Origin of the sequence: Pelomonas caseinilytica (assembly GCF_021353235.1) — a bacterium.
Taxonomy (GTDB): domain Bacteria; phylum Pseudomonadota; class Gammaproteobacteria; order Burkholderiales; family Burkholderiaceae_C; genus Pelomonas; species Pelomonas caseinilytica.
In genome coordinates this window covers 279,071-389,865 of sequence record NZ_JAJTWT010000005.1, presented here as the reverse complement: position 1 = coordinate 389,865, position 110,795 = coordinate 279,071, and the positions used below count along the sequence as shown (strand labels likewise).

105 protein-coding genes and 1 tRNA gene (2 of these 106 running past the window's edge) are annotated in these 110,795 nt (G+C 69.0%); 66 read left to right on the top strand and 40 right to left on the bottom strand.

Annotated features, from left to right (window positions below):
• On the top strand, positions 1 to 276 hold the 3' portion of the coding sequence (locus LXT12_RS14630; RefSeq protein ID WP_233392920.1) for a lysophospholipid acyltransferase family protein. Its footprint begins 315 nt before the window's first position; only the last 276 of its 591 coding nucleotides appear in the window; its start codon lies off the left edge, out of view; it ends in the stop codon at positions 274 to 276.
• Positions 277 to 392: 116 nt separating this feature from the next.
• On the opposite strand, the gene minE is transcribed toward LXT12_RS14630, so the two are convergent.
• Genes minE through minC form a run of 3 tightly spaced genes read right to left on the bottom strand, consistent with a single transcriptional unit; the run spans position 393 to position 2,328 of the window.
• Positions 393 to 650 carry a cell division topological specificity factor MinE gene (gene minE / locus LXT12_RS14625; RefSeq protein ID WP_233392919.1) on the bottom strand — a complete coding sequence of 86 codons (258 nt, stop codon included), beginning with the start codon at positions 648 to 650 and terminating at the stop codon, positions 393 to 395.
• Positions 651 to 663: 13 nt separating this feature from the next.
• Positions 664 to 1,479 (bottom strand): septum site-determining protein MinD, encoded by an 816-nt coding sequence (gene minD, locus LXT12_RS14620; protein WP_233392918.1) that lies wholly within the window; start codon positions 1,477 to 1,479, stop codon positions 664 to 666.
• Positions 1,480 to 1,506: 27 nt separating this feature from the next.
• Positions 1,507 to 2,328 carry a septum site-determining protein MinC gene (minC, locus tag LXT12_RS14615; RefSeq protein WP_233392917.1) on the bottom strand — a complete coding sequence of 274 codons (822 nt, stop codon included), beginning with the start codon at positions 2,326 to 2,328 and terminating at the stop codon, positions 1,507 to 1,509.
• 612 nt (positions 2,329 to 2,940) lie between these two features.
• On the opposite strand from minC, the gene LXT12_RS14610 reads away from it, so the two are divergent.
• The 5 genes from LXT12_RS14610 (at position 2,941) to LXT12_RS14590 (ending at position 8,080) form a co-directional block, all read left to right on the top strand.
• Entirely contained in the window at positions 2,941 to 3,120 is a 180-nt protein-coding gene (locus tag LXT12_RS14610) for a hypothetical protein (RefSeq protein WP_233392916.1), read from the top strand.
• A 54-nt stretch (positions 3,121 to 3,174) separates the two neighbouring features.
• Complete coding sequence (metG, locus tag LXT12_RS14605) at positions 3,175 to 5,220, top strand: methionine--tRNA ligase (RefSeq protein WP_233392915.1); 2,046 nt, start codon at positions 3,175 to 3,177, stop codon at positions 5,218 to 5,220.
• 140 nt (positions 5,221 to 5,360) lie between these two features.
• Entirely contained in the window at positions 5,361 to 7,013 is a 1,653-nt protein-coding gene (locus LXT12_RS14600) for a SulP family inorganic anion transporter (protein WP_233392914.1), read from the top strand.
• A gap of 17 nt (positions 7,014 to 7,030) precedes the next feature.
• Positions 7,031 to 7,234 (top strand): DUF3460 family protein, encoded by a 204-nt coding sequence (locus tag LXT12_RS14595; RefSeq protein ID WP_233392913.1) that lies wholly within the window; start codon positions 7,031 to 7,033, stop codon positions 7,232 to 7,234.
• A 6-nt stretch (positions 7,235 to 7,240) separates the two neighbouring features.
• Positions 7,241 to 8,080 (top strand): segregation and condensation protein A, encoded by an 840-nt coding sequence (locus LXT12_RS14590; RefSeq protein ID WP_233392912.1) that lies wholly within the window; start codon positions 7,241 to 7,243, stop codon positions 8,078 to 8,080.
• Positions 8,081 to 8,096: 16 nt separating this feature from the next.
• On the opposite strand, the gene LXT12_RS14585 is transcribed toward LXT12_RS14590, so the two are convergent.
• Together LXT12_RS14585 and LXT12_RS14580 are read right to left on the bottom strand one after the other, a co-directional pair.
• Complete coding sequence (locus LXT12_RS14585; RefSeq protein ID WP_233392911.1) at positions 8,097 to 9,002, bottom strand: DUF808 domain-containing protein; 906 nt, start codon at positions 9,000 to 9,002, stop codon at positions 8,097 to 8,099.
• Between the two features lie 51 nt (positions 9,003 to 9,053).
• Positions 9,054 to 9,509, bottom strand: coding sequence for a MaoC family dehydratase (locus tag LXT12_RS14580; protein WP_233392910.1), 456 nt, complete (start codon positions 9,507 to 9,509; stop codon positions 9,054 to 9,056).
• A gap of 51 nt (positions 9,510 to 9,560) precedes the next feature.
• Here LXT12_RS14580 and kefF point away from each other — a divergent pair, with 51 nt between their 5' ends.
• From kefF to LXT12_RS14555, 5 genes are all read left to right on the top strand, one after another.
• Positions 9,561 to 10,217: a glutathione-regulated potassium-efflux system oxidoreductase KefF gene (gene kefF, locus LXT12_RS14575; RefSeq protein WP_233392909.1), complete on the top strand. Its 657-nt coding sequence runs from the start codon at positions 9,561 to 9,563 to the stop codon at positions 10,215 to 10,217.
• A complete protein-coding gene (kefC, locus tag LXT12_RS14570) occupies positions 10,214 to 12,049 on the top strand; it encodes a glutathione-regulated potassium-efflux system protein KefC (protein ID WP_233392908.1) in 1,836 nt (611 codons plus the stop codon). Before kefF ends, kefC begins: the two co-directional genes overlap by 4 nt.
• 65 nt (positions 12,050 to 12,114) lie before the next feature.
• The gene (locus LXT12_RS14565) at positions 12,115 to 12,393 is read left to right on the top strand and encodes a helix-turn-helix domain-containing protein (RefSeq protein ID WP_233392907.1); all 279 of its coding nucleotides are present in this window, start codon (positions 12,115 to 12,117) and stop codon (positions 12,391 to 12,393) included.
• The gene (locus LXT12_RS14560) at positions 12,377 to 13,597 is read left to right on the top strand and encodes a type II toxin-antitoxin system HipA family toxin (RefSeq protein ID WP_233392906.1); all 1,221 of its coding nucleotides are present in this window, start codon (positions 12,377 to 12,379) and stop codon (positions 13,595 to 13,597) included. Before LXT12_RS14565 ends, LXT12_RS14560 begins: the two co-directional genes overlap by 17 nt.
• Before the next feature lie 12 nt (positions 13,598 to 13,609).
• Entirely contained in the window at positions 13,610 to 14,041 is a 432-nt protein-coding gene (locus LXT12_RS14555; RefSeq protein ID WP_233392905.1) for a DUF1841 family protein, read from the top strand.
• 64 nt (positions 14,042 to 14,105) lie between these two features.
• Here the strand turns inward: LXT12_RS14555 and LXT12_RS14550 are convergent, their stop codons facing one another.
• The 3 genes from LXT12_RS14550 to flgA all read right to left on the bottom strand — a co-directional run bounded on the left by LXT12_RS14550 (position 14,106) and on the right by flgA (position 15,678).
• Positions 14,106 to 14,498 (bottom strand): hypothetical protein, encoded by a 393-nt coding sequence (locus tag LXT12_RS14550; RefSeq protein ID WP_233392904.1) that lies wholly within the window; start codon positions 14,496 to 14,498, stop codon positions 14,106 to 14,108.
• Between the two features lie 10 nt (positions 14,499 to 14,508).
• Entirely contained in the window at positions 14,509 to 14,841 is a 333-nt protein-coding gene (gene flgM / locus LXT12_RS14545) for a flagellar biosynthesis anti-sigma factor FlgM (RefSeq protein WP_233392903.1), read from the bottom strand.
• 138 nt (positions 14,842 to 14,979) lie between these two features.
• Positions 14,980 to 15,678, bottom strand: a complete 699-nt coding sequence (flgA, locus tag LXT12_RS14540; RefSeq protein WP_233392902.1) for a flagellar basal body P-ring formation chaperone FlgA — start codon at positions 15,676 to 15,678, stop codon at positions 14,980 to 14,982.
• A gap of 144 nt (positions 15,679 to 15,822) precedes the next feature.
• Here flgA and flgB point away from each other — a divergent pair, with 144 nt between their 5' ends.
• The 7 genes from flgB to LXT12_RS14505 all read left to right on the top strand — a co-directional run bounded on the left by flgB (position 15,823) and on the right by LXT12_RS14505 (position 21,055).
• Positions 15,823 to 16,236 (top strand): flagellar basal body rod protein FlgB, encoded by a 414-nt coding sequence (gene flgB, locus LXT12_RS14535; RefSeq protein WP_233392901.1) that lies wholly within the window; start codon positions 15,823 to 15,825, stop codon positions 16,234 to 16,236.
• A 22-nt stretch (positions 16,237 to 16,258) separates the two neighbouring features.
• The gene (flgC, locus tag LXT12_RS14530) at positions 16,259 to 16,675 is read left to right on the top strand and encodes a flagellar basal body rod protein FlgC (RefSeq protein ID WP_233392900.1); all 417 of its coding nucleotides are present in this window, start codon (positions 16,259 to 16,261) and stop codon (positions 16,673 to 16,675) included.
• Positions 16,676 to 16,807: 132 nt separating this feature from the next.
• The gene (locus tag LXT12_RS14525) at positions 16,808 to 17,452 is read left to right on the top strand and encodes a flagellar hook assembly protein FlgD (RefSeq protein ID WP_233392899.1); all 645 of its coding nucleotides are present in this window, start codon (positions 16,808 to 16,810) and stop codon (positions 17,450 to 17,452) included.
• A gap of 30 nt (positions 17,453 to 17,482) precedes the next feature.
• Positions 17,483 to 18,799 (top strand): flagellar hook protein FlgE, encoded by a 1,317-nt coding sequence (gene flgE / locus LXT12_RS14520; RefSeq protein WP_233392898.1) that lies wholly within the window; start codon positions 17,483 to 17,485, stop codon positions 18,797 to 18,799.
• A 19-nt stretch (positions 18,800 to 18,818) separates the two neighbouring features.
• Positions 18,819 to 19,544, top strand: coding sequence for a flagellar basal-body rod protein FlgF (gene flgF, locus LXT12_RS14515; RefSeq protein WP_233392897.1), 726 nt, complete (start codon positions 18,819 to 18,821; stop codon positions 19,542 to 19,544).
• Positions 19,545 to 19,556: 12 nt separating this feature from the next.
• A complete protein-coding gene (gene flgG / locus LXT12_RS14510; protein WP_233392896.1) occupies positions 19,557 to 20,339 on the top strand; it encodes a flagellar basal-body rod protein FlgG in 783 nt (260 codons plus the stop codon).
• A 44-nt stretch (positions 20,340 to 20,383) separates the two neighbouring features.
• Positions 20,384 to 21,055 carry a flagellar basal body L-ring protein FlgH gene (locus LXT12_RS14505; protein WP_233392895.1) on the top strand — a complete coding sequence of 224 codons (672 nt, stop codon included), beginning with the start codon at positions 20,384 to 20,386 and terminating at the stop codon, positions 21,053 to 21,055.
• A 142-nt stretch (positions 21,056 to 21,197) separates the two neighbouring features.
• Here the strand turns inward: LXT12_RS14505 and LXT12_RS14500 are convergent, their stop codons facing one another.
• The 4 genes from LXT12_RS14500 to LXT12_RS14485 form a co-directional block, all read right to left on the bottom strand.
• Entirely contained in the window at positions 21,198 to 22,457 is a 1,260-nt protein-coding gene (locus tag LXT12_RS14500; protein WP_233392894.1) for an amidohydrolase, read from the bottom strand.
• A gap of 128 nt (positions 22,458 to 22,585) precedes the next feature.
• Entirely contained in the window at positions 22,586 to 23,518 is a 933-nt protein-coding gene (locus LXT12_RS14495; protein ID WP_233392893.1) for a glucosamine inositolphosphorylceramide transferase family protein, read from the bottom strand.
• Entirely contained in the window at positions 23,518 to 24,609 is a 1,092-nt protein-coding gene (locus LXT12_RS14490; RefSeq protein WP_233392892.1) for a glycosyltransferase, read from the bottom strand. Before LXT12_RS14490 ends, LXT12_RS14495 begins: the two co-directional genes overlap by 1 nt.
• A gap of 364 nt (positions 24,610 to 24,973) precedes the next feature.
• Positions 24,974 to 25,372 (bottom strand): hypothetical protein, encoded by a 399-nt coding sequence (locus tag LXT12_RS14485; protein WP_233392891.1) that lies wholly within the window; start codon positions 25,370 to 25,372, stop codon positions 24,974 to 24,976.
• A gap of 215 nt (positions 25,373 to 25,587) precedes the next feature.
• Here LXT12_RS14485 and LXT12_RS14480 point away from each other — a divergent pair, with 215 nt between their 5' ends.
• The 7 genes from LXT12_RS14480 (at position 25,588) to LXT12_RS14450 (ending at position 35,305) form a co-directional block, all read left to right on the top strand.
• A complete protein-coding gene (locus LXT12_RS14480) occupies positions 25,588 to 26,688 on the top strand; it encodes a flagellar basal body P-ring protein FlgI (RefSeq protein ID WP_233392890.1) in 1,101 nt (366 codons plus the stop codon).
• Positions 26,688 to 27,554: a flagellar assembly peptidoglycan hydrolase FlgJ gene (gene flgJ, locus LXT12_RS14475; protein ID WP_233392889.1), complete on the top strand. Its 867-nt coding sequence runs from the start codon at positions 26,688 to 26,690 to the stop codon at positions 27,552 to 27,554. Before LXT12_RS14480 ends, flgJ begins: the two co-directional genes overlap by 1 nt.
• Before the next feature lie 19 nt (positions 27,555 to 27,573).
• Positions 27,574 to 29,556, top strand: a complete 1,983-nt coding sequence (flgK, locus tag LXT12_RS14470) for a flagellar hook-associated protein FlgK (RefSeq protein WP_233392888.1) — start codon at positions 27,574 to 27,576, stop codon at positions 29,554 to 29,556.
• 142 nt (positions 29,557 to 29,698) lie between these two features.
• The gene (flgL, locus tag LXT12_RS14465) at positions 29,699 to 30,916 is read left to right on the top strand and encodes a flagellar hook-associated protein FlgL (RefSeq protein ID WP_233392887.1); all 1,218 of its coding nucleotides are present in this window, start codon (positions 29,699 to 29,701) and stop codon (positions 30,914 to 30,916) included.
• Positions 30,917 to 31,023: 107 nt separating this feature from the next.
• Positions 31,024 to 32,208 carry an EAL and HDOD domain-containing protein gene (locus LXT12_RS14460; RefSeq protein ID WP_233392886.1) on the top strand — a complete coding sequence of 395 codons (1,185 nt, stop codon included), beginning with the start codon at positions 31,024 to 31,026 and terminating at the stop codon, positions 32,206 to 32,208.
• A 26-nt stretch (positions 32,209 to 32,234) separates the two neighbouring features.
• Positions 32,235 to 34,688 carry a PAS domain-containing sensor histidine kinase gene (locus LXT12_RS14455; protein WP_233392885.1) on the top strand — a complete coding sequence of 818 codons (2,454 nt, stop codon included), beginning with the start codon at positions 32,235 to 32,237 and terminating at the stop codon, positions 34,686 to 34,688.
• 8 nt (positions 34,689 to 34,696) lie between these two features.
• A complete protein-coding gene (locus tag LXT12_RS14450; RefSeq protein WP_233392884.1) occupies positions 34,697 to 35,305 on the top strand; it encodes a response regulator in 609 nt (202 codons plus the stop codon).
• Positions 35,306 to 35,355: 50 nt separating this feature from the next.
• Here LXT12_RS14450 and LXT12_RS14445 read toward each other — a convergent pair whose 3' ends face one another.
• Positions 35,356 to 36,693 (bottom strand): sensor histidine kinase, encoded by a 1,338-nt coding sequence (locus tag LXT12_RS14445; protein WP_233392883.1) that lies wholly within the window; start codon positions 36,691 to 36,693, stop codon positions 35,356 to 35,358.
• A gap of 141 nt (positions 36,694 to 36,834) precedes the next feature.
• Between LXT12_RS14445 and LXT12_RS14440 the strand changes: the two genes are divergently transcribed.
• From LXT12_RS14440 to LXT12_RS14430, 3 genes are read left to right on the top strand one after another with little or no spacing between them, the layout of a single operon-like run.
• The gene (locus LXT12_RS14440; protein ID WP_233392882.1) at positions 36,835 to 37,203 is read left to right on the top strand and encodes an Hpt domain-containing protein; all 369 of its coding nucleotides are present in this window, start codon (positions 36,835 to 36,837) and stop codon (positions 37,201 to 37,203) included.
• An 11-nt stretch (positions 37,204 to 37,214) separates the two neighbouring features.
• Positions 37,215 to 39,434, top strand: coding sequence for a putative bifunctional diguanylate cyclase/phosphodiesterase (locus LXT12_RS14435; protein ID WP_233392881.1), 2,220 nt, complete (start codon positions 37,215 to 37,217; stop codon positions 39,432 to 39,434).
• Positions 39,435 to 39,437: 3 nt separating this feature from the next.
• Positions 39,438 to 41,285 (top strand): GGDEF domain-containing protein, encoded by a 1,848-nt coding sequence (locus LXT12_RS14430; RefSeq protein WP_233392880.1) that lies wholly within the window; start codon positions 39,438 to 39,440, stop codon positions 41,283 to 41,285.
• Between the two features lie 167 nt (positions 41,286 to 41,452).
• Here the strand turns inward: LXT12_RS14430 and LXT12_RS14425 are convergent, their stop codons facing one another.
• From LXT12_RS14425 to LXT12_RS14400, 6 genes are all read right to left on the bottom strand, one after another.
• Complete coding sequence (locus LXT12_RS14425) at positions 41,453 to 42,799, bottom strand: methyl-accepting chemotaxis protein (protein WP_233392879.1); 1,347 nt, start codon at positions 42,797 to 42,799, stop codon at positions 41,453 to 41,455.
• A gap of 64 nt (positions 42,800 to 42,863) precedes the next feature.
• Complete coding sequence (locus LXT12_RS14420; RefSeq protein ID WP_233392878.1) at positions 42,864 to 43,577, bottom strand: RNA polymerase sigma factor FliA; 714 nt, start codon at positions 43,575 to 43,577, stop codon at positions 42,864 to 42,866.
• An 18-nt stretch (positions 43,578 to 43,595) separates the two neighbouring features.
• Entirely contained in the window at positions 43,596 to 44,372 is a 777-nt protein-coding gene (locus LXT12_RS14415) for a MinD/ParA family ATP-binding protein (protein ID WP_233392877.1), read from the bottom strand.
• A 148-nt stretch (positions 44,373 to 44,520) separates the two neighbouring features.
• Positions 44,521 to 46,167, bottom strand: a complete 1,647-nt coding sequence (flhF, locus tag LXT12_RS14410) for a flagellar biosynthesis GTPase FlhF (RefSeq protein WP_233392876.1) — start codon at positions 46,165 to 46,167, stop codon at positions 44,521 to 44,523.
• Positions 46,164 to 48,254, bottom strand: a complete 2,091-nt coding sequence (gene flhA, locus LXT12_RS14405) for a flagellar biosynthesis protein FlhA (protein WP_233392875.1) — start codon at positions 48,252 to 48,254, stop codon at positions 46,164 to 46,166. The genes flhF and flhA overlap by 4 nt, the downstream gene beginning before the upstream one ends.
• Before the next feature lie 106 nt (positions 48,255 to 48,360).
• Positions 48,361 to 49,536: an EscU/YscU/HrcU family type III secretion system export apparatus switch protein gene (locus LXT12_RS14400; RefSeq protein WP_233392874.1), complete on the bottom strand. Its 1,176-nt coding sequence runs from the start codon at positions 49,534 to 49,536 to the stop codon at positions 48,361 to 48,363.
• Between the two features lie 173 nt (positions 49,537 to 49,709).
• On the opposite strand from LXT12_RS14400, the gene LXT12_RS14395 reads away from it, so the two are divergent.
• Positions 49,710 to 50,480 carry a substrate-binding periplasmic protein gene (locus tag LXT12_RS14395; RefSeq protein WP_233392873.1) on the top strand — a complete coding sequence of 257 codons (771 nt, stop codon included), beginning with the start codon at positions 49,710 to 49,712 and terminating at the stop codon, positions 50,478 to 50,480.
• 218 nt (positions 50,481 to 50,698) lie between these two features.
• Here LXT12_RS14395 and LXT12_RS14390 read toward each other — a convergent pair whose 3' ends face one another.
• The 6 genes from LXT12_RS14390 to LXT12_RS14365 form a co-directional block, all read right to left on the bottom strand.
• Complete coding sequence (locus LXT12_RS14390) at positions 50,699 to 51,337, bottom strand: protein phosphatase CheZ (protein WP_233392872.1); 639 nt, start codon at positions 51,335 to 51,337, stop codon at positions 50,699 to 50,701.
• A gap of 13 nt (positions 51,338 to 51,350) precedes the next feature.
• A complete protein-coding gene (cheY, locus tag LXT12_RS14385; RefSeq protein WP_233392871.1) occupies positions 51,351 to 51,743 on the bottom strand; it encodes a chemotaxis response regulator CheY in 393 nt (130 codons plus the stop codon).
• A gap of 54 nt (positions 51,744 to 51,797) precedes the next feature.
• Positions 51,798 to 52,781, bottom strand: coding sequence for a flagellar motor protein MotB (gene motB, locus LXT12_RS14380; RefSeq protein ID WP_233392870.1), 984 nt, complete (start codon positions 52,779 to 52,781; stop codon positions 51,798 to 51,800).
• Between the two features lie 114 nt (positions 52,782 to 52,895).
• Complete coding sequence (gene motA, locus LXT12_RS14375; RefSeq protein ID WP_233392869.1) at positions 52,896 to 53,753, bottom strand: flagellar motor stator protein MotA; 858 nt, start codon at positions 53,751 to 53,753, stop codon at positions 52,896 to 52,898.
• A 91-nt stretch (positions 53,754 to 53,844) separates the two neighbouring features.
• The gene (locus LXT12_RS14370) at positions 53,845 to 54,606 is read right to left on the bottom strand and encodes a class I SAM-dependent methyltransferase (protein WP_233392868.1); all 762 of its coding nucleotides are present in this window, start codon (positions 54,604 to 54,606) and stop codon (positions 53,845 to 53,847) included.
• Entirely contained in the window at positions 54,600 to 55,664 is a 1,065-nt protein-coding gene (locus LXT12_RS14365; RefSeq protein ID WP_233392867.1) for a glycosyltransferase family 2 protein, read from the bottom strand. The genes LXT12_RS14370 and LXT12_RS14365 overlap by 7 nt, the downstream gene beginning before the upstream one ends.
• Before the next feature lie 131 nt (positions 55,665 to 55,795).
• Here LXT12_RS14365 and LXT12_RS14360 point away from each other — a divergent pair, with 131 nt between their 5' ends.
• Genes LXT12_RS14360 through LXT12_RS14350 form a run of 3 tightly spaced genes read left to right on the top strand, consistent with a single transcriptional unit; the run spans position 55,796 to position 58,676 of the window.
• The gene (locus tag LXT12_RS14360; RefSeq protein ID WP_233392866.1) at positions 55,796 to 56,437 is read left to right on the top strand and encodes a glycosyltransferase family 32 protein; all 642 of its coding nucleotides are present in this window, start codon (positions 55,796 to 55,798) and stop codon (positions 56,435 to 56,437) included.
• Positions 56,434 to 57,111 carry a class I SAM-dependent methyltransferase gene (locus LXT12_RS14355; RefSeq protein WP_233392865.1) on the top strand — a complete coding sequence of 226 codons (678 nt, stop codon included), beginning with the start codon at positions 56,434 to 56,436 and terminating at the stop codon, positions 57,109 to 57,111. Before LXT12_RS14360 ends, LXT12_RS14355 begins: the two co-directional genes overlap by 4 nt.
• A complete protein-coding gene (locus LXT12_RS14350) occupies positions 57,108 to 58,676 on the top strand; it encodes an O-linked N-acetylglucosamine transferase, SPINDLY family protein (protein WP_349255028.1) in 1,569 nt (522 codons plus the stop codon). The genes LXT12_RS14355 and LXT12_RS14350 overlap by 4 nt, the downstream gene beginning before the upstream one ends.
• A 31-nt stretch (positions 58,677 to 58,707) precedes the next feature.
• Here the strand turns inward: LXT12_RS14350 and flhC are convergent, their stop codons facing one another.
• From flhC to LXT12_RS14335, 3 genes are all read right to left on the bottom strand, one after another.
• Complete coding sequence (gene flhC, locus LXT12_RS14345) at positions 58,708 to 59,244, bottom strand: flagellar transcriptional regulator FlhC (protein WP_233392864.1); 537 nt, start codon at positions 59,242 to 59,244, stop codon at positions 58,708 to 58,710.
• 49 nt (positions 59,245 to 59,293) lie between these two features.
• Positions 59,294 to 59,614, bottom strand: a complete 321-nt coding sequence (flhD, locus tag LXT12_RS14340) for a flagellar transcriptional regulator FlhD (RefSeq protein WP_233392863.1) — start codon at positions 59,612 to 59,614, stop codon at positions 59,294 to 59,296.
• A gap of 493 nt (positions 59,615 to 60,107) precedes the next feature.
• Complete coding sequence (locus LXT12_RS14335; RefSeq protein ID WP_233392862.1) at positions 60,108 to 60,578, bottom strand: tetratricopeptide repeat protein; 471 nt, start codon at positions 60,576 to 60,578, stop codon at positions 60,108 to 60,110.
• Between the two features lie 442 nt (positions 60,579 to 61,020).
• Between LXT12_RS14335 and LXT12_RS14330 the strand changes: the two genes are divergently transcribed.
• The 8 genes from LXT12_RS14330 (at position 61,021) to LXT12_RS26925 (ending at position 67,823) form a co-directional block, all read left to right on the top strand.
• Positions 61,021 to 61,884, top strand: a complete 864-nt coding sequence (locus LXT12_RS14330; RefSeq protein ID WP_233392861.1) for a flagellin N-terminal helical domain-containing protein — start codon at positions 61,021 to 61,023, stop codon at positions 61,882 to 61,884.
• Positions 61,885 to 62,119: 235 nt separating this feature from the next.
• Positions 62,120 to 62,989, top strand: coding sequence for a flagellin N-terminal helical domain-containing protein (locus tag LXT12_RS14325; protein WP_233392860.1), 870 nt, complete (start codon positions 62,120 to 62,122; stop codon positions 62,987 to 62,989).
• Between the two features lie 171 nt (positions 62,990 to 63,160).
• A complete protein-coding gene (locus LXT12_RS14320; RefSeq protein ID WP_233392859.1) occupies positions 63,161 to 64,036 on the top strand; it encodes a flagellin N-terminal helical domain-containing protein in 876 nt (291 codons plus the stop codon).
• An 87-nt stretch (positions 64,037 to 64,123) separates the two neighbouring features.
• Complete coding sequence (gene fliD / locus LXT12_RS14315; protein ID WP_233392858.1) at positions 64,124 to 65,563, top strand: flagellar filament capping protein FliD; 1,440 nt, start codon at positions 64,124 to 64,126, stop codon at positions 65,561 to 65,563.
• A gap of 178 nt (positions 65,564 to 65,741) precedes the next feature.
• A complete protein-coding gene (gene fliS, locus LXT12_RS14310) occupies positions 65,742 to 66,185 on the top strand; it encodes a flagellar export chaperone FliS (protein ID WP_233392857.1) in 444 nt (147 codons plus the stop codon).
• A 50-nt stretch (positions 66,186 to 66,235) separates the two neighbouring features.
• Entirely contained in the window at positions 66,236 to 66,535 is a 300-nt protein-coding gene (locus tag LXT12_RS14305) for a flagellar protein FliT (RefSeq protein WP_233392856.1), read from the top strand.
• 50 nt (positions 66,536 to 66,585) lie between these two features.
• The gene (locus LXT12_RS14300) at positions 66,586 to 67,335 is read left to right on the top strand and encodes a flagellar brake protein (protein ID WP_233392855.1); all 750 of its coding nucleotides are present in this window, start codon (positions 66,586 to 66,588) and stop codon (positions 67,333 to 67,335) included.
• The gene (locus LXT12_RS26925) at positions 67,332 to 67,823 is read left to right on the top strand and encodes a pilus assembly FimT family protein (RefSeq protein WP_304622766.1); all 492 of its coding nucleotides are present in this window, start codon (positions 67,332 to 67,334) and stop codon (positions 67,821 to 67,823) included. The genes LXT12_RS14300 and LXT12_RS26925 overlap by 4 nt, the downstream gene beginning before the upstream one ends.
• Before the next feature lie 160 nt (positions 67,824 to 67,983).
• On the opposite strand, the gene fliE is transcribed toward LXT12_RS26925, so the two are convergent.
• Entirely contained in the window at positions 67,984 to 68,310 is a 327-nt protein-coding gene (fliE, locus tag LXT12_RS14290) for a flagellar hook-basal body complex protein FliE (RefSeq protein ID WP_233392854.1), read from the bottom strand.
• Between the two features lie 147 nt (positions 68,311 to 68,457).
• Between fliE and fliF the strand changes: the two genes are divergently transcribed.
• The 16 genes from fliF (at position 68,458) to LXT12_RS14210 (ending at position 82,554) form a co-directional block, all read left to right on the top strand.
• On the top strand, positions 68,458 to 70,152 hold the full coding sequence (gene fliF, locus LXT12_RS14285) for a flagellar basal-body MS-ring/collar protein FliF (protein ID WP_233392853.1): 1,695 nt from the start codon (positions 68,458 to 68,460) through the stop codon (positions 70,150 to 70,152).
• A gap of 166 nt (positions 70,153 to 70,318) precedes the next feature.
• Positions 70,319 to 71,314: a flagellar motor switch protein FliG gene (gene fliG / locus LXT12_RS14280; RefSeq protein ID WP_233392852.1), complete on the top strand. Its 996-nt coding sequence runs from the start codon at positions 70,319 to 70,321 to the stop codon at positions 71,312 to 71,314.
• A 115-nt stretch (positions 71,315 to 71,429) separates the two neighbouring features.
• Entirely contained in the window at positions 71,430 to 72,212 is a 783-nt protein-coding gene (locus tag LXT12_RS14275) for a FliH/SctL family protein (RefSeq protein WP_233392851.1), read from the top strand.
• 109 nt (positions 72,213 to 72,321) lie between these two features.
• Complete coding sequence (gene fliI / locus LXT12_RS14270) at positions 72,322 to 73,746, top strand: flagellar protein export ATPase FliI (protein WP_233392850.1); 1,425 nt, start codon at positions 72,322 to 72,324, stop codon at positions 73,744 to 73,746.
• Positions 73,747 to 73,820: 74 nt separating this feature from the next.
• Complete coding sequence (gene fliJ, locus LXT12_RS14265; protein ID WP_233392849.1) at positions 73,821 to 74,276, top strand: flagellar export protein FliJ; 456 nt, start codon at positions 73,821 to 73,823, stop codon at positions 74,274 to 74,276.
• A 3-nt stretch (positions 74,277 to 74,279) separates the two neighbouring features.
• Complete coding sequence (locus tag LXT12_RS14260; RefSeq protein WP_233392848.1) at positions 74,280 to 75,524, top strand: flagellar hook-length control protein FliK; 1,245 nt, start codon at positions 74,280 to 74,282, stop codon at positions 75,522 to 75,524.
• A gap of 121 nt (positions 75,525 to 75,645) precedes the next feature.
• Positions 75,646 to 76,251 (top strand): flagellar basal body-associated FliL family protein, encoded by a 606-nt coding sequence (locus LXT12_RS14255; protein ID WP_233392847.1) that lies wholly within the window; start codon positions 75,646 to 75,648, stop codon positions 76,249 to 76,251.
• A 15-nt stretch (positions 76,252 to 76,266) separates the two neighbouring features.
• Entirely contained in the window at positions 76,267 to 77,271 is a 1,005-nt protein-coding gene (gene fliM, locus LXT12_RS14250) for a flagellar motor switch protein FliM (RefSeq protein WP_233392846.1), read from the top strand.
• Entirely contained in the window at positions 77,261 to 77,710 is a 450-nt protein-coding gene (fliN, locus tag LXT12_RS14245; protein ID WP_233392845.1) for a flagellar motor switch protein FliN, read from the top strand. The genes fliM and fliN overlap by 11 nt, the downstream gene beginning before the upstream one ends.
• Before the next feature lie 164 nt (positions 77,711 to 77,874).
• Positions 77,875 to 78,195, top strand: a complete 321-nt coding sequence (locus tag LXT12_RS14240) for a FliO/MopB family protein (protein WP_233392844.1) — start codon at positions 77,875 to 77,877, stop codon at positions 78,193 to 78,195.
• Between the two features lie 217 nt (positions 78,196 to 78,412).
• Positions 78,413 to 79,156, top strand: coding sequence for a flagellar type III secretion system pore protein FliP (fliP, locus tag LXT12_RS14235; protein WP_419964777.1), 744 nt, complete (start codon positions 78,413 to 78,415; stop codon positions 79,154 to 79,156).
• 14 nt (positions 79,157 to 79,170) lie between these two features.
• Complete coding sequence (fliQ, locus tag LXT12_RS14230; protein WP_233392843.1) at positions 79,171 to 79,440, top strand: flagellar biosynthesis protein FliQ; 270 nt, start codon at positions 79,171 to 79,173, stop codon at positions 79,438 to 79,440.
• Positions 79,441 to 79,579: 139 nt separating this feature from the next.
• Positions 79,580 to 80,344 carry a flagellar biosynthetic protein FliR gene (gene fliR, locus LXT12_RS14225; RefSeq protein ID WP_233392984.1) on the top strand — a complete coding sequence of 255 codons (765 nt, stop codon included), beginning with the start codon at positions 79,580 to 79,582 and terminating at the stop codon, positions 80,342 to 80,344.
• Between the two features lie 391 nt (positions 80,345 to 80,735).
• Positions 80,736 to 81,008 carry a type II toxin-antitoxin system Phd/YefM family antitoxin gene (locus tag LXT12_RS14220; RefSeq protein ID WP_233392842.1) on the top strand — a complete coding sequence of 91 codons (273 nt, stop codon included), beginning with the start codon at positions 80,736 to 80,738 and terminating at the stop codon, positions 81,006 to 81,008.
• A 2-nt stretch (positions 81,009 to 81,010) separates the two neighbouring features.
• Positions 81,011 to 81,421: a type II toxin-antitoxin system VapC family toxin gene (locus tag LXT12_RS14215; protein ID WP_233392841.1), complete on the top strand. Its 411-nt coding sequence runs from the start codon at positions 81,011 to 81,013 to the stop codon at positions 81,419 to 81,421.
• Between the two features lie 266 nt (positions 81,422 to 81,687).
• Complete coding sequence (locus LXT12_RS14210; RefSeq protein ID WP_233392840.1) at positions 81,688 to 82,554, top strand: hypothetical protein; 867 nt, start codon at positions 81,688 to 81,690, stop codon at positions 82,552 to 82,554.
• A 371-nt stretch (positions 82,555 to 82,925) separates the two neighbouring features.
• Here the strand turns inward: LXT12_RS14210 and LXT12_RS14205 are convergent, their stop codons facing one another.
• The 6 genes from LXT12_RS14205 to LXT12_RS14180 all read right to left on the bottom strand — a co-directional run bounded on the left by LXT12_RS14205 (position 82,926) and on the right by LXT12_RS14180 (position 89,403).
• Positions 82,926 to 84,242 carry an ABC transporter permease gene (locus tag LXT12_RS14205; protein WP_233392839.1) on the bottom strand — a complete coding sequence of 439 codons (1,317 nt, stop codon included), beginning with the start codon at positions 84,240 to 84,242 and terminating at the stop codon, positions 82,926 to 82,928.
• Between the two features lie 2 nt (positions 84,243 to 84,244).
• Positions 84,245 to 85,414 (bottom strand): ABC transporter permease, encoded by a 1,170-nt coding sequence (locus LXT12_RS14200; protein WP_233392838.1) that lies wholly within the window; start codon positions 85,412 to 85,414, stop codon positions 84,245 to 84,247.
• A 91-nt stretch (positions 85,415 to 85,505) separates the two neighbouring features.
• Positions 85,506 to 86,201 (bottom strand): ABC transporter ATP-binding protein, encoded by a 696-nt coding sequence (locus LXT12_RS14195; protein WP_233392837.1) that lies wholly within the window; start codon positions 86,199 to 86,201, stop codon positions 85,506 to 85,508.
• 2 nt (positions 86,202 to 86,203) lie between these two features.
• On the bottom strand, positions 86,204 to 87,478 hold the full coding sequence (locus LXT12_RS14190) for an efflux RND transporter periplasmic adaptor subunit (protein WP_233392836.1): 1,275 nt from the start codon (positions 87,476 to 87,478) through the stop codon (positions 86,204 to 86,206).
• Positions 87,479 to 87,598: 120 nt separating this feature from the next.
• Positions 87,599 to 88,246 carry a response regulator gene (locus LXT12_RS14185; RefSeq protein ID WP_233392835.1) on the bottom strand — a complete coding sequence of 216 codons (648 nt, stop codon included), beginning with the start codon at positions 88,244 to 88,246 and terminating at the stop codon, positions 87,599 to 87,601.
• Complete coding sequence (locus LXT12_RS14180; RefSeq protein WP_233392834.1) at positions 88,243 to 89,403, bottom strand: hybrid sensor histidine kinase/response regulator; 1,161 nt, start codon at positions 89,401 to 89,403, stop codon at positions 88,243 to 88,245. The genes LXT12_RS14185 and LXT12_RS14180 overlap by 4 nt, the downstream gene beginning before the upstream one ends.
• A gap of 186 nt (positions 89,404 to 89,589) precedes the next feature.
• On the opposite strand from LXT12_RS14180, the gene LXT12_RS14175 reads away from it, so the two are divergent.
• The 5 genes from LXT12_RS14175 (at position 89,590) to LXT12_RS14155 (ending at position 95,498) form a co-directional block, all read left to right on the top strand.
• A complete protein-coding gene (locus tag LXT12_RS14175; RefSeq protein ID WP_233392833.1) occupies positions 89,590 to 90,057 on the top strand; it encodes a hypothetical protein in 468 nt (155 codons plus the stop codon).
• A gap of 51 nt (positions 90,058 to 90,108) precedes the next feature.
• Positions 90,109 to 90,471 carry a response regulator gene (locus LXT12_RS14170; RefSeq protein WP_056875063.1) on the top strand — a complete coding sequence of 121 codons (363 nt, stop codon included), beginning with the start codon at positions 90,109 to 90,111 and terminating at the stop codon, positions 90,469 to 90,471.
• Between the two features lie 25 nt (positions 90,472 to 90,496).
• On the top strand, positions 90,497 to 92,659 hold the full coding sequence (locus LXT12_RS14165; protein ID WP_233392832.1) for a chemotaxis protein CheA: 2,163 nt from the start codon (positions 90,497 to 90,499) through the stop codon (positions 92,657 to 92,659).
• Between the two features lie 27 nt (positions 92,660 to 92,686).
• Entirely contained in the window at positions 92,687 to 93,214 is a 528-nt protein-coding gene (locus LXT12_RS14160; protein ID WP_233392831.1) for a chemotaxis protein CheW, read from the top strand.
• Between the two features lie 88 nt (positions 93,215 to 93,302).
• On the top strand, positions 93,303 to 95,498 hold the full coding sequence (locus LXT12_RS14155; protein ID WP_233392830.1) for a methyl-accepting chemotaxis protein: 2,196 nt from the start codon (positions 93,303 to 93,305) through the stop codon (positions 95,496 to 95,498).
• A 76-nt stretch (positions 95,499 to 95,574) separates the two neighbouring features.
• On the opposite strand, the gene alaS is transcribed toward LXT12_RS14155, so the two are convergent.
• Entirely contained in the window at positions 95,575 to 98,202 is a 2,628-nt protein-coding gene (gene alaS, locus LXT12_RS14150; protein ID WP_233392829.1) for an alanine--tRNA ligase, read from the bottom strand.
• A gap of 106 nt (positions 98,203 to 98,308) precedes the next feature.
• Here alaS and LXT12_RS14145 point away from each other — a divergent pair, with 106 nt between their 5' ends.
• On the top strand, positions 98,309 to 99,796 hold the full coding sequence (locus LXT12_RS14145; protein WP_233392828.1) for an NAD-dependent succinate-semialdehyde dehydrogenase: 1,488 nt from the start codon (positions 98,309 to 98,311) through the stop codon (positions 99,794 to 99,796).
• A 109-nt stretch (positions 99,797 to 99,905) separates the two neighbouring features.
• On the opposite strand, the gene LXT12_RS14140 is transcribed toward LXT12_RS14145, so the two are convergent.
• The gene (locus LXT12_RS14140) at positions 99,906 to 103,316 is read right to left on the bottom strand and encodes a TonB-dependent receptor (protein WP_233392827.1); all 3,411 of its coding nucleotides are present in this window, start codon (positions 103,314 to 103,316) and stop codon (positions 99,906 to 99,908) included.
• Positions 103,317 to 103,741: 425 nt separating this feature from the next.
• On the opposite strand from LXT12_RS14140, the gene LXT12_RS14135 reads away from it, so the two are divergent.
• Positions 103,742 to 105,433: a bifunctional metallophosphatase/5'-nucleotidase gene (locus tag LXT12_RS14135; protein ID WP_233392826.1), complete on the top strand. Its 1,692-nt coding sequence runs from the start codon at positions 103,742 to 103,744 to the stop codon at positions 105,431 to 105,433.
• Between the two features lie 616 nt (positions 105,434 to 106,049).
• Here the strand turns inward: LXT12_RS14135 and LXT12_RS14130 are convergent.
• The 3 genes from LXT12_RS14130 to LXT12_RS14120 all read right to left on the bottom strand — a co-directional run bounded on the left by LXT12_RS14130 (position 106,050) and on the right by LXT12_RS14120 (position 107,886).
• The gene (locus LXT12_RS14130; RefSeq protein ID WP_233392825.1) at positions 106,050 to 106,760 is read right to left on the bottom strand and encodes an RES family NAD+ phosphorylase; all 711 of its coding nucleotides are present in this window, start codon (positions 106,758 to 106,760) and stop codon (positions 106,050 to 106,052) included.
• Positions 106,753 to 107,427 (bottom strand): hypothetical protein, encoded by a 675-nt coding sequence (locus tag LXT12_RS14125; RefSeq protein ID WP_233392824.1) that lies wholly within the window; start codon positions 107,425 to 107,427, stop codon positions 106,753 to 106,755. Before LXT12_RS14125 ends, LXT12_RS14130 begins: the two co-directional genes overlap by 8 nt.
• A gap of 385 nt (positions 107,428 to 107,812) precedes the next feature.
• Positions 107,813 to 107,886, bottom strand: a tRNA-Gly gene (locus tag LXT12_RS14120).
• A 146-nt stretch (positions 107,887 to 108,032) separates the two neighbouring features.
• Here LXT12_RS14120 and LXT12_RS14115 point away from each other — a divergent pair.
• The 3 genes in view from LXT12_RS14115 to LXT12_RS14105 are tightly spaced (at most 31 nt apart) and all read left to right on the top strand, a layout consistent with a single transcriptional unit that may run on beyond the window.
• The gene (locus tag LXT12_RS14115; protein ID WP_233392823.1) at positions 108,033 to 108,437 is read left to right on the top strand and encodes a PA2779 family protein; all 405 of its coding nucleotides are present in this window, start codon (positions 108,033 to 108,035) and stop codon (positions 108,435 to 108,437) included.
• On the top strand, positions 108,434 to 109,381 hold the full coding sequence (locus tag LXT12_RS14110) for a PA2778 family cysteine peptidase (protein WP_233392822.1): 948 nt from the start codon (positions 108,434 to 108,436) through the stop codon (positions 109,379 to 109,381). The genes LXT12_RS14115 and LXT12_RS14110 overlap by 4 nt, the downstream gene beginning before the upstream one ends.
• A gap of 31 nt (positions 109,382 to 109,412) precedes the next feature.
• Positions 109,413 to 110,795 carry the 5' portion of an ABC transporter permease gene (locus LXT12_RS14105; RefSeq protein WP_233392821.1) on the top strand. Its footprint extends 1,179 nt past the window's final position, so the window shows 1,383 of its 2,562 coding nt (coding positions 1–1,383); the start codon lies at positions 109,413 to 109,415; the stop codon falls past the right edge of the window.

Here is a 110,795-nt window from a genome sequence, read left to right as displayed (position 1 = left end):
GCCGAGGCCCTGCAGGCGGCCGACGGCCCGGTGCAGCTCATCGTGCCGCCCGAGGGCACGCGCAGCAAGACGGTGTACTGGAAGACCGGCTTCTACTGGATCGCCGCGACGGCCAAGCTGCCCATCGTCATGGCCTACATGGACTACCCGCGCAAGCTGGTCGGCCTGGGTCCGCTGTTCACGCCCAGCGGCGACATCGAGGCCGACATGGCGCAGATCAAGCGCTACTACGCGCAGTACAAGGGCAAGAACTCAGACCAGTTCACGCACGAGTGACTTAGCCCCTCGTCCGGTCCTGCCGAGGGGACGGCGATGCTCGCGGCATCCAGCCGCTCGCACATCGCCCACCGGGCCGGCTCGGGGCGGCCCGGCGCTCGGCCCGCGGCCAGGGCTTATTTGGCTTCGGGAAGCTCGATCTTGACTTCGAGGACTTCGAGGTCGCCCTGGCGTTCCATGTGGACCTTGATGTCGTCAGGGTTGATGGACACGTACTTGCTGATGACGGCCACCAGTTCCTTCTGCAGTTGCGGCAGGTAGTCGGGGCTGGCGCTGCGGCCGTTGCGCTCGTGGGCGAGGATGAGCTGCAGCCGCTCCTTGGCGACGCTGGCCGAGCTTTTCTTCTCGCCGAGGAAGAAGTTCAGGAATCCCATTTGCAGGCCTCCCTCACTTGCCGCCGAAGACGCGCTTGAACCAGCTCTGCTTCACGGCTTCGGTGAAGCGCATGGGCTTGTCCTCGCCGAGGAAGCGGGCCACCACGTCCTTGTAGGCCTCGGCCACGTCCGTGCCCTGCAGGTGGATTGCCGGCGTGCCCTGGTTGGAGGCCTGCAGCACGCTCTCGCTCTCGGGGATGACGCCGATCAGCGGCGTGCGCAGGATCTCGTGGATGTCGTCCAGGCTGAGCATCTGGCCGCCTTCCACGCGATTGGGGTTGTAGCGGGTGATGAGCAGGTGCTCCTTCACCGGCTCGCCGCCCTCGATGGCGCGCTTGGTCTTGCTGGAGAGCATGCCGAGGATGCGGTCGCTGTCGCGCACCGAGGAGACCTCGGGGTTGGTGACGACCAGCGCCTCGTCGGCGTAGTGCATGGCCATCAGCGCGCCGGTCTCGATGCCGGCCGGCGAGTCGCAGACGATGTAGTCGAATTCCATCGCCTTGAGTTCGTCGAGCACGCGCTCCACGCCTTCCTGCTTGAGGGCGTCCTTGTCGCGCGTCTGCGAGGCGGCCAGGATGTAGAGCTTGTCGAGCTGCTTGTCCTTGATGAGGGCCTGGGTCAGCTTGATCTCGTCGTTGATGACGTTGATGAGGTCATACACCACGCGGCGTTCGACGCCCATGATGAGGTCGAGGTTGCGCAAGCCGACGTCGAAGTCGATGACGCAGGTCTTGAAGCCCCGCATCGCGAGGCCGGTGGCGAAGCTCGCGCTGGTGGTGGTCTTGCCGACCCCGCCCTTGCCGGAGGTGACGACGACGATCTTGGTCATCTGGGTGTTCCTTGCGTTGTTAGCTTCTTAGGCGGGCAGCGGCTGCAACAGCAGCTTCTCGCCCTGGAGATAGACCTGGGCCGGCTTGCCCGCGACGTCGGCGGGCAGCGGGTTCTCGGCGGTGCGGTAGATGCCGGCGACGGCCAGCAGCTCGGCCTCGAGGCTGCGCGTGTAGATGCGCGCCGAGGTATCGCCGCGGGCGCCGGCGATGGCCTTGCCGCGCAGCGGTGCGTAGATGTGGATGCTGCCGTCGGCGATCACTTCGGCGCCGTGGCTCACCACCGCCAGCACGACCAGGTCGCCGCCCTTGGCATAGACCTGCTGGCCGGAGCGCAGCGGCTTGTCGACGACCAGGGTGGGCGCGGGCGCCGCGGGTTTTTCGATGATCTTCTCGACGGTGATCTCGCGCACCACCTCGGCCGGCGCCGCCTGGACAGGGCGTTCGGCCGCAGGCTCGTCGGCCGCGTCCGCAAGACCGAGCTCCCGCGCCACGGCGAGTTCGTCGGCCGTGGCCCCGGCCACCGCCACCGGCTGCAGCTGGCTGGCGCGCAGCATCTCGACGACGGCGCGCAGGTCCACCGGCGCGGGGCCGTCCAGGGCCAGCGGCGCCTGCCCTTCGGGCGCCTCGGTGGCTGCGGCCAGGGCGCGCGGCACCAGGCTGAGGTCGATGACCACGGGCTCGTGCTCGAAGGCCGGGCCGCCGGAGCCGACGCGCGCCGCCCAGTCGGCCGCGATCTCGGCCATGTCGGCGCTGTGCAGCACCAGGCCCAGCAGGCTGAAGCGGCGCGACTTCAACTCGAACGCGCCGGCGCGCTGGGCGCTCCTGCGACCGCCGCTGTCCCTCGTCATGTCCGCCATCTGCCCCTCATCGCCCGCCAGCGCCTCGTCAAAAGGCCGCGAGTTTATCCGTCGCCGACGGACACCCCGCTCGGGGACTGCCCCCAGGACGACACGGCGGACCGCCTCAAAAACAGGCAGGGCAAACCACAGGATGGCCGATCAAGCACTTAGCGCCGCTGTCGTCAGCCGGCCCACAGACTTGTCCACAGCTGGCGGGGACAAACACCGCCGCGCTGTCCTCCAGACCCGCGACAAGGCTCATGCGCGGCTTGACTTATCCCCACTTCTGGCAGCCGTCAAGTCTTTTGGACCCTGAGTCATCTCATCCGCGCCAACTGCGGCAGCTAGCCGCTAAGTGATTGATTCATATAGCGTCGACATGGCTGCTCAAAAAACGGGCAACCTAAGCGGAGCCGCATCGCACAAGGGTTTGGCGGCGATGCGAGGGGGTTCTCCACAAAGTTTTCCACAGAGTCGGTGGATAGCTCGCGGAACTGTTACGAATCAGTGACTTAAGCGTGATCGTTGATGCGCCGTGGAGGTTTCGGCGCCAACTTGGGAGCGCCCGCGGCCTCGGCGCACGCTACATTGGGCCGGCCGCATCCTCAAAGGAGAGTCCATTTGGCTACCCCGAACTACAGCTACGAAAAGCGCCAGCGCGAATTGGCCAAGAAACGCAAGGCCGAAGAGAAGCGCCAGCGCAAGCTCAACGGCAAGCCTGACGAGGCCGCCGCGCCCGATGAACCGCAGGCCGAAGGCGAGACGACCGCACCGTCCGATCCGGCCAAGCCGCAAACCTAGAATCGGCGGTTTTCCCGCGGCGCATGCGCCGCTGTCACCAAGGCCCCCGCCGTCATGCCCCGCCAGCTTTTCGTCACGACCGCCCTGCCCTATGCCAACGCCGGTTTCCACATCGGCCACATCATGGAGTACACCCAGGCCGACATCTGGGTGCGCTTCCAGCGCATGGCGGGCTCGACGGTGCACTTCGTCTGCGCGGACGACGCCCACGGCGCGCCCATCATGATCGCGGCCGAGAAGGCCGGTAAGACCCCCCAGGAATTCGTCGCCGGCATCGCGGCCGGACGCAAGCAATACCTGGACGGCTTCCACATCAGCTTCGACAACTGGCACTCCACCGACGGGCCGGAGAACCACGAGCTGTCCAAGGCCGTCTACCTGGCGCTGCGCCAGCACGAGCTGATCGAGGTCAAGACCATCGAGCAGTTCTTCGACCCGGCCAAGGCCATGTTCCTGCCGGACCGCTTCATCAAGGGCGAGTGCCCCAAATGCGGCGCGAAGGACCAGTACGGCGACTCCTGCGAGGTCTGCGGCGCGGTCTACGCGCCCACCGAACTGAAGAACCCCTACTCGGTGCTGTCCGGCGCGACGCCGGTGCTCAAGAGCAGCGAGCACTACTTCTTCAAGCTGAGCGATCCGCGCTGCGTCGACTTCCTGACCCAGTGGACCCAGGAGGCCGGCCGGCTGCAGCCCGAGGTGCTGAACAAGATCCGCGAGTGGTTCGCCGCCGACGAGGATGGCGCCAACAAGCTCAGCGACTGGGACATCAGCCGCGACGCGCCTTATTTCGGCATCGAGATCCCCGACGCGCCGGGCAAGTATTTCTACGTCTGGCTGGACGCGCCCATCGGCTACCTGGCCTCGCTGAAGAACTACTTCGGCAAGATTGGCAAGGACTTCGACGCCTTCATGGCCGACCCGTCGGTGGAGCAGATCCATTTCATCGGCAAGGACATCACCTACTTCCACACGCTGTTCTGGCCGGCGATGCTGCACTTCAGCGGACGCAAGACGCCCAACCACGTCTTCGTGCACGGCTTCATGACCGTCAACGGCGGCGAGAAGATGAGCAAGAGCCGCGGCACGGGGCTGGACCCGCTCAAGTACCTGAGCCTGGGCCTGAACGCCGAATGGCTGCGCTACTACATCGCCGCCAAGCTCAACGCCAAGGTTGAGGACATCGACTTCAACCCCGAGGACTTCGCCGCCCGCATCAACAGCGACCTCGTCGGCAAGTACATCAACATCGCCTCGCGCGCGGCCGGCTTCCTGACCAAGCGTTTCGACGGCAGGTTGAGCGGCGACCTCGGCGTCGAAGGCTCGGCCCTGCTCGAGACGCTGCGGGCCCACAGCGCCGCCATCGCCGAGTTGTACGAGGAGCGCGAGTTCGGCAAGGCCCTGCGCGAGATCATGGCCCTGGCCGACAAGGTCAACGAGTTCGTCGACCAGCACAAGCCCTGGGAGCTGGCCAAGCAGCAGGGCATGGATGCCGCCTTGCACGACGTCTGCAGCGTCTGCATCGAGGCCTTCCGGCTGCTGACGATCTACCTCAAGCCCGTGCTGCCGGCCCTGGCGGCCCAGGTCGAGGCCTTCCTCAGGATCGAGCCCCTGCAGTGGGCCGACGCCGGGCGCGCACTCAGCGCCCACGAGATCGGCACCTACCAGCACCTGATGCAGCGCGTGGACCTCGCCAAGGTCGAGGCCCTGTTCGAGGCTCCCGCGCCGGTCCAGGTCAGCCCCGGCGGCGAGGACATCGCCGCGGAGATCAAGATCGACGACTTCGCCAAGGTCGACCTGCGCATCGCCCGCATCGTCAAGGCCGAGCACGTCGAGGGCTCGGACAAGCTGCTGCGCCTGACCCTTGACGCTGGCGAGGGCAGGCTGCGCAACGTCTTCAGCGGCATCAAGAGCGCCTACAAGCCCGAGGACCTCGAAGGCAAGCTGACCGTGCTCGTCGCCAACCTCGCCCCGCGCAAGATGAAGTTCGGCGTCAGCGAGGGCATGGTGCTGGCCGCCAGCCACGCTGACGAGAAGGCCCATCCCGGCATCTTCGTGCTGGAACCCCACACCGGCGCGCAGCCGGGCATGCGGGTACGCTGAGCCCATGAGCCGAGCGACGCCACGAACCCCGCTCGGAACCCTCGGCCTCACCCGGCGCCGGCGCTTCATCGCCGAGCGCCACCACTGCGGACCTCCCGTCACGACGCCCGCCGCGTCGTGTCCCAGCCCCCGGAGGTTCCATGCCCCTTCCCCGCCTGCATCCGTTCCGCCCGCGCAGCCTGGCGCTGCTGTCGGGCTACTCGCGGGAGCGCCTGCTCGCTGACCTCGGCGCCGGCCTGACGGTCGGGATCGTCGCGCTGCCGCTGGCGCTTGCCTTCGCCATCGCCTCCGGCCTGCGCCCCGAGCAGGGCCTGGCCACCGCCGTGGTCGCCGGGTTCCTGATCTCGCTGCTCGGCGGCTCCAGCGTGCAGATCGGCGGGCCGGCCGGCGCCTTCATCGTCGTCGTCTACGGCATCCTGCAACGCCACGGCCTGGCCAACCTGCTCATCGCCACCATGGGGGCCGGCCTGCTACTTCTGTTGATGGGCGCCCTACGCCTTGGCGCGCTGGTGCGCTACATCCCGGTGGCCATCGTCACCGGCTTCACCAACGGCATCGCGGTGCTCATCGCCCTGGCCCAGCTCAAGGACTTCCTCGGCCTGCGCATCGAGAAGATGCCGGCCGATTTCTTCGGCCAGATCGGGGCCCTGCACCAGCACCTCGGCGGCTTCAACCCCGTGGCCCCGGTCATGGCCGCGGCCTGCATGGCCATCGTGCTGCTCTGGCCCAAGAACATCGTGCAGGACAAGCCGCTGAGCGGCGTGCGCCGCTGGATGGCCCTGCTGCCCAGCACCGTCATCGCCCTGGTCGGCGCCACGGCGGCGACGGCCCTGCTGCAGCTGCCGCTCGAAACCATCGGCAGCCGCTTCGGTGGCATCCCGCGGTCCCTGCCGGCGCTGTCCTGGCCGGCCATGAGCTGGGCCGGCATGCAGCAGCTCGTCATCCCGACGCTGACCCTGGCTTTGCTGGGTGCCATCGAGTCGCTGCTGTGCGCCCGGGTGGCCGACAGGCTCACGCCCGAACTGCCTCGCCACGACCCCAACCAGGAGCTGATGGCCCAGGGCATCGCCAACTTCGCCGCCCCCCTCTTCGGCGGCCTGCCGGCCACGGGCACCATCGCCCGCACGGTCACCAACATCCGGGCCGGCGGCACCAGCCCGGTGGCCGGCCTCGTGCATGCCCTCGTCTTGCTGCTCATCCTGCTCGTGGCGGCGCCGCTGGCGGTGCACGTGCCGCTGGCGGCGCTGGCGGGCATCCTGCTCGTCGTGGCCTGGAACATGGGCGAATGGCACGAGTTCGCGCGGCTCAAGCGCTTCAACCTCACCTACCGCACGCTGCTGGTGGGCACCTTCACGCTGACCGTGGTGACTGACCTGACCGTGGCCGTGGAAGTGGGCCTCGTCACGGCCTGCCTCTTCTTCGTCTACCGCATGAGCCAGCTCTTCCAGCTGCGGCCCATGGCGAGCACGGCCGTGCCCGAAGGCTGCGTGGGCTTCGAGCTCTACGGGGCCCTCTTTTTCGGCGCCATCGGCAAGCTCGAGGCCCTGCCCGACCAGCTCCCGCCCGGCACCCGCACCCTCGTGCTGCAGATGCACCAGCTCGTGCAGCTCGACACCTCGGGCATGGAGGCCCTGCGCGACCTGCACCGCACGCTGGCCAAGCGTGGCGCGCGGCTGGTGCTGGCCCAGCTCAACGCCCAGCCGCTGGACCTGCTGCGCCGCGCCGGCTTGGCCGACGAGCTGGGCGCCGGCGGCATCGTCACCTCGCTCGCCGATCTAAAATCACCGGCCTAGCCGAAGAGACCCCCGCCATGCCGCTGTTCTGGAAGCCCTACAAGTCCGAAGTCACCCAATTCATCGAGCAGCTCAAGGCCCAGCGCCCCACCCTGGAAGCCGAGCAGCGTGCCGGCCGTGCCCTGCTCTGGGACAAGCCCCAGGACCGCGCCGCCCAGGCCGACTTCAACGCCGCGCGCGTGGCCCAGAAGCCCTACGTCTACCAGACCGACGCCAAGTAAGCCGCCGTGACCGCCGTGGCCGACGAGCCCAGCCACGTCGAGTCGGGCCTGCCCGAGGCGGTGGACACCGTGGCGGTGGCCCGCCTCTACGGCGAGCCGCTGTTCCAGCTGCCGCTGGACCTCTACATCCCGCCGGACGCGCTGGAGGTCTTCCTGGAGGCCTTCCAGGGGCCGCTGGACCTGCTGCTCTACCTGATCCGCAAGCAGAACTTCAACATCCTCGACATCCCGCTGGCCGACGTGACGCGCCAGTACCTGAGCTACGTCGAGCAGATCCGCCAGCACAACCTGGAGCTGGCCAGCGAATACCTGCTGATGGCGGCCATGCTCATCGAGATCAAGTCGCGCATGCTGCTGCCGCCCAAGAAGACCGAGGACGGCAAGGAGGCCGAGGACCCGCGGGCCGAGCTGGTGCGGCGCCTGCTGGAGTACGAGCAGATGAAGCTCGCCGCCGCTCGGCTGGACCGGCTGCCGCAGCTGGGGCGGGACTTCCTGCGCGCCCAGGTCCACATCGAGCAGTCGCTCTCGCCACGCTTCCCCGACGTCGACACCGCCGACCTGCGCGAGGCCTGGCTCGACATCCTCAAGCGCGCCAAGCTCAACCAGCATCACCGCATCAGTCGCGAGCAGCTGTCGGTGCGCGAGCACATGAGCATCGTGCTGCGCCGGCTGCAGGGCCAGCGCTTCGTCGAGTTCGAGCAGCTCTTCGACGTGACGCGGGGCCAGGCCGTGCTCGTCGTCACTTTCATCGCCATGCTGGAGCTGGCGCGCGAGCACCTGCTCGAGATCACCCAGGCCGAGGCCTTCGCGCCGATCTACGTGCGGCTGGCCTACACGCCGGTCTGAGCGGCGGGCGCCGGCCTCAGCGCCCGCGCAGCCTCTGCACTGCCACCACGCCGGCCAGCACCAGGGCGCCGGCCGCCACGCCGATGAGCGCATTGGCGCCGTTCTCCAGCACCGCCTTCGCCAGCCAAGCCTGGCCCTCGGCCAGCTGCGAGACGGCATGGTGCAACAGCGGGATGCCGTGCGCCAGGATGCCGCCGCCCACCAGGAACATCGCCGCCGTGCCCAGCACCGACAGCAGCTTCATCAGCCGCGGCGCCGCGGCCAGCAGCAAACGGCCCACCGCCTGGGCCAGGCCACCCGCCTTGCGCGACAGCCACAGGCCCACGTCGTCCATCTTCACGATACCGGCCACGAAGCCGTAGACGCCCACCGTCATCGCGACGGACACCGCCACCAGCACGATCAGCTGCTGCTGCAGCGAGGCGCCGGCCACGGTGCCAAGGGCAATGACGATGATCTCGGCGGACAGGATGAAATCGGTGCGGATGGCGCCCTTGACCTTGTCGCGCTCGTAGGCCGCCATATCGACCTTCTCGTCGACGAGCGCCTTGACGTGCTCCTCGTGGTGGGTGCGGTCCTCGTCGGCGCTGTGCAGGAACTTGTGCGCCAGCTTCTCGAAGCCCTCGAAGCACAGATAGGCCCCGCCCAGCATCAGCAGCGGCGTGACCGCCCAGGGCGCGAAGGCCGAGATGGCCAGGGCGCCCGGCACGAGGATGGCCTTGTTCAGCAGCGAGCCGCGGGCCACGGCCCAGACGACGGGCAGCTCGCGGTCGGCGTTGACGCCGGTGACCTGCTGCGCATTGAGGGCCAGGTCGTCGCCGAGCACGCCGGCCGTCTTCTTGGCGGCGACCTTGGTCATGGTGGCCACGTCGTCCAGGACGGTGGCGATGTCGTCGAGCAGGACGAAGAGGCTGGAGGCCATGGAGCAGCGGCGTCGTTGGAAAGGCCGCGATGCTATCCGGCGACGCCGGACTCAGCGGTAGTGCCTGGCCAGGCTCTCGGCCACGCACACCGGCTTGGGCGCGCCCTCGCGCTCGATGGCCACCTCGACGGTGAGCTGCGTGGCGCCGCCGGCCACCTCGTCCAGGGCCAGCAGCCGGAAGGCCGCGCGCAGGCGGCTGCCCACGGGGACCGGCGCCGTGAAGCGCACCTTGTTCAGGCCGTAGTTGACGACCATGCGGGTCTCCCGCACCGAAAAGCCGGTCTCGAAGAAATAGGGGATGAGGGAGAGCGTCAGGAAGCCGTGGACGATGGGCCCGCCGAAGGGCCCGCCGCGGGCGCGCTCGGGGTCGACGTGAATCCATTGCCGGTCCTCTGTCGCCTCGGCGAAGGCGTTGACGCGGGCCTGGTCGACCGTGATCCAGTCGCTGTGGCCCAGGGGCTGGCCCACCAGGGGCTGCAGGTCGGCGAGAGTGTCGAAGATGCGCATTGGGGTGCAAGACGATCGGGCTGTCGTGCGGCCACGGTAACCTAGCCGGCCATGCCTGACAGTTCCGCCCGCGACATCCTCGTCCTCGCCGCCCACCCCGACCTGGGCCGCTCCAACACCACCCGCGCCGTGCTGCAGGCGCTGCGCGCCTCGCCGGCCGCCGGCCGCGTCGAACTGCGCGATCTCTACCGCCTCTACCCGGACTTCCACATCCACGTCGAGGCCGAGCAGCGCGCACTCGAAGCCGCCCGGCTCGTCGTCATGGTGCACCCCATCTACTGGTACAGCATGCCGGCCCTGCAGAAGCTGTGGCTGGACGAGGTGCTGCGCCTGGGCTGGGCCTACGGCCCCGGCGGTACGGCCCTGCACGGCAAGGACTTCTGGCTGGTCGTCTCCACCGGCGGCGGCCCCGAAAGCTACAACCCCACCGGCCACAACCACCACCTCATCGACGAGTTCCTGCTGCCCTACCAGCAGTCGGCCAAGACCTGCGGCATGCACTACCTGCCGCCGCAGATCCTGCACGCCGCCCACCGCGCCAGCGACGCCGACATCGACGCCCATGCCCAGCTCTTCGCGAAGCGGCTGCTGCACTACCCCGACTGGTGCCAGTCCCTCGCCGCCCCCGAGGTGGGCGACGAGGAGGCCGTGGCCCTGGACGAAAGGCCACCGATGTTCTCGCCGCTCGATGCCGGAGACGCCGAATGACCCACGGCAACTGGCTCGTCCTGCCCCTCGTCTTCCTCGCCGCCGCGGTATTCGCCGTGCCCCTGGCGCGCTATCTGCGCCTGGGCTCCATCCTCGGCTACCTCGTCGCCGGCGTGCTCATCGGCCCCGCGGTGCTGGGCCTGGTGCCGGAGAGCAGCGCCATTCCCGAGGTGGCCGAACTCGGCGTCGTGCTGATGCTCTTCCTCGTCGGCCTCGAGCTGGAGCCCAAGCGGCTGTGGGCCATGCGCCGGCCCATCTTCGGCTGGGGCAGCGTGCAGCTGCTGGGCTGCGCGGCGGTGCTCACCGCCGTGGGCATGGCCACGGGCCACCCCTGGCGGCTGTCCCTGGTCGTGAGCCTGGGGCTGGCGATGTCGTCCACCGCCGTGGCCCTGGCCGTGCTGGCCGAGCGCAACCTCGGCCGAACGACCGCCGGGGAAAGCATCCTGTCGGTGGCCCTGCTGCAGGACATCGCCGCCATCCCCGTGCTGGCCCTCGTGCCGGTGCTCGCCCTCAGCGGCGCCCACGACGACGGCGACGGCCGCACCTGGCTCGCGGCGGGCAAGGCGGTGGGCGCCATCGTCACCATCATCTTCGGCGGCCGGCTGCTGCTGCGCCCCGCCCTGCGCTGGATCGCCCACAGCAAGACGCCCGAGATCTTCACCGCGGCGGCCCTGCTGCTGGTCATCGGCACGGCGGCGCTGATGCAGCTCGTGGGGCTGTCGATGGCCCTCGGCGCCTTCCTGGCCGGCGTGCTGCTGGCCGAGAGCGAGTACCGCCGCGAGCTGGAGACCGACCTGGAGCCCTTCAAGGGCCTGCTGCTGGGCCTGTTCTTCATCGCCGTCGGCATGGGGCTGGACCTGCGCGCCGTCGCGGCCCAGCCGGGGCTGGTGGCCGCCGTGCTGGTGGCCTTGCTGGTTTGCAAGACGCTGGTGCTGGCGGCGATGTCCAGGGCCATGAAGGTCCCGCTGGTGGAGCGGCCGGCCTTCGTCATCCTGCTGGCCCAGGGCGGCGAGTTCGGCTTCGTCGTCTTCCAGCTGGCCCAGGGCGAAGGCATGATCGACGCGGCCCAGAACTCGGCCCTGGTCGCCGCGGTGGCGCTGTCGCTGGCGCTCACGCCGCTGCTGCTGGCGGGGGGCGACGGCCTGATGTCCCGCAAGCTCGCGCGCCTGGGCGCCGGCCACCCGCGCGACGACGCCCCGCCGCCGCCCGCACCCATCCTCATCGCCGGCAGCGGGCGCTACGGCCAGGTCGTGGGCCGGCTATTGCGGGCCAACGGCCTGGAGGCCACCGTGCTGGACCACGATGCCGAAGCCATCGAGAGCCTGCGCCGCTTCGGCTGGCAGGTGCACTACGGCGACGCCACCCGGCTGGACCTGCTCAAGAGCGCCGGGGCGGCCACGGCGCGCATCCTCGTCATCGCCATCGACGACATCGCCCAGAGCCTGACCCTCGCCGAGCTGGCGCGCGAGCACTTCCCGGAGCTCGCCGTCGTCGCCCGCGCCCGCAACGTGCAGCACTACTACCGGCTGCGTGAACTCGGCGTCAGCCACGTCGAGCGCGAGACCTTCGATGCCGCGCTGATGAGCGCCCGCAGCGTGCTCGAGCTGACCGGCATGGAGCCACACGCCGCCCGCCGCCAGGCCATGCGCTTTCGGCGCCACAACATCGAACTGCTCGAAAGCATGGTGCCCCTGCAGCGCGACGAGAACGCCCTGATCGCCGCCGCCAAGCTGGGCCGCCAGCAGTTCGACCAGCTCCTTGCCGCCGAGCGCGAGGCGGAGGAGGCGCACAGAAGGGCGCAGCGGGGTGGTTGGGACCGGCAGGACGGCTGAATGGCCGGAGGCGCGTCCTGATTTCTGGACATTTCAAGCCTGTTCCGGCGAAAATGTCCTGAATCATGGACACCATACGCCTGCCGATCGACCTCGGCGCCGCCGTGAAGCGCCATCGCCAGCAACTGGCGCTGACCGCCGTGGAGGTGGCCGCACGCGCCGGCCGCAGCCGCGACATCCTCTATCGCCTCGAACGTGGCGAGGACGTGACGGTCAGCGCCCTGCTGGACATCCTGCGCGCCCTCGGCCTCAGCCTCGCCTTGCAGCCCGCCGGCATGCCGACCCTGGCGGAGATGCAGCGCCGCTTCGGTGCGGAAGCGCTCGACGATGACGACGCTGCCTGAGCGCATCCGCCACCTGCGGGTCGACCTCAACGGCGCCCCCTGCGGCGACCTGCGGCGCGAGTCGCAGCTCGTCTTCAGCTATCGCCGCGATGACGACACCCAGCCCTCGGTCGGCCTGCTGATGCCGCCGCGCCAGCTGCTCTACCGCAGCAGCGCCCTGTTCCCGGTGATGGACCAGAACCTGCCGGAGGGCTATCTCTTCGAGCGGGTGCGGGCCCTGTATCCCAAGCAGCCGCTCACGCCCATGCATCTGCTCGGCCTGATCGGCGAGAACGGCATCGGCCGGCTGGGCTTCCACCTGCCCGAGGCGCCGCCTGCACCCCCGCCGGTGCCGATGTCGCGCGAGCAGCTGCTCCGCCTGCCCTACAGCCAGGCGGTGTTCGACGACCTGGTGGCGGCCTACCTGTCCAGCGGCCTCGGCATCGCGGGGGTGCAGCCCAAGCTCATGCTGCCCGACCGCGCGTCCATCCCGGTGCCCAACCTCATCGTCAAGGCCGGCTCGCAAGCCTATCCAGGGCTCGCGGCCAATGAGTTCCTGTGCCTGCAGGCGGCGTCGCGCGCCGGCATCGCCGTGCCCGGGCATGCCCTGTCGGACGACGGCCAGTTGCTCATCCTCGACCGCTTCGACCTGCAGCCCGATGGCCGCCGCCTGGGCTTCGAGGACGTCGCGGCGCTGATGGGGTTGTCCGTGCGTGACACCCTGTCGGACCGCAAATATCACGGCAGCTACGAGACGGTGTCCCAGGTGCTGAAGGCGCTGGCCCTGCCCGCGGTGGACCTCGCACGCTTCTTCGAGCAGGTGGCCTTCACCATCATGGTCCGCAACGGGGACGGTCACCTGAAGAACTTCGGCGTCGGCTACGACGAGTCCTGGGGTGCGCGCCTGGCGCCGATGTACGACGTCGTCACCACGGCCATCTACCGCTACCAGCGCTGGACCGGCGGCGAGGACGAGGAGGACCGAACCCTGGCCCTGCGCCTGTTCGCCGGCCGTGGCCAGACGCGGGCCTACCCGACCACGGAGGAACTCCTGCGCTTCGGCCGGCAGGCCTGCGGCGTGGCCCAGCCGGCGCCGGTACTGGCCCGCATCGCCGAAGCCTTGCGCGACACGCTCGCCGCAGCCCACCAGGACGAGCGCATCCCGAAAGCCCTGCTGGACGGCATGGCAGGGATGTGGGCTCGGGGCATGGACTACGCCCGCTGAGACAATCCGCCCATGTTCGCCCCCTCCCAGCTCGAAGTCCGGCGCTTCTTCTGCGCCACCTACCGCAAATGGCGTGACGGACTGCCGCTCACGCCCATGGAGGCGCTGGCGGCGGACTGGATCGCCGAGCATCCCGAGTACCACGCCGACCTGGCCGACGAGGCCGGCGCGCTGGAAAAGGTCTACACCGTGGAAGAGGGGCGCACCAACCCCTTTCTGCACCTGTCCATGCACCTGACCATCACGGAGCAGCATGCCATCGACCAGCCCGCAGGCATCCGCCAGGCCGTCGACCTGCTCTCGGCCCGGCGCAATTCGAGGCACGAAGCCCACCACACGGCCATGGAGGCTCTGGGCGAGATGATCTGGGCCTCGCAGCGCAGCGGCCTGCCGCCGGACGGGCACGCCTACCTCGACAAGGTGCGCCAAGCGGCCACGCGCTGAGCCCCCGGCCTCGAAAACGACAACGCCACCCGAGGGTGGCTTTTGATCATGGGGCGCGGACGCCTCAGGCCTGATAGCTGCCGCCGCCGACGGTGCGGCGCTCGGCCTTGCCGCCCGCGCCGTAGAGGCCCGTGGGTTCGCTGGGGATCAGCACGTCCAGAGCGCGGTCCAGCGAGGCATTGCCGCGGGCCAGGGCTTCGCGCTGGGCGGCCAGCAGGCCGCCGGCGCGCACCAGGCGGTTGCGCAGGGCCGCGGGCACGCCGCCGGTGCGGGCGGCGGCGCTGAAGGTCTGCACGGCGCAGGCCAGGTGCTGGTGCAGTTCGGCCGCGTGCTGCTCGATGCCGGCGGCGTCGCGCCGGGCCAGGGCGTCGCCGAGCTGGTTCAGCGCGGCCTCGACGGCCAGCAGCGGAGCTTCGAGCTCGGCGCCGAGCGGGGTGGACGTGGCAGTGGCGGTCATGGAGGGTCGATCAATGCTTGTTGGCACGCGCGTTCAGCAATTCTTGCGCATTCGCGACCAGCTTGTCCGCGATCGCACTGGCGTTGACCGTGAACTTGCCCTCACTGATGGCCTGGGAGATGCGCTGGACCTTGGCTGCGTCGAAGCTGCCGTCGTCGGAACCGGTGCCGGCGGCGGCCAGCTTGGCGGCGCTGGAAATGGCGACCTGGGCACTGGCGGCCGGGGCCGACTTGGCCGGATGCTGGATGTTGCCGGTCGTGGCCGTGGCCTCGGATTTGCGCGAGGTGGCGCGTTCGGCCTTCGGGGGGCTGACGCTGCCGTCGTGGCTGTTACCGATCTTCATGAGCTTCTCCAGGGTGCGGGGCGGGCCCCGCGGCGGGCACTGCAGGGGAGTTTCCTCCTGTATCGGCCGCCAGCCGAGGATCTTGAGCGGGATTTGGGAGGTTTTTCCGGCCAGTTCCGGCGATCCGTGGCAGTTTGCTCACAACAGCAGCTCCACTCGCCGCTCGCCCACGGCCCGGCCGCTGGCCACGCGGCCGCTCTCGAAGCGCACCCTCACGTCCTGGCCTTCCAGGCCCGGCCCGAGGGCCTGGGCCTCGGACGCCACCGAGAAGCCCTCGCCGACGGCGAGGACCTGCACGGTCTCGCCGGCGGCGAACCACTGGCGCGACTTGAGGGCCGGCGCGCGCACGGCATCGCCCGCTGCAAGCGGGCGCGCCAGCACCCGGCCGACCAGCAGGCCGGGCTCGGTGAAGACGGCGCCGGGTTCGGCCGCAATGTCGATATCGGCCATCGCCAGCTGGTCTTGAGACAAATTCACGCCGGCCGGCAGCGGCCCGGTGGCGACGACGGCCTTGCCGAAGACGGCCACGCGCACCGGCAGCGTCACGTTCCAGCGGGTACTGCCCTCGGTGCAGCGCAGCCCGATCCGGGTGCGGCCCCACATGGACATGCCCGGGGGGAGATAGGGCTGGACCTGTGCGCACGGCGCCAGGCGCAGCCGCGCGTCCAGCTGTCCGATCTCCACGGCCACGCGGGCGCTGGCCGGCGCGGCGGCGCGGGCCGCGGTCTCGGCCAGCGCGCGCACCCGCTCCAGCAGCGCCGGGTCGAGGGCGGTCTGCGCCCGCGCCGTGAGCACGGCAGCGCAAAGGCAGACGAAGAGCAGGGTGGCACGCAGCATGGCCGCCACTCTAGAGATGGCGGGAGGCGCGCTGGGTCGGAATTGAGCGGCTTTGGCCCTGCTTATCCCGCTCATGTTTCGGGGCCTGCGGCAGAACAATTTGCGAGAAGGCCCGCCCCGGCCATGCAACGCGAGGGGACCACCATGCTGAACCGACTCACCGACACGCTGAACTTCCAGACCCAGGCCCTGACGCTGCGGGCGGAGCGCCAGCGCCTGCTCGCCAGCAACATCGCCAACGCCGACACGCCGGGCTACCAGGCCCGCGACATCGACTTCGCCCGGGCGCTGCGCGAGGCGACCGGCGAGGTCGGCACGCCCGGCGCCATGGCGACCACCCAGGCCGGGCACATCGCCCCCCTGGCCGGCGCCCGCGGCGAGAGCGGCAAGGTCTATGCGCTGCAGGCCCAGACCAACCTCGACAGCAACGGCGTCGACATGGACCGCGAGCGCGCCAGCTTCGCTGACAACTCCGTCAAGTACGAGGCCACGCTGCGTTTCATCAACGCGTCCGTGCGCACGACGCTGGACTCGATGAAGTCGCCCAACCAGGGCTGACGGCCAAGGAAAGGACTGAGCCATGTCGATGTTCCAGATCTTCAGTGTCAGCGGCAGCGCGGTCAGCGCCCAGAGCCAGCGCCTGAACGTGGTGGCCAGCAACCTGGCCAACGCCGACACCGTGGCCGGCCCCGACGGCCAGGCCTACAAGGCCCGCCAGGTCGTCTTCCAGACCCAGCTGATGGGCGCCGGCAACGACAGCGGCAACGCCGGCGTGCGCGTGAGCACCATCACCGAGGATCAGACCCCCGGCCGCCGCGTGCACGACCCCAAGCATCCGCAGGCCGATGCCGACGGCTACGTGACCTATTCCAACGTCAACCCGGTGGAAGAGATGGTCAACATGATCTCGGCGTCACGGTCCTACCAGAACAACATCGAAGTCATGAGCACGGCAAAGAACCTGCTGCTCAAGACCCTGCAACTCGGCCAGTCATGACCCACCCCCGAAGCGCTTCGCGCCTCCCCCCTCAAGGGGGCGCAACCAGCGGCCCGGCAAAGCCGGTTCCGCGGCTGCTGCTGGATGTCGCGGCGGCCTTCGGCGCCGCGGCTTGAAAACAAGGATTGAGCGATGGACATCACGGCACTCAACGGCAGCAGTTCCGGCACCGGCAGCCCCACCTCGACGAAGAACGCCGCCGAGACCCAGGACCGCTTCCTGAAGCTGCTCGTCGCGCAGATGAACAACCAGGACCCGCTCAACCCCATGGACAACGCCCAGGTGACGAGCCAGATGGCGCAGATCCAGCAGGTCACGAGCCTCTCGACCCTGGACACCAGCATCAAGAGCCTGGGCGGCCAGCTCGGCCAGATGCAGGCGCTGCAGTCCATCTCGCTGGTGGGCCGCGAGGTGGCCGTGCCCAGCGACAAGATCCAGGTCGTGAACGGCGTCGCCGAGGGCAGCTACGAGCTCGACGGCGCGGCCAAGACGGTCAAGCTGGAGATCCTCGGCCCGGCCGGCAACGTCATCGACACCCAGCAGCTGGGTGCCCAGGGCTCGGGCCGCCAGACCTTCACCTGGAAGGCCGGCACGCTGGCCTCCGAGGGCAGTGAGGTCAAGTACCGCATCACCGCAGCCAACGGCACCGCCGCCGTCACGTCGACGACCTACGCCTACGACAAGGTCAACGCCGTCTACAGCGAGAACGGCAGCCTCAAGCTCAACCTCGACCGCCTCGGCCCCGTCGACTACACGGCCGTGTCGGCCGTCAACTGATCACCCCTTCCGCACAGCAAGGACTCCTCCATGAGCTTCCAGCAAGGCCTCTCCGGGCTCAACGCCGCCTCCAAGAACCTCGACGTCATCGGCAACAACATCGCCAACTCGGGCACCTACGGCGCCAAGGGCTCGCGGGCCGAGTTCGCGGACGTCTACGCCGCCGCCCTCAACGGCGCGGGGCAGAACCAGATCGGCATCGGCACCTCGCTGCAGTCGGTGGCCCAGCAGTTCACGCAGGGCAACATCACGACGACCGAGAACCCCATGGACCTCGCCATCAACGGCGGCGGCTTCTTCCAGGTCAGCGACGGCGTCAACCCCACGCGCTACAGCCGCAACGGCCAGTTCAAGGTCAGCAAGGACGGCTTCATCGTCAACAACGACAACCTCAAGCTGATGGGCTACCCGGCCAACGGTGCGGGTGTCATCCAGCCGGGCACCGCCCAGCCCCTGCAGCTGCCCACCGGCGGCATCCCGCCGGCCGTGACCACGACGGTCAAGATGGAGTTCAACCTCGACTCACGCCTGAAGACCACCGCCCCCGGCGGCGGCACCGGCACCGGCATCGACCTCAAGGACAGCACGACCTACAACAACGCCACGTCCATGACCGTCTACGACGCCAAGGGCCAGGACGTGGCGGTGACCTTCTACTTCCAGAAGGCCGCCACGGCCGCCGACGGCAGCGACACCTGGAACGTCTACGCCACCGCCAACGGCACGCCCTTCGACACCGACGCCACCGGGGCCGCCATCGCGATGGACGCCGCCGGCAACCCGACGGCCCCCTTCACCACCATCACCTTCCCGCCCACCGGCGGCTCGCCGACCAGCCCGACCGCCCCCATCGCCATGAACGTGCCGGCCGGCACCAGCACCCGCGGCAACGCGACGCTGGCCATCCCCGGCATCCAGCTCGACATGACGGGCGCCACCGAGAACGGCAGCAGCTTCGCCGTGACCGACCTGACCCAGGACGGCTACGCCCCGGGCCAGCTCACCGGCATCCAGGTCGCCAACAACGGCGTCATCCAGGCGCGCTACTCCAACGGCCAGAGCAAGCCGGCCGGCCAGATCGAGCTGGCCAGCTTCCGCAACCCGCAGGGCCTGCAGACCATGGGCGGCAACGTCTGGATCCGCACCGTGGCCTCGGGCGACGCCGTCGTCGGCGTGCCGGGCGACGGCAACATGGGCGCCCTTCAGTCCGGCGCCCTGGAGGAAAGCAACGTCGACCTGACGGCCGAGCTGGTCAACATGGTGACGGCCCAGCGCGCCTACCAGGCCAATGCGCAGACGATCAAGACGCAGGACCAGGTCCTGCAGACCATCGTCAATCTGCGCTGAACCCACGCGAGGCTGAAGCATGGATCGGATGATTTACCTGTCGATGGCCGGCGCCAAGGCGGCCATGCAGCGGCAGGACGTGCTCTCGCACAACCTCGCCAACGTCACGACCAACGGCTTTCGGGCCGAACTGCAGGCCTTCCGCGCCGTGCCGGTGCGGGGCGACGGCGCCTCCACGCGCGCCTATGCGCTGGAAACGACCATCGGCTACAACGACGCCGCCGGCCCGCTGACGCCCACCGGCCGCAACCTCGACGTCGCCATGCAGGGCAAGGCCTGGCTGGCCGTGCAGGCCAACGACGGCACCGAGGCCTACACCCGGGCCGGTTCGCTGGACGTGAGCGCCGACGGCCTGCTCGTCATGCGCAACGGCATGCCGGTGCTGGGCGACGGCGGCCCGATCAACGTGCCGCCCAACAGCGAGCTCTCCATCGGCAGCGACGGCACCATCAGCGCCAAGGCGCCCAACCAGCGCCCCACCAACATCGGCCGGCTCAAGCTCGTCACGCCCGAGGCGCCGCTGACGCGCAGTGAAGACGGCATGTTCCGCGCCGCCGACGGCGACCTGCCCGCCGACCCGAGTGCCCGGCTGCAGGACGGCGCCCTCGAAGGCTCCAACGTCAGCCCCGTGGAGACCATGGTCGCCATGATCGCCGCGGGCCGCCAGTTCGAGCAGCAGATGAAGCTGCTGCAGATCGCCCAGACCCAGGGCCAGCAATCCGCCAAGTTGCTCGGTTCGACCTAAGGAAACACCGCCATGATGCGCTCGCTCTGGATCGCCAAGACCGGCATGGAAGCCCAGCAGACCCAGCTGGACAACATCTCCCACAACCTCGCCAACGTCGCCACCAACGGCTACAAGCGCTCGCACGCCGTCTTCGAGGACCTGATCTACCAGAACCTGCGCCAGAGCGGCGCCAACAGCACCGAGCAGACCACGCTGCCCACCGGCCTGCAGGTGGGCCTGGGCGTGCGCCCGGTGGCCACCGCGCGCATCTACACGCAGGGCAACCTGCAGCAGACCAGCAACAACCTCGACCTGGCCATCAAGGGCGACGGCTTCTTCCAGGTGCAGATGCCTGACGGCACGACCAACTACACCCGCGACGGCAGCTTCCAGCTCAACGCCAATGGCCAGATGGTGACCAGCAACGGCTACACGGTGCTGCCGGGCATCACCATCCCGCAGAACGCCCAGAGCCTGACCATCGGCGCCGACGGCACCGTCAGCGTCACCCTGCCCGGCCAGGCGACGCCGCAGAGCGTGGGCCAGATCCAGCTCGCCAACTTCGTGAACCCGGCCGGCCTGGACCCCAAGGGCCAGAACCTCTTCGCCGAGACCGCCTCCAGCGGCACGCCCAACACCGGCGCCCCCAACAACAACGGCATGGGCGCCCTGCAGCAGGGCTATGTCGAGACGTCCAACGTCAACGTCGTGGAGGAGCTGGTGCAGATGATCCAGACCCAGCGCGCCTACGAACTCAATTCCAAAGCGGTGCAGACCTCGGACCAAATGCTGCAAAAGCTCGCCCAGATCTAAGTCGCTGAACGCAGCCACAGATGCCAACCTTGCCGGAGCGCCCCATGACGCGCCTGATCGTTCTCCTCGCCACGCCGCTGCTGCTCGCCGGCTGCGCCACGCCCTACCCCGAACCCCAGGTCGAGCTGGCCCACACGCCGGTGGTCAACCTGCCGCCGGTCGAGGCCACGGCGCCCACCAACGGTTCCATCTACCAGGCCGCCAGCTACCGGCCGCTGTTCGAGGACCACCGTGCCCGCCTCGTCGGCGACACGCTCACCATCAACATCACCGAAAAGGTCTCCGCCTCGCAGACCAGCACCAGCGAGCTGAGCAAGAGCGGCAGCCTGTCGGCCGGCATCACCGCCCTGCCCGGCATCGCACCCAACTCCTTCGGCCGCGCCAGCGCCGGCGCCACCTCGGCCAACGACAACAAGGGCAAGGGCAGCAACCAGAACACCAACGAGTTCACCGGCGCCATCACCGCCGTCGTGACGGCCGTGCTGCCCAACGGCCACCTGATGATCAGCGGCGAGAAGCAGATCGGCGTGAACCACAACGTCGACGTGCTGCGCTTCTCCGGCCAGGTCGACCCGCGCATGATCGGCCAGGGCAATGCCGTTCCATCCACCTCGGTCGCCAACGTGCGCATCGAGCAGCGCGGCCGCGGCGCGACCTCCGACGCCCACGCCGTGGGCTGGCTGTCGCGCTTTTTCCTGAACATCGCGCCGAGCTGAGAGCCCACCCCCTACGGCCTGACGGCCGCCCCCTCAAGGGGGCACTGCCAGCGGCCTGGCGAAGCCAGTTCCGCGGCAGTCGCTGGAGGAGCGGCGGGGCTGCGCCCGCCTGTCGAAGCCGGGCACGGTGCCATCCGCGTTCTCAGGCCGCCTTGCTGGCGAGGTAATCAACGGCCAGGTTGGCCAGGGCCCGCACGCCCACTTCCAGGCCGCGCTCGTCGACGACGAAGCGTGGCGAGTGGTTGGAGTAGGCCTGGCTGGGCTCGATGTCCGGCGGTGTCACGCCGACGAAGAAGAAGAGGCCCGGGATGAGGCGCTGGAAGAAGGAGAAGTCCTCGGCGCCGGTCGCCTTGGGCACGACCTCGATGCCCATGGGCCGCGGGCCGGTGCTGGCCACGCGCGTGAGCGTGGGCACCATCTGCTCGGTCAGCACGGGGTCGTTGCGCGTGACCGGGTAGTTCTTGGTGATGCAGACCTTGCAGCTCGCCCGCGAGGCCGCCGAGATGCCTTCGGCCAGCTGCGTGACGCGCTCGTGGATGGCGTCGCGCATGCCCTCGTCGAAGCTGCGGATGGTGCCGCGCATCTCGACCGAGTCCGGGATGATGTTCTCGCGCACCCCGCCCTTGATGGCGCCTATGGTGACGACGGCCGGCTCGCGGTTGAGGTCGAGGGTGCGGCTGACGACGGTCTGCAGGCCCAGCACGATCTGCGCCGAGGTGACGATGGGGTCCACGCCCAGCCAGGGCGCGGCGCCGTGGGTCTGCTTGCCCTGCACGGTGATGCGCAGCTTGTCCGAACTCGCCATCGTCGGCCCCGGCCGGTAGCCGATGACGCCGGCCGACTGGCGGGAGGTGACGTGCAGGCCGAAGATGGCGCTGGGCGTGGGGTTCTCCAGCACGCCTTCCTTGATCATCAGCGCCGCCCCGCCCTCCTCGCCTTCGGGCGGCATCTCCTCCGCCGGCTGGAAGATGAACTTGACGCTGCCGGGGATCTCGGCCCGCAGGCTCGCCAGGATGCTGGCCACGCCCATCAGGATGGCGACGTGGCAGTCGTGGCCGCAGGCATGCATGACGCCCACCTCCTCGCCGTTCCAGACCGCACGCGCCTTGGAGGCGAAGGGCAGCTCCACCTCCTCGGTCACCGGCAGCGCGTCCATGTCGGCCCTCAGGGCCACCACGCCGCCCGGCAACCCACCCCGCAGCAGGCCGACGACGCCGGTGTGGGCGACACCCGTCTTCACCTCGTCAAAGCCCAGGCCGCGCAGATGCTCGGCCACGAGGGAGGCGGTGCGGAACTCGCGGTTGCCCAGCTCCGGGTGCTGGTGCAGGTCGCGCCGCCAGGCGATGACCTGGGACTCCAACGCCGCAGCCAAAGCGGCGATGCGATCGCTCAGGGGAGGCATGGGGCTCATGGCGGATGGGGCGTGCCGGTGTTCCTCACGCAGGATGGTAGGTCTGCCGATGCCGCTGAGTTGTTGCGGCAGCACCACCGCGGCTGTTTCGAGCGTGAGGAGATGAACGCGACGGCCGCTCAGCGGGCGGCCAGGCCACCGATGCGGCGGATGCGCCGCTTGAAGTCCAGCCACTGCTTGCCGCGCGAGCGGTCGATGCGTTTCACGTCGATCAGCGTGAAGCGGCCATCGCAGCCCGACAGCGTATGCAGGCCGGCGGTGTGGGTGTCGCTGGCCAGGTCGCCGGTCAGGCGCTCCGTGCCGGCCTCGATGGCCACGCATTCCGGCGTCAGCTGCGCGAAGCGCAGCAGCCGCGTCGCGCCGCCGTAGCCGGTGGAGCTGTCCTGCACCGGCAGGGTCAGGACGCCCTCGCGGTCCACGAAAGGCCGGCCGGCCGGCCGGGCACCGTCACGGCTCACGCGTACCGGGTTGCCGGCGAGCGGCGTCCACGGGCCTGCCAGCGCCGGGGCGTGGGCCACGTGCAGCTCCCGCTGGTCACGGGCGTTCGGGCCGACCAGGGTGTAGAACATCCACCAGCGCCCGCCGTGCTCGACGAGCGAGGCGTCGGCGCCCGGCAGCCCGGACAGCAGGGCGCACTCGCGCTCCCAGTGGTCCAGGGAGTCGTCGGTCGCCCGGTACAGCGCGACCTCGCCGGCCTGGAAGCTCTCCGGCACCATCCAGGTCTCGCCCTCGTGCTCGAAGACCTGGGGGTAGGAGAGGTGGAAAGGTCGGTCCAGCACCGTCGCCTGGCCGCGCCAGACGAGATCGTGCAGGCCGAACTCGTGGCGCTCGATGCTGGCCCGCTTGACGCGGTAGTCGAAGGCCTCGACGAAGACATGCAGGGCGTCGCCGCGCACCAGGCCGAAGGGGTCGGCCAGGTAGCGCCAGCGCCCCGCCTCCGGCAGCCAGGTGATGCGCTCGCGCACGGCGCTGAGGCGGCCGGCATCGATGTCCTCGACGGGCAGGGGCACGATGCCGACCTGCCAGAAGTCGGTCCGGGGACGCTTCAGCATCAGGCGTTCCAGCCGGCGTAGGCCTCGTCCTCGTCCTCGAAGTGCTCGACCTGGAATGCGCGGTGGCGCATGACGTCACGGTAGAAGGACAATGTCCGCGCCACCGCCTGGCTGCGGTCGTAGGCCGCCGTGGCGTAGCGCACGGCCCGCTCGGCCGGCGCCAGCAGCCGCAGCCGCGCGACCTCCTCGGCCAGGGCCCGACCCAGCGAGTCGGCGTCGCCCACCGGCACCAGCCGGGCCGGCTGGCCGGCCAGCATCTCCACCGGCCCCTGCGTGGCCGTGGACAGCACCGGCCGCCCCGCACGCATGGCTTCGAGGATGGCCAGGGGGAAGGCCTCCTCGCGGGAGGCGGAGACGAAGAGGTCGAGGCTGCGCAACGCCTGGTCGACGTCGCGGCGGAAGCCCAGCAGGCGGATGCGGGCGTCGCCGGCGGCGAGTTCCTCGAGCTGGGCGCGGTCGGGGCCCTCGCCCAGGATGGCCAGCACGGCATCGGCCGGCGCATGCGCCTTGAAGGCCGTGACGAGGAGGTCCATGCCCTTGGCCCGCTGCAGGCGCCCCACGCTGCCGACCAGCAACTGGCCCGGGGCCAGGCCCAGTTCGGTGCGCAGGTCGGTCGCCGGCGAGCCGCTGGCTGGGCGCTCGGGCGCCCAGTTGTAGATGAGGCTGGCCAGGCCGGCGCGCTCGGTGGGCAGGCCGTCGAGCTGAGCGCGGTTGACGCAGACCAGCCCGTCCATGCGGGCATGGTGATGGGCCTTGTAGCCCACGTGCAGCGTGCCGACGCGCGCGGCGCCGCGCGTGCGGGCCACCGCCTTGCAGGCCGGCCCCAGGTGGCCGTGGCAGACGTCGGCCCCCAGGCGCCGAGCAAGAGCGGCCAGGCGCCAGCCCCGCATCAGCGGCAGCTTCAAGCCATGGAAGCGCACCTCGGGCGAGAGCGCGCCTTCGACGGCCGAGCCGGCCATGCCGACGACGTGGACCCGGTGCCCGAGGGCGGCCTGGGCATTGGCGAGGTCAACGCAGTGAAGTTCACCCCCCGCGAGCCGGGACGAGAAGACGACGTGGACCAGGGTCAGCGGCTCGGAAAGCGGAGGCATGGCGGGCGAGTCGGGCGAATGCGACGGAAGTCGGTACGCAAAACTTTACCGATGGACACATTCAGAAACCTTGCGCCCTACCCCCGGGTTTGAACGGTGTCGGGGCCCGGAATCGGCCCCTGGAGCGAGATTGCGGCCCGTTCGGCAAGGGAAAACGCGGAGGATTGCCAGCCTCGCCACCCGGAATCGCAGCCACGGCCGGCGCAGCCCGCCGGCACCTTAGGGATGGACAGGGTCTCACGTCGCCTGCGCGGAAACCTGAGGGCGAGCTTGCGGTCGGGGCTGGCGTTTTCCCGCCCCCGGAAATGGGTGGTGCCCGGCCAGCGGCCGGGCACCACGTCAAGGCTGGCGGCTCGCTTCCTGCTCAGCGGCTGCGGCTGACCCAGTCGCCGCGCGACTCGTCGTAGCGGTACATCATCAGGAAGCGCACCGTCTCCATGTTGACCTGCTCGCGGGTCAGGGTGCTCATGTCGCGCGGCGCCTTCAAGGGCACCCAGGTGCCGACGGTGTCGTCGTACACGTTCATGCGCAGGAACTGGTCGCGCATGGCCAGCACCTCGGCCCGGGAGGTGACGCCTTTGGGCGGCTCCATGCCCGACTTCAGCACCCACATTCCGGTCAGTTCGTCCCAACGCATCAACGCGAGGAAGGCGTCGCGGTCCATCTGGACCTGTTGGCGGGTCAGGGCCTGGGCATGGCCGGGCAGGGAGAAGCCGGCCAGCGTGGCAGCCAGCAGCAAAGGCAGCAGGGAAAGGCGTTTCATTCAAGGTCTCCAGAAGATGAGGGGATGGAAGGTCCCGTGCTGCCTGGGCGCCTCAGTGCCTCACAGGTGCCCAGTGGTCGGCGCCGAGGAGCGTGCCTTACACCGTGAAAAATCCCGCGCCGCCTCGCCGGCTCGGACCCGCGGCTTCGAAATGGACGGTGGACGGCGGCCTTTTCATCGGCTTCGCGGGCTCAAGCATCCGCAGAATCGGCCGAGTGAAGTACCTGCAAGTCCTCCTCCTCAGCCTCGCCATCGTGCTGGCTCCCGTCGCCCAGGCCACGCGCATCAAGGAAGTCGCGGCGGTGGCCGGCGTGCGCTCCAACCCGCTGACGGGCTACGGCCTCGTCGTCGGCCTGGACGGCACGGGCGACCAGACCACCCAGGCGCCGTTCACCGGCCAGAGCCTGACGGCCATGCTGCAGCAGTTCGGCGTGCTGCTGCCGCAGGGCGTGACCATGCAGCCGCGCAACATCGCCGCCGTCATGGTGACGGCCTCGCTGCCGCCCTTCGCCCAGCCCGGCCAGGAGCTGGACATCAACGTCTCCTCCATCGGCAATGCCAAGAGCCTGCGCGGCGGCACGCTGATCGCCACGCCCCTGCGCGGCGCCGACGGCCAGATCTACGCCATCGCCCAGGGCAACCTCGTCGTCGGCGGCGCGGGCGCCTCGGCGGGCGGCTCCAAGGTGCAGATCAACCACCTCAGCGCCGGCCGCATCCCGGCGGGCGCCCTGGTCGAGCGCTCGGTGCCCACGCCCATCGCCCAGGGCGACACCCTGCAGTTCGACCTCAACAGCAGTGACTTCGCCACCGCCCGCGCCGTGGCCCAGGCCATCAACAAGGCCAAGGGCGCCGGCACGGCGCAGGCCCTGGACGGCCGTGTCGTGCGCGTGCGCGCGCCGAGCACGCCCGACGATCGCGTCGCCTTCCTGGCCGACGTGGAGAACCTCAACGTCGACATGGCGACGCCCGCCGCGCGCGTCGTCATCAACGCCCGCACCGGCTCGGTCGTCATGAACCAGGCGGTCACGCTGTCGGCCTGCGCCGTCGCCCACGGCAGCCTGTCGGTGACCATCAGCTCGACGCCCGTCATCAGCCAGCCCAACGCCCTGTCCGGCGGGCAGACCACCGTGGCCGAGAAGGCCGACATCGCCATCCGCCAGGAGCCGGGCAGCCTCATCCAGCTGCCGGCCGGCGCGCGGCTGTCGGACGTCGTCAAGGCGCTGAACTCCCTCGGCGCCACGCCCCAGGACCTGCTCGCCATCCTGCAGGCCATGAAGAGCGCGGGCGCCCTCAACGCCGAGCTCGAGGTGATCTGATGTCCTCGTTCCAGTCCATCTCCGGCCAAAGCCTCGGCAGCCTCGACCAGCTCAAGGCCGCCGCCTCGCGCGACCCCAAGGGCGCCGCGCGCGAGACGGCCAAGCAGTTCGAGGCCCTCTTCATGCAGGAGGTGATGAAGAGCATGCGGGCGTCCACGCTGTCCAGCGGCATGCTGGACAACAACGCGACCCAGCTCGGCACCGAGATGCTGGACACCCAGTTCGCCGGCAAGCTCAGCGGCCTGCCGGGCGGCCTGTCCGACGCCATCACCCGCCAGCTCCAGCGCCAGATGGGCGTGCCGGACCTGTCGCCTGAGAGCGTCCGCAAGGCCAGCCAGACGACGCTGGCCCAGGCCCTGCCCGCCCTGGCCACCAAGGGCATTCCCAACCACGTGCAGAGCTTCATCCAGAAGCACGACGCCGCCGCCCGCGCCGCCTCGGCCGCCTCGGGCATCCCGGCCAGCTTCATGGTGGCACAGGCGGCCCACGAGAGCGGCTGGGGCAAGCGCGAGATCACCGGCACGGATGGCAGCAAGAGCTACAACGTCTTCGGCATCAAGGCCACGCCCGGCTGGACGGGCAAGACCGTCGACGTGCAGACCACCGAGGTCATCAACGGCCAGGCGCACAAAGTGACGGCGCGCTTTCGCGCCTACGGCAGCTACGACGAGGCATTCAAGGACTACGCCCGCATGATCAGCAGCAACGAGCGCTATGCCAAGGTCGTGGCCCATGCCCAGAACGGCAATGCCGCCGGCTTCGCCCGCGGCCTGCAGCAGGCCGGTTATGCCACCGACCCGGCCTATGCCGAGAAGCTGGCCAAGACCATCCAGACCACCCAGCGCGTGCAGAGCACGTTGGCCTGAAGATCGCGAGGACTAGACCATGGCCGGCTTGCTTTCACTCGGCGCCCGCGCAATGTTCGCCAACCAGGCGGCGTTGCAGACCATCGGCCAGAACATCGCCAACGCCAACACGCCGGGCTATTCGCGCCAGTCCGTGGTGCTGACGACGTCGTCCGGCCAATACACCGGCGCCGGCTTCTTCGGCAAGGGCGTGGACGTGCAGACCGTCGTGCGCTCGCACAACGATTTCCTGACCAAGGAAGCCGCCGCGTCCAAGTCCACGGCCATGGCCGATTCGACCCGTGCCGAGCAGCTCTCGCGCATGGAAAAGCTCTTCCCGCCGGGCACCGACGGCCTGGGCTACGCGGCGAGCCAGTTCCTGAATGCCATGGTCGACGTGACCAGCCGCCCGAGCGACCCCTCCGCCCGCCAGGTGGCCCTGGGCCGCGCCAACGAACTGGCCGTGCGCTTCGCCAATGCCGGCCAGCAGGTGACCGACCTCCAGGCCGGCATCGTCAGCGACCTCAAGGCCAACGTCACGGTCGTCAACCAGCTGGCCCAGCAGATCGCCAACATCAACGACCAGATCTCCAAGACGCGCGGCAGCGGCCACACGCCCAACGACCTGCTCGACCAGCGCGAACAGCTGATCTCCCAGCTGGGCGAGCACATCGCCGTCTCGACGCTGCCGGCCGACGACGACACCGTCGGCGTCTTCATCGGCGGCGGCCAGCGCCTCGTGCTCGGCAACCAGGCCTCAACGCTGCAGGTCTCGGCCGACGCCTACGACTCCCAGCGCGCCGTGCTGTCGCTCAACGAAGGTGGCCAGAACCGGCCGCTGGACGAGAGCGTGCTGACCGGCGGCTCCATGACCGCCCTGCTGTCCTTCCAGAACCACGACCTGCAGGACGCCAAGAACATGCTCGGCCAGTTGGCTGCAGCCATCGGCACCCGCGTCAACGGCCAGAACGCCCTGGGCCTGGACCAGTCCAACCCGCCCGGCAGGGGCGCGCCCATCTTCAACGTGGCCCCGCCCCGCGTGCTGCCAGCCGCCACCAACGCCCGCAACCCCGACGGCAGCTTCGCCACCGGCGTGCAGGCCAGCATCGTGGACGCCAGCCAGCTGCAGGCCAGCAGCTACAAGCTGACCTCCAGCGTCGCCGGCAGCTACCAGCTGACCCGCCTGTCCGACGGACTGGTGCGCAACGTCAACGACGGCGACACCGTCGACGGCTTCAAGCTCAGCTTCGCCCCCGCCGCCCCCGGCGCCGGCGAGAGTTTCCTCATCGAGCCGGTCGGCGCCGCCGCCGTCGAGATGCGCCGCGTGCTGGATAACCCCAGCGGCATCGCCGCCGCCTCGCCGCTGACGGCCTCCGCCTCGGTCAACAACACCGGCACCCTGACCGCCGACAGCATCTACGCCGTCAACCAGAACTTCGATGCCACCAAGGCGCCCATGACCGTCGAGTTCGGCGACCCCGACCCGGCCAACCCGGCGAACGTCCAGTACACGCTGACCCTGTCCGACGGCACCGTGCTCAACGGCACCTGGAGCGCCGGCCAGCCCATCGGCAACCAGCCGGCCGCGGGCATCGATCTCGGGTTCGAGCTGCGCACCAACGGCGTGCCGCGCAAGGGCGACAAGGTCTCGCTGGACCGCACCGCCTACACCAGCACCAACAACGGCAACGCCAAGGCCTTCCTCAACATCCAGACCGAAGGCTTCGTCGGCCGCCAGACGCTGCCCGACGGCAGCATCACGCCCGGCTCGACGATCAACGACGCCTACGCCGCCTCGATGAGCGACATCGGCGCCCGCGTGCAGAGCGCCACCTACCTGTCGGGCGTCTCCACCACCGTCGCCAGCGACGCCGAGGCCACGCGCTCCGGCCAGGCCGGCGTCAACCTCGACGAAGAGGCCTCGCGCCTGATGCAGTACCAGCAGGCCTACCAGGCTGCCGCCAAGGTGCTGCAGACGGCGCAGACCCTGTTCAGCGAACTCATGCAGATCGCACAGAGATGACCCACCCCCGTAGCGCTTCGCGCTCCCCCTCAAGGGGGCGCACCCAGTGGCCCAGCAAAGCCGGTTCCACGGGGGCCGCTTGGAAATGCACCACGTTGCCAACGCCGTTCGGCGAATTCGCTGACTCATTCGGGAGACGTCGATGAGACTTTCAACCGCCAACCTCTACGACGCCTCCATCGCCAACCTGCAGCGCCGCCAGCAGGCCCTGCAGAACCAGCAGCAGCAGCTGACCTCGGGCAAGCGCGTGGCCCAGGCCAGCGACGACCCGACCGGCGCCGCCCGCGCCGAGCGGGCGCTGGCCTCCATCGGCCGCGTCGAGGCCAACCAGCGCGCGCTGGAGGCCAGCCGCAACAGCATGACCCTGGCCGAGTCGGCCCTGGGCGACGCCAACGAGCTGCTCCAGCAGGCGCGCGAGACCATGGTGTCCGCCGGCAACGCCAGCTATTCCGATGCCGAGCGCCAGGGCCTGGCCAACAAGCTCCAGGGCCTGCGCGACCAGCTGCTCGCCATCGCCAACCGCCCCGACGGCGCCGGCGGTTACGTCTTCTCTGGCCAGGGCTCGGCCAACCCGCCCTTCCTCGACCAGGCCGGCGGCGTCAGCTACGTCGGCACCCCGGGCACCATCCAGACGGGCAACCTCGACAGCTTCCAGCTCAGCGTCGACGGCCGCGGCGCCTGGGAGCAGGCCCGCAGCGGCAACGGCACCTTCGTGACCGATGCCGGCCCCAACAGCATCGACCCGGCCCAGCCCGCCAAGGGCTGGATCGACTCCGGCCGCGTGACCGACCCCTCGCTGCTGACCGGCCAGAACTACCGCATCGACATCGCCGGCACGGCGCCGGCGCAGACCTACACCGTCACCAACACGGACACCGGTGCCGGCGTGACCAGCGGCAGCTACAAGTCGGGCCAGAACATCCAGTTCGACGGCATCAGCGTGGCCGTCTCCGGCGCCCCGGCCGATGGCGACAACTTCAGCATCGCGCCGGCGACCAACTCGCTCAAGGTCTTCGACGTGCTGGACCGGGCCATCAGCGAGCTCAAGACCCCGCTGCGCAACGCCGCCCAGATCCAGCAGAGCAACACCGGCCGGCTGCGCGACCTGGACGCCGTCATGGGCGGCCTGCAGAACGCGCGCAGCCAGGTCGGCGAGAAGCTCAACAACCTCGACGGCACCGAAACCCGCCTGGCCGCCCTCAAGCAGTACAGCACCGAGGAGAAGAGCGCCGCGGAGGACCTGGACATGGTGCAGGGCATCTCGGACTTCCAGAACCAGCAGACCGGCTACGACACCGCGCTGAAGACTTACGCCCTCGTCCAGCGCATGTCGCTGTTCCAGTACATCTCGGGAGGCTGAGGGGCGGGGCGCTACGTCCGGCGGATGAATTCGTCACGAATCGTCCCCATGGGCCGGCGGCGCCCGTGGCAGACTGCCGCATTCATCGCCTGCACCCGCGACGCGCCATGCCCGACAACAGCCCTGCCGCCCTCGACCACGCCATCCTGCCGGGCGTCGCCCTCGGCTACGCCCCGGTCATCGACCGACAGCGCGCCATCACCGGCACGCGACTGACCCTGGTGCCGCTGCGGGCGGACGCCAAGGTCGACCAGGCCGAACTGCTCGCGGCGCTGGCCGCCGTCTGGCCCCAGGGCGGCGAACTCCTCAATCCGCAGGGCGAGGCCCTGCTGGCCGCCCTGCTCGCCCAGCCCCCGGCCCAGCCGGTGCAGATCGAGATGCCGGCCTTCATCGCCGCCGACCCCGCGCATGCCGCGGCGCTCGCCGCGCTCAAGGCGGGCGGCCACGTCGGCGTGCTCAAGGGTCTGCCGCAGGACGCCCTGCCGGCCGAGGTGGCCGGCGTCTTCAAGCGCGTCGTGCTCGAGCCCGGCCAGTCGGCACCGGCGGGCCTGACCCTGCTGCACGCTGGCGTGCGCGGCGCCGAGGCCATCGACGCCAGCTTCGCCGCGGGCGCCAGCGCCGTCATCGGCTGGCCCATGGACGGGCCCTTCGATGCCGGGGCGGCCGTGGGCAAGACCGAGATCGCCGCCGACCTGCAGGTCATCATGGAGCTGATCTCGCGCGTCGACGAAGGCGAGGACGTGGAGCGCCTGGAGCAGACCCTCAAGCGCGACCCCAGCCTGGCCTTCAAGCTGCTGCGCTACATGAACTCGGCCGCCTTCGGGCTGCCGGTGGAGGTGTCGAGCTTCCGCCACGCCATCATGCTGCTCGGTTATGCCCGGCTCAAGCGCTGGCTGGCCCTGCTGCTGACCACGGCCAGCAAGGACCACAGCATGCGCCCCATCATGTACGCCGCCGTGCGCCGCGGCCTGCTGATGGAAGAGCTCGCCGCCGGCATGCAGGAGCGCGAACTCAAGGACGAGATGTTCATCTGCGGCCTGTTCTCGCTGCTGGACCACATGCTCAAGGCGCCCTTCGAGAAGCTGCTGCAATCCATCCCCGTGCCGGAGCGCGTCCGCCAGGCGCTCGTCGAGGACACCGGCCCCTTCCTGCCCTACCTGGAGCTGGTGAGGGCCATCGAGTCCGAAAGCGTCTTCGACTACCGCGACCGTGCCGAGGCCCTGATGATCGGCGCCGGCGAGATCAACGCCTGCGTGCTGAGGGCCCTGTACAAGGCCGCGCAGCTCGAATGAACGGGGCTGCCCCGAGAGGCTGAACGATGTTCGGCCCGCCTGCCACCGCCACCCTGCTCGACCTCGTCGGCGACCCGGTGCTGACGTTGCGGGGCGACCTGTCCGCGCTGCGGGCCAACCCCGCCGCCCGCGAATGGCTGGGGGCCGATGCCGCCGAAGGCTGGCGGCTGCTGCGCCAGGCCGCCGGCGCCCGGCTGGAGACCTGGCTGCGCGAGGCGACGCTGGCCATCGACACCGGCCGCGCGCCGCCACCCGCGCCCCCGCTCAAGCTGGCCGACGGCCAACGCGCCACGCTGCACCTGCTGCGCGATCGGCCCAACTGGCTGCTGCACGCCCGCCTGAGCGGTGCCGAGGCCGTCGAGCCGCCCATCGTCGAATGGCTGGCCCTGTCGCCGCTGCCGGCCGTGCTGGCGGACGCGGCCGGCGGCGGACTGCTGCGCCGCAACGCCGCCTTCGAGGCCCTGTGCCCCGGCACGCCCCGCCACCTCAACGACCTGCCCGACCTGCTGCAGGCCCTGCTCGGCTGGCACCGCGGCGTGCCCCTGCCGGCCCTGACGGCCCAGCGCGTGCAGGACCCGCCCCTCGTCACCGAAGCCGAGTTCGTCGACCCGCAGGGGCGTCACCGCTGGCTGCAGGCGCGGCTGCGCCTGTGGCGCCTCGGCGGACGGGCCCTGCTGCTGGCCGTGCTGGAAGACCACAGCACCCTGCATGAGCGCGATCTCGCCCACCAGCAGCTCGACGCGCTGATGGACACCGCCGCCGTGGGCCTGGCCACCTTCCAGCCCGAGGCCGGCTGGCTCAAGGCTGACCGCAAGGGCTCGCCGTTCAAGACCGGCGCCCGGCCATCCAACGGCAGCCAGGGCTCGCTGCAAGGCATCAGCCGCGACATCGTCGAGCCGGCCTCGCTGCCGGAGTTCGAGCGCCTGCAGCGGGCGCTGAAGAAGGGCGACGCCGTGGAGGTGCGCTATGCCGTGCGCCACCCGGAGCTGGGCCGGCGCTGGCTGTTGACGCGCGTCGCACCCGGCCTGCTGGCCGGCGGACGCCGCTCCACCTCCGTCGTCACGCTGGACGTGACGGCCCAGGCCCAGGCCGAGAACGCGCTGCTGCTGCGGGCCGAGAGCGAACGGGCGGTACTCGACTCGGTGCTCGTCGGCATCGTCACGGTCGGCCCCGACGGCATCGAATGGATGAACCGCTCGGCCCGCCGCATGTTCGGCTGCGAGCTGGAAGACGTGCAGGGCCAGCCCATGGGCGTGCTCGCCCCCGACGACGAGGACCACCCCTTCCACGCCGAACCCGGCTCCGACATCTTCGAATGCCGGCTGCGGGGCCGCGACGGGCGCGAGTTCTGGGTCATCGGCAACGCCGTGCAGACGCCGCGCGAGGACGGCGCCACGCAGCTGACCTACGCGCTGCTCGACATCGACCGCCGCCGCCAGGCCGAGGCCCAGAGCCGCCAGGCCCAGGCCTCGCTCGCCCGCATCATCGAGGCCGCGCCCCTGGCCATCAGCCTGCACGAGGCCCAGAGCCTGCGCATCGTCAAGCTCAACCAGGCCGCCGCCGCGATGGCCGGCCGCAGCGAAGGCCAGCTGCTCGGCGGCGGCCCCGAAGCGCTGTTCGGCGCCGAGCAGGGCGGGCAGGTCGCCGCGGACATGCGCGAGGCGCTGGAGTCGCTGGCCGTGGTGCAGCGCGAATACCGCGTGCCGGCGGGCATGGCCACACGGGTCTGGGACACCCGTCTGCTGCACCTGGCCGGCGTGGGCGGCGACGATGCTCCCGAGCTGCTGCTGCTCGTCGCCAGCGACGTGACCGAGCAGCGCGCGGCGGAGCAGGCGCGGCTGCAGGCCGCCATCTCGCAGCGCGAACTCCTCGTCCGCGAGGTGCACCACCGCATCAAGAACAACCTGCAGGGCGTCGCCGGGCTGCTGCAGCAGATCGCCGCTCGCCGGCCCGAGGTGGCACCGGTGCTCAAGGAGGCGGTCGGCCAGGTGCAGGCCATCGCCCAGGTCTACGGGCTGCAGGTCGGCGCCTCGGGGCCGCTGCTGCTCAAGCGCGTCTTCGACGCCATCGTCGGCTCGGTGCAGCGCATGCAAGGCCGCGTCATCACCACCGCCGCCGAGGGCGGCGCGCTGATGGACGACTGGTGCCTGCCCGAGGCCGAGGCCATTCCCATCGCCCTCAGCCTGAACGAGCTGCTGGGCAACGCCCTGCGCCACGGCCACGGCGCCCAGGTTCGCTGCCAGCTCATCTGCGACACGGCCGGCGTGACGGTCGAGATCGTCAACCCCGGCCGCCTCCCGGAAGGCTTCGCGCTGCAGAACATCAGGAGCGGCGTGTCCGGCCTGGGCCTGGTGCGGGCGCTGCTGCCGCGGCGCAGCGCCATCCTGAGCCTGGAACAGCAGGACGGCGACGTCGTCTGCCGCCTGGAACTAATTCCACCAAGCGTGGTTCACAATCCCGGCACAAAACCAAGTTCTTGAGGGGCACGGTGAGCAAGGGCAAGATCCTGGTCGTCGACGACGACAGACTGGTGCTGGCGACGCTGAGCTACGGGCTCACGCAGGCCGGCTTCGAGGTGATCGACGCCGACAACGGCGACGATGCCATCCTGCTGGCCCGCGAGCACCGGCCCGAGCTGGCCCTGCTCGACATCCGCATGGAAGGCCTCACCGGCTTCGACGTGGCGGCCTATCTGCGCGAATACCTGCAGACGCCCTTCATGTTCCTGTCCGCCTTCGCCGACGAGGCGACGGTCGCCAAGGTCAAGGAGCTGGGCGCGGTGGCCTACCTGATCAAGCCCCTGGACATCTCCCAGATCGTGCCGGCCGTCGAGGCGGCCTTCGCCCGCACCGGTGCGGCAGCCGCCCCGGCCGCACCGGCTGCCGCGACGGCGGCGCCGCCGCCCTCGGAGCTGCCCTCCACCCTCGACCCGACCGCCCTGGCCGTGGGCGTGCTGATGCACCGTTATTCCCTGCCCCGCGACGAAGCCCTGGCGCGGCTGATGAGCCTGGCCAGCGCCGATGGCCACAGCCTGCCGGAGCAGGCCCGCCGCATCGTCGACGCCGTGGAGCTTCTCGCCCGCCCCGGGCAGAAATAACTCACTCGTCCAAGGCATGCCTTGGTCGCCCGACCCACGGACTCCCGGCTTCAGCCAAGGGTGAAGTAGAAGCGAGAGCCCTCGCCTACCGCCGACTCCGCCCAGACGTCGCCGCCGTGGCGGCGCACGATGCGGCGCACCAGGGCCAGGCCGACGCCCGTGCCCTGAAACTCGCTGGCGCTGTGCAGGCGCTGGAAGACGCCGAACAGCCGCTCGGCGAAGCGCATGTCGAAGCCCGCACCGTTGTCCGACACGACGAAGGCGCGCCGGCCGTTCTGCTCCACGCAGCCGAAGCCGATGCGGGCGCAGTCGGCCTTAGCGCTGTACTTCCAGGCGTTGCCCAGCAGGTTCTCCAGCACCATGCGCAGCAGCGTGGGGTCGCCCTGCACGACGAGGCCCGGCTCGATGTGCAGTTCGACGGAGCGCTGGGGCGCTCCTCGCTGCAGTTCTTCCATCACGTAGCCGGCCAACTGCGACAGGTCCACCGGCTGGCGGGCCAGCGGACGCGTGGACAGCTGGCTGAGCGACAGCAGCGCGTCGATCATGCTGTTCATGCGCGCCGCGGCGCTCATGACACGGTCGAGGTGGTCGTTGCCGACGCGGTCCAGCCGCGCGCCGTAGTCTTCCTTGAGGATGCGCGCGAACCCCTCCACCACGCGCAGGGGGGCGCGCAGGTCGTGCGAGACCGTGTAGCTGAAGGATTCGTGCTCCAGGCCCATGTCGCCCGCGGCCGGCGCAGGCAGCGGCGCGGCTGGTGCCGCTGCCGCCTCTTCGGGCCGGGCCGTCCCGACATAGCCGGCGAAATGGCCCTGGCCGTCGATGCAGGGCAGGCCGCGCAACCGCCAGCGGGCATCGCCGTCGGCCGCCGAGAGCAGCAGCTCGGCGAAGGGCTGGTGGGCATCGAGCCGCTCGCGAAGCTGGGCCGCCGGCTCGGCCGGCTCGAAGCGCTCCCAGAGCAACTGGGTGCCGAAGCCGGCGCCCACCCAGCTCGACGACGGCGCCCCCTGCGGCGCCTGCCAGCGCACCAGGCGATGCTCGGCATCGGTGGCCCATTGCCAGTCGCGCTGCAGTTGGGCCTGCATCAACAGCTGCTGGCGCGCCTCGCGCAACGGCTCGGTCAGGCGCTGGCGGGTCAGGCGCACGCCGGCATGCCAGCCCAGGGCCGCGGCGACCAGCAGCATGAACCCGGTGAAAAATGCAGTTAGCACGAGTGCGGCGTGCACGAGGCCGACCTCGCCGCCCCAGACGCGCATCAGGGCCAGCACGACGAGCGTGCCCAGCAGCAGGAAGAGCAGCGACACGCCCGCCAGACCCAGCGCCAGCAACCGCATCGGCACGCGCCGCTCGGTGCGGCGCGGTAGCACGCTCTCGTCGCTGAGGCTGTTCATGCGCGGCATTGTAGGCAGGGGTTCCCTGGGCGACGTGCATATGCACCACCCCTTGAGGAGGCCCGAATCTGTGCATTTCTTCGCGCCGTCCCCCCTACCCAGCCGAGCTACATTTGCAGGATGCCGCCTGTGTAGCCGCCAATGACAGCCTCACCTCCCGCAGCCCAGCTCGACACCGAGGCGATTCGTCGCCTGCGCGAGCTCGACCCGAGCGGCGGCAACAAGCTGCTGGAGCGCGTGGTGGCCGCCTTTTCCAACTCGCTGGATCGTTTGCTTCCAGACCTCGCCCGCGCCCGCCAGGGCGACAAGCTCGACCTGACCACCATCCGCCACGTGAGCCATACGCTGAAGTCCTCCTCGGCCAGTCTCGGGGCGATGGCCCTATCGTCGCGTTGCGCTGACATCGAAACCATGGCCCGCGACGGCCGCACCGAGGGCCTGGAGGAGCAGTTGGACGCTATGCTCCAAGACATCCAACAAGTACGTGCGGCGCTGGCCGCGCTGCTTTGATGCCCAGCCCCATGCTGCCCACCGGTCAAGCCCTGGACGACCTGCCGCCGCGGCCACGGGTGCTGCTGGTTGACGACGACGAGGTCAACCTGCTGCTGACCGCCGCCGCGTTGCGGGAGCGTGGCTTCGAGGTCACCGAGGCCGCCAGCGGCAGCGAGGCCCTGGCCCAGCTTTCGACGCGCGCCCCCGACGTCGTCGTGCTCGACGCCCTGATGCCCGAACTCGACGGCTTCGAGACCTGCGCCCTGCTGCGCGCCACCCCGGGTTTCGAGTCGCTGCCGGTGCTCATGCTCACCGGTCTGGACGACGAGGCCTCGATCAACCGCGCCTACCAGGCCGGCGCCACGGATTTCTTCGTCAAGTCGCCGCAGTGGAGCCTGTTGGACGGCCGGCTGCGCTACCTGCTGCGCAGCTCCCGCACGCGGCTGGAGCTGGAGCGCAGCAAGGCCAAGCTCGCCCGCGCCCAGGATCTGGCCCGCATGGGCAGCTTCGAGTGGCGGCGCGGCGTGGCGGGCAGCTTCACCATCTCGGCCGAGGGCCTGCGCGTGTTCGGCCGCGGCCCGCAGGACCGGCTCGACTTCGTCGGCGTGCTGCGCATGGTGCCGGCCGACGACCGCCACGTCTTCCTGCGCCTGCTGCGCGACGTCGTCGCCCACACCTCGGTGCTGATCACCGACCTGCCGCTGACGCTGCCGGACGGCCGCCAGCGCGTCGTGCACATCGAGGCCGAGCCCGAGTTCAACGAGCAGGGCGCCGTCAACGGCTACACCGGCATCCTGCAGGACGTGACCGACCGCCGCCAGGCCGAGGACCGCATCCGCCAGCTCGCCCATTTCGACGCCCTCACCGGCCTGCCCAACCGCCGCCAGCTGATCTGGCGCGTGGAGCGGGCCATCGAGAGCGCCCGCCGCGGCGGCCACGAGGTGGGCCTGCTGCTGATCGACCTGGACCGCTTCAAGGTCATCAACGACACCCTCGGCCACGCGGCCGGCGACGAGTTGCTGATCGAAGTCGGCCGCCGGCTGCGCAGCTGCGTCCGCCACTCCGACCAGATCATGGAAGGCGTGCTGGAGGGCCTGGGCAACCGCAGCCATCGCGGCCTGGAGGCCGTCGGCCGGCTGGGCGGTGACGAGTTCGTGGCCCTGCTGCCCGAGGTGGCCGACGAGCGCGACGCCGAGCGCGTCGCCCAGCGTGTGCTGGACGCCCTGCGCGAACCCATCTTCGTCGGCGGCCAGGAGTGCTTCGTCACGGCCAGCGTCGGCATCGCCCTCTACCCGCGCGACGGCCAGACCATGGCCGACCTGCTGCGCAACTCCGACGTGGCCATGTACGCGGTCAAGAGCCAGGGCCGCAACGCCTCTGCCGTCTACTCGCCGCAGCTGGCCGGCCACGGCAAGCAGAAGCTGGAGCTGGAAAGCGCCCTGCACAAGGCGCTGGAACGCAACGAGATCGTGCTGCACTACCAGCCCAAGATCGACGTGCGCGCCGCCCGCATGGTGGGCGCCGAGGCGCTGATGCGCTGGCAGCGCGGCAACGTGCTGGTGCCGCCGGCCGATTTCATCCCCCTGGCCGAGGAAACCGGCCTCATCGTGCCCCTGTCCGAATGGGCGCTGAAGGAGGCGGCCCGCCAGGCCAAGCTGTGGTCGCTGCAGTTCGGCTTCGCCGACTCCATCGCCGTCAACCTGCCAAGCCGCCTGTTCGAGCGGACCGATCTCGTCGAGCACATCCACCAGTGCGTCAGCGCCTACGGCGTGCCGCACCGCTCCATCCAGCTCGAGATCACCGAGAACAACCTGATGAAGGACCTGCAGAACGTCATTCCGTCGCTGCACCGTCTCAACGAAGTCGGCGTGGAAATCTCCATCGACGACTTCGGCACCGGCTACTCCTCCCTCGCCTACCTCACCACCCTGCCCATCTCCGAGGTCAAGGTGGACCGCACCTTCGTGCGCGACCTGGGCATCACGCCCCAGAGCTCGGCCGTGGTCACCGCCATCATCGCGCTGGCGCGGGCCCTGGGCCTGCGCGTCATCGCCGAGGGCGTGGAGACGCTGCGCCAGATGGAAGTGCTGCACCGCCTGGGCTGCTCGCTGATGCAGGGCTTCCTGTTCAGCAAGCCGCTGCCGGCCGACGAGCTGGAGCGCTGGATCGCTCAGACCGTGCTGCCGCGCAAGGCGCCCTGGATCACGCAGGCCGACGGCAGCTCGGACCTGGCTCGCGGGCAGCGCTGAGCCATGCAGGCCCGACTGCCCCCGGCACAGCTGGCCAAGGCCGCATTGCAGCGCCTGGCCCAGGCCCGGCTGGAGCCCACGCCCGAGAACTACGCCCGCGCCTACGCCATCGAGGCGGGCGGCGAGTCGGCGCCCACGGCGAACGGCGCCGTGCCTGAGCGTACCCAGCAGCTCATCTCGCGCCTGATCAGCCTGGCCCTGCCCTCGGGCACCGCGCGCCAGGAACTGCAGGCCGCGCTTCGCGAGCAGCGTTACGAGGAACTGCAGCGTCAGGTCGACAAGCTGCTCGACGTGGCCGGCCCGGCGGCCCAGGCCGAGGCGCTGGCCCAGGCGATCGAGCGGCTGGTGCGTGGCCTGGAGCGCGGCGGCCGGCACTGGACCCTGGCCCGCAAGAAGGACGGCATCGCCCGCGCCCTGGAGCTCTCGCGCACCGACAGCCACAAGCTCGTCAAGCGCCTGGGCCAGCTGGCGGCCAGTTGGGACAAGGACGTCGAGGGCAGCGAGGTCGAGACCGATGCCGACGGCGGCACGCCCAGCCAGCTCTTCGCCGACATCGACTTCCAGGACACGGGCTTCCGCGAGCCCAGCGGTTTCGGCGACCTGGGTGGCGGCGTCACGACCGAGAGCGCGCCGGCAGCCGTCGACACCGGTCCCTGGAAGGACATCAGCGGCGAACTGACGGGCACCGTGCGTCATGCCCTGCGCTCGCCGCAAAACGAAGCCACGCCGGCCGACGCGCTGATGCGCGAGATCGAAGCCGCCCAGGCGGAACTGAAGCAAGGCGGCGCCACGCCGGCGCGGGCCACGCAGATGGCCGCCCTGTGCCAGCGTGCCCGCCATCTGCTGGACCACCGCCGCCACCTCTTCGACGAGCTCGGCGGCCTGTGCCGCGAACTGAGCGCCAGCCTGGTCGACCTCGCCGAGGACGACTCCTGGGCCCGGGGACAGGCCGAGGCCATGAACAACACCCTGGCCCAGGGCCTGTCGGGTCGCGGCGTGCGCACCGTCTCCGAGCTGCTCGCTGGCACGCGCGAGCGCCAGCGCGCCCTGCGCGAGGAACGCTCCAAGGCGCGCGACGCCCTCAAGGGCCTGATCCAGCGCATGCTGGCCGAACTGGGCGAGCTGGGCCAGCACACCGACCGCTTCCAGAGCAGTGTCGGCCGCTATGCCGAGGCCATCGAACAGGCCGACTCGCTGGAGAGCCTGGCAGGCACCGTGCGCGAGATGGTCGAGGAGAGCCGCAGCGTGCAGGGCCTCGTCGCCCAGACCCAGGCCCGCCTGACGCTGGAACATGACCGCGCCGCTGCGCTGACCCAGCGCGTGGACGAGCTGGAGACCGAGCTGCGCCGGCTGTCCAACGAGGTCCACACCGACCAGCTCACCCAGGTGGCCAATCGCCGCGGCCTCATCAACGCCTTCGGTATCGAGCAGTCCCGCGCCGAACGCGAGTCCACGCGCATCGCCCTGGCCCTGCTGGACATCGACAACTTCAAGAAGCTCAACGACAGCCTCGGCCACCACGCCGGCGACATCGCGCTGAAGTCCCTGGCCGAGCGGGCCCAGGCCTCGCTGCGGCCGGGCGACATGGTGGCGCGCTACGGCGGCGAGGAGTTCGTGCTGATGCTGCCCGACACGCCGCTGGACGAAGCCCAGCAGGTGCTCGTGCGCCTGCAGCGCTCGCTGTCGGCCGCCCTCTTCAACCACGAGGGCAAGGACGTGTTCGTCACCTTCTCGGCCGGCGTCACCCTCTACCGGCCCGGCGAGACGCTCGAAGCCGCACTCGACCGCGCCGACGTGGCCCTGTACGAGGCCAAGCACACGGGCAAGAACCGGGCGTGCGTCGCGGAGTGAACACGGCGGTTGCTCAGCGACTGAAGGGCTGACGCGGGCCGAGCGCTGGGCCGCTCCCGAGCCGGCCCGCTTGGCGATGTGCTTGCGGCTCGAGGCCGCAAGCATCGCCGTCCCCTAGGGGGACCGGCCAGCCGCACGGCGTTCAGCGTGTGCGGCTGGACGAGGGGCTAAAAATTGAACGCCATGCGCAGGCCGCCCCAGTGGCGGCCCGCCACCGTGATGGGCGCCGCCACTTCCTTCAGCACGACGAAACGGCCACCGCCCATGTCGCGGCGGTAGGTCTGCAGCAGGAAAGGCCGCGTATTGCGCGCCGAGGCCAGGCCGGTGCGGTCATTGAAGATGCGCCGGTAGCGGCTGTTGGCCGTGTTCCAGACCGTGTCGCCCGGACGCTGGGGCTGGCAGTATTTGCGGTTGTGGGTGGCGATGTAGCCGTTGCGGTCGGCGGCGATGCAGAACACCACCTTGTCGCTGAAGCCCAGCATCTTCTCCTGCACGCTCGGCAGCACGCGGTCGGTCAGCGCACAGAAGCGCGTGGTGTGCTGCTGCGGCGACGTGCCCTCGATGGGCCGGTAGTTCTCGTCGAACAGGTCGGCCTCGCTGATCTGGCCGTCGCGCAGCGCGCCTTCCAGCAGCGCCGCCACTTCACCGGCCGCTTCCTGGGCGGCGCGGATGAAGGCCATGTCGTCGACCTCCACGCCGCTCTCGGCGATCTGCTCGACCAGTTCCTCCGACATGCGCAGGAAACGGTCGCTGCCGTCGAAGGCAACCTTGAGCCCGTGGGTCGCCTGCAGCACCTCGCGCTCCAGTTCATGGGCGCGTTCATTGAGCACGCTCATCTGCTGGCCGCTCTCGGCGGCCGACCTGGAGATGCGCTGGACGTCCTCCTCGACCTCGTGGAAAGCGGCGTGGATCTGGCTCGGCCTGGCGGCGTTCTCGGTCAGCTCGGCGCTGAAGCGGTCGATGCGGTCCTGCAGCGTCGCGATGGCGGTGACGATGGCCTTGGACGAGGCCTCGACCTGGCCGGCCAGGGCCTTGACGGCTTCGGCCACGACGGCAAAGCCGCGGCCGGCGTCGCCGGCATGCTTGGCCTCGACGGCGGCGTTGAAGGCCACGAGGCGGGTCTGCAGCGAGATCTTGGTGATCTCGGCTGCGGCCTCGGAGACCTGGGCCAGGGTCGTCGCCATGCCGGAGACCTCGCTGCCGACGGTGCCGAGGGCGCCGCGGGCGCGCTGGACCGCCGCGGCGCTCTCGGCCGTGGCGGTGGCGATGGCGGCCTGGGCCTGCCCGATGTGGTCGAGCTGCTGGGCCAGCGCCTGCATGGCCTGGCCTTGCGCCTGGACGACGCGCTGGGTGTCTTCCAGGGCCCCGCGCACCTCGGCGGCGTCCTTGCCGACCGTCGAGATCGAGCGCGACAACCGTTTGACGACGTTCAGGGCAGCGCTGTCGTCACGCCGCGAAGGCTCCTCCCGCGCAACGGTGGAAGGCGAGCCTGCAGGCTTGGGCCATCTGAACATGCACTTGTCCCCCTCGTTATGGCCTGGGACCGACCTCTTTTCGCAGGAGATCCGCCCAGCTAATTCACCAGTCGCGCAGCTTAACGCGCAACCTTGCGATGGATTGACTGTGCAATTGGCAGACCCGGGACTCCGTGACCTTGAGCACGGCCGCGATCTCCTTGAGATTCATGTCGTGCTCGTAATACATGCTCATCACGAACTGCTCGCGCTCGGGCAGGTTCTTGATGGCGGCCACCAGCGCCTCGCGCATGCGGTGGTCCTGCAGCCGGGCCATGGGGTTGCTGGCCTCGTCGGCGACGTGGCGGTCGAGGTAGTCGTCGTCGCCGTCGTCGCCCGACATGTCCTCCAGGTACACGAGCTGGGTGCCGCGTACTTTTGACAGCAATTCCTGGTACTCGGCCAGCGGCAGGCCCATCTCGGCGGCGATCTCTGTCTCGGTCGGCGCGCGGCCCAGGCGCTGCTCGACCTTGTGCACCGCCACCTCGATCTCGCGCTGCTGGCGCCGGGTGCCGCGGCTCATCCAGTCGCCGCCGCGCAGCTCGTCGAGCATGGCGCCGCGGATGCGCTGGGTGGCGAAGGTCTCGAACTGCACGCCCTGCTCGGCATCGAAGCGCGACAGCGCGTCGGTCAGGCCGATCAGGCCGACCTGGATGAGGTCGTCCACCTCCACGTTGGCCGGCAGCTTGGCGATCATCTGGTGCGCCAGGCGTCGCACCAGCGGGCTGTATTGCTTGATCAGCGTGCTGTTGTCGAGGCGGCCTTTGGGCGTGTACATCGTGAACTCCCGGCGGGGTCAGTGTGCTGCGAGGAAGGGGGAGGACACCGTGCGCGCCGGGCGCAGCGGGGTCGCGTCGGAGGCGGCTTCGAGGGCCGCTCCGGGGGGCGCGGCGAGCAACAGCTCGCGGGCGAGGTGGCGCAGCTCGGGCGTGAGCGGCGCGTGGTGGGCGGTGCGGGGGTCCAGGCAGGCCCAATCGCGCAGCACCGCGCCGAGGAAGCCGTCGGCGCAGGAGTGCAGCTGTTGCGCGATGCGGGTGGCCACGCGCAACTGAGGGTGGCAGGCCATCAGCAGACTGTAGACCATCAGCCCGGCCCGTTGTGTGAGCCATTTCATGCCGGCGTAGGCTTCGGTGACGCTGGCCGGCTCGGTGTCGGCCAGCAGCAGCGGGCGCACCTCGCGCAGGGCGACGACCCGGGCCAGTTCGGCCGCCGGCGCGTGCAGCAGGATGACGTCGGCCTGGGGCGCGGCGTCGGCGACGGCCTCCAGGAAAGCAGCGGCCGAGCCGTTGGCGTTGATGTAGCGCAGCGGCAGGCCGCGCGCCGCCAGGTAGGACACCCGCGGCGACAGGCGCTCCACGCAGTTGGACAGGTCGACCTGGGCCAGCTCCGAGGGCTGGGGCGAAAGCTCGCCGGCATCCACCACCAGCGTGTGCAGGCCCAGTTCGCCGAAGGCGGCGCACAGGCCCTCGAGCAGCACGCCGGCGCCCATGACGCGCGGATTGCTGACGACCGGCACGAAGCGGGCCTTGGAGGCGGCGAAGAGCCGCCGCAGGCCGTGGGCTTGATCCATCATGTCTGCCCCTCGTCCAAGGAGTACCTTGGCCGGTCCCCCGCGGGGACGGCGATGCTTGCGGCATTGAGCCGCAAGCACATCGCCAAGGCGGGCCGGCATGGGAGCGGCCCGGCGCTCGGCCCGCTCAATACACATGTGGTGTGCGTCATCAGTGGATGGCCCTCGTGCCGTCGCTGAGCGGCGCGCCAGCGAAGATGAGGTTCACGTCGGTGTTGTCCATGCGCCAGGCACCCGAGGCGGCACCCTTGAGCGCCCGCTGCACGAGGGCCGTGCTGGGCAGGCGGTGCCAGTCTTCCGGCACGCGCTGGCCGTTGGCCACGCCCAGCACCTTGAGTTTGTGGCGGATGAGGGTGTCCAGCGCTGGAGCGAGCTTGACGGCTTCGTCGATCTTGCTGAGCACCACGCCCTCGCAGGCCGCGCCCTTCCAGGCCGCCACCACGTCCTCGATGGTCTCGCCCTGCTGGGCGGCATTGATGACGAGCAGCTTCTTGATGCTCGGGTGGGCCAGCATCTCCAGCAGCTCCTGGGTGCGGCTGTCGCGCTGCGCCATGCCAGCGGTGTCGATGAGCACCAGCTTCTTGCTGGACAGCAGGTCGAGCAGGTCGTCGAGCGAGGCGCGGTCGTGCGCGGTGTGCACCGGCACGCCGAGGATGCGGCCGTAGGCGCGCAGCTGTTCGTGGGCGCCGATGCGGTAGGCGTCCAGCGTGATCAGGCCGAGCTGGCCGGCGCCGTACTTGGTGGCGAAGTGGGCGGCCAGCTTGGCGGTGGTCGTGGTCTTGCCGACGCCGGTGGAGCCGATCAGGGCGAACACGCCGCCACGGTCCTCGATGGCCGGGGCGGCCTCGTCGGTCTGCAGGTTGCGGGACAGCACGTGGGCGGCCCAGGCGGTCTCGTCGGCGGGGTCGGTCGGCGAGCCGGCACGGAAGTCCGACGGGCAGCTCTCGGCCAGCTTGCGCACGAGGGCGGGGCTGAAGCCTAGTTCGAGCAGCTTCTGGGTCAGGCGGGCCTGCACGGGCTGGCGCTGCAGCTTCTCCATGAAGGCCAGCGAGGAGAAGCGCTCCTCGATCAGGCCGCGCATCTGGCGCAGTTCGGCCGCCATGTCCATCTGGCTGCGCTGGCTGGCGCTGGGCTGGCCGGGCAGGGGCAGCGGCTCGGGCATGGCGACGTCGCCGAGCTGGGGCACGGCGCGCTGGGCCACGGCGGGCGGGATGCGGATCTCGTCGCGCAGCACCGGCGGCGCGGGGCGGGGCTGGGGCTGGGCCGGCGCGGCGGCACGCTTGGGTGCCAGGGCGGCCATGGCTTCGGCGGCGCGGCGCTCGCGCTGGGCGCGCGCGGCGTCCAGGGCGGCGACCGGCGGCTGCTGCGGGGCCAGCGGCGCGGACGGCGCCGCGGGGGCGGCCAGCAGCGGGTCGGGCTGGCCGTTCATCTCGGCCTGGCGGCGGCGCAGCACGCGCTCGCGAACATAGTCCTGGAAGCTCAGCGTGCTCATGGCCAGTTGCTCCACGTCCTGGCGCACCTCGGGGGCGCCGAAGCTCGGCTCCTGGCGCTGGGCGCGCTCGGCCAGGCTCGCGCGCTGCGGCTGGGCGGCCGGCTGCACGGGCGGGCGGGCCGCCGCGCGCGGCGCGGTGGCGGCCATCTGCTCGATCTGGCCCATGCCTTCGGGAGCCATCGCCAGCACCTCCACGCCTTCCGGCACGGACTTGTTGGACAGCACGACCGCGTCGGGGCCGAAGGCCTGCTTGACGAGGGCGAGGGCCTCGCGGGACGTCCTCGCGGTGAACTTACGGACATTCATGCTGTGCCTCCGATGATGGAGCCGATGCGGATGGTGTGGGTCTCAGGAATCTCGCTGTGGCCGAGCACCTTCAGGCGGGGCGCGGCGCGCTTTAGCAGCCGGGCCATGGGCGCGCGGATCAGGTCGGGCACCAGCAGCGTCGCAGGCACGCCGCGGTCTTCCTGCTTCTGGGCCGTCTCGGCGGCGCTGCGGGCCAGGGTGTCGGCTACGCCCGGGTCCAGGGCCGCGCCGTGCGGCGAGTTGAGCGCCTGGGTGACCAGGCGCTCGAGTTCGGGCTCCAGCGCGATGACGTCCAGCTCCTTGGTGCTGCCGTAGATCTGCTGCACGATGGCCGGCGCGATGTGGGTGCGGATGCGGCGGGCCAGCTCCTGCGGGTCGGTCGCCGTGGGCGCGTTCTCGGCCAGGCATTCGACGATGGAGCGCATGTCGCGCACGTGCACGCCCTCCTCCAGCAGCAGCTGGAGCACGCGTTGCAGGGTGGCGATGCTGACCATCTTGGGAATCACGTCTTCGATCAATTGCGGCGCCTGCTTGGTGAGGTGTTCCACCAGGGCCTGCGTCTCCACGCGGCCCAACAACTTGGCCGCGTGCACTTGCATCAAGTGTGAGAGGTGGGTGGCCACGACGGTCGAGCAATCAACCACCGTAAACCCGCTCATTTGGGCCATCTCCTTGTGGCGCTCGTCGATCCACACCGCCGGCAGGCCGAAGGCGGGGTCGGTCGTCGCCGTGCCGATGAGCTTCTGCGTGGCATGGCCAGGGTTGATGGCCAGCCACATGCCCGGGTAGGCCTCGGCCTCGCCGACGACGGCGCCGCGCAGCGAGATGCGGTACTGGCTCGGGCGCAGCTCGAGGTTGTCGCGGATGTGCACCGGCGGCGGCAGGAAGCCGACCTCCTGGGCGAACTTGCGTCGCACGCCCTTGATGCGCGAGAGCAGGTCGCCCTCCTTGGTCTTGTCCACCAGGGTGATGAGGCGGTAGCCCACCTCCAGGCCCAGGGTGTCGACGGGCACCAGGTCCTCCCAGCTCGCCTCGGCCGAGCCCTCGCTGGGCGGCATGATGGGCTTGACGGCCTTGGCGGCCTCCAGGGCCTGCTCCTTGCTGCGCAGCCACCAGGCCAGATAGCCCATGCCGCTGGCGATGAGCAGGAAGACGATGTGCGGCATGCCCGGGATCAGGCCGAGGGCCCCGATGACGGCGGCCGTGATGGCGATGCTCTTGGCCGAGCCGAAGACCTGCTTGCCGATCTGGCTGCCGATGTCCTTGTCCGTGCCCACGCGCGACACCACCATGGCGGCGGCCACCGAGATCAGCAAGGCCGGCACCTGGGCGACGAGGGCGTCGCCGACGGCCAGCAGGATGTAGCTGTCGGCCGCCTGCCCGGCCGACAGGCCGTGCTGGGCCACGCCGATGACGAAGCCGCCGACGATGTTGATCGCCAGGATGAGCATGCCGGCCACGGCGTCGCCGCGAACGAACTTGCTGGCACCGTCCATGGAGCCGAAGAAGTCCGCTTCGTCGCCCAGTTCGGCGCGGCGGCGCTTGGCCTCGGCCTCGTTGATCAGGCCGGCGTTCAGGTCGGCGTCCACCGCCATCTGCTTGCCGGGCATCGCATCCAGGGTGAAGCGCGCGCCGACCTCGGCGATGCGCTCGGCGCCCTTGGTCACCACGATGAAGTTGATGACGACGAGGATGGCGAAGACGATGAGGCCGACGGCGAAGTTGCCGCCGATCAGGAAGTGGCCGAAGCTCTCAATGACCTTGCCCGCCGCGCCGGTGCCGGTGTGGCCCTGCAGCAGCACGACGCGCGTGGAGGCCACGTTCAGCGACAGCCGCATCAGCGTCGTCAACAGCAGCACCGTCGGGAAGGCCGCGAAGTCCAGCGGCTTGATCATGTGGGCCGCCACCATCATGACCATCACCGCCATGGCGATGTTGAAGGTGAACAGCAGGTCCAGCACGAAGGGCGGCAGCGGCAGCACCATCATCGACAGCACCAGCAGTACCGCGATGGGCGCGCCGAGCGCAGCGATGACGCCGGCACGCGGACCGAGCAGGGCTTGGAGTTTGGCGGTGAGCTGGTTCATGCGGCAGATCGGGTCTCAGCCGCATTCTTCTTGGCGGCTCGCGAGACTTGAGCCGGAGAAAGGGCGTGAAAACCGGGCTGTTCTCGCCCGCCGCCGCCCGTCACGCTCACTCCGTGAAGTCTTCCTCGGGCTCGGGCGCCCAGCCCGGCTTGTTGTGCGGATCGAGCTCCGGCGGCACATGCGGCTTGGGCATGTCGGGGCGCGGCGCATGGCGCGAGGCCAGGGCGGCGCGCAGCTGGTAGACGTAGGCCAGCACCTGCGCCACGGCGCCGAACAGCGCGGCGGGGATCTCGTGGTCGAGCTTGGCGTGGGCATAGAGGGCACGGGCCAGCACCGGCTGCTGCAGCACCGGGACCTTGCTCTCCTTGGCCAGGTCGCGGATCTTCATGGCCAGCAGGTCGGCCCCCTTGGCGACAACCTTGGGCGCGGCCATCTTGCCTTCCTCGTACTTCAGCGCCACGGCATAGTGAGTCGGGTTCATGACGACGAGGTCGGCCTGGGGCACGGCGGCGAGCATGCGGCGCTTGGCCATCTCGCGCATGCGGGCGCGCATTTTGGCCTTGACCTCGAGGTTGCCTTCGACCTCCTTGAGCTCCTGCTTGGCCTCCTCGCGGCTCATGCGCAGCCGGCGCAGCCAGAGCTGGCGCTGCAGCGGCACGTCGATGGCGGCGAAAAACGCCAGCGCCACGGCCAGCAGCCCGAGGCCGCCCATCAGCTGCTGGCCGGCATAGGCCAGGGCCGACGGCAGGGGCACCGACATGATGCCGACGAAGGCCTCCAGGCGGTCCTTGAGCACCAGGGCGCCGACGCTGCCCAGCACCAGGGCCAGCAGTACGGCCTTGAGCGCCGTGCCGAAGCCCTGGCCGGTGAACAGCCGCCCCAGCCCCGCGATCGGGTTCATGTGCGAGAACTTGGGCGCCAGGGGCTTCATCGTCCAGTTCCAGCCCCCGCTGGCCAAGTTGGCCGCGACGCCCACCATCATCAGCAACACGGTGATCGGGCCGGCGACGGCAGCGAAGGCCAGGGTCATCTCGACGAGGCGTTCGGCCATGAAGCCGCTCCTGGCGAGCTGACGGGCATCGAAGTGCAGGCCGGCGACCAGCGTCTGGCGCAGCTTCTCGACGATCTGGGGGCCACCTACGGCCAGCACGGCCCCTCCGGCGACCATCATCGCGAAATGCGGCAGGTCGCGCGAGCGCGGCAACTGGCCCTCGGCCCGCGATCTCTCGATCTTCTTGGGCGAGGCGGGTAAGTTGCGGTCCTGTGCGTCGTGGTCGGCCATGGCGGTGCTGCAGCGCTGGCTCGCATTGTTCGAGGCCGACCGCCGAACTTGAGCGGGAAAAGCGGGTTGCTCGGCGGCCAATTCCGGGCCACGGCGCCGCTCGGCCCGTCCGGCGTGCAGGAATGCCGCCTCCGTGGTGGCAAGCGGCCGCCGTGCGGCGGTAATCTGCATCCATGGCCTTCGCCCCTGCCCGCCTGATCGCGCTGACAGCCGCACTTTGCGCGGCTTGCGGCGTCGGCGGCGTGCGTGCGCAGGCGGGCGCGCCGCTCGCCATCGAGTACCGCGACAAGCCGCCCTACAGCTACACCGAGGCCGGCCGACCCGCTGGCTTCCTGATCGAGCGCACCGTCAAGCTGCTCAAGCGCGCCGGCATCGAGGCGCGCTACGCCGAGGTGCCCATCCGCCGCACGCTGCTGAACCTGCAAGGCAACCAGACGGCGCTGTGCTCGCCGGGCCTGTACAAGATTCCGGAACGGGAGGCCTACGCCCGCTTCTCGCTGCCCATCCACCGCGACCGGCCCCACGTCGTGCTGGCCCACGCGGCCATCGCGCCGGAGATCCGCGCCATGCCGCGGCTGGCCCAGCTGTTCGCCGACCCCAGCCTGCAGCCGGGGCTGCTGGACGGCGTGTCCTACGGCGAGCAGCTCGACCAGGCGCTCTCGGCCACCGCCCGTCCCGCCGTGCGCGCCCAGCTCACGCCGCTGCAACTGGCTCGAATGGTGGCGGCGCGCCGCGTGGACTACATGCTGATCGACGAGGAGGACCTCGCCTGGCTGCGCAAGGACGCGGAGTTCGCACCGCTGCCGCTGGTGCGCATCGAGTTCGCCGACATGCCGCGAGGGCAGCTGCGCTACCTGGCCTGCTCACAGCAGGTCACGCCCCAGGTGATGGACCGCATCAACAAGGCGATCCGGGAGCTGCTGCCCGAGGTGCAGGGCGACTGACGCCGATCTTGCTTCTCGGTTGTCCATGCCGCATTCGCGGCGACTGCGACGCATGAACCGAATGCGCAAACGCAACCACAGAGGCACAGAGCCACAGAGACAAAAGCTCTATGTTTCCTCTGTGCCTCCGCGCCTCTGTGGTTGCCTTTGAGCCGCGAATGCCGATGACGGAATGCAAAGAGCCGGCGCGAGGCCGGCTCTTCAGCACGCGGACGGGTTCAGAAACCCAGGCTGGCCAGCAGGTCGTCCACCTCGCCCTGGTCGGCGACCACGTCGGTGCGGCCTTCCGGGTTCACGACCGGGCCCTGGAGGATGTTGGGGTCGACCTTCTCGCGCTGCTCGGGCGGCACGACCTGCACCAGCAGCTTGACAAGGCTGTCTTCGAGGTCGTTGGCCAGGGTCACGACCTTGGCGACGACCTGGCCGGTCAGGTCGTGGAAGTCCTGGGCCAGCATGATGTCGGTCAGGTGGGCGTCGATGCGCGCGGTGCGGCTCTCGACGTCCTTGACGAAGTTCATGACGGCACCGCTGGCGACGGCGCGCACCGGGTCGGCCACGATGGCCGCGGCCATGTCGCGCGTCGCCTGGCTGATGCCGGCATGCTCGGCCTTGGCCTGGTCGACGGAGTTCAGCACCTTCTCGGCCGCGGCGGCCGTCTTGGTGGCGATGTAGCTCAGGCGGCTGCGGGCGTCGGGCAGGCCGTCGGTCGCCACCTGCAGCTTGGGCATCACGCCGAGCTGCTGCATGGTGTCGTGCAGCACCCGGGTGATGGTGCCCAGTTGCTGGAAGACCTCGGGCGAGACGATCAGCGGGTCGGTGCCGACGGTGCTCAGTTTGGCCAGTTGTTCGATGGACATGGCGCCGCTCCCGTCAGGCCGCAGCGGCCAGCTTCTGCATGATCTTCTGGACCTTTTCTTCCAGCGTGGCCTTGGTGAAGGGCTTGACGATGTAGCCGGCTGCGCCCGACTGGGCGGCCAGCACGATGTCTTCCTTGCGGGCCTCGGCGGTCACCATCAGCACCGGCAGGTGCTTGAGGTTGGCATCCGCCTTGATGGCCTTCAGCAGCTCGAAGCCCGTCATGTTGGGCATGTTGATGTCGCTCACGACGAAGTCGAACTTGGAGCCCTTGAGCATGTTCAGCGCTTCGACGCCGTCTTCGGCTTCTTCGCAGTTGTTGTAGCCGATTTCCTTGAGCAGGCCGCGCACGATGCGGCGCATGGTGGAGAAGTCGTCGACGACCAGGAATTTCATGTCAGCGCTCATGGCGATCCTCTTTCTCGGCGGGCAGGATTCAGGGGTCAGCCCGCAGTCTAGTTTCTAGCGAGCCGGCGCCTGCGACTGAGTTTGCGGCATTTTGCCGCTGGGCGGCACTTGCGTGGCGCTGGCAGCCGCGGGCTGGGCCGGCTCGGCCTCGCCCTCGGGCTCGTCGGGCAGGTTCTTGAGCACGGCGTCCTCGGCATCACGGTTCATCACGATGATGCTGATGCGCCGGTTCAGGGGGCTGTTGGGTTCCTTGGCGTCGAGCAGCTTGCTGGCCGCCAGGCCCTGCACGCGCAGCATGCGGGCCTCGGGCAGGCCGCCGGCCACCAGTTCGCGGCGCGAGGCGTTGGCGCGGTCCGCGGACAGCTCCCAATTGCTGTAGCCCTTGTCGCCCGCGGAGAAGGGCTGCGCGTCGGTATGGCCTTCGATGGTGAGGCGGTTGGGCACCTCGGTCAGCACGTTGCCGAGTTCACGCAGCAGCTCGCGCATATAGGGCTTCACGACCGCGCTGCCGCTGTCGAACATGGGGCGGTTGCCCTCGTCGACGATCTGGATGCGCAGGCCTTCCTTGGTCATGTCCAGGCGGATCTGGCCGCCCAGGGCGGCGAGCTTGGGGTTCTCGGACAGCACTTCCTCGACCTTGGTCTTGAGCTGCTCCAGACGCGATTTCTCGGCGCGCCGCTGCTCTTCCTTCAGCGCCCGCAGCGTGTAGCTGGCGCGCTTGGCGGCGCTGTCGCCTTCCTTGACCTGGCCGGTCTCGCGGGTGAGGTCCTTGCCGCCGCCGCGCACGATGCTGGACGAATCGCCCGAGCCCGAGCCGCCGAGCATGGCGACCTTGAGCGGCGACTGGAAGAACTCGGCGATGCCCTTCTTGTCGCCCTCCGTCGTGGAGCCGAGCAGCCACATCAGCAGGAAGAAGGCCATCATGGCCGTCACGAAGTCGGCATAGGCGATCTTCCACGCGCCGCCATGCGCCGCGTGGCCGCCCTTCTTCACCTTCTTGATGATGATGGGCTGGAGCTTTTTCGCATCACCAGCCATGGCGTTCTCCTATGGCTAAAGAACACAGCCACAGAGGCACAGAGGCACAGAGAAGTCCGGGCCTCTCTGTGCCTCTGTGCCTCTGTGGCCGTATTGCTTGGGCGATGGCGCGCATCACTTCTTCTTCACGTGACTCTCGAGCTCGACGAAGGTCGGCCGGTCGCCCGAGAACAGCACCTTGCGGCCGAACTCGATGGCCACCTGCGGGGCGTAGCCCTGCATGCTGGCCAGCAGCGTGGTCTTGATGCACTGGAATTCCTTGCCGGCGTCCTCGACCTTCTGCTCCAGCAGGCCCGCCAGCGGCTCGGCGAAGCCGTAGGCCAGCAGGATGCCGAGGAAGGTGCCGACGAGGGCCGAGCCGATCATGCCGCCCAGCACGGCCGGCGGCTGGCCAACCGAGCCCATGGTGTTCACCACGCCCAGCACGGCGGCCACGATACCGAAGGCCGGCAGGCCGCCGGCCAGGCGCTGCAGCGCGGCCACGGCGGCGTGCTCTTCCTGGTGGTGGGTCTCGATCTCGCTGTCCATCAGCGACTCGATCTCGTGGGCGTTCAGGTTGCCCGACACCATCATGCGCAGGTAGTCGGTGATGAACTCGGTGACGTGGTGGTCGTTGCCCACCGTCGCGTACTTCTGGAACAGCGGGCTGCTGTGCGGGTCCTCGACGTCCTTCTCGATGGACATCAGGCCTTCCTTGCGGGCCTTCTGCAGGATGTCGTACATCAGCGCCAGCAGCTCCATGTAGCGGGCCTTGCTGTACTTGCTGCCCTTGAAGCACTGACCCAGGCCCGCCGCCGTCGCCTTCACGACCTTCATCTGGTTGTTGGCCAGGAAGGCGCCCAGGGCCGCACCGAAGATGGTGATCATCTCGAAGGGCAAGGCGTGCAGGACGACGCCGATGTTCCCGCCGTGGGCGATGAACACGCCGAAGATGCAGGCCATGGAGACGGCCCAGCCGATGATGACGAACATGAGTGAACGAGTTGAGGGTGTTCAGGCCATATCGGCCCGATGCCGGGGGGGCTTGAGGAAAGTATGCCGTGCAGCCCCCGGGGCGAAGCCTTCAATTGGCGGGATTTGACGCAGCAAACCGCCCAGGGCGGTAAAGCCACACGAACTGGCCGTTGCCCAGGCGCCAGCTGGTCACGGGCTCCACGCCGGGCACGGCGAAATCCAGGCTCACCAGCCAAGCGCCGGCCGTGAACTCCGCACAGGCCTTGGCCCAGACGCGGGGCATGGATTCGGGCCGCTGGAAGACATAGACGAGGGCGAAGCCCCCCCAGTCGTCGGCCCAGAGGTCACCACGGCGGACGCTGGCGCCGCGGGCCCGCCAGCGCGCCAGCAGGGCGAGCGGCCGGCTCCACTCCACGCCCTCCACCCGCGCCTGCGGATAGGCGCGCTGCAGCTCACGCAGGCCGTCGCCCGCGCCGCAGCCGGCATCCAGCACCCGGGCGCCGGGCGGCAGCGGCGCAAGGCTGGAGAGCTGCTCAAGCGCACCGCGCGGTGTCGGAAAGATGGGCGCTTCGCTCCAGCTGCGGCGCGGGTAGAGCCACCAAAGCAAGGCCAGGGGCAGCAGCCACACCACGCCCGGCGCCCCGCCCTGCCCGCCCAGACCGAGGACCAGGGCCGAGACCGGGAAGCCGAGGGCGGCGATCAGGCGGCGCCAGCGCTGCGGATGCAGCAGCGCCAGCCCGGCGCCCACCAGCATGCCGCCGATGAGCGCGGCCTCGCGCCCCCAGCCCAGCAGCGCCGCATGGGCGATCCAGGCGGCCACCCACACCCACAGCGCCGACAGCGGCCAGGCCGTGGCGAGCCGCTTCAACACGGCGCGGGGTGGGCGGCCCGCAGGGCGGCGGCCTCGTCGGGGCGGCCGGTGCCTTCCAGCACCACGGCCAGGTTGTGCGCGGCCAGGAAGCTGCCGCGGCCGGCCACGGCGCCGGGCTGGTCGGGCCGCTCGCCCAGCGCCAGGCAGCGGCGCCAGGCCGCCTCGATCATCGGCAGCAGTTCGCCGGCCTGTGCCGGCTGGCTGGCGGCCAGGTCCAGCAGCAGGTCGCCGAGGGCGAAGAAGAAGTCGGGCGACTCGTCGCCCGCGGCCATCTGCGACTGTGCGAAGTCCATGGCGTCGGCATGCCTGCCCAGGCACTTGAGCGCGAAGAGGCGGCGCGCCACCAGGTCCATCCACCAGGGCGACGCCGCGGCGCCGGGCAGTTCGCAGGCGCGGGCGAAGCCGGCCTCGGCGGCCTCGTGCTCGTCGTAGACGGCGCAGTCCTTGCCGAGCTGGTACCAGAGATAGGCGTCACCGGGCGTCTCGGCCAGGGCGCGCTCCAGCAGGCGGCGGTTGCGGCCCCGCTTGCCGGCCAGCCGCTCGGCCACGTAGCCGTCATGGCCCACCACCAGGGGCAGCCGGCGCACCGGCAGCGCGTGGCGGGGCTGCTCGTGCACGCGGCCGGCGTAGCGCACCGCGCCGGGCAGCACCCGGCTGAGCCAGGCGATGGCTTCGCCGGCCCGGTCCGCGGCGAGGTCAAAGCGGTCGCGCAGCTGCAGGGCCCCGACGAAGCCGGGCGGCGTCCCGCGCAGCGCCCGCAGGGCTTCGCCGCCGGAGATGAGCCACTCGTCGGCGTCCAGCACCAGGTGCCAGTCGGCGCCGGCCAGGTCTAGGGCACGGTTGCGGGCGGCGGCGAAGTCGTCGCACCAGTCGAAGCGCTCGACCCTCGCCCCGTGGGCGGCTGCCACGGCCGTCGTGTCGTCCACCGAACCAGTGTCCAGCACCAGCATCTCGTCGACCCAGGGCCGCACGCTGTCCAGCAGCCGCGCGATGCGGGCCGCCTCGTCGCGCGCGATCACGACGAGGGCCAGGCGGCACGGCGGGGCGGCAGCGTTCATGGCGCGATTGTCCGCATGCCCGCCCGGCCGTGAAGGCAGGTCAGGACCGGTTTTTCCCCGCTTCACGGCGCATCGGAGCCCGCGCGCGAGACCTAGAGTGCCAACCTCCTCCACAGCCCGCGAGGCTCCCCATGATCCCCCGCACACTGCATGTGATCTGGGTCGGCGACGAATCCAAGCGCCCCGACAACTGCATCGACACCTGGCGCCGCCACAACCCGGACTGGACGCTGCGCGTCTGGGGCAATGACGACCTGGCCAACTATGGCTGGATCAATGCGCGCCACATGCGCGAGATGGCCGGGCGCGAGCTCAACGGCGTGGCCGACCTGATGCGCTGGGAGATCCTCTATCACGAGGGCGGCTTCGTGGTCGACGCCGACAGCATCTGCCGGCGCCCGCTGGAGCCCTGGCTCTTCGAGGGCGAGGCCTGCGCCTCGTGGGAGAACGAGCTGGTGCGCCCGGGGCTGATCGCCGCGGGCTATGTCGCCTCCATCCCGGAGAACCCCTTCTTCGGCCAGATGATCCTGGACCTGCAGAAGATGCCCACCGTCGTCGACCGCATGGCCTGGCAGAGCGTGGGCCCGCTGTTCCTGACCGAGGAAGTGCGCCTGCAGCGCTACACGGGCCTGACGATCTGGCCCAGCCACTTCTTCATCCCGCGCCACTTCACCGGCCTGGAATACAGCGGCGGCGGCAGCGTGTTCGCCGGCCAGGAATGGGGCAGCACGCTGGGCAAGTACGACGAACTGCACAAGAGGAAGGTCGCATGAGCACCCAACCCGTACTCGCCGCCGAGCGCAAGGACGCGGCCGACCTGCCGGTCTCGCCGCTGGAATACGCCCACCAGCGCTACTTCGTGCAGAAGGTCAAGGTCGGCGAGGACTTCGTCGGCGTGCCGCGGCTGGACGCTTTCGTGGCCCTGTGCGAGGGCCGGCGCGTGCTGCACGTGGGCTGCGTGGACTGGCCCATCACCGACCTCAAGCGCTCCCTGCACCTGCAGCTGGATGCCCACTGCGAGCTCGACGGCTTCGACATCCATGGCGAAGCCTTCGAACTGATGCGCCCGCACTTGAAAGGCCGGCTCTACAGCGACTGGGCCGACGTGCAGGGCCCCTACGACACCGTGCTGGTGCCGGAGGTGATGGAGCACGTGCCCGACGTGCAGGGCTTCCTGCGCCAGCTCGACGCCCTGGGCGCCTCGCAGTACCTCATCACGGTGCCCGACGCCTACTCGTGCTTCCGCCGCCACTTCGACTACAACAGCGGCGCCCAGACCTTCGTCGAGGTCGTGCACCCCGACCACAACTGCTGGTACACGCCGTTCACGCTCTCCAATGTGATCCGCAAGTACACGCCCTGGCAGATCGACGGCATGTTCTTCTTCAACGGCATCTCGCTGCTGGCCGTGGCCAGCCGGCCCGAGGCCGGAGCGGCCGCCGAGTGACGCCCGCCGCCCTGCGCCGCCAGGCCGAGGCGCTGCGCCATGCCGGCCGCGCCGCCGAGGCGGTGGACCTGCTGCTGCAGGCCCTGGCCCTCGCGCCCACCGAGGTGGACACCTACCTCCAGCTCGGCTTCGCCCTCCAGGCCCTGGGCCTGCACAGCCAGGCGGCCGAGGCTTTCCGCACGCCCGCGCTGCTGGAGCCCGGCAGCGTCATGGCCCAGGGCTACCTCGTCCATGCCACGCAAAAGGCGGCGGACTGGACCCAGCTCGATGCCGACCTCGCCGCCCTGCGCGCCGCCCTCGCTGCCAAGCCGGCGGGCGCCGACGACGAATTCGGCATGCCCTTCGCCCTGGTGGGCCTGCCACACAGCCGCCAGGAACTGAAGCAGGCCGCCGGGCTGGCCAGTCGCCACGTGGCCCGGGGCCTGCGCCCGCTGCCGCCGCGCCGGCCCGAGGCACGCCAGCGCCTGCGCGTCGGCTACCTGTCGGCCGACTTCCACGCCCATGCCACGGCCGCGCTGATGGCGGACCTGCTGGAAAGCCACAACCGCGATCGTTTCGACGTGCGGCTGTACTCCCATGGCCCCGACGACGGCTCGGCTCTGCGGCAGCGCGTGCGCGGGGCGGCCGAGCACTTCGTCGACGTGACGCCGCTCGACCTCGCCGCCACGGCGCAGCGCATCCGTGCGGACGGCATCGACATCCTCGTCGACCTGAAGGGCCACACGGCCGGCAGCCGCCTGGCCGCCCTCGCCTGCCGGCCGGCGCCGGTGCAGGTGAGCTGGCTGGGCTTCCCGGGCACCAGCGGCGCAGGCTATGTGGACTACGTCATCGGCGACCCCGTCGTCACGCCGCTGGGCGACGCCGCCGACTACAGCGAATGCATCGCCCAGCTGCCCCGCTGCTATCAGCCGCAGGACCGCCAACGCCGCCCGGGAGCCGCGCCCTCGCGCGCCCAGCTCGGCCTGCGGGACCACGCCCTGGTGCTGCTGGGCGCCAACGCCGTGTACAAGATCACGCCGCCGCTGTGGGCCGCCTGGATGGAGGTGCTGCGCCGCCTGCCCGAGGCCCAGCTCTGGCAGCTCAGCGGCGGCGACCAGGCCGACGCACGGCTGCGCGACGCCGCGGCCCAGGCCGGCATCGAGCCCGGGCGCCTCGTCTTCATGCCGCCGGTGGGCATGGACGAACACCTCGCGCGCCTGCAACAAGCCGACCTCGCCCTCGACAGCTGGCCCTGCAACGGCCACACCACTACCAGCGACGCGCTGGCGGCCGGCGTGCCGGTCGTGACCCTGAAGACGAACGGCTTCCCCGGCCGGGTGGCGGCCAGCATCCTCGCCGCCGCGGGCCTGCAGAGCTGCGTCACCCTGGATGCCGGGGCCTATGTGGAGCGGGTGTGCGCGCTTGGGCGCGACGGCGCCGAAAGGCGGGCCCTGCACGAGCGCATCGCCTCGCGCCCCGAGGGGCTCTACGACACCCCGCGCTTCGCGCGCGAGCTGGAGGCGCTGTACCAGCGCATGTGGGAGCGGGCCCTCCAGGGCCTGCCGCCGGCCGCCTTGCCGGCCTGATCCAGGGCGGGGCCTGGCCCCGGCCTGCCGATCAATGCATCTGGATGGAGCCCTGGGCGCGGCCCTTGCCGGCGCGAGCGGGCGGGTTGCACAGGCCGCAGACGAAGTGGCGTGCGATCTCGTGCGGGTGGGTGACGAACTGGCCGTTGCACTTGGAGCACTTGGTCAGCGTCAGCATGCCGTTGTCGACGAACTTCACCAGGCGCCAGGCCCGCGTCACCGACAACATCGCCTCCAGGCCCTGGGCCTGGGTCTGCTCCTGGTAGAGCTGGTAGGCCTTGATGACGGTGTCGATCTCGTCCATCTCCGCGGCCTTGTTCAGGTACTCGTGGATGTTCAGGAAGAGGCTGGCGTGGATGTTGGGCTGCCAGGTCATGAACCAGTCCGTCGAGAAGGGCAACTGGCCTTTGGAGGGCGACTTGCCGCTCACCTCCTTGTACAGGCGCAGCAGGCGCTCGTAGGACAGGTCGGTCTCGGACTCCAGCACCTGCAGGCGGGCCCCGAGGTGGATCAGCTGGACGGCACGCTCGATCTGCCTGGCTTCGGTGAGGATGCTCTTGACGCGCATGGCGGGCTCCGGAATCTGTGACTGAATTGGCAGCGAAGGGGGCGGAAGGTCAGGCGTGCTCGTGGCGGCCGGCCATCAGGATGGAAGCGTGCAGGCGGCTGACGCTCTCGTTCGCACCCGGCTTGCTGTGGTTGGTCAGCAGGCCCCACACCAGGTCGTCGCTCATGCGGAAGGCGCACAGCAGCGTGTTGCCGGAAGCGATCTTCATGATCTGTGCCGGGCTCAGCGTGGAGATCAGGGTCGCCGTGTCTTCGCTGATGCCTAGGCGATACAGGGCCTGCTCGCGGTCGGCGCGGATCAGGCTCTGGGCCAGCATCAGGTAGGACAGGTTGGCTTCACGGATCTCGGCGAGCATTTGGTCGGCGTTCATGGCGGGCTTCCGTTTCAGAGGTAGAGGGGCGTTGCGGATCAGTGAAACGGATTGTGTTGACCCCTCTTCTTCTTCGATATCAGGTTCTGTCGGTGCGCGGCGTCCACTTTCGGAGCAGGCCTTGTCAGCGAAATTCCTACACGCGCGTCGGGCAGGCGCCGCTCACTAGTCCACTGCGTCGGGGAAATGACACCCCCGCCGGGGCGTAAAGGCAGGCAGGCAAGGCGCGAGGAGGCCGTGGGTCGGGACCCACAACGACGAGCAACGCTGAATGCCTGCCTTTACGCCCCGGCCCGCAGGGTGAGGTCCCAAGCCGGCCCACTCGGCGTTACTCGGCCTCGCCGGGGCCCGACCCCGGCTGCGCCTCGCGCCTTGATTGGGCCGGCTTGGGACCTCACGGGGGTGCCATTTCCCCGACGCAGTGGACTAGCTAGCACCGGGGCCCCGGCAGCTTGCGCTGGCGGGGCCCCGTGAGGGAGGAGGGCGGGCCGTGTCAGGCGCGGGCGCGCTTGAGCCGCTCGAGCTCGATCATGGCGACGGGCACCAGTTCCGGCGCCTCGGCCTGCAGGCTGTCGCGGCCGGCGCCGCTCTGCAGTTCCGTCAGCACGCCGATGGCGCGGTCCGTCTGGCCCAGCCCCGAAAGGGCGAAGGCCAGGGTGTAGAGGCTGGGGCCGTGCTGGGTGCGCGCCTGCAGCGCACGGTCGGCATAAGCCGCGGCATGCTCCAGCCGGCCGGCGGCCAGCAGCAGGGCCGCCATGTCAGACAGCAGGTCGTGGCTCATGGGCTCGCCCTGCAATGCGTCGTACAGCACGCCCAGGCCGCCGCCGAGGTTGCCCTTGGCGGCTTCCGCGTAGGCGGCGTTGCGGGCGCGGGCCAGCAGCATCGCCGGGTCGTTGGCCGGGACCGCGACGGGACGGTGGCCGTTGCGGGAGGTCGTGCGTTGGGCGGTCGATGAAGCGCGCATGGCGGGGCTTTCGTTCCGGCGCAGGGGTTCGGCCGGGTTGGAGCGCACTTTAGGAAGCACCCCGGCCGGCGATCCCGCGAAAAGCCGGGGCTTTGCGGGCCGCTTTCCCGGCCGGCGGCCGATCCGACGAACAAGCACCTGCATCGCCTTTTATTCAAAAGATCACGGCCTTGACAAATCGGGCTAAAGAAACTTCCCCCGCGCACCGATAGCCAACTCAACGCACTCGCCAAACGGGTTCGTGGTCCGGCTGGAAGGCCGAGGTGGTGTGACGCCGTTCACAGGTGGCGTCACGGGCTTCAACGGTTGACTGGCGTCGGGCGTCGCTCAGGAGGGCGCACCGCAGGGTGCGCTCGATGGAGCAGCACGGGTGCCGCACCCGGGCACTCGGGTCTTCGTCCGGCGCTATTGCCGGGTATCTCAAGCTGAAAGGAAGCGCATCATGGCCTCTGTCATCAACACCAATCTGCTGTCGCTCAATGCGCAGCGCAACACTTCGGCCTCGCAGTCGTCGCTGGCCACCTCGCTGCAGCGCCTGTCCTCGGGTCTGCGCGTCAACTCCGCCAAGGACGACGCCGCCGGCCTGGCCATCTCCGAGCGCCTGAACGCCCAGGTGCGCGGCTCCAACGTCGCCATCCGCAACGCCAACGACGGCATCTCGCTGTCGCAGACGGCTGAAGGCGCGCTGGCCAAGGTGAACGACTCGCTGCAGCGCATGCGCGAGCTGGCCGTCCAGGCCCGCAACGCCACCAACACCAGCGCCGACAAGGACTCGCTGGACAAGGAGTTCGGCGAACTGTCCAAGGAAATCCAGCGCGTGCTGGGCGGCACGACCTTCAACGGCCGCGCCATCCTGTCCACCGACTCGGGCACCCAGACCTTCCAGGTCGGCGCCAACGTGACGAGCAACGACCGCATCGACGTCGCCACCTCGAACATGACGACCGCGACGGAAATCACGACCGTGGCCGGCACCGACAACACCGGTGCAGGCCGTGCCGTGATCGACAACACCGCGACCGGCACGACGATCGACGGCGTCATCTCCAACATCGACACCGCCATCAACAAGGTCAGCTCCGAGCGCGCCACGCTGGGTGCCGCCCAGAACCGCATGGACCAGGTCATCTCCAACCTGCAGATCTCGGTGGAGAACCAGAGCGCCGCCAAGAGCCGCATCACCGACGCCGACTTCGCCCAGGAAACGGCCAACCTCTCCCGAGCCAACATCCTCCAGCAGGCAGGCAACGCGATGATCGCCCAGGCGAATCAGATTCCGTCGCAAGTCCTGTCCTTGCTTCGATGAAGCCGGGCCAGCACCGCTGGCCCTGAGTGAAGCGTCCACTGCGAAGACGGTCACCCTCACGCCACCAGCACAAGCACCTTGAACGCCACCCCGCCAGCGCGGGGGGCGTTTTTTAGGCGCCGTGTGAAAAAAGGATTCAAGTCAATCCATCGTGCCGACGATAAGCATCTCAACGGGTTCGCGATTCACTCGAGGACTACGTACCAGACGCCCTCGTCAACGAAAGGATTGAGTCATGCCCCAAGTCATCAACACCAACCTCGCCTCGCTGAATGCCCAGCGCAACACGGCGATGTCACAGTCGTCCCTGGCCGTGTCCATGCAGCGCCTGTCCTCAGGCCTGCGCGTGAACTCCGCCAAGGACGATGCGGCCGGCCTCGCCATCGCCGAACGCATGAATGCGCAGGTGCGCGGCTCGCAGGTCGCCATCCGCAACTCCAACGACGGCATCTCGCTGGCGCAGACGGCCGAAGGCGCCCTCGCCAAGGTCGGCGACGCCCTGCAGCGCATGCGTGAGCTGGCCGTGCAGTCGCGCAATGCCACCAACACCAGCGCCGACAAGGACTCCCTCGACAAGGAGTTCGGCGAGCTCGCCAAGGAAATCCAGCGCGTGCTGGGCGGCACCACCTTCAACGGCAAGGCCGTGCTGGCCACCGAGTCGGGCACCCAGACCTTCCAGGTCGGCGCCAACACCACCGCCAACGACCGCATCGACATCGTCACGAGCAACATGACGACCGCGACGGAAATCACGACCGTCGCCGGCACGGACAACACCGGCGCCGGCCGGGCTGTCATCGACAACACCGCCACCGGCACGACGATCGACACGGTCATCACCAACATCGACACGGCGCTGGACAAGGTCAACGGCGAACGGGCCACCCTGGGCGCCTCGCAGAACCGCTTCGACGCCGTCATCTCCAACCTGCAGGTAGCCGTCGAGAACCAGAGCGCCTCGCGAAGCCGCATCATGGATGCCGACTTCGCCCAGGAAACGGCCAACCTGAGCCGCGCCCAGATCCTGCAGCAGGCCGGCAACACCATGGTGGCCCAGGCCAACCAGCTGCCCCAGCAAGTGCTGGCCCTGCTGCGCGGCGGCTGAAGCCGCCGGGCAGCCCCCGCGCCGCGCACCGGGAGGTGGCGGCGCGGAGCCTTTGAATAGCCGTGGTTTGGGCCCTTGATCGGGCTTTTGGGACGGCAGCGCATCCGCAGAATTCGGTCCATCGAGTCTGGCATTTAGAGCCGGCTCGGCGACTGACCCCAGGAGTGCGCGATGCCCCAAACCATCAACACCAACATCAACTCGCTGAACGCCCAGCGCAATCTGAACGCCTCGCAGAGTTCGCTCGCGACGTCGATGCAGCGCCTGTCGTCCGGCCTGCGGGTGAATTCCGCCAAGGACGACGCGGCGGGCCTGGCCATCGCCGAGCGGATGAACACCCAGGTTCGCGGCATGAACGTCGCGATCCGCAACGCGAACGACGGCATCTCGCTGGCGCAGACCGCTGAAGGCGCGCTCGGCAAGATCGGCGACAACCTGCAGCGCATGCGTGAGCTGACGGTGCAGGCCCGCAACGCCACCAACAGCAGCTCCGACAAGGACTCGCTGAACAAGGAGTTCGAGCAGCTCGGCTCCGAAATCTGGCGCATCGTCAACGCGACGACCTTCAACAGCAAGCCCATCCTGGCCGACACGGCCGGCGTGGCGGCGGGCACCGGCCAGACCTTCCAGATCGGCGCCAACACCACGGCCAACGACTCCATCACCGTCACGGCCCTGGACCTGACGCAGGACCCGGCCGTCACGGCCCTGCTGGGCACCGGCACGACGCCCTTCCCCGCGCTGATCGACAACACGGCCGACTTCGCCGCCCTGGGCACCGTCATCAACAACATCGACACGGCCCTGGACGCGGTGAACAACACCCGTGCCACCTACGGCGCCATCCAGTCGCGCTTCGATGCCGTGATCTCCAACCTGCAGGTCGCCGTCGAGAACCAGACGGCCGCCCGCAGCCGCATCATGGACGCCGACTTCGCCCAGGAAACCGCCAACATGAGCCGGGCGCAGATCCTGCAGCAGGCCGGCAACGCGATGGTGGCCCAGGCCAACCAGTTGCCCCAGCAGGTGCTGCAGCTGCTCAAGTGATGAGAAATTTGTAACCGGGGCCTCAAGTTCCGGCGCACACTGGCCGATATCGCCTTGGCATATCGGCCTTTTTTGCATTGCTGACCCATGGCCACCATCACATCCCTCGGTATCGGAAGCGGTCTCGACGTCGAATCCATCATCACCAAGTTGATGGCGGTCGAGCAGCAGCCCATCAACAACCTCAACAAGAAGACCGACGGTCTCAAGACCCAGCTGTCGACCTACGGCCAGATCCAGAGCACGCTGTCCACCCTGCGTGACGCGGCGGCCAAGCTGACCAACCCCGACACCTGGGCCGGCACCAAGACGACGTCCAGCGACGCCACGGCCATCACGGCCAGTGCCTCGACGGGCGCGGCCATCGGCAACGTCTCCATCAGCGTCAGCCAGCTCGCCGCGGCCCAGACCCTGGCCTCCTCGACCTTCACGAGCAGCACCGCCACCGTCGGCCAGGGCTCCATGACCATCGAGCTGGGCAGTTGGGCCACCGACACCAATGGCGTCACCAGCTTCACGTCCAAGCCCGACGCCACGCCCGTCACCATCACCATCGGCCCCGGCCAGGACCAGCTCGGCCAGATCCGCGACCAGATCAATGCCTCGGGTGCCGGCGTCACCGCCGCCATCGTCACGGACGCGACCGGCTCGCGGCTGACCCTGACCTCCCGCAACACCGGTGAGACCAATGCCTTCCGCGTGACGGTCAACGATGCCGACGGCAACGGCGGCGACGCGTCCGGGCTGTCCCAGCTCGCCTACGACCCGAGCAACTCGGTCAGCCAGATGTCGCTGAGCCTGCCGGCCGCCAATGCCCGGGCCATCCTCAACGGCCTGCCGATCAGCTCCGAAAGCAATCTGCTGGCTTCCGCCATCGACGGCCTGAACATCACGCTGCTGAGGACGACGCCGCCGGTCAACATCAGCGTCAGCCAGGACGCCGATGCGATCAAGAAGGCGGTCAGCGATTTCACGACCGCCTACAACGCCGTCAACCAGCTGCTGCGCAACCAGACCAAGTACGACGCAGCAAGCAAGACGGCCGCGCCGCTGCAGGGCGACTCCACCGCCGTGGGGCTGAACAACCGCCTGCGCGGCATCGCCGGCGGCAGCACCTCGCTGAGCACCAGCCTGCACCGCCTGGCAGACATCGGCCTGGCGCCCGGCTCCGACGGCAACCTGCCGACGGCCGGCGCCAAGCTCGACAAGGCCATGTCCAACCTGGCCGACCTCAAGCAGTTCTTCATGGCCGTGGACAACACCAACGACGGCAACAGCGGCTTCGCCACGCAGATCCGCAACCTCGTCGACCAGGCCCTGAGCGTGGACGGCAGTGTCTCCAGCCGCCAGAAGGGCATCCAGGGCGAGATCGACAACAACAACAAGCGCGTCGACGACCTGAACCTGCGCGCCTCCTCGACCGAGACCCGGCTGCGCGCCCAGTACTCGGCCCTAGACACCAAGATGAGCCAGTTCAGCAGCCTTTCCAACTACCTCACCCAGCAGCTGGCCTCGCTGAACAAGTGAGCGGCCGGTGGCGGCAGGCAGGCGGGCGACCCCAGGGGTCGCCCTTTTTCTTTGCAGTCGCGACAAATAAGCTCACAGTCCAGCCATCTTCCGGGACCTGACGGCTCAAGTCCGCGAGGCACAGGCCGAAAAACAGTCAACAACGACGACGCCTCAGGCCCCCAACATGTACGGCAACATGTCCTCCCCCTTCGCAGCACGCAACCAACGCGCCAACCTCTACGCCAAGGTCGGCCTCGAGACCGACGTGCAGGCCGCCAGCCCGCACCGCCTCGTGGCCATGCTGTTCGACGGCGTCTTCGATGCGATGAACCAGGCCTGCGTCGCCATCCAGGCGCAGAACGTCGAACTCAAGGGGCGCTCGCTGAGCCGCGCCGTGCGCATCCTCGACGAAGGCCTGCGCGCCGGGCTGGACCTGTCCGCCGGCCAGCTGGCCGCCGACCTGCGCGAGCTCTACGGCTACGTCTGCACGCGCCTGACGCAAGCCAACCTGCACAGCGACCTCGCCGCCGTCGAGGAATGCCAGCGCCTGCTGACCCCCGTGCGCGAGGCCTGGATGGCCATCGCCGGCACGCCCGCCGCCCAGGCGGGCCAGGCCCAGAACGTGCCGCGCGCCGCCTGAACGCCGGCCCAGCGCCGCCCCCATTCCGCAAGATCACCGGTGACCCCGCAATGAACTCCGAACTGCTCAACTACTACGAGGCCATCGAACAGGCCAGCGCCGACATGCTGTCGGCGGCCCGCACGGGCAACTGGGACGAAGTCGTGAAGCTCGAAGGTGCCTGCGTGCTGCTGATCTCGCAGCTCAAGGCCGCCGCCCACCAGCAGCAGCTCGCGCCGAACGAGTCCGCGCTGAAGACGCGCATCATGCAGCGCATCCTCGTCAACGACGCCGAGATCCGCCACCTGGCCGAGCCCTGGCTGGAAGACCTCGACCACGTGTTCAAGGGCAAGAGCCGGATGGTGCACTGACCCTCCCCCGGCTTCGGACCGCCGCTCCTAAGCGGATTACCATGCGGGCCATGTCCGCGACCGAAGCCGCCTCCGAGGAGTTCCGCGTCACCGCTGCCGCCGAAGTGGTGGCCTATCTGCAGCAGTTGCAGCGCGAGAACGCCAACATCCTCCTCAACGGCCCGCCGCGCTGGAGTCTGGCCAGCCGCATCACCACGCTGGACGCCGCGGCCGACGTGCTCGGTCTCGAGGTCGGTGCCGACCCCGAAGGCGCCAGCGAAGCGCTGGTGGCCAGCGGTGAGATCACCGCCGTGGCCTACCTCGGCGCCATCAAGCTGCAATTCGAACTGGACGATGCCGTCCTCGTCAGCGGCGAGCAGGGCACCGTGCTGCGCAGCCGGGTGCCGACCCGGCTCTACCGCTTCCAGCGCCGCCAATCCTTCCGCGTGCAGCCGGCCGGCAGCATCTACCCGCGCGTCGTCCTGCCCGGCGGCAGCGCCCCCGGCCGCGCGCTGCGCGTGCTGGACATCAGCATCGGCGGCCTGGCGCTGGCCCTGCCGGCCGACCCCGCCGCCGAAGCGGCACTGCCGGTCGGGCAGCCGCTGGACGGCCTGGTGCTGGAGCTGGATCGCATCACCGCCCTGCGCATCGCCCTGCTGCCCCACCACGCCAGCCCCATCTCCGGCTCCGCGCCTGAGCCTGGCGGCACGCTGCAGCTCGGCTGCGCCTTCATCGATCTCGACTCCACCGCCACGCGCGCCCTGCAGGTCTATGTGGATCAGACGCAAAAGCGCCGCCGGCTGCTCAAGCTCGACCCATGAAGGCCGCCCGCGCGCGAGGCTTCACCTTGATCGAGGTGGCCGTCACGCTGGCCATCGTCGGCATCATCCTGGCCGTGGCCGTGCCGACCTATGCGAGTTATCTCGCCCGCCAGCGGCTGCGCCACGTCGCCGAACTGCTGGAGCTGGACCTGCGCCGCGCGCGGGAGCTGAGCGTCAACGAAGGTCGCAACGTCCACGTCAGTTTCCACAGCGGCCCGCAGTGGTGCTGGGGCGCCAGCCGCCAGGCGCCCTGCGACTGCGCCACCGCCCAGCCGCGCTGCGAACTCGGCGGCGTCACGTCGCGCGACCACAAGGGCATGCTGCTGCAATCCGGCCAGGGCATCACCTTCGAAGCCGGCCTCGGCCGGGCGCTGGGCTGGTCCCGCATCGGCATCTCCAACGAGCGCAACCAGCAGCTGCACATCGACCTCAACCCCCTCGGCCGGCCCGCCATCTGCGGCACCGACGCGCGCAAGGGAAGTTGTTGACCGGCCCGAAGCCGCCACGGTGTTCGGGCCGAGCGCCGGGCCGCCCCAAGCCGGCCCGCCTGGCGATGTGCGAGCGGCTCGATGCCGCGAGCATCGCCGTCCCCCAGGGGGACCGACCAGACCGGCACGCGTGCAGCGGCCGGGCTGGGCGAGGGGCTCGTCACACTTGCATGTTCATGATTTCGGAGTAGGCCGAGACCAGCCGGTTGCGCACCTGCAGCGTCGCCTGGAAGCCGATCTGGGCCTTCTGCATGGCCACCATGGTCTCCTCGAGGCTGACGGTCGGGTTGTCGAGCTGCACCTCGCGCTGCAGCCTCGCCGCCTCGTTCTGCTGGGCGCTGACGCCCTTGAGCGCCTGGGCCATGGCGTCGCCGAAGCTCGCGCCCGAGGTGGCCGCCGGCTTGGCGGACAAGGGCTGGCCGCTGACGCTCAGCCCCGCGCGGGCGGCGGCCTGGGCGAAATCGAAGGGGCGCAGCTTCATGTCCATGGGTCGGCACTTTGGCAGCAAGTCACGCGCACGAAGCCCGGAGATGGGCGGGCAGCATCGGCCACTTCGGCGCTTTCTTGAGGGTGGCGCCACGAATAATTTGCGCCATCGGTCGATCCCCGACCCTCCGTGCCCCCTGCCTCCCCGATGGACAACGCCCTGAGCGCCCCCGCCGCCACCGCGCCGATGATGGTTTCGCCGGCCGAAGCCGCGCCGAATTTCGTGCAGCGCCTGAACGGCCTGCCGTTGCGCAGCAAGCTGACCATGGGCGCCGGCCTGCTGGCCCTGGCCGGCGCCGTGCTGGCCATCACGCTGTGGTCCAGCCAGGGCGACTACCGCCCGCTGTTCTCGGGCCTGGCCGACAAGGACGGCGGCGCCATCATCGGCCAGCTCTCGGCCATGCAGGTGCCCTACAAGCACGAAGGCGGCGGCACCATCCTCGTGCCGGCCAACCAGGTCTACGAGCTGCGCATGAAGCTCGCGGCCATGGGCCTGCCCAAGGGTGGCAACGGCAATGCCGCCGGCTTCGAGCTGATGGACAAGTCCTCCATCGGCCAGACCCAGTTCGCCGAGCGCTTGAACTTCCAGCGCGCCCTCGAGGGCGAACTGACCCGCACCATCACCGCCATGTCCGACGTGGCCGACGCCCGCGTGCACCTGGCCATCCCGCAGCAGAACGGCTTTTTCCGCGAACAGCAGAAGCCGAGCGCCTCCGTGATGCTGACGCTGCGCGGTGGCCGCACCCTGGACCGCAGCCAGATCGCCGGCATCGTCCACCTGGTCTCCTCCAGCGTGCCGGAACTCTCGCCCAAGGCCGTCAGCGTGCTCGACCAGACCGGCGCCCTGATCTCCCAGGCGCCGTCCGACGGCGCCACCGGGCTGGACGGCCAGCAGCTGCAGTACAAGCAGCAGGTCGAGGCCGGCTACAACAAGCGCATCTTCGAGCTGCTGGAGCCCGTCGTCGGCCGCGACAACCTGCGCTCGACGGTGACGGCAGACGTGGACTTCTCCCAGACCGAGGCGACGGCCGAGGAATACCGCCCCAACCAGGGCCCCAACGCCCAGGCCGCCGTGCGCTCCAGCCAGAGCAACGAGCAGACCAACAGCAACCCCGCCCTGCCCACGGGGGTGCCCGGCGCCGCCAGCAACCAGCCGCCCGTGCCGGCCACGGCGCCGGTCAACGGCGCGAGCGCCCCGCTGCAGCCTGCCCAGGGCGGCGCCGGCAATGCCAGCAGCCGCCGCGAACAGGTCACCAACTACGAGCTGGACAAGACCGTGCGCGTGACCCGCGGCGCGGTCGGCAGCGTCAAGCGGCTGAACGCCGCCGTCGTCGTCAACCAGCGCCAGGTGACCGACGCCAAGGGCAAGACCACCAGCCAGCCGGTGTCGGCGGAGGAGATCACCCGCCTGACCGACCTCGTCAAGGAGGCCCTGGGCTTCAGCGCCGAGCGCGGCGACTCAGTCAAGGTCATCAGCGCCCCCTTCGTCGTCGACAAGAACGAGCCGGCCGACCTGCCGCTGTGGAAGCAGCCCTGGCTCATCGACGTCGCCCGCAGCGCCATCGTGCCGCTGGCCTTCGTGGCCATAGCCCTGATCGCCGTCTTCGGCATGATCCGCCCGGCCATCAAGGCCGCCGCGCCCGCCAAGCCCGAGGAGCCCAAGGAATCGGTGAGCGAGGTCGTGGACGACGCCGAGCTGCTGCCCACCGCCGACGGCATGCCGCGCCTGGAAGCCCCGGTGCACAGCGAGAAATTGGACCGTGCCCGCGCCCTGGCCCGCGACAATCCGGTGGCGGTTGCGAATATCGTGCGCGACTGGATGGCCGGCGAGACGGCCAGCTGAACATGAAGCCCCTCGTCCAAGGAGTACCTTGGCCGGTCCCCCGAGGGGACGGCGATGCTTGCCGGGTTGACCGGCAAGCACATCGCCATGGCGGGCCGGCTTGGGAGCGGCCCGGCGCTCGTCCCGCAAGGCATGGGACTACGCTTCGGGTGTTTGAGGTTTGACCATGGACGACAAAGGCATCGAGAACGCCGCAATCCTGTTGATGTCGCTGGGCGAGGAAGAAGCCAGCGAGGTCTTCAAGCATCTGTCGCCCAAGGAAGTGCAGGCGCTGGGCGAGACCATCGCCAAGCTCAAGGTCATCAAGCGCGCCCAGGTCGAGCAGGTGCTCGACAAGTTCGACAACATCGCCGACACCCACCACACCCTGGTCACCGACACCGACGAGTACGTGCGCGCCGTGCTGCGCAAGGCCCTCGGCGAGGACAAGGCCAACCTGCTGCTCGACCGCATCCTGCAGGGCAGCGACGTCTCGTCCATCGAGAGCCTGAAGTGGATGGACGCCGCCAGCGTGGCCGAGCTGCTGCGCAACGAGCACCCGCAGATCATCGCGGCCATCCTCGCCCACCTCGACTTCGACCAGACCAGCCAGGTGCTCAAGCTCTTCCCCGAGCGCGGGCGCAACGAGGTGCTGATCCGCATCGCCACGCTGGACGGCATCCAGCCCACGGCGCTGAAAGACCTCAACGAGGTCATGAGCCAGATCCTGGCCGGCGGCGAGCGCATGAAGAAGAGCTCGCTGGGCGGCGCCAAGACGGCGGCGGAGATCATCAACATGATGGGCTCCAGCGTCGAGGCCTCGGTGCTGGACTACATCCGCGAGGCCGATGCCGACCTGGCGCAGAAGATCATGGACAACATGTTCACCTTCGACGACGTGAACAAGATCGACGACAAGGGTGTCCAGGCCATGCTCAAGGAAGTGCAGAGCGAAAGCCTCGTGGTGGCCCTCAAGGGCGCCAGCGTCGAACTGCGCGAGAAGATCTTCCGCAACATGTCCACCCGTGCGGCCGAGACCCTGCGCGAGGACCTGGAGTCGCGCGGTCCGGTGCGGCTGTCCGAGGTCGAGGCCGAGCAGAAGGAAATGCTCAAGATCGTGCGACGCCTCGTCGACGAGGGCCAGATCGTCCTGGCCGGCGGCGGCGACGATCAGTTCGTGTAGAACGGCGGTTAAGGAAATGCAACCACAGAGGCACAGAGCCACAGAGAAGCAGCCCAAAGTCATGGTTTTGGATTTCTCCGTGCCTCTGTGTCTCTGTGGTTGCGTTTGAATCGCCATGGCAACCAGACCACCGCCCCGGCAAGTCCCCCCGCCCGAGCGCCGCGAAGGCGAGCGGCGGGGCAGTTATGCCCGCTTCATCCCCGGTGAAGAACTCCAGGGCGCGCGCGCCTGGAACCTCGACAACCTCGGCGGCGCCGCACCCGCCGGCCCTTTCGCGCCCATGCGTCCGGGCGGGCCGCCCGCGCCGCCACCGGCCGCGGCGGCGGCACCGGTGCAGCCGCCCCCTCCGCCGGAGCCCGACCTCCAGGAGCTGCTGCATGCCGCGCGGCAAAGCGGTTACCAGGACGGCTACCGCGACGGCATGGCCGCGCTCGATGCGTTCAAGCACAGCTTTGCCCAGCAGATCAGCGCCCAGGTCGGGCAGCTGGTGAAGAACTTCGATACCGAACTGCAGGCCCTCGAGGGCGAGATGGCCCAGTCCGTCGCCCGCATCGCCGTCGAGTTGGCCCGCCAGGTGGTGCGCAGCGAGCTCGAGCAGCGCCCGGAGCTGGTCGCCCGCGTGGCCCACGATGCCGTCGAGGCCCTGCAGCTGTCGGCCCGCCACGTGCGCGTGCGCGTGCATCCCGACGACTACCCGCTGGTGCAGGAGGGCGCCGGCAGCGAACTCAAGGCCCGCGAGGCCCAGCTCATTCCCGATGCGGAGGTGGCGCGCGGCGGCGTCAAGGTCGATGCCGACATCGCCAGCGTCGATGCGACCATCGCCGCGCGCTGGCAGCAGGCGGTCTCGGCCATCGGCCAGCAGTCGATCTGGGAAGACCGCCGCGAGGTGGACGAGTGAAATCCAAAAACAAGGCCACAGAGGCACGGAGACTCAGAGGCAGCACCATCCGGCTCTCTCTGTGCCTCTGTGCCTCTGTGGCTGTGTCTGAATTCGGCGGAGTGGCGCCGTGACCCAGCGCACCACCCGCTGGCAGCGTTACCTCGCCGACCTGGAAACGCTGGCCAGCAATCCCGCGCCGCTGGAGTCCCAGGGCAAGCTCGTGCGCGTGGCCGGCCTGGTGCTGGAGGCCACCGGCATCAAGGTGCCGCTGGGCTCCGTCTGCCGTATCCAGATGCCGAGCACCGGCAACGCGCCGCGTCGCGGCATGGCGCCTGTCAACGCCGAGGTCGTCGGCTTCTCCGGCGACCGCGCCTACCTCATGCCCACCGACGAGGTGCAAGGACTGTCCAGCGGCGCCACCGTCGTGCCCCGCCACCTGCCACCGCTGGCCCCGCAGCTGGGGGCGCCGCTGCATCCCTGGCGCCGCGGCGAGGACCGCGGCCTGCACCTGCCCATGGGCGACGGGCTGCTCGGCCGCGTCGTCGACCCCCACGGCCACCCCATCGACCGCCGCGGCGAGCTGACCCGCATCCACAACGAGCCCATGGTGCGCCGCCCCATCAACGCGATGGACCGCGACCCCGTGCGCACGCCGCTGGACACCGGCGTTCGGGCCATCAACGCCCTGCTCACCGTCGGGCGCGGCCAGCGCCTGGGGCTGTTCGCCGGCACCGGCGTCGGCAAGTCGGTACTGCTCGGCATGATGGCCCGCTACACCCAGGCCGACGTCATCGTGGTCGGCCTGATCGGCGAGCGCGGCCGCGAGGTCAAGGAGTTCATCGAGGACATCCTCGGCGAGGAGGGCCTGCGTCGCAGCGTCGTCGTCGCCGCGCCGGCCGACGCGCCGCCGCTGATGCGCATGCAGGGCGCGCACTACGCCACCGCCATCGCGGAGTACTTCCGCGACCAGGGCCGCCACGTGCTGCTGCTGATGGACAGCCTCACCCGCTACGCCATGGCCCAGCGCGAGATCGCCCTGGCCATCGGCGAACCGCCGGCCACCAAGGGCTACCCCCCGAGCTGCTTTGCCAAGCTGCCCCAGCTGGTGGAGCGCAGCGGCAACGGACTGCCGGGCGAGGGCTCGATCACGGCCTTCTACACCGTGCTGACCGAGGGGGACGACCCCCAGGACCCCATCGCCGACGCAGCCCGCGGCATCCTGGACGGCCACATCGTGCTCTCGCGCGAGCTGGCCGAGGCCGGCCACTACCCCGCCATCGACATCGAGCGCTCCATCTCACGGGTGATGACCAGTGTTGCACCCCAAAACCAGGTCGATTCCGCGCGTCGCTTCCGCCAGCTTCTGGCGAAATACAACAAGGCCCGCGACCTGATCCAGCTCGGCGCCTATGCCCCGGGCAGCGACCCCGAGCTGGACCTGGCCGTGCGCCTGCATGCCGACATGACGCGGCTGCTGCAGCAGGACATGCACAGCCCGGCACTTCTTCACGCCAGCGTCAGCCAATTGCAGGCCGTGGTCCAGGGCGCCTAAACCCGAGGCCGGCGCCCGCCGATATCGATTGAGCGCGTGGCCGTGGGCCATGTGCCGCGCTGGAGTTTTATTCGATGAGTGCATCCGCCACCGACACCCTGGTCCTGCTGCTCGAGCGGGCCGAGAGCGAACGCGACGCCGCGGCACGCGCCCTGCATGCCGCCAGCGCCCAGGCCGAGGCGGCCCGCAGCCAGCACGGCCAGCTGGCCGGCTACCGGCAGGAATACCAGCAGCGCTGGACGCAGCAGTTCACGCGCGCGGCCACCATGGACATCGTGGCCTGCTACCAGAGCTTCGGCCAGCGGCTGGACCAGGCCGTCGACACCCAGGGCCACGTCGCCAGCCATGCCGACCAGCGCCAGGTGCGCGCCCGCGACGCCCTGCGCCAGGCCGAGCTGCGCGTCGCCGCCCTGCGCCAGCTGATCGCCCGCCGCCAGGCCGAGGCCGCCAAGGTGGCCCAGCGCCGCGAGCAGCGCGCCGCCGACGAATTCGCCGCCCGCGCCCACCTGCGCCGCACCGCCCACGCCTAAGCCATGCTCGCCAGTTCCCAGACCATCGCCCCCAAGCCGGCCGCCCTGCCCCCGGCCGCGCCACCCACGCCGACGGCCAATGCCGCCAACGCCCCCGCCGGACCGAGCTTCGCCCAATTCCTGACCCGCCAGGCCACGCCGGCGCCGGCCGAAGCCGCGCCGCATGACGCGGAGCCGGCCAGCCCCGCCGACACCCAGGCCGCCCGCCGCGCCGCCCCGGCGCCCGCCAAGCCCAACCCGCCGGCCAAGACGCCTGCGCCGCAAGGCCAGGCCAAGCCGGCCGAGGCCAAGGCCGACGCCAGCGACGCGCCTGAGGCCACCGCCACCGCCCGCGCCGATGGCAAGGACGATGGCGAAGACGGGCCCGACACGCCGGAACTCAAGGAATTCACGCAACTGCTGGGCCTGAACCCGCAAGCCGCCCCGACGGCGCCACCCGAGGCGGGCGCCGCGGCCCATGCCGGCCACCGCGCCCATGCCAAGGCGGCCCCCGACGAGGACGAGACGACGGCCCGCGCCGGCGGCCGTGCGAACGCAGCGGTCGCCGGGACGGCGGGCAGCGCAGTCGACGGCCGGGCCGCCGCCGAAGCCGGCGAGGCTCCGCGCGCCAGGACGGCGGAACTGCAGGCCGACAAGGCCAGCGCCCGCGCCGCCACCGAGTCGCTGACCTCGGCCGCGGGCCCGGCTGCCCCGGCCCATGCGGGCGCCGACGCCGCGCCACCCAGCTTTGCCGCCGCGCTGGCCCAGGCCCTGCCGGGGTCGACCGCCACGGCGCCCGGCGCGGCCGACGCTCCGGTTGCCGCCCATGCCCACATCCAGGCCCCCCTGCACGGCAGCACCTTCGCCCCCGAGATCGGCGCCCGTGTCAGCCTGATGGCCGTGGACGGCATCCAGCAGGCCGAACTCCAGCTCAATCCGGCCGACATGGGGCCCGTGGCCGTGCAGATCGTCGTGGACGGCTCGCAGGCCCAGGTGTCCTTCCACGCCGCCCAGGCCGAGACGCGCCAGGCCCTGGAGCAGAGCCTGCCCGACCTGGCCGCCGCCCTGCAGGGCCAGGGACTGACGCTGTCGGGCGGTGGCGTCTTCCAGCAGGCGCCGCGCGACGGCGATGCCCAGGGCGAGGCCCGAGGCGGCGATGAAGCCGCCGGCAGCCGCACGGCGGGCGTCTCGCGCGCCGGCGGCGGCTCTGGCGGCGGCGCCGCGAGCGCCCCGAAGCGCAGCGTCGGCCTTCTCGACACATTTGCCTGAGCCTGAAGCGGAAATAGCCACGCCCGGCCCGACCTAATCAGGACATCCCAGGGAAGACCCGGGTCAATAATCGGAGCGAAAGCCGCCCATGGCCTGGGCGGAGACCGTTCAAGGAGTTTTCATGGCGACTGCGCCGGCTGCCGTTGATGCCGCGCCCAAGGGGGGCGGCAAGAAGAAGCTGATCATCATCCTGGCGGCGGTGCTGCTGCTGGTGCTGGTGGGCGGCGGCGCGGCCGTGATGCTGCTGAAGAAGAAGCCCGTCGACGAAGAGGCCGACGACGGCACAGAAGCCGTCGAGGCGCCGGCCAAGCCCAAGGCCCACGCCAAGAGCGACCATCCGCCCACCTTCGTGCCGCTGGACCCCTTCACCGTCAACCTCGCCGACAAGGACGTGGACCGCTTCGCCCAGGTCGGCGTGACGCTGCAGGTCGAGGACCCCAAGGTGGCCGACCAGATCAAGGCCTACATGCCGGCCATCCGCTCCAACGTGTTGATGGTGCTCTCGCACAAGACGGCGGCGGAGCTGCTCACGCGCGAGGGCAAGGAAAAGCTGGCGCGTGAAATCATGCGCGAGTCGGCGCGGCCCATGGGCATAGAGGTCGACGACGAAGAGGACGAGGCCGCCGCGGCTGCCTCCGACGCACCCAAGAAGAAAAAGAAGAAAAAGAAGGCGGCGGTCGAGAACCCGATCACCCAGGTGCTCTTCTCCAACTTCATCGTCCAGTAAGCCGGATTTGCGGCCATGAACCAGCAGATTCTTTCCCAAGACGAAGTCGATGCACTGCTCCAGGGCATCACCGGCGAGAGCCAGAAGCTCGAGGCCGAGGAGGAGCAGGTCGGCGGCATACGCGAGTACAACCTCGCCAGCCAGGAACGCATCGTCCGTGGGCGCATGCCCACGATGGAGATCATCAACGAGCGGTTCGCGCGCAACATCCGCGTGGGCCTGTTCAACTTCATCCGCAAGAGTCCCGAAGTCGCCATCGGCGGCATCAAGGTGCAGAAGTACAGCGCCTTCCTGCGCGAGATCGTCGTCCCGACCAACTTCAACATCGTCTCGGTCAAGCCGCTGCGCGGCAGCGGCCTCATCGTCTGCGACCCGACCCTGGTGTTCTCGGTCATCGACTCGCTGTTCGGCGGCATCGGCAAGTTCCACGCCCGCATCGAGGGCCGCGACTTCTCGCCCACCGAGCAACGCGTCATCACCCGCATCGTCGAGGTCATCCTCGCCGAGTACCACAAGGCCTGGAAGGGCATCTATCCGCTGGAGCTGGAGTACCAGCGCTCGGAGATGCAGCCCCAGTTCGCCAACATCGCCACGCCCAGCGAGATCGTCGTTTCGACCTCGTTCACGCTGGAGATCGGCGAGACCAGCGGCACCATCTACTTCTGCATTCCCTACTCGACGCTGGAGCCCATCCGCGACGTGCTCTACAGCACGACGCAGGGCGACTCCTCCGAGCCCGACCGCCGCTGGATCAACCTGCTGAAGACGCAGATCCAGGCCGCCGAGGTCGAACTCGTCGCCGAGCTGGGCACCGCACCGGCCACGGTGGAGCAGTTGCTCGCCTTCAAGCCGGGCGACTTCATCGAGCTGGACCTGGAGCCCCTGCTGCAGGCCAAGGTGGACGGCGTGCCCGTCTTCGACTGCCACTACGGCACCTCCAACGGCAAGTACGCCCTCAAGATCGACAAGATGCTGACCGGCTCGCAAGAGAGCTGGCTGGGAGCCCGACATGAGCCCTGATTCCCCGAGCCAAGAAGAACAGGACGCGATGGCGGCCGAATGGGCCGCGGCACTCGCCGAGGCCTCCGCCGCGCCCGCGGCCAGCACCGCCGTGGCCGAGGAGGTGGCGCCCGAGCAGGTGTCCACGCCCAGCTTCGCCAACTTCACGCCCACGACGGCGGGCGGCCCGGCGGGCGACATCAACATGATCCTGGACATCCCCGTCCAGCTGACCGTCGAGCTCGGCCGCACCCGCATCCCGATCAAGAACATCCTGCAGCTGGCGCAAGGCTCCGTCGTCGAGCTGGACGCCCTGGCCGGCGAACCCATGGACGTGCTGGTCAACGGCTACCTCATCGCCCAGGGCGAGGTGGTGGTGGTGAACGACAAGTTCGGCATCCGGCTGACCGACATCGTCACGCCTTCCGAACGCATGCGCCGCTTGTCCAAATCTGCATGACGCCGGAATCAAAGGCAACCCGGAGACACGGAGGAGTTCAGAGGAACTCGTTCTCTGTGCCTCCGTGCCTCTGTGGTTGCATTTCTTGTCGCTCTGAATAGAGGCTGCATTGCCTGCCACTTAGGGGGTTCGGCGGCTCAAGTCCGTCCGCAGAATGCCGAGGCATGAACGCCACCGGCCTGCTTCCGTTTCTCTGGTTCCTCGGCATCGTCGCGCTGATCCCCGTCGCGCTGTGGCTGCTCAAGCGCACGCCCATGGGCGGCGCGGCGGCGGCCGGCGTATTGCGCGTCGTGGCCCAGCTGCCCACGGCCCCCAACCAACGCCTGCTGGTCGTCGAGGTCGGCCAGGGCGACGACCGCCGCTGGCTGGTGCTGGGCGCCACGGCGCAAAACATCAGCACTCTGCACGTCATGCCGCCCCAGGCCGAGCCGGTCGCGCCGGCCAGCTTCTCGAGCTTCCTGAAGAAGGAGCGCCAGGATGTTTGAGCCCCTCGCCCACCCTCGCATAGCTGAACGCGAGCGAGTCCGGTCGGTCTTGCAGACCGCGCAGCCGACAGAGCGGCTGCTCTTCGGCGGGCGCGGCAAGTCCTCAGGACTTGCCGTGTCCGGCCTCAGCCCCCAAGGGGACGGCGATGCTTGCGGCGTCGAGCCGCAAGCACATCGCCCGCGGGCCGGCTTGGGGCGGCCCGGCGCTCGGCCCGCGGTGAAGACCACGGTCACGCTCGCGCTGCTGGCCGCCGCCGGCACCGCCTTCGCACAGCAGGGCCAGACCCCGCCAGCCACACTGCCGCTGCTCGTCGGCCAGGGCGCCGGCGGCAGCTACTCGGTGCCCATCCAGACGCTGCTGTTCTTCACGGCCCTGGGCTTCCTGCCTGCGGTGCTGTTGATGATGACGGCCTTCACGCGCATCGCCATCGTGCTCAGCCTGATGCGCCAGGCCCTGGGCACCCAGGCGGCGCCGCCCAACCAGGTCATCGTCGGCCTGAGCCTGTTCCTGACCTTCTTCGTCATGAGCCCGACGCTGGACAAGGTCTACGCCGAGGCCTGGCAGCCCTACAGCGCCGGGCAGATCCAGTTCGACGAGGCCCTGAAGCGCGCCGAGGTGCCGATGCGGGCCTTCATGCTCAAGCAGACGCGCCAGGCCGACGTGGCCCTCTTCTCGCGCCTGGCCAAGCTCGACCCGAGCGTCAAGGCCGAGGACGTGCCCTTCAAGGTGCTGGTGCCTTCCTTCGTGACCAGCGAGCTGAAAAGCGCCTTCCAGATCGCCTTCCTCATCTTCATCCCCTTCCTGGTCATCGACATGATCGTGGCCAGCGTGCTGATGAGCCTGGGGATGATGATGCTGTCGCCGGTGCTCGTCGCCCTGCCCTTCAAGCTGATGCTGTTCGTGCTGGCAGACGGCTGGAATCTCCTGCTGGGCTCGCTCGCAGCCAGCTTCGTGACCTGAACGACCCGACCGCCATGGACGCCCAACAAGTCTTCACCTTCGGCCAGCAAGGCCTGTACATGCTCATGCTGGTGGCCGCGCCGGTGCTCATCGTCGTGCTGCTCGTCGGCGTGGTGATCAGCGTCATCCAGGCAGCGACGCAGATCAACGAGGCGACGCTGTCCTTCGTGCCCAAGGTCGTTGCGGCCGTGCTGACGCTGGCCGTCGCGGGGCCGTGGATGATGACGACGCTGGTGGAGTACATCCAGCGGACGTTGCAGACGATTCCTTCGGTGGTGGGTTGAGTTTTGCCCGAACTTGCTTGAGGTTGCTCTTGCGAAGAGCCTTTGCGACTCGCTGCACCGCCGCGGGAATCCGCCCCGGCTCGGTGCACCGAGTCACAAAGGCTCCATGCAAAAGCGACCCGTTTGGAGCCTGAACGGGATGTTCACCGTCACCGAACCCCAACTCCTCGCCTGGCTGAACCCACTTCTGTGGCCCTTCATCCGCACGCTGGCCCTCTTCGCCGGCATGCCCACCTTCAGCCAGCGCAACGTGCCGCTGCGCCTGCGCGTCGGCCTGTCGCTCTTCATCGCCGTCGCGGCCCAGCCCTCGCTGCCCGAGATTCCCGCCACGCCGCTGGACTCCTTCCCCGCCCTCACCCTGCTCATCGCCCAGCAGCTGCTGATCGGCCTGGCCATGGGCTTCGCGGTGCGCATCGTGTTCGCGGCCCTCGAGTTCGCCGGCGAACTGATCGGCCTGCAGATGGGCCTGAACTTCGCCGGCTTCTTCGACCCCGGCACCGGCGCCCAGGGCACCGCCAGCGCGCGCTTCTTCGGCAGCATGGTGGCCTTCCTCTTCATCGCCATCAACGGCCACCTGCTGCTCATCAACGCCTTGGTGCAGAGCTTCCACGCCTTCCCGGTGGGCGCCGAGCCCTTCGCCTTCCTGCGCGCGGCCAGGCCGCAGGAATGGGGGGCGGAGATCTTCAGCATCGGGTTGTGGATCGCCCTGCCCCTCATCACCATGCTGATGTTCGTCAACCTGGTGCTCGGCGTGATCTCGCGCGTCGCCCCCCAGATCGGCGTCTTCTCGGTCGGCTTCCCGCTGACCGTCAGCGTCGGCCTGATCGGCATGGTGGCCACGCTGCCGCTGATGCAGACGCCCTTCACCGTGGCGCTGGAGCGGCTGCTGGCGGCGTTCAGCTGATCGAGCGCTTGAGTCTCGGCTAAAGGCGGCTTCACAGCGATCTCGGTGTGTCGGCCACGGCTGCCGGGCTCACGGTGTCGCGCGCATCGCGGTCACTGCCGCGCGATGCCGGTGACAGTGTCAACGACCGGCTTCAGCGGGCAGCCGTCGCTCGCGTCACACATGCCGCCAGGGGCCATGCGAATGGCCGCTGTTCGTCGTCGCGGATCTCCGGGTCCGACCCCATCAGCGACATTCGCCTCACCGGCTGAGCGCCGAGAACCTGACTCTCGCTCTGCACGGCGGGACTGTACGTAAAAGGAGTTCGCTGGGGATGCAGGGCTGTTTGCCTTGACGGGTCAAATGTCATAACATGCTGACATTTGGAAGGCGGCCGCGCAGGAGTCACCCTATGTCCAAGCAGATTACAACCATCCCAGCACGCCAATTCGCCCGTGATCTGGCTGGTGCCAAGCGGGCGGCAGACATGGGCCCGGTACTGATCACCGATCGCGGCCATCCTGCCTACGCGTTGCTGCGCATCGACGACTTCTATGAGCTCGGCGGGAGCCGCCAGCCAAGTCGCAGCCTCCTGGAGCTCATGGATGGACTCCCAGACACGACGGGCATGGACTTCGAACCTCCCCGCCTGATCGACCAGCCGTCGGCAGCCGATCTGGACTGAGCATGTTCTTGCTCGACACCAACGTCGTCTCCGAACTGCGTTCCGGCAAGAAGCAGCCCTCGGCGGCGGTGCGCAGTTGGGCTGCGCGCTTTCCAGCTGAGCAGTTCTATCTGTCGGCAGTCGTACTGCTCGAGTTGTGGCTGGGCTATGAACTCAAGGCTCGCAGCGATGCGCCCCAGGCGGCCAGTCTCAAGATTTGGATCGAAGGGCTCGAGGCCGCGTATGACGGTCGAACACTACCCTTCACGGCGCGCGGGGCCCGACTGTGTGCGCCTCTGCACGTCCCCAATCCGCGCGCTTGGCGCAACTCCGTGATCGCAGCCACTGCACTCGAGCATGGGATGACGCTCGTTACCCGCAACGTGCGCGACTTTGCCGGAACCGGCGTGCGGCTTATCGATCCATTCGTTTAACGCCGTACGCAACGAACATAGGACGTCGACGCCGTAAGACAGCTTACGGCGAGTGCCGCCCCCCTTCGTGCGCAGCATCGCTCCCCCGAACCTGACATCAACGAGCGGTAGGTAGTGGCCGGCAGCGCGAGCTCGGGTGAATATTCACAAGGCAGCCGTTCGGCCAGCACGGTTGCTGCGCCGGGTGTCCGCTGACAGCATAGTCCATGGGCTCACGCTGCCGGCCAGGTGCAGACATTCATATTTGCGATTGGAAAGGGTGATTCATGCGCCTGATTATTCCGTTGCTTGCCACGTGCATGGCTCTATTTCATGTGCATGCGCATGCAGATTGGCGTTCTTTCGTCTGGAAATATGACAGAGTGACTCCCGAGCGCCCGAAGGAGCGCGTTGCACTGGCATTGCCTGCGGAATTTGATGGGCACCCGTGCACTGTGCAATTGGACACTGGCATGAACGGAGAATTTCAATGGCATAGCGATGCGAGTGGAGACTCGACACAGATAAATTTTGAAGTAGCGGGAGTAGTTAAAAAATACGCTGTCGACAAGCGACATCTGGAACAAATCCAAAAAGGCGATTGCGAGACAATCGCCTCGGTAGGTAATGCCTTCTTTGAAAATGGAAGTCTTGTTCTCGATCTGCGCAATTCTCGATACAAATTCGATCGGGGCGCAGTCCTGGCCTCATCGCCAAAGGCTCAGCCGCTTATCTATGCTCAATGGTATGAGGTTGGTGGCCACCTCTTGGTAGAAGTGAGAGTGCCATCGGGGGAAATTAAATACGCAATGCTGGATACGGGAGCAGCAAGCTTCGGATTAAGTCCACTGACAGCGAGCGCGTGGGCAGATCTAGTGGAGCGGCCGCCTGTTGCTGGTCCTGGCATTGTCGAGTACAAAGTCAACAGCTGGGGCAAGCAGGTTAGCTGCTTTGAGACAGATAGGCCTGGCCCCTTGAACATCGGCTTGCAGTATGAAGTGAAGACCTTTCGTGTTTCTTATTGCGAGCACCCCGACTTCAATATCAAGCAAAAAATCGCTGGTTTACTTGGCTTACGCGACTTGATGGGAAGCGTTATAACGCTCGATTATCGATCGAGGCGTTGGGCGGTCGATGATTGGAGTAACAATTGAATGCTCGCCCGCCGAGCCACGACAGTTGAGGGTTGAATCGATTGCTCCGTAAGCGGGTGTTTTGGGCGGCGGCATCCTGGCGTTGAAATCTAAAGCTCGAATGTCGCCTCAGGGTCGGAAGTACCAGTTCACCCGAGCCGCGGCCGGTCATTCGCAGCCCGACGGCCGGCACCGGCCGGCGAGTATCTGGTCTCAAGGCTCAAGCGGTCGCAGCCGGCGGCCTGATTCGAATGACTGGTGACGGCTGCAGCTGACGTTCCGGTGGGCACGGGCAAATGACTCTGACCAGCCTGAAACCGACCTACACCAACCCGAAGCCACCGTTCCCTCAAGCGACGACGGATGGTCGATCGCTCGAAGAGTCAGCCGCCTCAAGCCTCCCGCAGCGCCGTCGTCACTGGCAGCGACGCCGCCCGCACCGCCGGGAACAGTCCGCCGACAAAGCCGATGGCCAGGGCCCACTTGATGCCCTCCCACAGCAGGCCCGGCGACACCGCGAGGTTGAAGCTCAGCTTGCCGACGGAGCCCATGGCCATGGTCGAGGCCTCGAAGCCGTTGAACACCAGCCAGGCAATGGCGCCGCCGATGGCCCCGCCGATCAGGGCCAGCAACATGGTCTCCAGCATCACCGCGACGACGACCGGCAGGCCGCGGAAGCCGATGGCGCGCAGCGTGGCGATCTCGCGGGCCCGCGTCGCCACCGCCGCGAACATCGTGTTCAGTGCACCGAAGACCGCGCCCACGGCCATGATGGCACCCACGGTGATGCCGATGACGCGCAGGATCTTGGTCATCTGCTCGCTCTGCTTGGCGAAGAACTCCAGCGTGGTGCTGGCCTTGACCTTGAGCTGCGGGTTGGCCTCCAGGGCCTCGCTGAAGGCCTTGATGGCGGCGGCGTTCTCCAGCTTCACCGTGGCTGAGTTGCGGCCCGCGCCGCGCCGGTAGGTGTCGTTGACGACATTGGCGTCGGCCCAGAGCTCGGACTCCATCGCGTCGCCCGAGGCGAAGATGCCGACGATGGTCCAGGGCTGGTTGCCGAGTTTGAGCGTGCCGCCCACCTGCAGGCCCGAGAACTGCCGCACCGCGCCCTTGCCGACGACGATCTCGCGCAACCCCGGCTGGAAGGTCCGGCCCTCGATGATCTTGACGTTGGGCCGCACAGTGAAGGCCGCCTCGCTGACGCCGCGCAGCTGCGCGCTGCCCTCGTCGCCGGTGGTGCTGCCGCGCACGGGCAGGTTGGCCGCCACCACGGTCTCCGCCGAGATGATGGGTTCGCCCTTGGCATTGCGGGCCACGCCCGGTGCCTGTTCGATCTGGACCAGGTCCTCGCGGCTGAGCGAGGACGACACCTCGTTGGCCGAGGCGCCGCGCATGACGATGGCGGTGTCGAGGCTGCCGGAGTTGCGCAGGGTCTGGGCATAGCCCTCGGCCATGGCGAGCAGGGCCACGAGCACGCCCACCACACCGGCGATGCCCACGACGATGACCGCGGACGAGCCCAGCCGCTGCGTGAGCGTGCTGATGCCGACCGCGGCGACCGAGCGGGTCTGGGCGCCGCTGCGGAACAGGAACATCCACAGCGCCAGCAGGACCGCCGCGACGAGGGCGCCCTGCCAGGGCAGCATCACCCAGACGGCCAGGGCCAGCAGGGTCAGCAGCACGAGGCCGAAGTTCTTCAGGAATCGCATGGTCAGGCCCTCCCGGCGAGTGCATCGGTGATGTTCACGCGCATGGCGCGCAGCGCCGGGAAGGCGCCCACGGCCAGCCCGAAGAAGAGGGCCAGGCCGACGCCGATCGCCCAGCTGGCCAGGCCCGCGGCCGGCAGGTTCAGCGTGCCGCCGCTGCCCGCGCTGACGGCCGGCCCGATGACGCTGGCCAGCACCAGTCCGATGACGCCGCCGATGAGCAGCAACAGCACCGACTCGGCCAGCACCATGCCGAGGACGCTGCCGCCTGAAAAGCCCAGCGTCTTGAGCACGGCGATCTCGCCGGTGCGCTCGCGCACGGCCTGCATCATGGTGTTGCCGGCCAGCAGCAGCAGCGTAAAGAAGACCGCGCCCATGATGGAGGTGACGATGAGGTTGATGTCGGCCACCTGCTTCATCCAGCTGGACATCGCGGCCTGCTCGGTCATGGTGCGGGTCTCGTGGTCGGAGTTGGCCGAGATGGCATCGATGGCCTTGAGCACGCGGTCGGCCTGGTTGACGTCCTTGACACGCGTCACGTACCAGCCCACCTGGCCCTGGTTCCAGGGGGTGGTGTCGTCGAAGTACTTCCAGTTGAGCAGGAACATCTGGTCGTACCAGGCGCCGGACTTCTTGTCGGCGACGTGGATGACGCCGACGATCTGGAAGGGCCAGTTCTGGCTGCCGTTACGGTCGGGGAAGATGGTGGACTGCATGGGCACCTGGTCCCCGACCTTCCAGCCGAACTTGCGCGCCAGGCCTTCGCCGACGAGCGCGCCGTTCTTGGTCTCGGCAAAGGCCTTGCGGTGCTCGGCCGAGACTTCCATCTCCGGGTAGACGTCGAGGTAGTTGGGCGCCACGGCGAAGCTGAAGACCTGGTTCTCGGGCTTCTGGTAAGCCCCGCCGAACCAGTTGGCGAAGGTGACCTCCTTGACGCCGTCGATCTGCGAGATGCGCGCGCCCAGCGACATGGGCAGCAGCTGGATGAAGGACAGTTTGGAGCCCGTCTGCAGGCGTTGGGCGCCGTTGGCCGTCTTGCCGGCCTGGTCGAAGCCGACGCGCACCGCGTCCAGCAGCCCGAAGAGCAGGAAGGCCGTGATGATGGAGACCAGGGTCAGGATGGTCCGCAGCTTGCGCCTGAACAGCGCCGCCCAGACGAGGTGGAGGTATTTCATGCCAGTCTCCGCAGAGCCGCCTCGAGGAGGCTGGGCGCCCCCTTGAGGGGCGGCAGATGAAGTTTGCGTGGGGGCCGCATGTGGACCTCGCTCAGGCGGCGGCCAGGTCGGCTTCGGTCACCAGGGTGCCCTTGTCGAGGTGCAGCGTGTGGCTGGCGCGGGCCGCGGCACGCGGGTCGTGCGTGACCATGACGATGGTCTTGCCGTGCTCGCGGTTGAGGGCCTGCAGCAGCGTCAGCACATCCTCGGCCGACTGGCGGTCCAGGTCGCCGGTGGGCTCGTCGCAGACGAGCAGGGTCGGGTCGGACACGATGGCCCGGGCGATGGAGACACGCTGCTGCTGGCCGCCCGACAGCTCGGTGGGCTTGTGGGAGGCGCGGTCGGCCAGGCCGACGAGCTGCAGCGCGATGGCCGCGCGCTTCCTGCGTTCGCCCGCCGACAGCTTGGTCAGCAGCAGCGGCAGCTCGACATTCTTCTGCGCCGACAGCGTGGGCATGAGGTTGTAGAACTGGAAGACGAAGCCGACGCGCGAGGCCCGCCACTTGGCCAAGGCCGCGCCCGACAGCTGGTCGATGCGCTCGCCGCCCACGGTGATGGAGCCGCCGCTGGGTGCGTCCAGCCCGCCCATGAGGTTGAGCAGCGTCGTCTTGCCGGAGCCGGAGGGGCCCATCAGCGCGAGGAAGTCGCCTTGTTGCACGTCGAGGTTGATGCTGTGCAGCACCTCGACCTTCTGCTTGCCGCGGGTGTAGACCTTGGACAGGTCGCGGACCTGGATCAGTGCGCTCATGCTCACTCCTTGGTGGCGATGGTGGAACCTTGCTTCAGCTCGGCGGGGGGCGAGACGACGACGGTCTCGCCGGCCTTCAAGCCGGACGTGGCCAGCTTGAACTTGCCCACGTCGGCCCCGAGCTGGACGGTGCGCTGTTCGGCGCGCCCGTCCTGGACGACGAAGACGACCTGCGCGCCGTCCCGCTGGACCAGGGCGTCAGGCGGCAGCAGCACGCCCGGCACCGGCTTGGCCTCGGCCTTGGGCCGGGCGGCCAGGAAGCTGACGCGCACGCCCATGTCGGGCACGACGCGCTCGTCCTTCTGGTCCAGGGCCACGCGGACCTTGACGGTCGCCTTGCCGCGGTCGGCGCTCGGGATGACGGCGACGACCCGGGCGGGGATCTTCCAGTCGGGGTAGGCGTCGAGCACGGCCTCGCAGGGCATGTCGGGCCTGACCTGGGCGATGTAGGCCTCGTTGACGTCGACGTTCACCTCGAGCGAATCCATGTCAACGATGGTGCCCACGCCGGTCCGGGTGAAGCCGCCGCCAGCCGACAGCGGCGAGATGATCTCGCCCACCTGGGCGGCACGGGCCGTGACGACGCCGTCGAACGGCGCCCTGACGGTGGCGTAGTCGAAGTTGACCTGGGCCTGGCGCACCTGGGCCTGGGCCGCCTCGACCTGGCGCTGCGCCGCCTCCAGCTGGGCGGTGTAGGCCTTCACGGCGGTGGCGGTCTGCTCCTGGGTCTGGCGTGTCGTCATGCCGCTGGCGGCCAGCTCGGCCTGGCGGCGGGCGTCGGCCTCGGCCTGGGCGAGCTGGGCGCGCAACTGGCCGGTGTTGGCCTGGGCCGTGCGGACCTGGGCTTCGGCAGCCGCCAGTGCCGCCTTCAGGCCGGTGTCGTCGAGCCGGGCGAGGACCTGGCCCTTGTGGACCTTGAAGCCTTCGTCGATGAGGACCTGGGTCAGCGTGCCGGTGATCTGGGCCGAGACGGTGGCCATGCGGCGCGCCGTCACATAACCCGTCGCCTGCAGGACAGCGTCGGCGCTGGCGCCCTGGCCGTTGGCGCGCACGGTGGCCGTCTGCACGGGCACGGGCTTGTGGCCGGCCAGGAACCACCAGGCGGCGCCGCCGGCCAGGGCCAGCACCACCGCGCCGGCGACGGCGCCCCAAACCCACTTCGGCGGCCCGCCGCCACGCTCCTCGCGCTGCGCGCCGTCGATGCGCAGCTCCTTCAGCAATCCGGTATCGATGGCCTGCTCCTCGTGAAATCCGTCACAGATGGGAACCGCGCGCATTGTGCACAGACAGCGCTGCCCGGCGACCCCGAATTTCGACGAACGGCCGGCCAGGCTGCCGAATCGACGGCAGCGGACGATGAACGGCGGCCGGGCGTCCTTGCCCGGCGCCGGCGCGGCTCAGCTTTCGACCAGGCCGTTGCGGATGGCGTAGACCGTCAGCTCGGAGTTGTTGGTCAAGCCGAGCTTCTCCAGCACACGGGCGCGGTAGACGCTGACGGTCTTGGGGCTGAGCATCAGCTCTTCGGCGATGTCGGACAGGCGCTTGCCGGAGGCGATCATCACCAGGGTCTGGAGCTCGCGGTCGGAGAGCTTGTGGTGGGCCTGCTCGGTGACCGGCGCGGTGAGGCTCTCGACCAGCATCTGCGCGATCTCGGGCGTCACGTACTTGCGGCCCTGGGCGACGGTGCGCACGGCCTGCACCAGGGTCGCCGGATCGCCCCCCTTGTTGACGTAGCCGTAGGCGCCCGCGCGCAGGGCGCGGATGGCGTACTGGTCCTCGGGATACATGGACACGATGAGGGTGCGCACCGGCGTGCCCTCGTCCTTGAGCACGTGCAGCACGTCCAGGCCCGAGCGGCCGGGCATGTTGATGTCCAGCACCAGCACGTCGCAGGGGTTGTCCTTGCCGAGCTTGTGCAGCAGGCCGCGCAGCTCGGTGTAGTCGCCGGCTTCGCCGACGACCTCGATGTCCTGGGCGTCGGCCAGGGTGTCGCGGATGCCGCGGCGGATGAGGCCGTGGTCGTCGCAGAGGATGACCCGGATCACACGCGCCCCCAGATGGATTGGCCGACGTCGTCCTTGCCGAAGTCGGTCGAGTCGTCGAGGGCGTCGATGGCGTCCTGCGCCAGCGGCACCGTGAGGATGAGGCTGGTGCCAGCGCCCGGTGAGCTGCTCAGGTCGACCCAGCCGCCGACGGTCGCCGCGCGCTCGTGCAGGCCGCGGATGCCGAAGGAACGCTCCTTGGCCAGGTCGCCCGGGGCGATGCCCTTGCCGTTGTCGCGGATCTCCAGCGTCAGCACGCCGGAGTCGAGGCTGAGCTCGATGTCCACGCGGGTCGCTGCGGCATGCTTGGAGACGTTGGTCAACGCCTCCTGGGCGGTGCGGTAGGCCACCAAGGGCACCCCCGGCGGCAGGGCCAGGCGCTCTTCGCCGACCAGCAGGCCGGCCTCGATGCCGGTGCGGCGCTCGAAGCGCGCGGCCATCCACTGCAGTGCCGCCACCAGGCCCTGCTCCAGGATGGCCGGGCGCAGGTTGTGCATGATGCGCTGGCTGGCGTCGATGGCGGAATTGACCGTCTCCAGCGCCGCTGCGACGCGCTGGCGCACTTCGGGCTCGGTGGCATGGCGGTCGATCCAGGCGAGGTCGAACTTCAGGGCCGTCAGCGAGCCGCCGACGTCGTCATGGATCTCGCGGGCGATGGCCGCCCGCTCCAGCTCGACGCTGGTCTGCAGGTGACCGGCCAGTTCGTGCAGGCGCTGCTTGGACTTGACCAGCTCCTGGTCGGCGGCGCGCCGGCCGCGCTCGTTCTCGGCCGCGTCGATGGCGTGCAGCAGCGCCGGCGCCAGGCGGTTGAGGTTGTTCTTGAGCAGGTAGTCGGAGGCGCCGTTGCGCATCGCCGCCACGGCCGTGTCCTCGCCGATCTCGCCGGAGATGAGGATGAAGGGCGTCAGGAGCTGACGGGCCTTGAGGGCTTCCAGCACGTCCAGGCCGGAATAGCCCGGCAGGTTGAAATCGGAAATGATGGCGTCCCAGGGGCGGTCCAGCGCGGCAAGCACGGCGTCCCGGGCATCCAGCCTTTCCATCTCGACCTTCAGCCCGGCACGGGTCAATTGGGCCAGGATGAGCTGATGGTCCAGTTCGGAATCCTCGACGTGCAGCACGCGCAGGACGCGGGCTGCCTGATCCACACCTGAAGTCGTCATGGGCGCAGAGTATGCCCCGCCGGCCCGGCGCCACACTCAACGGGGTCAGAGCGGTAATACCGCTCGTTTGACCCATATCTCAAACTCGACGGCTGCCGAAAATCGCTTGAACATGCCATGATGCATTGGCCCTGAGGGTATCCACAGGGCTTTGAACAAGAAGCGGCATCCCCTCGCGGAGACACGATGCAGACAGACCCCTCCACCGCAGCCGAATTCGAAGGAGCCGTGGCCGCGTTGCCACTGCTGGCGGCTGCGGAGTTGCAGGATCACCTGATGACGGTGACGAACGATCTCGAGCGCCTGCAGCGGCTGCTCGACGACGCGGGCGAGGCCTTGTCGACCCACTTCTACAGCGCCTCCAACCAGGTCATGACCCTGCTGAGCGACAGCGACGGCAGTCCGGCCTCCGAAGGCCTCAAGCAGATCATGCAGGACATCGCCGGCGCCATCACCGCGCTGCAGTTCCAGGACATGGCCACCCAGCTGATCGCACACACGAGCCAGCGGTTGCGCAACTGCTCCGACCAGCTCGCGCGCGACACCTTCGGCATGGACGACGAGGACGGCGCCGCCGTCGTCGAGATCGCGCCGCTGCGTCCCAATCCCGTCACGCAGGACGAGATGGACGCCGGCTCCATCGAACTTTTCTGAACCCCCGGCCCGTTAGCACCAGGCAAACACGTTCCCTCGGAGAAAACTCAAATGCATTCAATCCTCGCTGTCGACGATTCGGCCTCGATGCGCCAGATGGTGGCCTTCACGCTCAAGAACGCCGGCTTCAACGTGGTGGAAGCAGTGGACGGGCAGGACGCCTGGGAAAAATCCGGCACGCGCGACTTCGACCTGGTGCTGACCGACCAGAACATGCCCCGCATGGACGGCATCAGCCTGACCAAGAAACTCCGCGAGAACCCCAAGTTCAAGACCACGCCCATCCTGATCCTGACCACCGAGTCCAGCGACGCGATGAAGCAGGCCGGCCGCGCCGCGGGCGCCACCGGCTGGCTGGTCAAGCCTTTCGACCCGGCCAAGCTGATCGAGGTGATCGGCAAGGTCATTCGCTGAAGCCCGCATCAGGAGAGCACCAGCCATGGGTGACATGACCTCCGAAGGCGCGAGCATCAGCGCCGGCATCGACCTCAGCCAGTTCTACCAGGTCTTCTTCGAGGAGGCCGGCGAGAACCTCGACAACATGGAGCAGCTGCTGCTCAACGTGAACGTCGACGCCGCCGACGACGAGGAGCTGAACGCCATCTTCCGCTGCGCCCACTCCATCAAGGGCGGCGCGGCGACCTTCGGCTTCAGCGACGTGGCCGAACTGACCCACCAGATGGAGACGCTGCTGGACAAGCTGCGCCGCCACGAGCTGCAGCCCAACGCCGCGATGGTGGACGTGCTGCTGCAGTCGGGCGACGCCCTGCGCGCCCAGCTGGGCCGCCACCAGGGCTCCGGCGCCGATCCTGTCGACACGACCGAGCTGCTGACCCACATCAAGGCCTTCGTCGAAGGCGGTGCCCCGCCCGCCGCGCCTGCTGCCGCGCCCGCGGCGCCCAAGGTGGCCGCCGCGCCGGCGCCGGCCGCCCAGGCACCAGCGGCAGCCGCTGCCACGCCGGCCAAGCCCGGCGCCCGGCTGCTGGAGCTGCAGGTCGGCCCCCTGCCCGACCCCGCCGTGGCCGAGAACCTGGTCGAACTGTTCAAGGAGATCACCGACCTCGGCACCATCGAGCCGCTCGACGCGGGCCAGTCGTCGGATGGCATGCGCCGCTTCAAGGTGCTCACCAGCAGTTCCGACAACGACCTGCTGGATCTCTTCACCTTCCACGTCGCCCGCGACCAGGTCAAGCTGATCCCCCTCGGCCCCGGCTTCGGCTTCTACGACGGCGCCCCCGGCGCACCGCCGGCCGAGGCTCCGTCCACCGACCCGGGCTACGGCTTCTTCGACGACGCCCCGGGCCTGCCCGCCGGTGCGGCGGCGGAAGCGGCGCCTGCGCCGGCCGCCACCGCCGAGGCCAAGCCCGCGGCTGCCATCGTGCCGGCACGCCCGGCCACGCCGGCCAAGACGGAGGCCAAGCATGCCGCCGGCGGCCTGGACCAGACCACCCTGCGCGTCTCCATCGAGAAGGTCGACCAGCTCATCAACCTCGTTGGCGAACTCGTCATCACCCAGGCCATGCTGGCCCAGAACAGCCGCGAGCTCGACCCGGCGCTCTACCAGCAGCTGACCTCGGGCCTGGCCGACCTGGAGCGCAACACGCGCGACCTGCAGGAATCGGTCATGTCGATCCGGATGATTCCGATGTCGACGGTGTTCAACCGCTTCCCGCGCATGCTGCGCGACCTGGCCGCCAAGCTGGGCAAGAAGGTGGAGCTGGTGACGCAGGGCGAGGCGACCGAGCTGGACAAGAGCCTGGTCGAGAAGATCACCGACCCGCTGACCCACCTCGTGCGCAACAGCTGCGACCACGGCATCGAGATGCCGGCCGACCGCGCCGCCCGCGGCAAGCCCGAGCAGGGCACCATCACCCTCGTCGCCTCCCACCAGGGCGGCAGCATCGTCATCGAGGTGCGCGACGACGGCCGCGGCCTGAACCGCGACAAGCTGATCAAGAAGGCCCGCGAAAAGGGCATCGACGCGCCGGACAGCATGACCGATGCCGAGGTGTGGAACCTGATCTTCGCGCCAGGCTTCTCCACCGCCGAGGTGGTGACGGACGTGTCCGGCCGCGGCGTCGGCATGGACGTGGTCAAGAAGAACATCACCTCCCTCGGCGGCACGGTCGAGATCGACTCGGCCGAAGGCTATGGCATGAAGGTCTCGGTGCGCCTGCCGCTCACGCTCGCCATCATGGATGGCATGAGCGTCGGCGTCGGCGACGAGTGCTACATCCTGCCGCTGTCGTCGGTGGTCGAGTCCTTCCAGGTGCAGGCCGACACCATCAAGACCGTCGCCGGCTCGGGCCGCGTCGTCGAGGTGCGCGACGAGTACATGCCCGTCATCGAGCTGGAGAAGGTCTTCGACGTGCCGCGCTTCGACTTCGAGCACGTCAGCTCCATCATGGTCGTCGTCGAGGCCGAAGGCGGCCGCGTCGCGCTGCTGGTCGACGAACTGCTCGGACAACAGCAGGTCGTCGTCAAGAACCTCGAAGCCAACTACCGCAAGGTCAGCGACGTCTCCGGCGCCACCATCATGGGCGACGGCCGCGTGGCCCTGATCCTGGACGTCGGCAGCCTCGTGCGCCGTTCGCGCCACTGAACCATCCCACACACGAAAGAGGTCCGCATGGAAGCCAGCAACGTCCCCGCCCTGCGCCAGCAAGGCGCCGTCAGCGCCGCCAAGTCCCATGGACCTGCCGGCGGCGAATACCTCACCTTCCGCCTCGGCTCCGAGGAGTACGGCATCGACATCCTGAAGGTGCAGGAGATCCGCTCCTACGAGCAGCCCACTCGCATCGCCAACGCGCCCGACTTCATCAAGGGCGTCGTCAACCTGCGCGGCGTCATCGTCCCCATCGTCGACCTGCGCCTGAAGCTGGGCTGCCCGAGCGCCGAGTACAACAGCTTCACGGTCGTCATCGTGCTGAACGTGAAGAACCGCGTCGTCGGCGCCGTCGTCGATTCGGTCTCCGACGTGCTCGAACTCAATCGCGACGTCATCCGGCCGGCGCCCGAGCTGAACGCGGCGTCGGTGGACACCAGCTTCATCACCGGCATCGGCGCCGTGGGCGAGCGCATGCTGATCCTGATGGACATCGAGGGGCTGATGAGCAGCGCCGACATGGGCCTGATGGACGCAGCGATCGCCGCCTGAACGCCGATTCCTGAAGTTCTTTTGCAGCCCCCCGCAACGAGGCGGGGCCTGCGGAGCCTTGTCCGTTGAGGTCTTTGGAGGTTTGTCCATGAGCCAGCCCGCCCACTCCATTGCCCGTCAGGTCTCGATGACCGGCGCCATCGCCGTCGCGGCCGTCCTGCTGGGCGTCAGCCTCGTCGTCGGCGCTCTCCTCAAGCGCTCCGCCAACGAACAGGTGCAGACCTGGGTGGGCGACAAGGCGGAAGCCCTCGTCGATGCCATGCAGGCCATGGACGAGGTGGCGGCCAAGCAGGTGCAGCGCAGCTTCGGCTCCTTCCGCCAGGACTTCGGCCCCAGCTTCACCCTCGACGAGGCCACCGGCGAACTGCGCGACTGGGGTCCCAAGCTCAACGGCAACTTCACCCAGGTCGACAAGTTCGCAGCCGTCAATGGCGGCGTGGCCACCGTCTTCGTCGCCAAGGGCGACGATTTCGAACGCATCACCACCTCGCTGAAGAACGACAAGGGCGAGCGGGCCATGGGCACCATGCTGGGCAAACAGCATCCGGCCTATGCCAGCGTCATCGCCGGCAAGCCCTGGACCGGCCGGGCCCTGCTCTTCGGCCGCGCCTACATGACGCACTACGACCCGATCAAGAACGACGCCGGCAAGATCGTCGGCATCCTCTTCGTCGGCTTCGACCTGGATGCCTTCGAGACGGCGATGGACCGCATGGCCTCCAGCGCCAAGTTCTTCGAGCACGGCGGCACCTACATCGTGGCCATGCCCAAGGACCCGTCCAAGGCCCAGCTCGCCGCCCATCCCACGGCCAAGGGCAAGCTGCTGTCCAGCGTCGCGCCGGGCTTCGAGAAGCGGCTGTCCGAGCAGACCGCCAACGAGGTGGTACTCGACGACGTGCCCGACGTGCTGGGCAACGGCCTGTCCGACAACTTCGCCGTCGCCCGCAAGAGCGAGAAGACCGGCTACTGGGTCGTCGCCCAGGTGTCCCATGCCGAGGCCGAGGCCGCCGGCCGGGCCACGCTGTGGTTCTTCCGCGGCGCCCTGGCGCTGACGACCGTCGGCCTGGGCTTCGGGCTGATGTGGATGATGCGCCGCTGGGTGGCCCAGCCGCTGGCCTCGCTGCAGCGTGCCGTCGGCGCCATCGCCGAGGGTGACCTGACGCAGTCGGTGAGCAGCAGCCGCAACGACGAGATCGGCTCGCTGATCCAGGACACCGAAGGCATGCGCCTGCGCCTGGCCACCACCATCGGCACGGTGCGCAACTCGGTGGACAGCATTGGCACCGCCAGCACCGAGATCGCCACCGGCAACCTCGACCTCAGCCAGCGCACCGAGCAGACGGCCAGCAACCTGCAGAACGCCGCGTCGTCGATGAACGAGCTGACCGGCACCGTGCGCCAGACGGCCGATTCGGCCCGCACGGCCAACCAACTGGTGCAATCGGCGGTGTCCGCCGCCACGCGCGGCGGCGAAGTCGTGGGCCAGGTGGTCACCACCATGGACGAGATCAACGCCGCCTCGCGCAAGATCGCCGACATCATCGGCGTCATCGATGGCATTGCCTTCCAGACCAACATCCTGGCGCTGAACGCCGCGGTCGAGGCGGCGCGGGCCGGCGAACAGGGCCGCGGCTTCGCCGTCGTGGCGGGCGAGGTGCGCAGCCTCGCGCAGCGCAGCGCCGAGGCCGCCAAGGAGATCAAGAGCCTGATCGGCAACAGCGTCGAGCGCGTGGAGAACGGCGCCCGCCTCGTGCAGACGGCCGGCACGACGATGGACGAGATCGTCACCAGCGTGCAGCGGGTGCAGGACATCATCGGCGAGATCAGCTCGGCCGCGAACGAGCAGAGCGAGGGCATCGCCTCGGTCAACACCTCCGTCGTCCAGCTCGACCAGATGACCCAGCAGAACGCCGCTCTCGTCGAGGAGTCGGCGGCGGCGGCCGAGAGCCTCAAGGAGCAGGCCCAGCGCCTGGTGGAGGCGGTCGCGGTGTTCCGCGTGGCCAGCGGCGAGCCCGCCCATCGGTCCGCCCCGGCTCCCGCACCCCGGCCGGTGGTGCAGGCGCCCTCGCCCACCCCGCCGAAGGCCCCCGTCGCTGCGGCCCGGCCCGCGGCCACGAACCGGCCGGCTTCCGCCCCCAAGGCCAAGCCCCTCGTCAAGGTGGTGGCCCCGCCGCCGCTGGTGACGCCACGCCCCGCCGCCACGCCGGCAGCGCCGAGTCCACGCCCAGCGCCGACGCCCCCGGCCGCGGCCGCCGCGGACGACGGGGACTGGGAGACTTTCTAACGCCATCGTCGGCCGCAGCGGCCGACAACGAAGCGGGCGGCCCGCGGGCCGCCCGTCGTCTTTGGAGGGCCTGGCGTCAGGCCCGCTCGGCCACCCAGGCCGCGACGCTCTGCAGTGCCGCCGGCAAACCGGCCGGCTGGGTGCCGCCGGCCATGGCCATGTCCGGCTTGCCGCCGCCCTTGCCGCCCACCTGCTGGGCGACGAAGTTGACCAGCTCGCCGGCCTTGACCTTGCCCGTGCTGTCGGCCGTCACGCCGGCCGCCAGCTGCACCTTGTCGCCGTCCACGGCCGCGAGCACGATGGCCGCCGTCTTGAGCTTGTCCTTGAGCTTGTCCATGGTCTCGCGCAGGGTCTTGGCATCGGCGCCTTCGAGCTTGGCCGCCAGCACCTTCAGGCCCTTGACGTCCACGGCCTGGGCCAGCAGCTCGTCGCCCTGGGCCGACGCCAGCTTGCTCTTGGCGGCGGCCAGCTCCTTCTCCAGCTGCTTGATCTGGTCGAGGGCGCCCTGCAGACGCGAGCCCAGCTCGCCCGGCGCGGCCTTGAGGGTCTGGGCCATGCCGTGGACCGTCGTCTCCAGCGATTGCAGATAGGCCAGGGCGTTGTCGCCCGTGACGGCCTCGACGCGGCGGATGCCGGCCGCGACGCCGGACTCGCCCACGATCTTGAACAGGCCGATGTCGCCCGTGGCCTTGACGTGGGTGCCGCCGCACAGCTCCTTGGACGAGCCGATGGACAGCACGCGCACCTTGTCGCCGTATTTCTCGCCGAACAGCATCATGGCGCCGGACTTCTGCGCATCGTCCAGGGCCATGACCTGGGCCGTGGCGCCGGCGTTGGCGAGGATCTCGGCATTGACCAGGGCCTCGACCTCGCGGATCTCCTCGGCCGTCAGCGGCGCGTTGTGCGCGAAGTCGAAGCGGGTGCGCTCGGCGTTGACGAGGGAGCCCTTCTGCTGCACGTGGCCGCCCAGCACCTCGCGCAGGGCCTTGTGCATCAGGTGGGTGGCGCTGTGGTTGCGCACGGTCCTGGCGCGCCGCTCGGCGTCCACGCGGGCGACGAAGACGTCTCCCACCTTCACGGAGCCCTCGACGACCTGGCCATGGTGGCCGAAGACGTCGGCCTGGATCTTGAGCGTGTCGGACACGACCACGCGCGTCGTGCCGTTGCGCAGCTCGCCGGCGTCGCCGACCTGGCCGCCGCTCTCGGCGTAGAAAGGCGTGTGGTCGAGCACGATGACGGCATCGTCGCCGGCCTGGGCCTCGTTCACCTGCACGCCGTCCACGTAGACGGCCGTGACCTTGCTGTGCTCGCAGACGAGGTGTTCGTAGCCGTGGAACTCGGTCGGCGTGCCGCTGTAGGCCAGGCCCTGGGCCATCTTGAACTTGCCGGCGGCGCGGGCACGGGCCTTCTGCTCTTCCAGCAGTTCGTGGAAGCGGGCTTCGTCCACCGTCACGCCGCGCTCGCGGCAGACGTCGGCGGTCAGGTCGACCGGGAAGCCATAGGTGTCGTGCAGCTTGAAGGCGGTGTCGCCGTCGACGCTGCCACCCGTGGCCAGGGCCGCCTCGAGGATTTCCATGCCGGTGGCGATGGTCTGGAAGAAGCGCTCTTCTTCCTGCCTGAGCACGTCGATCACGCGCTTCTCGGCCTGGCGCAGCTCGGGGTAGGCGTCGCCCATTTCGGCCGCGAGCGCGGCGACGAGCTTGTGGAAGAAGGGCGTGCAGGCGCCGAGCTTGTAGCCGTGGCGGATGGCGCGGCGGGCAATGCGGCGCAGCACGTAGCCGCGGCCGGCGTTGCCCGGGATGACGCCGTCCACCACCGTGAAGGAGCAGGCGCGGATGTGGTCGGCGATGACCTTGAGGGAGGGGCTGGCGATGTCGCAGTCGCCACCGCCGGCGGCTTCGTCGACCGCCTTCTTGGCGGCGTTGATCAGCGTGACGAAGGTGTCGATCTCATAGTTGCTGTGCACGTGCTGCAGCACCGCGGCCAGGCGCTCCAGGCCCATGCCGGTGTCCACGCTCGGCTTGGGCAGCTTGTGCATGACGCCGTCTTCGGTGCGGTTGAACTGCATGAAGACGTTGTTCCAGATCTCGATGTAGCGGTCGCCGTCCTGCTCGGCCGAGCCGGGAGGGCCGCCCGCCACGTCGGGGCCGTGGTCGTAGAAGATCTCGGTGCAGGGGCCGCAGGGGCCCGTGTCGCCCATCATCCAGAAGTTGTCGGACATGTAGCGCGCGCCCTTGTTGTCGCCGATGCGCACGATGCGCTCGGCGGGCACGCCGACCTGCTTGTTCCAGATCTCGTAGGCCTCGTCGTCTTCCTCGTAGACGGTGACCCAGAGCTTCTCGGCCGGCAGCTTGAAGTGCACGGTCAGCAGCTCCCAGGCGTAGGCGATGGCGTCCTTCTTGAAATAGTCGCCGAAGCTGAAATTGCCCAGCATCTCGAAGAAGGTGTGGTGGCGCGCGGTGTAGCCGACGTTGTCCAGGTCGTTGTGCTTGCCGCCGGCGCGGATGCACTTCTGGCTGGTGGTCGCGCGGCTGTAGGGACGCTTGTCGAAGCCCAGGAACACGTCCTTGAACTGGTTCATGCCGGCGTTGGTGAACAGCAGCGTCGGGTCGTCGCCGGGCACCACGGGGCTGGAGGCGACGATCTGGTGGCCTTTCGACTCGAAGAACTTCAGAAAGGTCTGGCGGATCTCGGCGGCTTTCATCCCGGGGCTTCCTGGAAAAGGTCAGTGACAAAGAGGGTCGATTGTAGAGAGGGCCCCTTGCGGGTCGGCGGTAGAGTGACGTTCAAACCCCTCTGGAGAACCCCCGATGGACCCGAATTCCCCGCTCGCCGCACTCGACGACCCCGGCCTGCTGCGCACCCAGGCCCTGATCAACGGTGAATGGGTCGGCAGCGTCAACACCTTCGCCGTGACGGACCCGGCCACGGGACGCGAGCTGGCCCAGGTGCCCAACCTCGGCCGGGTCGACGTGGACGCCGCCATCGCCGCCGCCGCCAACGCCCTCGGCGCCTGGCGCAGCAAGCCGGCCAAGGAGCGGGCGGCCGTGCTGGTGCGCTGGCAGCAACTGCTGGTCAAGCATGCCGACGACCTTGCCCGGCTGATGACGGCCGAGCAGGGCAAGCCCCTGGCCGAGGCCCGCGGCGAGGTGGTCTACGGCGCGAGCTTCCTGGACTGGTTCGCCGAGGAGGGCAAGCGCGTCTACGGCGAGACCATCCCGACCACCGACCCGACCAAGCGCTACCTGGTGCTGAAGCAGGCCGTGGGCGTCTGCGCAGCCATCACGCCGTGGAACTTCCCGCTGGCCATGATCACCCGCAAGGTCGCTCCGGCGCTGGCGGCCGGCTGCCCGGTCATCATCAAGCCCGCCGAAGCCACGCCGCTGACCGCCCTGGCCGCGGCCGAGCTGGCCCAGCGCGCGGGCATGCCCTCGGGCGTCCTCAACGTGCTGACGGGCGATGCCACGCAGTCCATCGAGATCGGCAAGGTGCTGTGCGACAGCGACGTCGTGCGCCACCTGTCCTTCACCGGCAGCACCGAAGTCGGCCGCATCCTGATGGCGCAGTGCGCGCCGACGATCAAGAAGCTCAGCCTCGAGCTCGGCGGCAATGCGCCCTTCATCGTCTTCGACGATGCCGACCTCGACTCGGCCGTCGACGGCGCCATCGCCAGCAAATACCGCAACGCCGGCCAGACCTGCGTCTGCGCCAACCGCATCTATGTGCAGGCCGGCGTCTACGACGCCTTCATCGAGAAGTTCGCGGCCAAGGTGGGGGCGCTGAAGACGGGCAACGGCTTCGAGCCCGGCGTCAACGTCGGCCCGCTGATCGACGACCAGGCCCTGGCCAAGGTGGAGACGCACGTCGCCGACGCCATCGCCCTGGGCGCCAAGCTGCTGACCGGTGGCAAGCGCATCGACACGCCAGCCGGCGGGAACTTCTTCGAGCCCACGCTGCTGGCCGACGCGACGCCGCAGATGCTGTGCTCGCGCGAGGAGACCTTCGGCCCCGTGGCACCTGTGTTCCGCTTCCAGACCGAGGAGGACGCCATCCGCCTGGCCAACTCCACGGAGTTCGGCCTGGCGAGCTACTTCTACAGCCGCGACATCGGCCGCATCTTCCGCGTCGGCGAGGCGCTGGAGTACGGCATGGTGGGCATCAACACCGGGCTCATCTCCACAGCGGAAGTGCCCTTCGGCGGCGTCAAGCAATCGGGCCTGGGCCGCGAGGGCGGACGCCAGGGCATCGAGGACTATGTGGAGGTGAAGTACCTGTGCCTGGGCGACATCCAGAAGTAGCCCGCGGTCTGCGGTGCTTTTGCCGCGCTCATGAAAAAAGGGCCCTTGTGGGGCCCTTTGCATTGGCAGGGCCGATGAGGCGGCCCTGCTTTTCTTGCTCTTTGCGCGATCAGAACTCGTACTTGGCCGTGATCTGCATGGCCCACTGGGATTCGCCGCGGGTCTGCTTGGTCGTGTAGTCGCTCGGGTCGTTGACCGAATAGATCATCTTGCCGGTCGCCGGATCGATGCCACCGTAGTTGATCCAGCGACGGGTCGCACCGCCGGTCCCGAATCCGACTTCATCGATACGGCCCCAACGCTTGTTGATCAGGTTGCCGAAATTCAGGATGTCCAGCGTCAGCACACCCTTGTTGTTACCGAAGAAGCCGGGGACTTCCTGGCTCAAGCGCACGTCGAAGCTATTGACGAAGGGCGAGAACGCCTTGTTTCGCCCGACCACCTGACCCTTGTAGTTGCGCAGGCTGGGGTTAGCGTCCACGATGGCCCAGAATTTCGCTTCAGCTTGCGCAGCCGTCTGCTGCTGATATGCCGAGAGCGCAGCAGCTTGTTGGGCGGCCGGCAGGCCACTGATGGCGGTGCCGCTGACCGGAAGCCGGAACAGCACTTCGCCGGAGCCCTGAGCCTTCGGGATGTAGAGAAGGTCATTGCCGGCAACGCCGTCACCGTTGACGTCGTTGTTGAACGTCCAGCTGTACGCGTGACCGGTACGGCCTTCGTAGAACATGCCAAAGGTCGTCTTGTACTTGCCGAAGAAGGCCTTCGAGAAGTTGACATTGCCGCTGATCCGGTTGCGGATCATGGTGGCGGAGTTCGCAGCGACTTCTTCATTCGGGTTGAAGACGGCGCGATTGAGCCAGCCGGAATTGGCCGTTGACGACGTCAGGCCGCTAACTTCCGTGGCACGGGTGAAGCTATAGGCAACCCCCCAGCCGAACCCGGCCTTGTTCGGGCCCTGCAGGGACAGGGTCAGCACGTCGCCGTCGCCCTTGCTGGTGTTCTTTAGCAGAGTGACGTTGTTGTAAGACTGGTTGTTCAGCGCCTTTGTCACACGACCACAATTGGTGGGGCTCGAGTCGTTGCCGCCGCTGTAGCACAGCGGATTGCGGCCCGCAGCGTTGTAGTACATCTCGCGGCCATCGACCGGGGAGGTGCTGGTCACAGGACCCAGATTCAGGAACTGGTAATACAGACCCTTGTCGACCTCGGTATGCAGCCATTCCGCTCCAGCGACGATGCCGTACCAGGGCAGTTCCTTGTCCAATGCCAGATTCATCTTCCACACGGTCGGCTGCTTCACGCCCGGAGCGATGAAGTCCACGTTGGCGGCCGGTGGAGTGCCGGACAGCTGAGGCTGGTTGTTCGGATCAGCAGAGAACTGAACCGGCTTGCCACCAGCGGCCGTCGCGCACGGCGCGGCGGTCGTGCCGCAGCTAAGGTTTGCGACGGTCACACCAGTGTTCTGATAGGGATTGGTCAGCCACACTGAAGCAGCGGAACCCATGAACAGGCCAACGCCACCGCGCAACTGCATCTTGCGCTTGTCAGCCTGGTCGAACTGGTAATTGAAGCCCAGCCGCGGCTGGACAATCTTCTGGCCGTCCAGCGTATAGCTGTTGTCGTAGCCGAAGCCACCGGTCTGCCGAAGATTCGTACCGACATTGCCGGCGATCACTGCGGCAGAGGCGCCCGCATTGAACTTGGGCTTGTCGTCCGTCTTGAGGGTATCGAGCCGCAAGCCACCCACGACGCTCAGTTGCTTGCTGACCTTCCAAGTGTCTTGCAGGAACAGTCCGATGTTGGAAAGCGTCCAGTTCGCAGCGCCGTCCTGGAGCGTATTGCCATTGATGGGCTGCTGGACGGTATAGGTCGACGGCGTTCCAGTCGCCCATTGTGCGACGGGGTCGCTGCTGCTGAAGACGTAAAGGCCCTTCGTGTTCTGCAGGAAAGCGTTGAAGATCTCGTTGCGCTCGATGTCGACGCCAGCCTTGATCTCGTGTTTATCCAGGAACAGGTTGCCCGCAAAGAAACCGTTGAACGTCTTGGTATGCAGGCTGTTGAAGTGGCGACTCTGTTCGGTACCGAACGTCAGCGTGCGGTTGCTAGTGCTACCCAACGGATCCTTGGAAGTCCAGGTGAGGCTGATCTGCGGCAGATCGCTGTTGTTCTTCGGATCGCTCTTGTAATCGCGCTGGGACAGCTTCAGCTCCGTAGAGAAGTTGTCAGTCCAATCGGCGAACCACTGACCCACCACCGTTTCCAGGGTCTTGACCTGCGAATACCAGTCCGAAGACAAGGCCAACTGCGTGGCCGTGAAGTTCGGGAAGATCGGATTGGTTTCCTCCGACTTGGTGTAGCGGACGTTGACCTTGTGGTTGTCGTTGACGTTCCAGTCGAGCTTGAGCAGCGTGTCCTTGCCGATCAGATTGACGCCCTTCGGAATGTTGAGGCCACCAATGTCGATGCTGTATTTGCTCTTCGCCAGATCCTGGGCCGCCTGAATTTGCGCCTGGGTAATGCCGACGTTGACACTGTCGGTGCCAATGGGACCAAAAGACGGCACGGTGCGGCTGCTCTTGAGTTCTTCATAGCTGGCGAAGAAGAACAGCTTGTCCTTGATGATCGGACCGCCCAGGGTGAAGCCTTTCAAGTCTTCCTGGAAGCCCGGCGTGCGGAACGTGACGTTGCGTGTACGGTCATACCGGTCGCCCGTGAGCTTTTCATCACGGTAGACGTAATAGACGCTGCCGGTAAATTCGTTGGTGCCGGACTTGGTCACCGCGTTGATGTTGGCGCCGGTGTAGCCTTGCTGCGTGACGTCGTAATTCGAGATGTTGACCTGAACCGCCTGGATCGCATCAATCGAGATCGGCTGCTTCAGCATGGGCAGGCCGTTGAGTTCCAGCCCGAAGGTGTCATTGATCTTGACGCCGTCCACCGTGACGGTGTTGAAGCGGCCGTTTTGACCAGCCACGGAGATTTCGCCGTTGCCCTTGTCCGTCTGTACGACACGCGGGTCGTTGCGGGCGTAGTCCTGCAGGCTGCGGGAGATGGAGGCGTAGGCTGCCAGCTCCTGCTTGCCGATGCTGGTGCCGGCGCCCATGGTGGAACTGTCGAACTTGTTGGTGCCGGTGGCGCTGCCGGTCGTGACCACCGTCTCCAGCACATTGGCGCCGCGCACGCGGAGTTCCAGGCTCTGGGTCTCGGCCAGGGCCAGGTAGATGTCGTTCTGGACCTCGCGATCATTGCCCTTGACGGCCGTAACCGTGTAGGGGCCACCGACGCGCAGGCCGCGGGCAGAGAACCGGCCTTGCGAATCAGTCGTCAGCGTCGTGGTGGAACCGGACTCCCGGTGCACGATGGTCACCGAAGCACCGGCCAGCGGCGCACCGTCGGCGCCCAGCACCTGGCCGTTGATCGCAGCCGTCGTGTTCTGCGCCATCGCGGGCGCGGCGGCCACGATGGCCACGGCGGCGCACAGCGCCGATAGCGGGAATCCAGATCCGAACCTGTTGCTCATCCCAATCACTCCTGTTGTTCGCGCGGCGCAGCGCGGGCTGATGTCGAAAAGGGTCACGAAAACGTCACACAACGTCTTCGCGGTTGCGTCGTCCGGCGCTCCAGACGAGCCCGGCCGCAACGGTGATCGAATTGTCATGAGTTTCTGTGACAGAACTTTACGGGTAAGTCAGAAGTCGGCCTCAGCTGGGCTGTGGTCGGGCAAAATTGCACCATATTGGTTCATTTTCTGATGCCATCGCAACCTCGCCGCGCCCTGAAGCTCCCATCGAAAAGGGCAGATCTCAGCAGCTACGCACCGATATGGCGCATTTGGTCGATTTTGTAAACCTCAAGCTAGGGTCGAGTCGCTGTCGCAAAACCGCGACAAACCTCAGCAACAAAGCCACTTTTAAGATCGCCGCCTTCGCTCAAGCCCCTTCCGCCATGGCCTTCAACGCTCACATCCGCATCGGTGCCGGTGCCCTCCTTGCCGCCATCGGCGCCTTGCTGGCCGGCTGCGCCACGCCGCAGCAGCCGTCGGCCACGACCGACCTGACGCTGTTCTCCATCAACGATTTCCACGGCAACATCCAGCCGTCGCAGCCCACGCCGCTGATGGCACGGGTCCCCAATCCCGCCACCGGTGAAGTCAAACCCCAGCCGGCGGGCGGCGCGGCTTATCTCGCTTCGGCGCTCACCGAGCTCCGCGCCAAATACCCGGACTCCCTCGTCATCGCGGGCGGCGACCTCATCGGTGCTTCGCCGCTCATTTCAAGCCTGCTGCGCGACGAGCCGACGCTCGATGCCATGTCCAGGCTGGACATCACCGCCAGCGCCCTGGGCAACCACGAACTGGACGCCGGGCTGCCCGAGCTACTGCGCAAGGCGCACGGTGAGTGCGGGCCGACCGAGTGCCTGTGGCCCGGCTTCAAAGGTCCCGGCTTCCCCTATCTCGGCGCCAACGTGCTGGACGCCGCCACCGGCAAGCCGCTCCTGCCTACCCACGTCATCAAGCAGGCCTCTGGCTTCAAGGTCGCCATCGCCGGCGTCGCGACGCTGGACACGCCGCACGTCATCGTCGCGCGGGCCATCAAGGGCATCCGGTTCGCCGACGAGGCGGACACGCTCAATGCGCTCGTGCCCCAACTCAAGGCCGAAGGCGCTCAGGTGCTGGTGGCCGTCATGCACGAGGGCGGCGTACAGGGCCCGGGCGGCGAGGCCAACGACCCGAGCTATGCCTGCCCGACCCTGACGGGCCGCGTGCAGGACATCGCCAAGCGGCTGGACCCGGCCTACGCCATCATCATCGGCGGGCATACCCACCAGGCCTATACCTGCAAGATCGGCGGCCGGCTCGTCGTGCAGGCCGGCAGCTACGGCGGCTGGATCACCGAAAGCCACCTCAAGCTCGACGCCGCCGGACGCGTGCTCGACGCCCAGGCCGTGAACCACCCGGTCCTGCAGTCGGTGTACGCACCGAATCCGGCGCTGGCGGCCCTGGTCGCACGCGCAGCCGCGCTGACGGCCGAGCAGCGCAACAAGCCGGTCGCCACGCTCCCGCACGGGGCCACGCGCCACCCGAAAGCGCCCTACGGCGACGCGCCGCTGGGCAACCTCATTGCGGACAGCCAGCTCGCCTTCGCCCGCAAGCAGGGGCCGGCCGACATCGCCTTCATCAACCAGGGTGGCATCCGCGCCGAACTCAGCGTGGAGCCCGGCAAACCCACGACGATGAGCGACCTGCTGGCCATCCAGCCCTTCGGCAACGACATCGTCGCGCTGACGCTGACCGGCCAGCAGCTCTGGGAGATCCTGCAGCGCCAGCTGCCCAAGGGCGACGCCACGCCACGCTTCCTCCAGCCCTCCTCCACGCTGCGCATGCGCTGGCGCGCCGGTGCCGACGGCAACCCCGAACTGCGCGAAATCCTCGTCGACGGGCTGCCGCTGAACCGCACGCGCGACTACCGCGTGGTCGTGAACAACTTTCTCTCGGAAGGCGGCGACGCCCAGACAGGCTTCAAGCACGGCCGCGACCGCGCGGTGCTGGGGACGGACATCGACGCGCTGGTGGAGCTGCTGCGCACCCGCCCGCAGGCCGTGGATGAGGCCGCGCCGGGGCGGATCGCGCGCGAGTGAGGCCAGGGCCCCTACGCCACGCCTGAACGGCAGTCCGTCGCCTCGGGCGCGATCTCATTCAGACACTTTGGCGTCGCATACGGCGCCAAAGGTCCCAGCGCTTCCGGCAACACTTGCCAATTGGTTCTGCGCGCCGCAGTGACTAGATCGCCAAGAGGGCCGTCGGCGGCGTCTTTCCCTTAACAGCGTGCTGGAACGCAGCCTCAACACCATCGAAGGCCTCTTTACCCAGCAGTGTGGGGCTACCGGTGTAAAGGAGCGACGCCAACGAGTAGTTCTGCCCGTCCTCGTAGAAGTTCGGTCCCGCTCGTAGAAGAACGGCGCGACCCCCTAGTCCGGAACAGCAGCAACGGCAGGAAACGCTTGTCGCAGACGAAGGTGACACACTTGCAAGTTGGTCAAGGTGTTCCGTTGCAGGCCAAAAGGCGTGGGTGGTTTGAAGGGCGGCGCGACAGCGACCGACACTTGGAGATCTGCAGCTTTGGAAAGTGGTGCTTGATCGGGCGCGCGGCATCCTCATCGCTGATGGCCACCGCCGTCGCCCCTGGAAATGCTGCTCGGGCTCGAGAAGATCGAATCCCGCATAGCCGCTCTCGTCGATCCGCAAGCCCTCCATTCAGCTTTTCCCCGGCACGATGTTGACGCCTATGCGATCGGCAAGGTCGAGCACCGCATCGTGAGCGTCACCATCGTCGAGCAGGCTGCGGGAGTTGCCGTCCGGTCGAACGGCTCCATCGGAGATGCGGTCGCCGAAAAGAACGAAGGCGCGCGCCGAGTCGTCCTGCCTTGAGACCCAGGACAGCCCTTGGGCCCGCGGGCATTGGCGATGGATCGCCTCCGCCCATTTGCGGGTGACCGGGTATTGGTCCTTCTCGGTATCGATGAGCTGCTTGCGGGTCACGCCCAGCTTGCGCAACGGCACGCTCGCCAGATCGACGAGTTGAAGCTCCTGCTCTACCCGGAGGGTGGAATGCACCTGTTCAACCAGTTTGCCTTTGTCGACACTCTTGAACCCGGCAGTATGCGGAACGTCGTGGAAGACCGTCTCCATCAGGGCGCACTCCATTGTCGTGCCGCCGTACAGCGTGGGAATCGGCTTTCCATGTGCATCCTGGATCGGGCTGAAACGTGCATTGCCGCGTACGCCAGCGTTGAACTGGTCAGCCTGATACTTGCTCTGATGCACACGATGTAGCACCTCTCCCTTTGCGAGCAAAGTGAACGAGGCATGGAGCTTGTCTGGAGGGGCTGGTGTGCTGGAAAACGTCTCGCCGGCAGGGGGCGACGCGTCGGTGCCGCTCGCCGGCTTGGCGCTTCCCTTAGCCATGGGCGATCTCCTGAATCTCGTCCATCGCCGCTTCGATCACCCGCTCGGGCGCCGATGCCAGCAGATCCTGTGGCCGCTTACCTCCCAGGAAGCTGTTATCTGAGCGGAACCAGTAGGCCATTCCCCAAGCATCCTTGCGCACACCAAAGATTTCGATGACCTTGGCGAGCGCCTTCACCGGCCGGAAGCTGGCGTCGCGGTCCAGCCCATAGCCCGGGAAGTAATCGACGCCCCCATGGTTGATGGCGAAGATCAGCCCCTGCTTTTTCCATTTGTTGGGCTGTGCGCTGGGGTTGCGGGTGCTCAGACCTGCCAATTTCGCGATGTCGGCCGCGGTCAACCAGTCCCCGCTTTCCAGTACGGCTTTGCGCGCCCGCACGAGCATGGCCGCTTCCTTGAGCAGACGGGGAGACGGCACAGTCCGCGGCACCAAGACCTCGGCCAAACGCTCCAGCGACTCTCTGTCTTGTCGTTCCAGCAACACCTCGAACATGGACGATGCCACGTTGGTGAAGTTCTCCGCCAGGGCCTGGAAGACTTTTGGTTTGACGTGGTCAAACGCGACCACGAGCACGCGGTCAGCGTGCGACGTTTCAAGACGGGCCTGTACCTCTTTCGGGGTGCCCACCAAAGTCGAGACCCTCAGATGGTCAGCAACGATACCCACGGATGCTCTCCTTCGAGAGTTATAAAGGTTATATCACGATACCATATCGTAGATAACCTTGAAAGTGCAGTCGCCGCCTTCTTTCCGGTTCTTGTCATCGGCCCGCAGCTTCGCTCCACGCTTCCTCCCCACTCGGTCGCCCTCATGCAGTTGCGCTTCGCTTCGTTCGTCGTGACCAACCTACTGCGGGACTTGACCCGCAAGAGTGCACCCATGCTGGGCGCACAAAGCAAAAGGCCCTCCGGGTCAGGGAGGGCCTTGGCGTTGCAGGCGTCTGCTCGAGTGGCGCGCCAGCAGGGATTCTTAGTTGGGTAGAACCGCCAGAGTGAGGCCAGGGCCCCTGGGCCGCGACTGGACGGCGGCGTGGCGCCCTGGGCGCCGGCACTGGAGCGGGCGATGGGAATCGAACCCACGTCTTGAGCTTGGGAAGCTCAGGTCCTGCCATTGAACGACGCCCGCGAATGGCGCGGATTATGACGTGGTTCCGCCGCGCAACACCGCGTGTAGGACAAGGCCGCATCCCGCATCGGCGCGCCGCGGAGCGTGCCATGGCGGGCCTAGCATGCCGCCCCATCCACAACAGCCTCCCCAAGCAGGAGCAGACCATGAAGAACAAAGCCCAGCGCGTGCTCGCCTCCGTCCTCGTCGCCTCCCTCGTCTTCAGCGGCATGGCGCAGGCCGCGCCGACGGCGCTGATCAGCACCGAGCAGGCCGCCGCAGCCTTGCAGGCCGCGTCGCGCAGCGAAGCCCATGCCCGCCTGCAGGCCGCCCTGGACCGTGCCGACCTCGCCGCCATGCTGCAGGCGCGGGGCGTGTCCGTCGACGAGATGCGTGCCCGCGTCGACGCGCTCACCGACGCCGAAGCCCAGCAGATGCTGCAGCAGATCGACAGCGCCCCGGCCGGCAGCAGCGACGTCCTCGGCGTGCTGTTCACCGTGTTCATCATCCTGCTGGTCACCGACATCCTCGGGCTGACCAAGGTCTTCCCCTTCACCCGCTCGGTGCGTTGATCGCCCGGGCGCTGGCGGCCCTGGCCGCCCTGCTGCTGGGCGGATGCGCCGCCGTCTTCACGCCGCCCCAGACGGCCGAGCTGTTGGCCCGGCCGCCGCAGGACTTGCCGCCGCGCGTCGAGCGCGACGAGGTGCCCTTCTTCCCGCAGACGCGCGACCATTGCGGCCCGGCGGCGCTGGCGACGGCCCTGGCCGACGCCGGCCTGCCGGCCGACCCCGACCGCCTCGCCGACGCCGTCTTCCTGCCCTCGCGCGGCGGCAGCCTGCAGCTGGAGATGCTCGGCGGCGCCCGCCGCCAGGGCGCCGTCGCGACGCGCCTGCCCGGCGAACTGGAGGCGCTGCTGCGGGAAGTGGCGGCAGGCCACGCCGTCGTGGTGCTGCAGAACCTCGGCCTCGATTGGCTGCCGCGCTGGCATTACGCCGTCGTCGTCGGCTACGACCTCGCCGAACGCGAGCTGATCCTGCGCAGCGGCGGTACCCGGCGCGAGGCCCTGCCCCTGCGCACTTTCGACTACACCTGGACGCGGGCCGGACGCTGGGCCGTCACCGTGCTGCCGCCCGACCGCCTGGCCGCCACAGCCACCGAGGCGCAGGCGCAGGATGCCGCCGTGGGTTTCGAACGCGCCGCTCAGCCGGCGCAGGCGGCCGTCGCCTACCGCACCCTGCTGACGCGCTGGCCGGGCAACCTGCTCGCCGGCATCGGCCTGGGCAACAGCCTCAACGCCGCCGGAGACGCCCTAGGCGCCGCGGCGGCCTTCGACGCCGTGGCCAGGCGCCACGACAGCGCGGTCGCCTGGATCAACCTGGCGCGGCTGCGCATGGCGGCCGGCGACGTGCCCGGCGCCCGGTCCGCGGCCGAGCAGGCGGTGCGTCGCGCCCAAGCCGCGGAGCCATCCTGGCGGGACGCGGCAACTGCCACGCTCGACGCGACCCGCCAGCCCTGAGGGGCGTCTCCCGGCCGCTACAGTCGCGCGCATGACCGCCGCCGCTGCCTCGCGCCCGCCCGCCACCCTGGCCATCGCCTGGCGCCAGCTGTTGCGGGACTGGCGGGCCGGCGAACTGCGCTTGCTGATGCTGGCCGTGGCGCTGGCGGTGGCGGCGCTATGCGCGGTGGCCTTCCTGTCCGACCGCCTCGACCAGGGCCTGCGCCGCGACGCGGCCAAGCTGCTCGGCGGCGATGCCGTCGTCGCCAGCGACCAGCCGACACCCCCGCCGCTCACCGAGCTGGCCAACGAGTTCAAGCTGACCGGCGTGCGCACCGCCACCTTCCCGAGCATGGCGCGCGCCGACGACGCCCAGGGCGGCGGGAGCCGGCTGGTGGCGGTCAAGGCCGTGGGCAGCGGCTACCCGCTGCGTGGGCGCATCTCGCTGCGCGAGGCCCTGCCGGGCCGCTCGGGTGCGCCGGCGCCGGGCGAGGTCTGGGCCGACCCGGCCGTGGCCGATGCCCTGGGTCTCAAGCTCGGCGACGTCCTGCTCCTGGGCGATGCCCGCCTCAGGCTCGCCGCCCTGATCGAGACCGAACCCGACCGTGGCGCCGGCTTCATGAACTTCGCCCCCCGCGTCATGCTGGCCGAGGCCGACCTGCCCGCCACCCACCTCGTGCAGCCGGCCAGCCGCATCACCTACCGCCTGGCCCTGGTGCCCGGCCCCGGCGCGGCCCCGGACGCGGTGCGGCGCTTCGTGGCCGGCGCCGAAGCCCTCGTCGAGAAGGACAAGCTGCGCGGCGTGCGGCTGGAGTCGCTGGAATCGGGCCGCCCGGAAATGCGCCAGACCCTGGACCGTGCCGCGCGCTTCCTGCGCCTGGTGGCGATGCTGTCGGCCCTGCTCGCCGCCGTGGCCGTGGGCCTGGCGGCGCGAGACTTCGCCGCCCGCCACCTCGACGCCTGCGCCATGCTCCGGGTGCTGGGGCAGCCGCAGCGCCGCATCGCCTGGGCCTACGGCCTGGAGTTCCTGCTCGCCGGCCTCGTCGCCAGCGCGGGCGGCGTGCTGGCGGGGCTGGCGCTGCACCAGGTCTTCGTGTCGCTGCTGGCCGGGCTCATCGACGTGAGCCTGCCGCCGCCCAGCATCTGGCCGGCCCTGCTGGGGCTGGGGCTGGGGCTGTCGCTGCTGATGGGCTTCGGCCTGCCGCCGGTGCTGCAGCTGGCCGCCGTGCCGCCGCTGCGCGTGATGCGCCGCGACCTGGGCGCCCCCAAAGCGGGCTCCCTGCTGGTGCTCGGGGCCGGCGTGGCCGGGCTGGCGGCCATCCTCGTGGTGCTGGCCGGCGACCTCAAGCTCGGCGGCATCGCCGCCGCCGGCTTCGCGGGCGCGGTGCTGCTCTTCGCGCTGCTGGCCTGGGGCGCGGTGGCCCTGCTGCGCCGC

What these genes read in the sequence shown, in the direction of transcription:
- minE (WP_233392919.1), bottom strand. Translation starts at nt 650, where the DNA reads ATGGGATTCCTGAACTTCTTCCTCGGCGAGAAGAAAAGCTCGGCCAGC.
- minD (WP_233392918.1), bottom strand. Translation starts at nt 1,479, where the DNA reads ATGACCAAGATCGTCGTCGTCACCTCCGGCAAGGGCGGGGTCGGCAAG.
- minC (WP_233392917.1), bottom strand. Translation starts at nt 2,328, where the DNA reads ATGACGAGGGACAGCGGCGGTCGCAGGAGCGCCCAGCGCGCCGGCGCG.
- metG (WP_233392915.1), top strand. Translation starts at nt 3,175, where the DNA reads ATGCCCCGCCAGCTTTTCGTCACGACCGCCCTGCCCTATGCCAACGCC.
- LXT12_RS14600 (WP_233392914.1), top strand. Translation starts at nt 5,361, where the DNA reads ATGCCCCTTCCCCGCCTGCATCCGTTCCGCCCGCGCAGCCTGGCGCTG.
- LXT12_RS14595 (WP_233392913.1), top strand. Translation starts at nt 7,031, where the DNA reads ATGCCGCTGTTCTGGAAGCCCTACAAGTCCGAAGTCACCCAATTCATC.
- LXT12_RS14585 (WP_233392911.1), bottom strand. Translation starts at nt 9,002, where the DNA reads ATGGCCTCCAGCCTCTTCGTCCTGCTCGACGACATCGCCACCGTCCTG.
- LXT12_RS14580 (WP_233392910.1), bottom strand. Translation starts at nt 9,509, where the DNA reads ATGCGCATCTTCGACACTCTCGCCGACCTGCAGCCCCTGGTGGGCCAG.
- kefF (WP_233392909.1), top strand. Translation starts at nt 9,561, where the DNA reads ATGCCTGACAGTTCCGCCCGCGACATCCTCGTCCTCGCCGCCCACCCC.
- kefC (WP_233392908.1), top strand. Translation starts at nt 10,214, where the DNA reads ATGACCCACGGCAACTGGCTCGTCCTGCCCCTCGTCTTCCTCGCCGCC.
- LXT12_RS14565 (WP_233392907.1), top strand. Translation starts at nt 12,115, where the DNA reads ATGGACACCATACGCCTGCCGATCGACCTCGGCGCCGCCGTGAAGCGC.
- LXT12_RS14560 (WP_233392906.1), top strand. Translation starts at nt 12,377, where the DNA reads ATGACGACGCTGCCTGAGCGCATCCGCCACCTGCGGGTCGACCTCAAC.
- LXT12_RS14555 (WP_233392905.1), top strand. Translation starts at nt 13,610, where the DNA reads ATGTTCGCCCCCTCCCAGCTCGAAGTCCGGCGCTTCTTCTGCGCCACC.
- LXT12_RS14550 (WP_233392904.1), bottom strand. Translation starts at nt 14,498, where the DNA reads ATGACCGCCACTGCCACGTCCACCCCGCTCGGCGCCGAGCTCGAAGCT.
- flgM (WP_233392903.1), bottom strand. Translation starts at nt 14,841, where the DNA reads ATGAAGATCGGTAACAGCCACGACGGCAGCGTCAGCCCCCCGAAGGCC.
- flgA (WP_233392902.1), bottom strand. Translation starts at nt 15,678, where the DNA reads ATGCTGCGTGCCACCCTGCTCTTCGTCTGCCTTTGCGCTGCCGTGCTC.
- flgB (WP_233392901.1), top strand. Translation starts at nt 15,823, where the DNA reads ATGCTGAACCGACTCACCGACACGCTGAACTTCCAGACCCAGGCCCTG.
- flgC (WP_233392900.1), top strand. Translation starts at nt 16,259, where the DNA reads ATGTCGATGTTCCAGATCTTCAGTGTCAGCGGCAGCGCGGTCAGCGCC.
- LXT12_RS14525 (WP_233392899.1), top strand. Translation starts at nt 16,808, where the DNA reads ATGGACATCACGGCACTCAACGGCAGCAGTTCCGGCACCGGCAGCCCC.
- flgE (WP_233392898.1), top strand. Translation starts at nt 17,483, where the DNA reads ATGAGCTTCCAGCAAGGCCTCTCCGGGCTCAACGCCGCCTCCAAGAAC.
- flgF (WP_233392897.1), top strand. Translation starts at nt 18,819, where the DNA reads ATGGATCGGATGATTTACCTGTCGATGGCCGGCGCCAAGGCGGCCATG.
- flgG (WP_233392896.1), top strand. Translation starts at nt 19,557, where the DNA reads ATGATGCGCTCGCTCTGGATCGCCAAGACCGGCATGGAAGCCCAGCAG.
- LXT12_RS14505 (WP_233392895.1), top strand. Translation starts at nt 20,384, where the DNA reads ATGACGCGCCTGATCGTTCTCCTCGCCACGCCGCTGCTGCTCGCCGGC.
- LXT12_RS14500 (WP_233392894.1), bottom strand. Translation starts at nt 22,457, where the DNA reads ATGCCTCCCCTGAGCGATCGCATCGCCGCTTTGGCTGCGGCGTTGGAG.
- LXT12_RS14495 (WP_233392893.1), bottom strand. Translation starts at nt 23,518, where the DNA reads ATGCTGAAGCGTCCCCGGACCGACTTCTGGCAGGTCGGCATCGTGCCC.
- LXT12_RS14490 (WP_233392892.1), bottom strand. Translation starts at nt 24,609, where the DNA reads ATGCCTCCGCTTTCCGAGCCGCTGACCCTGGTCCACGTCGTCTTCTCG.
- LXT12_RS14485 (WP_233392891.1), bottom strand. Translation starts at nt 25,372, where the DNA reads ATGAAACGCCTTTCCCTGCTGCCTTTGCTGCTGGCTGCCACGCTGGCC.
- flgJ (WP_233392889.1), top strand. Translation starts at nt 26,688, where the DNA reads ATGTCCTCGTTCCAGTCCATCTCCGGCCAAAGCCTCGGCAGCCTCGAC.
- flgK (WP_233392888.1), top strand. Translation starts at nt 27,574, where the DNA reads ATGGCCGGCTTGCTTTCACTCGGCGCCCGCGCAATGTTCGCCAACCAG.
- flgL (WP_233392887.1), top strand. Translation starts at nt 29,699, where the DNA reads ATGAGACTTTCAACCGCCAACCTCTACGACGCCTCCATCGCCAACCTG.
- LXT12_RS14460 (WP_233392886.1), top strand. Translation starts at nt 31,024, where the DNA reads ATGCCCGACAACAGCCCTGCCGCCCTCGACCACGCCATCCTGCCGGGC.
- LXT12_RS14455 (WP_233392885.1), top strand. Translation starts at nt 32,235, where the DNA reads ATGTTCGGCCCGCCTGCCACCGCCACCCTGCTCGACCTCGTCGGCGAC.
- LXT12_RS14445 (WP_233392883.1), bottom strand. Translation starts at nt 36,693, where the DNA reads ATGAACAGCCTCAGCGACGAGAGCGTGCTACCGCGCCGCACCGAGCGG.
- LXT12_RS14440 (WP_233392882.1), top strand. Translation starts at nt 36,835, where the DNA reads ATGACAGCCTCACCTCCCGCAGCCCAGCTCGACACCGAGGCGATTCGT.
- LXT12_RS14435 (WP_233392881.1), top strand. Translation starts at nt 37,215, where the DNA reads ATGCTGCCCACCGGTCAAGCCCTGGACGACCTGCCGCCGCGGCCACGG.
- LXT12_RS14430 (WP_233392880.1), top strand. Translation starts at nt 39,438, where the DNA reads ATGCAGGCCCGACTGCCCCCGGCACAGCTGGCCAAGGCCGCATTGCAG.
- LXT12_RS14425 (WP_233392879.1), bottom strand. Translation starts at nt 42,799, where the DNA reads ATGTTCAGATGGCCCAAGCCTGCAGGCTCGCCTTCCACCGTTGCGCGG.
- LXT12_RS14420 (WP_233392878.1), bottom strand. Translation starts at nt 43,577, where the DNA reads ATGTACACGCCCAAAGGCCGCCTCGACAACAGCACGCTGATCAAGCAA.
- LXT12_RS14415 (WP_233392877.1), bottom strand. Translation starts at nt 44,372, where the DNA reads ATGATGGATCAAGCCCACGGCCTGCGGCGGCTCTTCGCCGCCTCCAAG.
- flhF (WP_233392876.1), bottom strand. Translation starts at nt 46,167, where the DNA reads ATGAATGTCCGTAAGTTCACCGCGAGGACGTCCCGCGAGGCCCTCGCC.
- flhA (WP_233392875.1), bottom strand. Translation starts at nt 48,254, where the DNA reads ATGAACCAGCTCACCGCCAAACTCCAAGCCCTGCTCGGTCCGCGTGCC.
- LXT12_RS14400 (WP_233392874.1), bottom strand. Translation starts at nt 49,536, where the DNA reads ATGGCCGACCACGACGCACAGGACCGCAACTTACCCGCCTCGCCCAAG.
- LXT12_RS14395 (WP_233392873.1), top strand. Translation starts at nt 49,710, where the DNA reads ATGGCCTTCGCCCCTGCCCGCCTGATCGCGCTGACAGCCGCACTTTGC.
- LXT12_RS14390 (WP_233392872.1), bottom strand. Translation starts at nt 51,337, where the DNA reads ATGTCCATCGAACAACTGGCCAAACTGAGCACCGTCGGCACCGACCCG.
- cheY (WP_233392871.1), bottom strand. Translation starts at nt 51,743, where the DNA reads ATGAGCGCTGACATGAAATTCCTGGTCGTCGACGACTTCTCCACCATG.
- motB (WP_233392870.1), bottom strand. Translation starts at nt 52,781, where the DNA reads ATGGCTGGTGATGCGAAAAAGCTCCAGCCCATCATCATCAAGAAGGTG.
- motA (WP_233392869.1), bottom strand. Translation starts at nt 53,753, where the DNA reads ATGTTCGTCATCATCGGCTGGGCCGTCTCCATGGCCTGCATCTTCGGC.
- LXT12_RS14365 (WP_233392867.1), bottom strand. Translation starts at nt 55,664, where the DNA reads ATGAACGCTGCCGCCCCGCCGTGCCGCCTGGCCCTCGTCGTGATCGCG.
- LXT12_RS14360 (WP_233392866.1), top strand. Translation starts at nt 55,796, where the DNA reads ATGATCCCCCGCACACTGCATGTGATCTGGGTCGGCGACGAATCCAAG.
- LXT12_RS14355 (WP_233392865.1), top strand. Translation starts at nt 56,434, where the DNA reads ATGAGCACCCAACCCGTACTCGCCGCCGAGCGCAAGGACGCGGCCGAC.
- flhC (WP_233392864.1), bottom strand. Translation starts at nt 59,244, where the DNA reads ATGCGCGTCAAGAGCATCCTCACCGAAGCCAGGCAGATCGAGCGTGCC.
- flhD (WP_233392863.1), bottom strand. Translation starts at nt 59,614, where the DNA reads ATGAACGCCGACCAAATGCTCGCCGAGATCCGTGAAGCCAACCTGTCC.
- LXT12_RS14335 (WP_233392862.1), bottom strand. Translation starts at nt 60,578, where the DNA reads ATGCGCGCTTCATCGACCGCCCAACGCACGACCTCCCGCAACGGCCAC.
- LXT12_RS14330 (WP_233392861.1), top strand. Translation starts at nt 61,021, where the DNA reads ATGGCCTCTGTCATCAACACCAATCTGCTGTCGCTCAATGCGCAGCGC.
- LXT12_RS14325 (WP_233392860.1), top strand. Translation starts at nt 62,120, where the DNA reads ATGCCCCAAGTCATCAACACCAACCTCGCCTCGCTGAATGCCCAGCGC.
- LXT12_RS14320 (WP_233392859.1), top strand. Translation starts at nt 63,161, where the DNA reads ATGCCCCAAACCATCAACACCAACATCAACTCGCTGAACGCCCAGCGC.
- fliD (WP_233392858.1), top strand. Translation starts at nt 64,124, where the DNA reads ATGGCCACCATCACATCCCTCGGTATCGGAAGCGGTCTCGACGTCGAA.
- fliS (WP_233392857.1), top strand. Translation starts at nt 65,742, where the DNA reads ATGTCCTCCCCCTTCGCAGCACGCAACCAACGCGCCAACCTCTACGCC.
- LXT12_RS14305 (WP_233392856.1), top strand. Translation starts at nt 66,236, where the DNA reads ATGAACTCCGAACTGCTCAACTACTACGAGGCCATCGAACAGGCCAGC.
- LXT12_RS14300 (WP_233392855.1), top strand. Translation starts at nt 66,586, where the DNA reads ATGTCCGCGACCGAAGCCGCCTCCGAGGAGTTCCGCGTCACCGCTGCC.
- LXT12_RS26925 (WP_304622766.1), top strand. Translation starts at nt 67,332, where the DNA reads ATGAAGGCCGCCCGCGCGCGAGGCTTCACCTTGATCGAGGTGGCCGTC.
- fliE (WP_233392854.1), bottom strand. Translation starts at nt 68,310, where the DNA reads ATGGACATGAAGCTGCGCCCCTTCGATTTCGCCCAGGCCGCCGCCCGC.
- fliF (WP_233392853.1), top strand. Translation starts at nt 68,458, where the DNA reads ATGGACAACGCCCTGAGCGCCCCCGCCGCCACCGCGCCGATGATGGTT.
- fliG (WP_233392852.1), top strand. Translation starts at nt 70,319, where the DNA reads ATGGACGACAAAGGCATCGAGAACGCCGCAATCCTGTTGATGTCGCTG.
- LXT12_RS14275 (WP_233392851.1), top strand. Translation starts at nt 71,430, where the DNA reads ATGGCAACCAGACCACCGCCCCGGCAAGTCCCCCCGCCCGAGCGCCGC.
- fliJ (WP_233392849.1), top strand. Translation starts at nt 73,821, where the DNA reads ATGAGTGCATCCGCCACCGACACCCTGGTCCTGCTGCTCGAGCGGGCC.
- LXT12_RS14260 (WP_233392848.1), top strand. Translation starts at nt 74,280, where the DNA reads ATGCTCGCCAGTTCCCAGACCATCGCCCCCAAGCCGGCCGCCCTGCCC.
- LXT12_RS14255 (WP_233392847.1), top strand. Translation starts at nt 75,646, where the DNA reads ATGGCGACTGCGCCGGCTGCCGTTGATGCCGCGCCCAAGGGGGGCGGC.
- fliM (WP_233392846.1), top strand. Translation starts at nt 76,267, where the DNA reads ATGAACCAGCAGATTCTTTCCCAAGACGAAGTCGATGCACTGCTCCAG.
- fliN (WP_233392845.1), top strand. Translation starts at nt 77,261, where the DNA reads ATGAGCCCTGATTCCCCGAGCCAAGAAGAACAGGACGCGATGGCGGCC.
- LXT12_RS14240 (WP_233392844.1), top strand. Translation starts at nt 77,875, where the DNA reads ATGAACGCCACCGGCCTGCTTCCGTTTCTCTGGTTCCTCGGCATCGTC.
- fliQ (WP_233392843.1), top strand. Translation starts at nt 79,171, where the DNA reads ATGGACGCCCAACAAGTCTTCACCTTCGGCCAGCAAGGCCTGTACATG.
- fliR (WP_233392984.1), top strand. Translation starts at nt 79,580, where the DNA reads ATGTTCACCGTCACCGAACCCCAACTCCTCGCCTGGCTGAACCCACTT.
- LXT12_RS14220 (WP_233392842.1), top strand. Translation starts at nt 80,736, where the DNA reads ATGTCCAAGCAGATTACAACCATCCCAGCACGCCAATTCGCCCGTGAT.
- LXT12_RS14215 (WP_233392841.1), top strand. Translation starts at nt 81,011, where the DNA reads ATGTTCTTGCTCGACACCAACGTCGTCTCCGAACTGCGTTCCGGCAAG.
- LXT12_RS14210 (WP_233392840.1), top strand. Translation starts at nt 81,688, where the DNA reads ATGCGCCTGATTATTCCGTTGCTTGCCACGTGCATGGCTCTATTTCAT.
- LXT12_RS14205 (WP_233392839.1), bottom strand. Translation starts at nt 84,242, where the DNA reads ATGCGATTCCTGAAGAACTTCGGCCTCGTGCTGCTGACCCTGCTGGCC.
- LXT12_RS14200 (WP_233392838.1), bottom strand. Translation starts at nt 85,414, where the DNA reads ATGAAATACCTCCACCTCGTCTGGGCGGCGCTGTTCAGGCGCAAGCTG.
- LXT12_RS14195 (WP_233392837.1), bottom strand. Translation starts at nt 86,201, where the DNA reads ATGAGCGCACTGATCCAGGTCCGCGACCTGTCCAAGGTCTACACCCGC.
- LXT12_RS14190 (WP_233392836.1), bottom strand. Translation starts at nt 87,478, where the DNA reads ATGCGCGCGGTTCCCATCTGTGACGGATTTCACGAGGAGCAGGCCATC.
- LXT12_RS14180 (WP_233392834.1), bottom strand. Translation starts at nt 89,403, where the DNA reads ATGACGACTTCAGGTGTGGATCAGGCAGCCCGCGTCCTGCGCGTGCTG.
- LXT12_RS14175 (WP_233392833.1), top strand. Translation starts at nt 89,590, where the DNA reads ATGCAGACAGACCCCTCCACCGCAGCCGAATTCGAAGGAGCCGTGGCC.
- LXT12_RS14170 (WP_056875063.1), top strand. Translation starts at nt 90,109, where the DNA reads ATGCATTCAATCCTCGCTGTCGACGATTCGGCCTCGATGCGCCAGATG.
- LXT12_RS14165 (WP_233392832.1), top strand. Translation starts at nt 90,497, where the DNA reads ATGGGTGACATGACCTCCGAAGGCGCGAGCATCAGCGCCGGCATCGAC.
- LXT12_RS14160 (WP_233392831.1), top strand. Translation starts at nt 92,687, where the DNA reads ATGGAAGCCAGCAACGTCCCCGCCCTGCGCCAGCAAGGCGCCGTCAGC.
- LXT12_RS14155 (WP_233392830.1), top strand. Translation starts at nt 93,303, where the DNA reads ATGAGCCAGCCCGCCCACTCCATTGCCCGTCAGGTCTCGATGACCGGC.
- alaS (WP_233392829.1), bottom strand. Translation starts at nt 98,202, where the DNA reads ATGAAAGCCGCCGAGATCCGCCAGACCTTTCTGAAGTTCTTCGAGTCG.
- LXT12_RS14145 (WP_233392828.1), top strand. Translation starts at nt 98,309, where the DNA reads ATGGACCCGAATTCCCCGCTCGCCGCACTCGACGACCCCGGCCTGCTG.
- LXT12_RS14140 (WP_233392827.1), bottom strand. Translation starts at nt 103,316, where the DNA reads ATGAGCAACAGGTTCGGATCTGGATTCCCGCTATCGGCGCTGTGCGCC.
- LXT12_RS14135 (WP_233392826.1), top strand. Translation starts at nt 103,742, where the DNA reads ATGGCCTTCAACGCTCACATCCGCATCGGTGCCGGTGCCCTCCTTGCC.
- LXT12_RS14130 (WP_233392825.1), bottom strand. Translation starts at nt 106,760, where the DNA reads ATGGCTAAGGGAAGCGCCAAGCCGGCGAGCGGCACCGACGCGTCGCCC.
- LXT12_RS14115 (WP_233392823.1), top strand. Translation starts at nt 108,033, where the DNA reads ATGAAGAACAAAGCCCAGCGCGTGCTCGCCTCCGTCCTCGTCGCCTCC.